This window comes from Tsuneonella troitsensis, from assembly GCF_001441535.1.
GTDB lineage: Bacteria > Pseudomonadota > Alphaproteobacteria > Sphingomonadales > Sphingomonadaceae > Tsuneonella > Tsuneonella troitsensis.
Genome location: NZ_LMAU01000002.1, coordinates 1 through 112,982, shown reverse-complemented (window position 1 = coordinate 112,982; position 112,982 = coordinate 1). Strand labels below are relative to the sequence as shown.

Sequence of the window (112,982 nt, the reverse complement as noted above, 5' to 3'; positions counted from 1 at the left end):
AGCCAACCGCCGAGCCACAAGATCCACGTAATCGGGTTCGGCAAGACGAACCACGCGGCGATGCCGCAGGCGAACGCCACGGTCAGCCAGGGCGCCCGATCGAACGAGGCACTTTCCAGAAACCGCTCGGCCAACTCCGGCCCTCTGGACAAGGCGCCCGCCTTCCGCCAAGGCCGCTGCAGTGCAGCATCGACCGCGCGGTCGCCCTCCCCGAGCTCGTCTTCCAGGGGCACTAGCGGCACTGTACGGGTCGCCATGAAACCATTGGATAAGGACGATAATTCGGATGGCAAGCGATAGCGCAGGTGTCGTCACCCGCTTTGCTCCCTCGCCCACCGGATTCCTCCACATCGGAGGTGCGCGGACTGCCCTGTTCAACTGGCTTTACGCGCGCCATCATGGCGGCAAGTACCTGCTTCGCATCGAGGACACCGACCGCGCCCGATCGACCGAGCCTGCCATCGAAGCCATTTTCGACGGTCTGGGATGGCTGGGTCTGGAGGGCGACGAGGCTCCTACCTTCCAATTCGCAAGATCGGACCGTCACGCAGCAGTGGCGCACGAACTGCTTGAAAAGGGCGCGGCCTACCGCTGCTATCTGACCGCCGAAGAACTGGCGGATCGCCGCGCACGGGCGCAGGCCGAGCGGCGCACTTTTCGCATCGACAGCGAGTGGCGCGACGCGGACCCGGCGACCTGGCCCGCCGACGCACCGTACGTCGTGCGCATCAAGGCACCGCGCGAAGGCGAAACCACGATCGACGATCAGGTACAGGGGTCCGTCACAGTCGCGAACAGCGAACTGGACGATTTCGTACTGCTTCGCTCCGACGGCACGCCGACCTACATGCTCGCGGTCGTGGTCGACGATCACGACATGGGTGTGACGCACGTGATCCGCGGCGACGACCACCTCAACAACGCCTTTCGGCAGATCGTCATCCTCAGGGCGATGGATTGGCCGGTTCCGGTCTATGCCCACGTTCCCATGATCCTGGGTGCTGACGGCGCAAAGCTTTCCAAGCGACACGGAGCGGTGGGCGTCGATGCCTACCGCGACGAAATGGGCCTGCTTCCAGAGGCGGTTTTCAACTATCTGTTGCGTCTTGGCTGGGGCCACGGTGACCGCGAGGAAATCAGCCGGGAAGAGGCGATTGAGCTCTTCGATCTGTCGGGCGTGGGGAGAAGCCCGAGCCGTTTCGATATCAAGAAGCTTCTGAACCTCAATGGACACTATATCCGTGAAGCCGACGATGCGCGACTGGCAGGTCTTGTCGCCCCGCTGATCGGTTCAAATGCGGATAAGAGCTTGCTTGCCGAAGCCATGCCGCAGCTGAAACTGCGTGCGAAGGATCTTCACGAACTCGCTGAAGGAGCGGCATTCCTGTTCAAGGTGCGTCCGCTTTCGATGGACGAAAAGGCGTCCGCCCTCCTGACCGACGAGGCCCGAGGTCTACTGGAAAAAATTTCTGCTCGCCTGCACAGTCAAAGCGACTGGACCGTGGAGGCGCTCGAGGCCAATCTCAAGTCATTCGCCGAGGAACAGGGGCTGGGCCTCGGCAAGCTGGCGCAGCCGATGCGCGCTGCGCTGACGGGGACTACGACGTCCCCCGGCATATTCGATGTCCTGGCCCTGCTCGGCCGCGATGAGGCTCTTGCGCGGCTTGACGCGCAGACGTCATCGGCCGACGCGGACCCCACAATCTAAGGAGACCCGACATGGCGGACAAAGCGGCGACGCTCACTTACGACAACAAGAGCATCGACCTGCCGGTCCTCGCAGGCAGCGTCGGTCCCGATGTGATCGATATCCGCAAGCTGTACGGTCAAACGGGCGCTTTCACCTACGATCCGGGTTACAAATCGACCGCCAGTTGCGAAAGTGCACTGACCTACATCGATGGCGATGAAGGCGTGCTTCTGCACCGAGGCTACCCCATCGGCCAATTGGCCGAACATTCCAGCTTCATGGAAGTCAGCTACCTACTGCTGAACGGCGAACTGCCGTCCAAGGACGAGCTCGACGATTTCACGTATACGATCAGCCGCCACACTATGCTGCACGAGCAGCTCGCCACGTTCTACCGCGGTTTCCGTCGTGACGCGCACCCGATGGCCATCATGTGCGGCGTCGTGGGTGCGTTGAGCGCCTTTTATCATGACAGCACCGACATTTCCGACCCCGAGCAGCGCAAGATCGCTAGCCATCGCTTAATCGCCAAGATGCCGACGATCGCAGCGATGGCCTTCAAGTATTCGGTGGGGCAGCCGTTCCTCTATCCCGACAATTCGCTGAGCTACACCGGCAACTTCCTCCGCATGACGTTCGGCGTTCCGGCCGAGCCTTACGAGGTCGTGCCGGCGGTAGAGCGGGCGATGGACCGCATTTTCATCCTCCATGCCGACCACGAGCAGAACGCCTCCACCTCGACCGTGCGTCTCGCAGGGTCCTCGGGCGCGAATCCTTTCGCTTGCATCGCTGCGGGCATCGCATGCCTTTGGGGGCCTGCCCACGGGGGAGCCAACGAGGCGGCGCTGAACATGCTCCGCGAGATCGGCACTCCCGACAAGATCCCGCACTACATCGAGCGCGCGAAGGACAAGAACGATCCCTTCCGCCTGATGGGCTTCGGCCACCGGGTCTACAAGAACTACGATCCCCGCGCGACCGTGATGCAGAAGACCGTGCGCGAGGTGTTCGATGCACTGAAGGTCAACGATCCGCTATTCGAAACCGCGCTTCGGCTCGAGGAACTGGCGCTCAAGGACGACTACTTCATCGAGAAGAAGCTGTTCCCCAACGTCGATTTCTATTCAGGCGTCATTCTCTCGGCGATCGGATTCCCGACGACGATGTTCACCGCGCTCTTCGCCCTTGCTCGCACTGTCGGCTGGGTCGCGCAATGGAACGAGATGATTTCCGATCCCGGCCAGGTGATCGGGCGCCCGCGCCAACTCTACACCGGGCCGACTGAGCGCGATTACGTGCCGGTGGACAAGCGCTAATGCGCGCGGTGCGCCTGCTCGCCCAGGTTTTCGGGGTTGCACTGGTCCTGTCGGGCGGCCTGTGGGCGCTGCAGGGTCTCGGTCTCGTGATGTGGCCGGCCGAAAGCTTCATGCTCGCCGAGCGGCAGTGGGCGCTTTACGGCCTGATCACGGTCGTCATCGGAATACTGCTGTTTCGCTGGGGTAGCCGCCGCCGTTGATCAATCGGCGGTCGGCAGTTCCAGTGTAAACCGGGCGCCGCTTCCAGTCACATTGCTGACGGTCAGGTCGCCGCCCATTGCGCGAGCGAGGCGACGCGAGATGTACAGGCCGAGGCCCGATCCGCCATCCCCGCCGCGGCCAAGGCGCTCGAACTTGTCGAAAACGCTGTCCAGTTTGTCGGCCGGAATGCCTGATCCTTCGTCGGCGACTGTCGCAATCGCGGCCGAACCCTGGTTGGCGACCGCGATGACGATGCTGGACCCGGCGGGCGCATACGCGATCGCATTGCCGATCAGGTTGAGCATGATTTGCAACACGCGGCGAAACTCTCCGATCGCCGGGACGACGTCGTCGCTCGGAGCGAGGTGCAAGCTGGTTCCGCGCTCCCGCGCCCTAACGCCCAGTATGCCGATGGCGCGCCGCGCCACGTCTGCAAGGTCTATACGGTCGGGCGCGGTGCGGAAGTTTTCCGCTTCGACGACTTCGAGATCCGACAGATCTTCGATCAACGAAAGCAAGTGTTGCCCTGCTGCGGCAATATCGGCGGCGTAGGCGCTATATTCTTCGGCCAAAGGTCCCGCGAGCCGCGAACTGATGGTTTCGGCGTTGGCGATAATCCGCGCGACCGGTTGACGCAGAATAGGCGTCAGTTCGCGTCCGAACGAAGGCGTCGACGGTGCCTCGTCGGATGATTGAGTCAGATGTTGGGGAGGCAACGGCGAGTCCGCGACAAGCAGAAGCTCGAAGCCAGTGCTTCCGGGATCGGGTCGCCCGAGAGGGATCAGGGTGACCGTCCAATTCCGCGTGGACCCTGGAATCACGCATTGCGTCCCGTCGAGCAGCCGCCAATGGAGTGGCTGGCGATGCGCCAGTTCGGGCAATTCGACGAACTGAGTCCAGGTTGAGCCCGGGTTTTCGCGCATCTTGCGGACCAGCGCCTGCAGGTCCGGTGCAGACGACTCCACAGCCAGGATCCCTTGATCCGGCGCCAACCGGGCCGTCAGTTCGGCGACCGCACGGTCGACCGCGATCCTGAGATCGGCGGCCTCGTCTTCGGAAGGGGTCGGTCGTGGACTGGATGACCAAGCACCCACCGCGATCGAACACCCCCCATCCCCTCCTTCGCGGACAGGGTCGATCTCTACCCATGCACGAACTGTGTCGTCCCCATCGAGCGCTTCGATCGTCCGTGCGAGGCGCAGGCCCATTCGCCGGGACTTGCGAACAAGTTCGAGCAGCGCGGGCACCGCGACCGTTCCGGGTAATTCTCCGCCACACCGACGGTGCAGACCCGCAAGTGGCTCGTCGGCCTCGATCAGCCGATCGTCCGCATCGGTTATGGCGCGCGCAAGGACCGGCTTCGGCAGGCCCATGTCAGACAACCGTCGTCCGGCCCGACACGGCCAGCAATGCCGACGCGCGGTCTGCGGAAAGGCTATCAAGGTTGGCGGGAAGCGAAGCTTCGGGATGCAAATGGAGGAACTGCTCTTCGATCTCTTGCGCCTTCAATCCGACAGCACGGAGCGAAAGAGCAAGGCGGGCCGACTGACGATCGGTTGAAGCGATGACTGCCAGGTTGCGATCGTAGCGGCTGGCGATGGACAAGGCGCTGAGAAACAAACCAAGACCCGCGTGCCTGATCGACAGCGCGGCACGCGCCCCCGCTCCCATTCCGGCAACGAGGCGTGAAAGCAGTGCGAGGCGCGTTGCGCTTTCATCGTACGCGCCGCGCAAGCGCTCGATGGTCGCCTGCGACAGACTTGCGGTTTCGGTGGCAGTCTCGTCGGAGCGCGCCTGCAGAATTTGATCGAACAGGTCGGCCGGCAGCTCTGAGACGGGAAGCTCCATCCGCCTTTGCGATTGCAGGAACCTTGCCTGCGAAGCGAGCGCAGCCATTGCTGTCGATGCAGTTGCGGTGTCGTCCGACGCGATAAGCGACTGGATCAGCGGCGAGAGTACAGGGTCGATCGCCGAATCTCGCTCCAGCCGATTGCAAAGCTGACCCTCGATCGCCAGCGCATGACAGTGGGACACGAGCCTTGCATCGGCCATGAGCTTATCGATCAGGGAAGCGAGGTCCACTTCCCTCGACCGCTGATCTTCTTGCCGACTTGCCCCGATATCCTCTGCAATCACGAGTTGCCGCGCCAGATCGGATACCATTCCGCGGACGCGGCTCAGGATTTCGTCGCTGAAGAGCGAATGCTGACGGCTGGCAAGTAGATGCCCGAGGACCGGTCCGATCGAACCGATCGCCCGGTCCCCATCGACGAGACCGGTACGCAGCGCTTCTTCGGCCGGCACTTCGCTGGACTGGGTCATCACCGCATCGCTCATGAACCCGCCATAATTGCGTGTGGTTAAACCTGCGTTAGCTTAGTCGATGCGGGCCAGAAAATCCGTGCTGCAAGTCCTCCCAAGGCGATACCCGCCACCGCTGGGAGAAAAAGGCCGGCCGCAGCGGCAATGGCTACCACCGAAACGGCGAGGATGCGATCACCGACGGGACGCAGGAAACGCGGAGCCGCTTCCTCTTGCGAGAGACGCATGGCTGCAACGAGCACCAGCGCCGCGAACGGCGCGTGCCACCCGGCAAATTGTTGCGGGCTGGCGGCAACCGCCACCAACGAAAGATCGACCACTGCGTCTCGAACCATCGGCAAAAGGGTTCCGGCTTTTTCCCCCGCTCCGGCCCGGGCCAGACTTCTCAGCCGATGACCGAATGAACTGACCAGGGCGCCGATCGCGATCATGGCGAGGCCCGCAACCGTCATGCCGCTATAGCCGGCGACACCCCCTCCAGCCGCAAGGGCGACGCCAGCTACCGCGAAGCCCGGCGCAATGGCGGGATTTTCCGCCAGTCGGGGAAGTCCCAGCATCGCCAGCTTGTGCGAGAGATACTCGCCCGGCCAGCCAAGCGAAGGCGCCGGCATGTACCTGGATTGCCAGCCCGTTTCGACACGGCGCGCTGCCGCGGGGTCTCCGAGGAGCGCCCACCGGCCATCGTCGAGCCACAGCGCCGGGATTTCGACACAGCGCGCACCGCGCTGCAGCGCGACCCGCAACAATCCGGCAATGGGGTCGGCATCCGCGGGCAGCAACGACAATGCCTCGACAGCGTCCCCGCGCGTCGAGAGAACGCCGCCCCACGCGCGATCACGATCGATGCGTTCGAAACCGCGCTCCACCGCTCCTGCGGCGGGCAAGCACGCAATTCCTGCCCTCGCGCCCAGTGCCTGCGCCAACCATTCGCTGTCAGGCAGAATACCCGGAGCGAAGACAAATAGCGTATCGGCGGTGTTGATCAGCCCGGAAAGCGCACGGCTATTGGCAACCGCGCTGAACTTCACACCCCGGCCTTCCACTTCTCGCTGGATCGCGGCGAGCGTGGAACCGGGCGATTCCGACAGACAAACGACGCGCTCGCAACCGAGAGCCAAAGCAGCCTGCACCTGGTGCCAAGCCACCGGTCTGCCCCCAAGCTTTACTTGCTGTCCTTGATCGTCCGTCAGTGCCATCAGCGCGACCCGCACGCGCAATCTCCCTGCCGATCTTCGAAGCGACCGTGCGTAGTGGGGCGGGATCGGATTGACTAGTGCTGCGGCGTCACCTGCCGACGAAGCGGTCGCGCAATCGCTCGATACGCCGCACCACCGAAGGATCGCCTGGTGCGCCTTCGATCGCTTCGGTTGCCAGAGCGATCAGTTCATCGGCGTGGAAGCCCGCAGCGAGGCCCTTCAATCGCTGCGCTGCGACGGTCCAGTTGCCATCGCAACGCGCGCGTTTCAGCAAATCGAGGTGATGATCGAGGCTTTCCTGGAAAGCGGCGCGAAGTTCGGCATGCAGCGCCGGATCCTCGCCCGCAGCCGCCGCAAGCGTCGCATCGAATGTCCCGAACTCGCATGCCATCGCCGACGCAGTAACCCTCGGATGATTAAGACTCTGTTGATCATGAAGAGAATCGTGTAGTTTCCGCTTCATGAGTGGGGGAACAAACATCCGGGCGATCGGCCCCGGAAGCGGCGCCGATGCGCCCGGCGAAGTCGCAGGCAATGGTGGCGAACCGCTGACCCTCGACGAGAATTGGGTAGAAAGCGCGCATATCGAAGGACCCGTTGAGGAAGCTTGGGAGGACACCCCTTCCCCGCAGCCGTCAGGTCGCCTCGTGCCGCTTATGGCCATCGCAGCGGTCGCCGGCTGGACCGGCTTTTTCGCCTGGGCCCACAGCTCGGTCCTGGGTCCGGGCATTTCTCCGCAGGCTGGAACCCAGATGGTAGTTCAGTGGGCGGTCCCGGTCCTGCTCGTGATCGCACTTGTCCTTCTGGCGCTTCGTTTGAGTACGCGGGAAGCAGGGCGGTTCAGCGACGCCGCCATCGTCCTGCGCAACGAGTCGGCAGCGCTCGAGTCCCGCCTGTCGGTGGTGAACCGGGAGCTCAGCCTCGCGCGTGAATTTCTGGCGGCGCAGAGCCGCGAACTCGAAACGCTCGGCCGAGTGGCTACGCAGCGCATTTCCGAACATGCCGACAGGCTCCAGGCGCTCGTTCAGACCAATGGCGCGCAGGTGGATGCGATCGCAGGAGTCAGCCGCACCGCGTTGGACAACATGGAAAAGCTGCGCGACGACTTGCCCGTGATCGCGAACGCCGCGCGCGACGTGTCGAACCAGATCGGTGCGGCAGGGAACACGGCTCACGGCCAGCTTGACGGCCTCGTGCTCGGTTTCACGCGCCTCAACGAATTCGGCCAGGCCAGCGAACGTCAGGTTGCTTCGCTTCGTGCGCGCGTCGATGCCGCCATCGCGGGATTCGAAGCGCAGGCCGTGCAGCTCGACGAGATCGCCGTGACCCGCTTTGCCGCACTGCGCGACAAGAGTGAGGAATTCCGGGCCGAACTGGACGGCCGGGAAGTTGAGGCTCTGGCCGCGATGCGTCACCGAGCTGATCGCCTGCGCGACGAGATCGCAGCAGCCGCCGATGCCCTGGAGCGGGGCGAGGAAGAACTCCTGCGATCGCTTCAGGCCCGCATCTCGTCCGTGCGCGAGGGTGCGGACACGGTATCGAGCAGCCTCGGAAACGCCGAGCGCGAGGCTGTCGAGGCCTGGCAGGAGCGTATCGAGACCCTCAAGCGCGACCTGGAGGCTGCGATCCGGCACGTGGAAGGAGTGGACACCCTTGCCAAGACCGGCGCTCAGCAACGCCTGGCGACCATCGGCGAGGAAGCAGCCCTCGTCGACATGAAGCTTACCGATTCGCACGCGAAGTTCGTGTCCGAGATCGAAAAGCGTCGGGCTGAAGCCGCTGCGCTCGCCCAGGAACATCTCGAACAGATCAACGCCCTGCTCTCCGATTTCGACACAGAATTGGCCGTTCGCAAGGTGGATGACGAAATCCACGCGCAGTCGATCATCGAGCGTAGCCAGACGATTGCCGGCCGCCTTGGCGAACTGACGCGCGAGATGACCATTGCCGCAGAGCAGGGCCGCCATGCCGAGATGGTGCTGGCCGCGGCGATCGATTCACTGAGCGAGCGCCTCGGCAAGAGCCGGGAAGCATTGGGCGATACCGACCGGTCGGTAGCCCAGTTGACCGACGCCAGCGTCCGCCTGCTCGAGCTGATCCGCGCGAGCGCCCAGCACAGCGCCAACGATCTGCCCGTAGCGCTTGGAGAGGCCGAATCACGCCTCGCAGCTCTAGGGGAGCGCGGAGAAGCGCTCGGCCTGATGCTAAACGGCGCAGGCGAGAAGAGCCGCGAAGTGTCGGAATATGTTATCGCTGCGCAACGGAACAGCACCGCGGCGCTGGAGGGCTTGGCGGAACTTCAGGGCAAGGTGGCTCGGGGTTCGGATGCCGAAGCCGTTCGACTTGCCGCCTTGCGAGAGCAGTTGGCCATGCTGGCACGCGACAGTGAACAGGCAGCGGCTTTGACCCAAGGCTCGCTCAGCTCCGCCATCGCAACTCTCGAGCAGGCTGCGCGCTCGGCCGTTTCCGCGATCGACGACGAGGCGAGCGGGCGGATCGTCGCATTGGCGGGCCGGATCGCGAGCGAAACCGACGAAGCGGTCGATCGCGTTCTGCGCGAACGGGTGGGCACTGCTCTGGCCGAGATCGAGACGACCGCAGCCCAGGCTGCAGGTGCTGGCCGCGAAGCAGCCGTCCAACTGCGCGACCAGCTCGGCAAGGTGAGCGAGTTGACGTCCAATCTCGAAATGCGTGTGGCCGCTGCGCGCGAGCGGGCCGAAGAACAGGTCGACGGCGATTTCTCCCGCCGGGTCGCGCTGATAACCGAAAGTCTCAACTCGAACGCAATCGATATCGCCCGCGCCTTGTCTATCGAGGTCACCGATACCGCTTGGGCAAGCTATTTGCGCGGGGACCGGGGCATCTTCACCCGCCGAGCGGTGCGGCTGCTGGAGCCGGCGGAAGCGCGCGATGTCGCGGAGCTATACGACGCGAATGGTGATTTCCGCGAACACGTGAACCGCTACATTCACGATTTCGAGGGGATGTTGCGCACGATGCTATCCACGCGAGACGGGCACGCGATCGGCGTGACCTTGTTGAGCAGCGACATGGGCAAGCTCTATGTCGCTCTCGCGCAGGCGATCGAGCGCCTGCGCGACTGAGCTTTCAATCTGCCTCGGTCTGGATGCCCAAAGTGGCGGGCGTCACCCAGCCATTGACGTAGTTGGCTACCCAAATCGCGGTCAGCACCGCGGCAAGCACCGTCGCGCGGAGCATGACCTTGCGCGGCTGAAAATTCGCCGGCGCACTGTCCGCCTGTCCCGGCACGCGCTCGATGCCCAGTTCCTCGTGGGTCTTCACGCCGAACGGCAGCAGCACGAATGCGCAGCCGACCCAGAACAGCACGTAAATCGCGACGATCGAGGTCCAGTTCACGCTGCCTCTCCCGGTACGATTACACGCACCTGCGGCCGCTTGCCGCACCAGCGCCCCGCTGCCCGACGAGCCGCGAGCCGTGCCGCCTCGACCAGAGTATCCTTGTCGCGCGCGGCGGGTCCGCGCAGCTTGCCGAGCGCCTGCGCTACGTCAGCCTCCGCCTCCGCGACGAATGCCGCGTAATCCTCGTCCAGCGGAAGCCCGACACCTTCCACGAAAATGCCGCCCTTGGGCCCGACGACCACGATCACAACACCCTCGCGCGCGATCCGGCGGCGCATGACCATCGCATCGCCGTCGGCCGGCGCTATGATGTCGCCATCCAGGATCAGCCGACCGTTGCGAACCTCTGCCAGCTTGCCCGGCTTGCCCGGTGCCAGACGCACGATGTCGCCGTTCTTCTGGACGACCGCGCGCGGGATACCGGTCTCTAGGCCCAGTCGCGCCTGTTCGGCCATGTGGCGCATTTCCCCGTGCACCGGCACCAGGATCTGCGGCCTCAGCCACCCGTAAAGCGCTTCGAGCTCCGGCCGACCCGGATGGCCCGAGACGTGGATCATGCTTTGCCGGTCCGTCACCACCATGATGCCGCGCTGGGCCAGAAGGTTCTGGATGCGACCGACAGCAATCTCGTTGCCCGGAATCTGGCGGCTGGAGAACAGCACGACGTCGCCTGCCGTCAATTCGATGGGATGCTGTTCTTCGGCGATCCGCGCCAATGCGGCGCGAGGCTCGCCCTGCCCGCCGGTCGCGATGATCAGCACTTCGCCACGCGGCAGTCCCATTGCGGTGTCGAAATCGACGGTCTCGGGGAACTCCGTGAGGTACCCGCTGTCCCGCGCCACCTCGATGATCCGGTCCAGCGAGCGACCTGCAACGCATAACTTGCGTCCGCTCGCTTCGGCCACGGCGCCCAGCGTGTGCAGGCGCGCGACATTGCTGGCAAAGGTGGTCACCAGAACGCGGCGACCGCTCCACTTGGCGACTTCTTCATGGAGCGCCCGGTACACCGCGCCTTCCGAACCGCTTTCGGCCAGATTGAAGACGTTGGTCGAATCGCAGACGAGCGCCAGCACGCCCTCGTCGCCGATCTCGCACAGTTCTTCTTCGGTCGTCGGGACGCCGATGATCGGCTCTTCGTCCAGCTTCCAGTCGCCGGTGTGGAAGACGCGTCCGTGCGGCGTATCGATCAACAGCGCGTGACCCTCGGCGATCGAATGCGCCAGGGGCACGTAGGTAATACCGAACGGGCCCAGCTGGAACTGCTCGAGGTCGTCGACGATCACCAGTTCCACCTGGTCCGCGATCCCCGCTTCCTCGAGTTTGCGCGTCACAAGGTCGGCCGTGAACGGCGTCGCGTAGAGCGGCACGCCAAGGTCGGCAGCGAAGTACGGCACGGCGCCGATGTGATCCTCGTGCGCGTGCGTGAGCACGATCCCGTCCAGCGCGCTGGCGCGCTCCTCGATGAATTCGAGGTCCGCGAAGACGAGGTCGACTCCGGGATATTCGTTGCCGCTGAAGGTCATGCCCAGGTCGACCATCAGCCAGCGGCCCTGACAGCCATAGAGATTGACGTTCATCCCGATCTCGCCCGAGCCGCCAAGCGCCAGGAACAGAAGTTCGTCTTCGGGGGTGAAATCCGGCGTCATATTGTTGTCGCCTTCGCTGCAGCGCGCTCGGCCAGAATCGCGAGGCCATCCAGCGTCAGGTCGGCATCGACGGCATCGAAGATATCGGTATGCGCGTCGAACAGGATGGCGAGACCTCCGGTGGCGACGACCCGCGCCGGGCGGCCGATCTCTGCGCGCATCCGCGCGATCAATCCTTCCATCATCGCGACATAGCCCCAAAATACCCCGATCAGCATCTGGTCCTCGGTATTGGTGCCGATGACGCTATCGGTGCGGGGCGCCTCGATCGCGATGCGCGGGAGCTTTGCCGTGTTACCGACCAGCGCGTCGAGCGAGAGGTTGAGGCCCGGGCAGATGATGCCGCCCTTATAGGCTCCGGTGAAATCGACCGCGTCGAACGTGGTCGCCGTCCCGAAATCGACCACGATCAGATCGCCCTCGTACTTTTCGTGCGCCGCAATCGTGTTGAGCGCGCGGTCCGCGCCGAGTGAACGCGGCTGGTCGACATCGACCGAAATGCCCCAGTCGGCCGCCCCTTCGCCCGCGATCAGCGGGGTCATGCCGAAATACTTCTCGGCCAGCACCGTCAGGTTGTGGATCGCGCGGGGCACCACCGATCCGACGATGAGCTGGGTCACGTCTTCACGGCGCACGCCCTCGATCTCGAGCAACTGGAGCAGCCAGACTGCGTATTCGTCTCCGGTCCGGCGTGGATCGGTTGCGATGCGCCAGCGCGCCTTGATCTCGCGGCCCTCGAACAGGGCGAAGACCACGTTGGTATTGCCGACATCGGCAGCGAGCAGCATCGCGATTTCCTTCAACCCAGCATGACGTCGCCGGCGTGGATAGGCCGGGTTGTCCCGTCTTCCAAGCGCAGCAGGAGCGAACCGTCCTCCGCAAGTCCCGCGAAGGTGCCGGAAACCATGTTTCCGCCCGGTTCGTGGATAGACAGCGGCGATCCGGGAGGATGCGATGCTGCCTGCCAGCGTCGCAGAAGTGGTTCGATCCCGACCGTTCGCCAACGATCCAGTTCCCGGTCGAACGACGCGGACAGAGCTTGAGCAAACGAGTCGCGATCGGGAGCCGGTCCGAACGCCGACAGCGCGATCGTGTCGCGCCCTTCGACATCGGGCGCTCGCGCCAGATTGACACCGATCCCCACGATCACCGCATCGCCCTCTCGCTCGAGGAGAATTCCCGCGAGCTTGGCCCGGCCGACTAGGAGGTCGTTCGGCCATTTCAGCGAAAGGGAACTCGGGTCCGCCAGCAGCGGGGCAACGGCTTCGTAAAGCGCAAGTCCGGCGAGCAGTGCCAACGTCGGCGCGGGCGGGTCGTGCGGACCCGGTCTTACGACCGTCGAACCCATGAAGTTACCGAACCCGTCGAACCAGGTGCGGCCCTGCCGCCCCCGCCCTGCCGACTGGCGATCGGCGACCAACCAGATGCCTTCGCCGACGCGCTCGCCTGCGCGCACTGCATCGAGCAGGTCGGCGTTCGTCGAACCGGTTTCGGCGACTGTGCGGATCAATTCCGGGATATCAGGCCGCGAGGAACAGCGCTGCCGACGCGGTGTCGGCCAGCGTTCCGAGCCAGCCCGTCAGAAGGTAGCCGAGCGGCGAAATGACGAGCGTGCTGACGATCAGCAGCGCCCAGTGCGCCCAGTCGTTGGCGCCTTTCACCTTGTCGGCAGGATCGTCGAAGAACATCACCTTCACGACCTTGAGGTAGTAGAACGCGCCGATCACGCTGCCCGCGATGGCGATCACGGCCAACGCGATCATCCCCGCATCCACCGCTGCCTGGAAGACCACCAGCTTGGCGAAGAAACCGAGGAGCGGCGGGATACCCGCGACGCTGAACATCAGCAGCGCGAGGCACCAGGCGATACCCGGACTGGTGCGGCTGAGACCGGCCATGTCGTCGATCAATTCGACCTGGTTGCCTTCCGCATCACGGAGCATCAGAACCGCCACGAAGCTACCGATCGTCATCGCGACGTAGATAGCGAGGTAGACGAGCATCGCGCTCGCCCCGCCTGGCGTGGCTGCAGCCAGGCCCACGAGAATGAAGCCGACGTTGTTGATCGAAGAGTATGCCAGCAGCCGCTTGATGTTCGTCTGGCCGATCGCGCCGAGCGCGCCGACCACGATGGAGGCCAGCGCGGCGAAGATCACGATCTGGCGCCAGGCGTCCGACTGCGCGCCGAACGCATCGAGCGCCACGCGCATGAGCAGTGCCACCGCCGCAACCTTGGGCGCGGTCGCGAAGAACGTCGTCACCGGGGTCGGCGCGCCTTCGTAAACGTCCGGCGTCCACATGTGGAACGGCACTGCGGCGATCTTGAACGCAAGGCCGGCGAAGACGAAAATCACCCCGAACAGCGCGCCCGTCGACAGGCCGCTTGCGAGGGCGGCGCGGATGCCGGCAAAGCTCGTGGTCCCGGTGAAGCCGTAGGTCAGGCTCATGCCGTAGAGCAGGATACCGCTCGCCAGCGCGCCGAGCACGAAGTACTTCAGGCCCGCTTCTTCGGAGCGCGAGTCCACGCGCAGGAAGGCCGCGAGGACGTAGGCCGCCAAGCTGTTCATCTCGAGCCCGATATAGAGCGTCATCAGGTCGCCGGCGGAGACCATGATGCTCATGCCCAGCACCGCGAACAGGATCAGCACGGGATATTCGGCGCGCATCGCCTTCCAACGGTCGAAGAAACGCGGCGCGATCATCAGGCAGGCAGCGGCGGCCGCGAAGATCAGCAGCTTGGCGAAAGCGGCGAAGGCATCCGCGCGCATCTGCCCGAAGAACGCCTGGGTATCGGCGCCCATCGCTCCGCTGCCGAGTACAGAAGCGGTGAAAGCGGCGGCTGCCGCCAGAACCGCGACGCTGGCGATCGAGATGGCGCGGCTCGCCTTGTCGCCCATCCACGCCGCGGCGAGCAACAGCACGAGGCCGCCCACGCTGAGGATGAATTCAGGGGCGATCAGCCGAAGGGATTGGGCGAAATCCATTAGTGGCCCTCCCCGTCGGCCGCATCGTGGTGCGGCATCGCGTTGGCGGCATTGCGGCGCACCTGCTCGGGCCGCGCTTCGGCCGGCTTGCTGTCCCCTTCGGGCGCTGCACGCGAGAGGCGAGCGTCAAGTGCGGCTATGTCTTTACGCATCGGGGCGAGGAAGCTTTCCGGATAGACGCCCATCCACAGCACCGCGGCGGCGATCGGCGCAAGCATCACCCATTCACGGGCGTTGAGATCGGGCATGGCGGCAGCATCGGCGTTCTTCTGCACGCCGAACGCCACGCGCCAGTAGAGATACAGCATGTAGGCCGCGCCAAGGATGATGCCCGTGGTGCAGACCAGCGTCACCCAGGTCGAGATCTGGTACACGCCGGCCAGGCTGAGGAACTCGCCCACGAAGCCGCTCGTGCCGGGAAGCCCGATGCTCGCCATCGTGAACAACATGAAGAAGAGTGCGTAGTTCGGCATGTTGATCGACAGGCCGCCGTACCGGTCGATCTCGCGCGTGTGCAGCCGGTCGTAGATCACGCCGACGCACAGGAACAACGCGCCGGAAACGAGCCCGTGGCTGAGCATCACGATCATAGCGCCTTCGAGGCCCTGCACGTTGAAGGCGAACAGGCCGATCGTCACGATCGCCATGTGCGCGACCGAGGAATAGGCGATCAGCTTTTTCATGTCGTGCTGTACCAGCGCGATCAGGCTGGTGACGATGACCGCGATCATGCTCAGCGCGAACACCAACCAGGCGAGCTGCGCGCTCGCTTCGGGGAACATCGGCAGGCTGAAGCGGATGAAACCGTATCCGCCCATCTTGAGCAGCACGCCGGCCAGGATCACCGAACCGGCGGTGGGCGCCTGCACGTGCGCGTCCGGCAGCCAGGTATGCACCGGCCACATCGGCATCTTGACCGCGAAACTCGCGAAGAACGCCAGGAACAGCCACGTCTGCGCCGCCGGCGGGAAATCGTACTGCATCAGCGTGGGAATGTCGGTCGTCCCCGCCTCGCCTATCATCCACAGCATCGCGACGAGCATCACGACCGAGCCGAGCAGCGTATAGAGGAAGAACTTGTAGCTGGCGTAGATGCGGTCCTTGCCGCCCCAGATGCCGATGATCAGGTACATCGGGATCAGACCGGCTTCGAAGAAGATGTAGAACAGCAGCAGGTCCTGCGCGGCGAACACGCCGATCATCAGCAGTTCCATGAACAGGAACGCCGCCATGTATTCGCCCACGCGGGTTTCGATCGATTCCCAGCTCGCCAGGATGCAGATCGGCATGAGGAACACGCTGAGCATGATCAGCAGCAGTGCGATCCCGTCGATCCCCAGCGCATAGCTGAAGCCGGAGAACAGCTCCGCACGCTCGACGAACTGCCACTGCGCACCGCCGATGTCGTAGTTCGCCCACAGCACCACGCCGAGGCCGAGATCGATCAGCGTCGCGACCAGCGCCACCATGCGCGCGGCCTTCGCCTGCAGGAAAAAGCACGCGAGGCCCGCGACCAGCGGGACGAGGAGCATCGTCGAAAGGATCGGAAAAGCTCCCATCACAGCATGACCCAGGTAATTGCGGCGACAAGGCCGACCAGCATCCACAGCGCGTAGGTGTTGAGGAAGCCGGACTGGAAGCGCTTCGCGCCCACCGAACCCAGCGCTACCATCCGTGCGGCGCCATCAGGACCGAAGCGGTCGATGATGCCCTCGTCGCCGATCTTCCAGAACTTGCGCCCCAGCCAGAGCGAAGGGCGGATGAAAACGACGTTGTACAGCTCGTCGAAGTACCACTTGTTGAAGAAGAACCGGTACACCGGGCCGAGCTGCTTGGCGGCCATGCCCGGGAAGCTCGTGTTGCGGATGTAGCCGTACCACGCGATCACGAAGCCCAGCACCATCACGATGAACGCGGCGTACTTCACCAGCCCAGGCACCGCGTGCATCGCGTGGATCAGGTTCTCGTTGTAGAATATCGATCCGTTCCAGAATGCCGCGCTGTCGAGGAAGGCGGGAGCGAACACCTGGCCGGCGGCAATCGCGCCGATCGATAACAGCCCGAGCGGGATCAGCATGGACAGCGGGCTTTCGTGCGGGTGGTAACCCGCGGTCCCATCGCCGTGCTTGGGATCGGGGACGGCGTGCGCGACATCGTGCCCGGCGTCCTCGTCCGAAGGGTGGTCGTGATGACCGTCGTGAATGGCGTGCTGAATATGTTCGCTCGCCGCCCAGCGCGGCTTGCCGAAGAACGTCAGGAAAACGAGGCGCCAGCTGTAGAAGCTGGTCAGGAGCGCCGCGAAGACGCCCATCCAGAAGGCGAAGCTCGCCGCTTCGGTGCCGCGCGCGAAGGCGACCTCGATGATCGCGTCCTTCGACCAGAACCCCGCAAAGCCGAGGTGGAGATCGTACACGCCGACCCCGGTAATCGCGAGCGTGCCTGCCATCATCGCCCAGAACGTCAGCGGGATATGCTTACGCAGCCCGCCGTAATAGCGCATATCCTGCTCGTGGTGCATTGCATGGATAACGCTGCCCGCGCCAAGGAACAGCAGCGCCTTGAAGAACGCGTGCGTGAACAGGTGGAACATCGCCGCGCCATAAGCGCCGACGCCCGCCGCGAAGAACATGTAGCCGAGCTGCGAGCACGTCGAATAGGCGATGACCCGCTTGATGTCCCATTGGGTGGTGCCGACGGTTGCGGCGAAGATGCACGTCGCCGCACCGATGACGGTAACGAAGGTCAGTGCGATCGGCGCAGCCTCGAACATCGGCGACAGGCGGCAGACCATGAACACGCCCGCAGTCACCATCGTGGCGGCGTGGATCAGCGCCGAGACCGGCGTCGGCCCCTCCATCGCGTCGGGCAACCAGGTGTGCAGGCCTAGCTGCGCCGACTTGCCCATCGCACCGATGAACAGGAGGATGCACAGCACGTCCATCGTATCGACACGGTAGCCGAGGAAACCGATCGTCGCCCCCGCCATTCCAGGAGCCGCGGCCAAGATTTCGCTGATCGAGACGGTACCGAACACCAGGTACGTGCCGAATATGCCCAGCATGAAGCCAAGATCGCCCACGCGGTTGACCACGAAGGCCTTCATCGCGGCGGCATTGGCGCTCGGCTTGCGGAACCAGAAACCGATCAGGAGGTAGCTGGCGAGGCCTACCCCTTCCCACCCGAAGAACATCTGGACCAGGTTGTCCGCCGTCACCAGCATCAGCATCGCGAAGGTGAACAGGCTGAGATAGGCGAAGAACCGCGGCTGATCCGGGTCCTCTGCCATGTAGCCCCAGCTGTAGAGGTGGACGAGGGCCGAGACGGTCGTGATAACGACCAGCATCACCGCGGTCAGCGTATCGACACGCAGCGCCCAGTCGAACGACAGCGTGCCTGACTGCACCCATTGCAGGACAGGTACGACGCTCGCTTCGGCACTGCCGTTCACGAACGACAGGAAGATCGGCCAGCTCAGCGCGCAGGCGAGGAACAACGCGCCGGTGGTGATCGACTTGACCACCGTGTTGCCGAGCATGCGGTTGCCGAGGCCCCCGACGATCGCGGCCAGCAGCGGCGCGAAAACGATGATGAGAATCGGATGCACGGGCTCGCTTACCCCTTGAGCCGGTCGACGCTATCGACCGCGATGGTGCCGCGGCCGCGGAAATAGATGACGAGGATCGCAAGGCCGATCGCGGCCTCGCCGGCGGCGACGGTCAACACGAACATCGCGAAGATCTGCCCCGTCAGATCGCCCAGGAACGCACTGAATGCGACCAGCTGGATGTTCACCGACAACAAGATCAACTCGATCGCCATGAGGATGACGATAACGTTCTTCCGGTTGAGGAAGATGCCGAGCACGCCGAGCACGAACAGGATCGTGCTGACGACGATGTAGTGTTCGACGCCGATCACAACTGAACCCCTTGCCCGATCTCCGGCTTCACGTTCCGTGTCGCATCCTGCGGACGGCGGCGCACCTGCTTGCCGATGTTCTGCGGACGGGAGTCCTTGCGGTCGCGCAACGTAAGCACGATCGCCCCGACCATCGCGACGAGGAGGATGATGCCCGCGCTTTCGAACAGGAACAGGTACTGGCCGTAAAGGAGCTGTCCGATCGCCGCGATGTTGCTTTCAGCCATCACGGGCACTTGGTCGGCGGTTCCCGTGCCAAGCTCGATCCGGCCGGCCTGGTATGCGCCGATCCCGAAGATCAGTTCGGCCAGCAGCACCAGCGCGATCAGCAGGCCGAGCGGGAAGTTCTTCACGAAACCGGCCCGCAGCGACGCGAAGTCGATATCGAGCATCATCACCACGAACAGGAACAGCACCGCGACCGCACCGACATAGACAATCACCAGCAGCATCGCGATGAACTCCGCGCCGACGAGCACCATCAGGCCTGCGGCGTTGAAGAACGCCACGATCAGCCACAGCACCGAATGCACCGGGTTGCGCGACGTGATCACCAGCACCGCGGACGCGATGGTGAGGGCTGCGAATAGGTAGAAGGCGAGGACCTGGATCATGTGTCGGCGCGGCCCCTATCGGTAGGGCGCATCGGCTTCAAGGTTTGCGGCCAGAGCCCGCTCCCACTTGTCCCCGTTGGCCAGCAGTTTCGCCTTGTCGTAGAGAAGTTCCTCGCGCGTTTCGGTCGCGTATTCGAAGTTCGGCCCTTCGACGATCGCATCGACCGGACAGGCTTCTTGGCAGAAACCGCAATAGATGCACTTGGTCATGTCGATGTCGTAGCGCGTGGTGCGGCGGCTGCCGTCCTCGCGCGGTTCGCTCTCGATCGTGATCGCCTGCGCCGGGCACACCGCCTCGCACAGCTTGCACGCGATGCAGCGCTCCTCTCCGTTGGGATAACGGCGGAGCGCGTGCTCGCCCCGGAAGCGCGGGGACAGCGGGTTCTTCTCGAATGGATAGTTGATCGTCGCCTTGGGCTTGAAGAAATACTTCAGCGTGAGGGCGTGCGCTTTCACGAACTCCCACAGGGTGAACGACTTGATGAAATGAGCGACGGTCATCCGTACCTCGTGAACATGAGCCAGCCCGACACGAGTACGACGAACATCAGCGACAGCGGGAGGAACACCTTCCAGCCGAGGCGCATGAGCTGATCGTAGCGGTACCGCGGCACGGTCGCCTTCACCCAACTGAAGATGAAGAAGAAAAAGAAGATCTTGGCGAACAGCCACAGCCAGCCCGGGACCCAGTACAGGATCTCGAGCTCGAGCGGAGGCAGCCAGCCGCCGAAGAACAGCACCGCGTTGAGCGCGCACATCAGCAGCACGTTGGCGTATTCGCCCAGCCAGTAGAGCGCGAAGGCCATCGAGCTGTATTCGGTCTGATACCCGGCGACGAGCTCGCTCTCCGCCTCGGTCAAATCGAACGGCGCGCGCGCGGTTTCGGCGAGGCTGCTGATGAGGAACATGACCCACAGCGGAAACAGCAAAAGGTTGAACCAGTAGCCGTTGACCAGGCCGAGCCCGTGTCCGCGCTGCGCCTCTACGATGGCGTTCATGTTGAACGAATTGGCGTAGAGCACCACGCAGATCAGGATGAACCCGATCGAGACTTCGTAGCTGATCATCTGCGCCGCGGCGCGCATCGCCGAGAAGAAGGGGTATTTGGAGTTGCTCGCCCACCCGGCGATCACCACTCCGTACACGCCGAGGCTGCTGATCGCGAGCACGTAGAGCAGGCCGACGTTGATGTCCGCCAGCACCGCGCCCGAGTTGAACGGGATCACCGCCCACGCCAAGAGCGCGACGGTAAAGGTGATGATCGGCGCGATCAGGAACAGGCCCTTGTTCGCCGCCGACGGCACGATGGTTTCCTGCAGGAACACTTTGAGCCCGTCGGCGAAGCTCTGCAGCAAGCCGAACGGGCCCACCACGTTGGGCCCCTTGCGCAGCGCCATCGCCGCCCAGATCTTGCGGTCGGCGTAGATGATCATGGCCACGGCCAACATCAGCGGGAGCGCGATGAGCAGGATGCCCGCTACGGTCGCGAGGAACCACGCCCATTCGTAGGTCAGGCCCCAGGTCTGGAAGGTCTCGCTCATTCCGCAGCCTCCCGCACTTCGTCGCCGTGAAGCAATTCGGCCGAGCATTGCTGCATCGTCACGCTCGCACGGGCGATCGGGTTGGTGAGGTAGAAGTCCTTGATCGGATAGGCGATCGCGCCACTGGCCTTGCCCTTGCCGGCCTTGGGCAGCTTGCCGTAATCGGCCAGCCCCTCAACGCCCAGCACAGGCACTTCGGCGATCATCGCGGACTGGAGTTCGGCAAAGCTGTCGAATCCGACGTTCACGCCCAGCGCATCGGCCAGCGCGCGCAGGATCGTCCAGTCCTCGCGCGCGTCACCGGGTGCAAACACGGCCTTCTCGGCGAACTGCACCCGGCCCTCAGTGTTGACGTAAGTGCCGTCCTTCTCGCTGAACGCGGCAGCGGGCAGGATCACGTCGGCGGCGTGTGCGCCCTTGTCGCCGTGGTGGCCGATATAGACCTTGAAGCTGTCGCCGAAGGCCGACCAGTCGACTTCGTCCGCGCCCAGCGCCAGCACTACTTTCGGCGCGGCCTTGGCGATGTCGGCGATGCCGCCCTTCTGCGCATAGCCGAGCATCAGCCCACCCATCCGCGATGCCGCCATGTGCAGCACGTTGAAGCCGTTCCACCCGTCACGCTGGACCGGCAGCGCCAGCGCCGCGTCGAGAACGCCCTTCGCCAGTCCCGCACCGCCAACGATCACGGCAGGTCGTTCGGCCCTCGCCAAGGCCTCAGTCACATGGCCCGGCAGGTCGTGGAGCACGGCAGCGTCGTCGCCTAGGAACTCGGCGGGGAACGTCGTCTCCCAATGCGGTCCGACGACGAACACCTTCGCGCCGCGCTTGGCCGCCTTGCGAAGCCGCACATTGACGAGCGGCGCCTCCCAGCGGACGTTGCTGCCCACGATCAGGATGGCATCGGCGGTCTCGATCCCGGCGAACGTCGAGTTGAAGTTCACCGCCGCGAGGTTGCCGGTCGGATAGCTCATCCCCGTCTGGCGGCCTTCGAGCATGTCCGAACCGAGCGCGTTCACCAGCTTCTTGGCGGCAAACATCGTCTCGCAATCGACCAGGTCGCCCGCGATCGCGGCGATGCTCGCGCCAGGTTTTGCCTTGGCGATGGCCTTGAACGCCTCGTCCCAGCTCGCCTCGGCCAGCTTGCCGTTACGTCGAATCCACACCTTGTCGAGCCGGCGGCGGGTCAGGCCGTCGACCATGTAGCGGCCCTTGTCGCTGAGCCATTCCTCGTTGACGTCGTCGTTGGTGCGCGGGAGCGCGCGCATGACTTCACGCCCGCGGCTGTCGAGGCGGATGTTCGCCCCCACCGCATCGCTCACGTCGATCGAGAGCGTCTTCTTCAATTCCCACGGGCGGGCCTCGAACGCATAGGGGCGGCTCGTCAGCGCGCCGACCGGGCACAGGTCGATCACGTTCGCCGAAAGCTCGTGCTTCGCCGCCTGCTCGAGGTAGGTGGTGATCTGCATGTTCTCGCCGCGATAGAGCGCGCCGATCTCGTCCACGCCCGCAATCTCTTCCGAGAAACGCACGCAGCGGGTGCAGTGGATGCAGCGGGTCATCACCGTCTTGATGAGCGGACCCATGTGCTTCTCGGTCACCGCGCGCTTGTTCTCGTGGTAGCGCGATCCGCCGCGGCCATAGGCGACCGACTGGTCCTGCAGGTCGCATTCGCCGCCCTGGTCGCAGATCGGGCAATCGAGCGGGTGGTTGATGAGGAGAAACTCCATCACCCCCTCGCGTGCCGTTTTGACCATCGGGCTGTCGGTCCGGATTTCCTGACCCTCGGTCGCGGGCAACGCACAGCTTGCCTGCGGCTTGGGCGGTCCGGGCTTCACCTCGACCAGGCACATCCGGCAGTTACCGGCGATGCTCAGCCGCTCGTGATAACAGAAGCGCGGGATTTCCTTGCCCGCAAGCTCGCACGCCTGCAGCACGGTCGCCCCATCGGGAACCTCGATCAATTCGCCATCGACAGTAACTTTTGGCATCAGGTGTTCGTCACGCTCGCTGTGGAACGAAAGGCAGCGGTTGCGAGCATAGCGCGCAGTCCGGAGGTGCTGATCGACAGCGGCTTGCGCGCTTCGGCTGCGCGAGCACACATCTGGGCGGGAACGCCCAGCGCGGCGATTGCGGCGGTTTCCTCGTTCGAGCCGACTTCCGAGGCGAACAGGCTGGCCACCTGATCGGGAACCGAACGCACAAGGCACATCGCGATTCCGTCAGTGAACGAATATGTCGGCGCAGCGGGCGCGGCTGCCGCACGTGCAAGCATCGCGTTGACCGGCATGTTGCGGCGCTCGATCAGCGCTTCGGCGAGGGCCCCGGCAAACGCAAGGTTTGCCATCCGCATGCGGCCGTGCAGGCCCACCTTGCGAGCGCAGCCTTCGTTGTTGCGCGACAGGTTCTGCAAACCGTTTCGGTACGCGGCACTTCGGAAGTCGCGCTGCAGAAGCTCGGCCGCCTTGTCGGGACTGCCGTCCGCAACGCAATCGGCGAAACGCGTCATCGTCAGGCGAGCCTCGGCGCTGCTCTCGGTCGAGAATGAATCCACCAGTCCCGCTTCGCGCTCGTCGTCTGGCCAAGGCACGGGAGTTGTATCGACCTGCGGCTGTGCCTGTCCGCCGACCGGTTGCATCGCGAGCATGAGTGCCAGGGTGATCATTCCGCTGCCTCCGCCATGTTGCCCGCCTCGGCGATGCGCCGTTCCAGTTCGGGCCGGAAATGTTTGATCAAGCCCTGGATCGGCCACGCCGCCGCATCGCCGAGCGCGCAGATGGTGTGGCCCTCGACCTGCTTTGTGACCTGCTGCAGCATGTCGATTTCGTCGACGTGCGCGTCCCCGGTCCGAAGCCGCTCCATCACGCGCCACATCCAGCCCACGCCTTCGCGACACGGGGTGCACTGGCCGCAGCTCTCGTGCTTGTAGAAATAGCTGATCCGGCTGATCGCGCGGACCACGTCGGTCGACTTGTCCATGACGATCGCCGCCGCGGTGCCGAGGCCGCTGCCGACTTCTTTCAGCCCGTCGAAATCCATTGGCGCGTCCCAGATCTGGTCCGCCGGCACCAGCGGGACCGACGATCCGCCCGGGATAACCGCCAGCAGGTTGTCGCGCCCGCCGCGAATGCCCCCGCAATGCTTTTCGATCAGTTCGCCGAACGGGATGCTCATCGCTTCCTCGACGACGCACGGCCTGTTCACGTGGCCGCTGATCTGGAACAGCTTGGTGCCCTTGTTGTTCTCGCGCCCAAAGGAACTGAACCACGAAGCGCCACGCCGCAGTATCGTGGGGACGACCGCGATGCTTTCGACGTTGTTGACCGTGGTCGGACAGCCATAAAGACCCGCGCCGGCCGGGAACGGCGGCTTGAGGCGCGGCTGGCCCTTCTTGCCTTCCAGACTCTCGATCATCGCGGTCTCTTCGCCGCAGATGTAGGCACCCGCGCCGCGGTGGACGAAGACGTCGAAGTCGTAGCCCGATCCCGCCGCATTCTTGCCCAGCAGGCCCGCCGCATAAGCTTCGTCGCGCGCCTTGAAGAGGGTCTCGGCCTCGCGGATGAATTCGCCGCGGATGTAGATGTAGGCTGCCCGCGCGCGCATCGCGAAACCGGCGATCAGCGCACCTTCGATCAGCTTGTGCGGATCGTGGCGGATGATTTCGCGGTCCTTGCACGAGCCGGGTTCGGACTCGTCGGCGTTGATCACAAGGAAGCTGGGACGGCCGTCCTTCGATCCCTTGGGCATGAAGGACCACTTCATGCCGGTCGGGAAACCCGCCCCGCCGCGCCCGCGCAGGCCGCTGGCCTTGATCTCGTCGATGATCGCGTCCTGCCCGCGCGCCATCAGCGACCGGGTATCGTCCCAGTCCCCGCGATGCTGCGCGGCTTTCAGGCCCCAATCCTGGAACCCGTACAGGTTGGTAAAGATACGGTCCTTATCAGCGAGGCTCATCGTCACCTCCCTTTTGCTTGGCCACCTGGGCGGAGCCGAGGGCGATGAATACCGCGCCCAGTGCGATCCAGACGGCAACGCCACCCCCGCGCGCGCCCTGAAATACGGCGACGAGCATGAAGGCGACTGCCAGCCCCATGTATGCAAGACCGAGCTTGCGCGGCATCAGCCCATTCCCCCGCTCGTCAGGAACCACGCGGCGGCGGCCAGGATCAGCACGATCGCACCGAATTTCACGATGCCCATTAGCACCTTCCAGGCGATGAAGGCCAGCACGAGCGCGATCACGATGGTGGCGATTTCCATTACCACTCACCCCGGTAATCGTGGTTCTCGCCCACCATCGCGGTCAGGCTGCTGAGCGCGCCGACAGGCTCGACCGTGTGCCGCTCGGGGTCCTGCGTGCCTTCCTTCGGCGTCTCACCGCGCTCCAACGCGTCGAGGACCGCGTCGAGGCGTTCAGGCGTCAGGTCCTCGTAATTCGCGTCGTTGATCTGGACCATCGGCGCGCTGGCGCAATTGCCCATGCATTCGACTTCGGTGAGCGTCCACAACCCGTCGGGCGTGGTGTGGCCCTTGGCCATCCCACGCTTCTTGCACGCGGTGATGATGTCGTCGGACCCGCGCAGCATGCACGGCGTGGTGCCGCAGACCTGCACGTGGAAGCGGCCGACCGGCGCGATGTTGTACATCGTGTAGAAGGTAGCGACCTCGAGCACGCGGATCACCGGCATCGAAAGCTCGGCGGCGACGAATTCCATCACCGGCAGCGGCAGCCAGCCTTGCGTGTTCGTCTCGGCGCCGACCTGCCGCTGGGCGAGATCGAGCAACGGCATCACCGCCGAACGTTGCCGTCCGTCGGGATAGCGCGCGACGATCTCCTTCGCCTTGTCCGCGTTTTCGGCGGTCCAGGCGAAGCCGCCCCACCGCTCGCGCAGCTCGGACGTATCGGGTGCGGGGGCGCGGTCAGCCATTGACTACCTCCGGCGACCCAGAACTTCTTGCGCGCCAAAGACTTCCGATCGTGACGCCGATGGTTACGCCAATGCCGGTGTAGATGGCGCTCTCGATATCAGCAGATTGGCGGGCATTTAGGAGCCAGCTTCCGATCGCATAGAATGTGAAAGCGGCGCAAAACGCTTCTAGCGCTGAAGAAATTTGCCTCATCACCGGTCACACTCCCCGAACACCACGTCGATCGCGCCGAGGATCGCCGTCGCGTCGGGCAGCATGTGGCCCTTGGCCATGAAGTCCATCGCCTGTAGGTGGCTGAACGCGGTCGGGCGGATCTTGCAGCGGTAGGGTTTGTTCGACCCGTCCGAGACCAAGTAGACCCCGAACTCGCCCTTGGGGCTTTCGGTGGCGACGTAGACTTCGCCTGCGGGCACGTGGAACCCTTCGGTGTAAAGCTTGAAGTGGTGGATCAGCGCTTCCATCGACTGCTTCATCTCGCCGCGCTTGGGCGGCACCACCTTGCGGTCGTCGCTCGCAATCGGCCCTTCGGGTATTTCGGCGAGGCACTGCTTCATGATGCGTGCCGACTGACGCACTTCCTCGACCCGGACCATGAACCGGTCGTAGCAATCGGAATTGGTGCCGACCGGAATTTCGAAATCCATCCGGTCGTATACGTCATAGGGCTGGCTCTTGCGCAGGTCCCACGGAATGCCCGCGGCGCGGATCATCGGGCCGGAGAAGCCCCAGGCGATCGCGTCGTCGCGGCTTACCACCGCGATATCGACGTTGCGCTGTTTGAAGATGCGGTTGTCCACCACCAGGCTCATCGCGTCCTCGAACAGGCGCGGCAGGCGGGTGTCGAGCCAGTCGCCGATGTCGGTCAGCAGCTTCAGCGGCACGTCCTGGTGCACGCCGCCGGGGCGGAACCACGCCATGTGCATCCGAGCGCCGCTCGCCCGCTCGAAGAAGTTGAGGCAATCCTCGCGGATCTCGAACATCCACAGGTTCGGCGTCATCGCCCCGACGTCCATCACGTGGCTGCCGAGGTTGAGCATGTGATTGCAGATGCGCGTCAGCTCGGCGAATAGCACCCGCAGGTATTGCGCGCGGACCGGCACTTCGATGTTGAGCAGCTTTTCGATCGCGAGGACGTAGCTGTGCTCCATCGCCAGCGGGCTGCAGTAGTCGAGCCGGTCGAAGTACGGCAGCGCCTGGAGGTAGGTTTTGTGCTCGATCAGCTTTTCGGTGCCGCGGTGGAGCAGGCCCACGTGCGGATCGATCCGCTCGATGATCTCGCCGTCCAGTTCCATCACCATGCGCAGCACGCCGTGCGCCGCGGGGTGCTGGGGCCCGAAGTTGATCGTGTAGTTGGTGATGACCTCGTCGCCAGTGGTCGGCGACTGTTCGAGTTGCATCGTCATGGCGTGCAGTTCCACGTGCCGGGCGAGAACGTCGTCTCGCCTTGGGGACCGGCGACCTTGAGCCCGGCGGTCCATTCGTTGCGTCCGGCGTTGACCTGCGGCGGCCCGTCGGCGCGCAGGACGGAGACGGTGTAGCCCGCGCCGGCTAGCGTCGGCCCGCTTTCGACTACTTGCGGGCCACCGGCGGCATTGCCCGGAAGCACGACCTGCTGCCCGTCGATCACCAGCACGCCCTGCCCCTTCGCATCGGTCCCTTCCGGGGCCCCCACGACGAGCAGCGAGCGGCCCTGATAGATGAACGAACAGCCGCCCTGGATCTTGCCCAACGCCTTGGGTGCATCGGAAGCGAGCGGCGTAAGCTGGGCCGCCCCGGTGGGAGCCACGACGGGCTGCGCATTGACTTCGGCGACGGAAGGCACCTGCCCGGCAGGCGCGTTTACGCCTGCGCGCTGCGCGAAGTCTTCCGCGCTCTCGCCCTGCGGCTCATCGGACTGCGAACAGGCCGCGAGCGCCGCGATCGCACCAAATACGAACAGACGCTTCATTCGCCCTCGCCCTTCTTGGCGGGAGCCTTGCGCGGAGCACGCTTGGCCTTCGGCTTGTCCTGCGGCTCGGTTGCGCCCTTGGTATCGGCGCTCTTGCCCTTGCGCGGCGCGCGCTTGGCGCGGCTTTCGGTCGGCGCAGGCGCACCGGGCTCTGCCTTGGCGGACTTTTCCGGAACCGGCTCGCCGTCGCCGCCCTCGCCCGCACCCTTGGCAACGTGCTCGGTCGCCTTGGCATCGGTCTTCGCGCCTGCACCCGTGTCGGAGGGCTTCTCGGTCGTCTTGGGATCGGCCACCGGAGGAGTGGCGGGATGCTCGGCCGCCTTCTCGTCGCCCGGCAGCACGTAGTCCGCGCCTTCCCACGGGCTCATGAAATCGAACTGACGCAGATCCTGCGGAAGGTCGACCGGCTCGTACACGACGCGCTTCTCGTCCTCGGAATAACGCAGCTCGGTATAGCCGGTGAGCGGGAAGTCTTTGCGGAAAGGATGCCCCTCGAACCCGTAGTCCGTCAGGATGCGGCGCAGGTCGGTGTTGCCGGCGAACAGCACGCCGTACATGTCGAACACCTCGCGCTCGAGCCAGCCCGCGTTGGGCCACAGCGTCGTCACGGTGGGCACCGGCGTGCTTTCGCTCGCCGTGCACTTGACCATGATGCGATGGTTTTTCGTCAGGCTGAGTAGCATGTAGACGACTTCGAACCGCTCGGGCCGGCTCGGATAGTCGGCACCGGCGATTTCCATCAACTGCTGATAGGCGTGCTCGTCACGCAGAAGACGGAGCGCATCGTCGATACTGTCGCGCGCGACGGTCAGCAGGATTTCGCCATGCTCTTCCCTAGCGGAGACGAGCATCGCGCCCAGCGCAGCCGACAGCGCGTCGAGCACGCCGTCGTTCGATGCCGTCCGGGGCGCGGAGTGAAGCACGGTTGCCATCTCAGCGCTCGATCGTGCCCGAGCGGCGGATCTTCCGCTGAAGCTGCATCACGCCGTAGAGCAGCGCCTCGGCGGTCGGAGGGCAACCGGGCACGTAGATGTCCACCGGAACGATCCGGTCGCAGCCGCGCACCACACTGTAGGAATAGTGATAATAGCCGCCACCGTTGGCGCAGCTACCCATCGAGATGACGTACTTGGGGTCCGACATCTGGTCGTAGACCTTGCGCAGCGCCGGAGCCATCTTGTTGCACAGCGTCCCGGCGACGATCATCACGTCCGACTGACGCGGAGACGCGCGCGGGGCAACGCCGAAGCGCTCCATGTCGTAACGCGGCATGTTGACGTGGATCATCTCGACCGCGCAGCACGCAAGGCCGAAAGTCATCCACCACAGGCTGCCGGTGCGCGCCCACTGGAACAGGTCCTCGGTCGACGTGACGAGGAAGCCCTTGTCGTCGATCTCGCCCTGCAGCGAGTTGAAGTACGCCGGGTCGGGCGCGGTGACCGCGCCACCGGGGACCGGCGAACTCGGCGGCTGGATCACTCCCATTCGAGGGCTCCCTTCTTCCATGCGTAAGCGAGGCCGATGCCCAGTTCGCCGAGGAACACCATCATGGTGATCCAGCCCGGCCATCCGGTCATGTCCAGGCTGACGGCCCAGGGGAACAGGAACGCGGCCTCGAGGTCGAAGATGATGAACAGGATCGCCACGAGGTAGAACCGCACGTCGAACTGGCTGCGCGAATCCTCGAACGCGGGAAAGCCGCACTCGTATTCGGACAGCTTTTCGGCCGTGGGATTATGCGCCCCCGTCAGGCGCGAGACGCCCATCGGCAGGAACACGAACAGGACCGAAATCCCCAGCGCGATGCCGAGGAAGATGAGAATGGGCAGATACTGCGAAAGGTCGACCAAGCGACTGACTCGATTGCTGGCGGTTCGTGCGCGCCTCTAGGCCGCGAGGCTGCGCGGCGCAAGGCTGGGGGCGGGCAAAAATCCCCCGATCGCGGCCTATTTCATCATCGTGCGGATCGCCTTGTCGGTCCCCTTGCCATAGGGCGGCTTGAATCCGCCGAGCTTCGCGACGTCGATCTTCGGCTGGGTGTAGACACTCCGCGCGTGGCTGAATTCGCGGAAACCCTCGATCCCGTGGTAGCTGCCCATGCCCGACGGCCCGACCCCGCCGAACGGCAGGTCCTCCATCGAGACATGGAACACCACGTCGTTTACCGTGACACCGCCCGAGATCGTGCGAGTCAGCACCTTCTCGCGCTCGCCGCTGTCTTCGCCGAAGTAATAGAGGCCGAGTGGCCGGTCGTTCGCGTTCACATATTCTATGGCTTCGTCGATCGCCTTGTAAGTCTTCACGGGCAGGACGGGGCCGAAGATTTCCTCCTGCATGGCCTTCATGTCGTCGGTCACGTTGCGCAGGATAGTCAGCGGCATCTTGCGGCTGTTGGCGTTGGAGAAATCCTCATCCGCCGGGTTGACCTCGATCACCTCGGCGCCCTTTTCCCGCGCATCCTCGACCAGTCCCTTCAGGCGGTCGAAATGTCGGTCGGACACGATGCTGGCGTAATCGTCGTTATCGCGCAGCGTCGGGTACATCTCGTGGACGCCGAGCTGAACCGCGGCGACGGCGCCCTCCTCCATTTCCTCCGGAACATAAAGGTAGTCGGGGGCAAGGCAGATCTGCCCGGCGTTCATCATCTTGCCCATCGCGATGCGTTCGCCGGCCTTCTTCAGGTCTGCATCCTTGCCGAGGAATACCGGCGACTTGCCGCCGAGCTCCAGCGTGACAGGGACGAGGTTCTTGGCCGCCGCTTCCATGACCTTGCGACCCGTCGCGGTCGATCCGGTGAAGACGAGGTGATCGAACGGAAGCTCGGAAAAAGCATGGGCGACTTCGGGACCGCCGGTCACGACGGCGCATTCCTCTTGCGTGAAGCGCTTGGCAACCAGTTCGGCCATCAGCTCGCTCGTCCGCTCGGTGAACTCGCTCGGCTTGATCATCGCGCGATTACCTGCGGCGAAGACCTGCATCAGCGGGCCGAAGCTGAGATTGACCGGAAAATTCCACGGACTGAGAATGCCGATCACGCCTTTGGGCTCGTATCGCAGCTCCGCCTTCGCGCCGAGCAGGCCGAGCGGGAACTGCACCTTGCGCCGCTCGGGCTTCGACCAACTCGCCAGATTCTTCAGGCAGTAGTGTCCGAAGCCGACCGTGCTCGCGATGTCGGTGATCATCGATTGCTGGATGCTGCGGCTGCCGAAGTCGGCGCTCATCGCTCGGCACAGCGCCTCGCCGTTATCCCGCAGCAACGCCATCGCCCGCTCCACGCGATCCCGCCGCGCCTCGACCGGTTCCGGCCGGGCGGCGGTAAAGGCGCTGCGCTGCTTGGCGAGAAGGCTGTCGAGTTCTGCTTTGCGATCCAGGGCCATTGCACGTCTCCGGGAGGTTTCGATTTGCCACCGGTTGTCGCCGACTGCGCAAGCAATGGCAAGTTCGGCCTGTCCTACACGAGGCGGCGGTGCAAGAGTTCGGCAATGCGATCCCGACGGTTCTGGCTAAGTCCCTCCGCAGCGACTGCGCAAGGTGCCGGCTTTGCCCTGCAAGCTGACGCATCCGGGCCGCAAAGCGACACTTTGTCCGCCCAAAGCGACACATATCCGCGCGAAGTGGCGGAATATGCTCTGGACTGTGTGACAGTGTGACACGCCCTCGGGAATGCAACGTGGATTTGGCGCACCCAAGGCCTCGCTTGTTTGCCTTCGCCGCGCTGCAGCATTAGATCGCGGCCAAATCGAACTCAGAAAGGTCCGCAATGTCCACGTTCTCAGCAGCCGATCCCGTCGTCATCCTCAGCTATGCGCGCACCCCGATGGGCGGTATGCAGGGCGTTCTGGCGGATGTTTCGGCGACCGACCTCGGCGCGACCGCAGTGAAAGCGGCGGTCGAGCGCGCCGGCGTCGCAGGCGAGGATATCGAACGCATCTACATGGGTTGTGTCCTTCCCGCAGGTCTCGGTCAGGCTCCCGCCCGTCAGGCCGCGCTGAAGGCCGGCCTGCCCAAGTCGGTCCAGGCGACCACCGTGAACAAAGTCTGCGGCAGCGGGATGCAGACGATCATCATGGCGGCAGAGGCCCTGGCCAGCGGCGGCATGGATCTGGCCATCGCAGGCGGCATGGAAAGCATGACCAACGCGCCCTACCTGCTTAAGAAGCACCGGTCGGGCGCCCGGATCGGCCACGACACCGCGTACGATCACATGTTCCTCGACGGGCTCGAGGATGCCTATGACGCCGGACGGGCGATGGGCACTTTCGCGCAGGACACTGCGAACGAATACCAGCTTACCCGCGAAAACATGGACGATTACTCGGTCGAATCGCTCCGCCGCGCGAACGAGGCGATCCAGACCGGCGCATTCGCCGACGAGATTGCGCCGGTCACGGTGAGCACGCGCAAGGGCGACGTGACTGTCGATACCGACGAGCAACCGCCCAAGGGCAACCCGGAAAAGCTGCGCACCCTGCGCGCCGCTTTCGCCAAGGACGGAACGATCACCGCCGCCAGTTCCAGCTCGATCAGCGACGGCGCGGCCGCCGTGGTGCTGACGCGCGAGAGCGTGGCGAATGACAAGGGCGCCACCCCGGTCGCGCGCATCGTCGCGATGGCGGCGCACGCGCAGGAGCCGAAGGATTTCACCATCGCCCCGGTGGGTGCGATCGAGAAGGTGCTGAAAAAGGCCGGCTGGACCGTCGCCGACGTCGACCTGTTCGAGGTGAACGAGGCTTTCGCCTGCGTCGCGATGTTTGCGATGAAGGACCTCGGGCTGCCGCACGACAAGGTCAACGTGAACGGCGGCGCGACCGCACTCGGGCATCCGATCGGTGCCAGCGGAACGCGCATCGTCGTCACCCTGCTAAACGCCCTGAAGAACAAGGGCCTCAAGCGCGGCGTAGCCAGCCTTTGCATAGGCGGTGGCGAGGCGACTGCAGTCGCGATCGAACTCGTCTGAAGTTATCCACCGCGCTGATTGCGGCAGGATCGACACAGGCGTAATCGAGCCTGCGGTCGCGTGAGGGAGAGGTCTTCATGAAGAAACTCATTGCAATCGCATCGATCGCCGCGCTCGCCGCCTGTGCTCAACCTGCCGAACAGGCGCCGGCACCGGCTGAAACGACCGCCGCCGCAGCGGCTCCTGCCGAAATGACCGCGGCGGACATGGCCGGCACATACGACGCGAAGTATCCCGACGGCACGACCCACGTGGTAATGATCAACACCGACGGCACCTTCAGCGACACCGACCCGGCGGGTGTGGCGACTACCGGGACGTTCGCACTCAAGGACGGCAAGACCTGCTTCGATCCTGAGGGCGATGCTCCGGAAGCCTGCTGGACCGATGGCGAGCCGGATGCGGCCGGCGTCTTCACGGCCACCGCGCCCGATGGCACCGTGGTCACTGTCACCCCCCGCGCAGCACCGGAAGCCGCTGCCACGCCGGCTCCCGCCGCCACCTGAGCGGGGTCGTCCATTGGACGTGGAAGGGCGGCCTGGGCAGTCGCCCTTCTCGTTCTCTCCCAGCTTTCGATATGCTCGACGCGACGGGTCGGATCGTGGTAAATGGCGGCGCGGTCGCTCTTGGGAGACTACCATGAGAACGACCCTGATCGTGCTGGCCGGCGCATTCGCCCTGGCCGGATGTTCGCAAGAAGCCGCCGAACCCGCTCCCGCGGAACCCGCAGCAGAACCGGTTGCCGCAGCCCCCGCGGCTGCCGGACCCGTCGCCGGAACGCTATACGATGTCACCTATGGCGACGGCACCACCGCCCAGTTCACCGTCAACGCCGACGGAACGTATTCCGCGACCGGCCCCGATGGCGATGTCACAGGAACGCACGTGGTCGAAGACGGCAAACATTGCTTCGACCCTGAGGGCGATGGCGAAAATCAGGGGAAGATGTGCTGGACCCCTCAGCCGAGCGACGCCGGCGGCACGTTCACCGCGACCAGCGACGCGGGCATGACGGCAACGAGCACACCTGCAACCGGTTGATGCTCAAGATCCGGGTCGGTTGTCGCGACCGGCCCGGTCTCGTCCGTCAGGGCTTTCCCGCACCCCAAAGTCGAGAAGCCCGGATAAACCCCCTGCGTCCGCTGGCATCCACCTCGCACCAGTTGGCCTCGCAATCGCGCAGTCCGACGACAACGCCCACCTCGGCGTTCCACTTGAGCTTTGCCCCGTCGGACGGTTCCGCCCGAATTGCCGCAAGCCCATCGCCGACGACCAGCGCCCCGCGGTCCCTGCTCAACAGGTTCGCGGTCACCCAGCCCTCGTCTCCCGCGGGATCGCGTACCAAGCGCCACCCCTCGTGGACGCGGATCACCTTGAGCGGAAGGCCAGCGCGCCGATAGACCCAGCGAATCGGGAAGTCCCTGCCGGGGCCGGCACGCATGTTGAGCGTTTCCGCTTTGATCGTCGCCCAGTACGGCACCTCCCGATCCTGAGCGATGGCTGGCGTCGCAAGGAAAAGAGCGGCGATGATGATCGTAAATCTCATGTTGCCCTTGCGTTAGCGCCTTAGCCAAGTCGGGCGCAAGCGAGCAGCGCTTGACCGCCCCGCCCCCGACCCACTAGCCCACGGTAAATGAGCGAACGCCCCACACCGCGCCGGACCGCCAAGCCGAAAGTCGTGGTGACGCGCCACCTGCTGCCATCAGTCGAAACGCGCATGAGCGAGCTGTTCGACACGGCGCTCAACCGCGAAGATGTGCCGATGAGTCGCGAGGCGCTCGTCGCCGCGGTGCAGCAGGCCGATGTGCTGGTACCGACGGTTACCGATCGGATCGACGCCGACCTGATCGCTGCGGCCGGTCCGCAGCTCGGTCTGATCGCCAGCTTCGGCGCAGGAGTGGATCACATAGACCTTGGCGCGGCGCGGGCGAAGAAAATCATCGTCACCAACACCCCGAGCGTGTTCACGGACGACACTGCCGACCTGACGATGGCGCTGATAATCGGCGTGCCGCGCCGGCTGCGCGAAGGCACATCGCTCATCCGCCGGGGCGAATGGACCGGTTGGGCGCCGAGCGCGCTTTTGGGCCGCAAGCTTGCCGGCAAGGTCCTGGGTATCGTCGGGATGGGCCGCATCGGGCAAGCCGTGGCATTTCGCGCGCGCGCATTCGGGCTCGACATCCGGTATCATAATCGCCGCCGCCTGCCCGAAGCAGTCGAGGCCATGTTCGGGGCGACCTGGGTCGAAGATCTCGATAGCCTATTAGCGGAATCCGATATCGTCACCCTGCACTGCCCCTCGTCCGCCGAGACTAAGGGCATAATCGATGCGAAACGGATTGCGGCGATGAAACCAGGGGCTATCCTCATCAACACCGCGCGAGCCGATCTCGTCGATTACGACGCTATGATCGCAGCGCTGGAAAGCGGTCATCTTGGCGGCGCGGGCCTCGACGTCTTTCCCGAGGAGCCGCGGGTGGACGAACGTCTCGTGGCCCTACCCAACGTCATCGCCCAGCCACACATCGGTAGCGCGACCATCGAAGGCCGCGAACAGGCCGGCGAAAAGGTCATCGCCAATATCCGGTTCTGGGCAGACGGCCATCGACCGCCCGATCAGGTTCTGGAGGGTCTGGTCTAGCGACCACGCTTGCCTGCCGACCGATCTGCGGTATTCGGCGGGTTATGAATGACTTCGCATCGACGATGGAAGCGCTGGAGCACCGCTGGATGCGTGCCTGGATCGCTCGGGACCGCAAGGATATGAAAACGCTCGCGTCTCGCGATATGATCGTCCTTTTCGGCGGCGACCCACCCACCATTCTGGATCGCGCCAGTTGGCTCGAGGCGGTTGGCTCGCGCATTCGCTGCACCGGTTACCGATACGGCACCATATACACGCGCAAGCACGGGAAATCGGCGGTATTCGCGGCTCCGGTCGCGCTCGAGGCGACAATTGATGGCAAACCGGTTCTGGCCAAGGCCTTCGCCATCTCGGTTTGGCAGAAGACCATCGTCCGCCGTCACTGGCAGTTGATGGAGCGCGTGCTCAGCGGCCAGTGCGACGACGAAACCCTGCCGGTCGCCGTCCGCTCCATGCAACTTTGGCGGTGAAAGCCCCCAGCTAGTCCCCGGTCAGGATCCGTTCGACCAACTGCGCGACGGTTGGCGTATAGTTGTTCGAATAGAACGGGTCCTGCTTGAAGCGATAGGCAGCATGCCCGGCGAAAGCGAGGTTGTCGTCCGGATCGCCGCCATGCGCGATGTCCTGCAGGGTCTTCTGGATGCAGAAACTGCGCGGATCCGCCAGGCGACCCGTCGTGTAGTCGTCGTGGTCCTTCCAGCTCGAAAACTGGCAGTGCGACAGGCACCCCATGCAACCTTGCTGATCCGCCCGGATTTGCTCGGCGCTTTCCGGCGTGACGAACACGACCGTGTCGTCGGGCGTCTTCAACGGTTCGGTGAAACCCTCGTGCATCCAGGCGAGCGCCTTTCGCTGGTCGCCGGGGTGCACCCAGAAATACTTCGCCTTTCCGTGATCGGATAGCGGAATGGTTCCTTCTTCCTGATCGCGCTTGAAGATGGGGATCTGGCGTTCCGACCGATGGATGAGATCGTACAGGAACGGGGTTTTCACGGCGCTCGAATAGAAGCCGGTCGGCGAGAACGGGTGAAGCAGCACGTCGCCAGGTTCGACCGTGCGGAGCATATCTTTCCAGACCTGCGGGATCGGACTTTCTTCCGTCAAAAGCGGGCGCGTTCCGAACTGGAACATGATTTTCCCGAGTTCGGGATTGTCGATCCAGTCGTTCCATTCGCGAAGGAACCACACGCCACCGGCCATCACGATGGCCGTGTCTTCAGAGACGCCTTCGGCCCGCATCGTGTCGCGCAACGCCTTGACCCGGGGGTAAGGGTCCTCGGGCTTCAAGGGATCTTCGGCGTTCGAGAGGCCATTGTGACCGCCGGCAAGCCACGGATCCTCGTAAACCACCGCCGCCATCAGGTCGGGGACCTTGGAATAGCTCCGCTTCCACAAGGCGCGAAATGCACGGGCACTGCTGACGATCGGCAAGTAGTGCACATTGAATCGAGCCGCGATCTCGGCCAGCTTGTAGGGCATCCCGGCGCCGCAGGTCACACCCGTGATCATACCGGGACAATTCTCGAGCACGCCTTCGAGGACCTGCTGCGCGCCGCCCATTTCCCACAGGACATTGATGTTGATGGCACCGCGTCCGTTTGAAATCTCGTGCGCCCGGCGGACCTGTTCGGTCGCGCCGTCGATGGCATAGCGGACCAGTTGCTCGAACCGCTCCTTGCGAGTGGCCTGAGGGTAGACCTGCGGAATCGGGACCCCGTCTTCGTCGTAACTGTCGGCGTTTACGGCGCTGACGGTTCCAATTCCGCCCGCCGCCGCCCAAGCGCCGGAACTCATATGGTTAGTCGCCGACACGCCTTTGCCGCCTTCGACCAGCGGCCAGACTTCGCGACCACCATAAAGAACAGGCTGCAACCCTTTGAATGTCATTACTTTGTATTGCTCCCCCGGGAGAGTTATTGCGTCGCGGCGGTTCCCGCAGCGGTGTCGCGCCGGCAGGACTTGATTTCCGACGGTTCCGGCCTCGTAGCCGCTCGCTTGAACTGTGCATAGTACCCGGCCAGTTCGGGCGCGTCCTTGAACGCGTCGAGCTTGAAGCCCACGCGCTCGAATTCGCAGCTGAGGAGAAGCGGATCGATGCCGTGGTTGGAGGTCGGTCGATCGACATCGACCACGATCACTCGGCCATCCTCGCGCAGGCTCGGCCAGAGCCGCCACAGGAACGCATAAGGCTCCTGCACTTCGTGATACATGTGCACCAGGAACACGCGGTCGAAGCTGTTCTCGGGCAGCTTCGGATCGTCGGGAGTGCCAAGCTTCAGCGACACGTTGTCGAGCCGTTCGCGCTCGATGCGCTGTCCCAGGCGGTCGATTACGGAGCGGTCGATGTCGCTCGCCAGCACACGCCCCCTGCGACCGACCTTTTCGGCCAGGCGAACGGTGTAATATCCCTCGCCGGCCCCGATGTCGGCGACTGTCATCCCGGGCTTGATCTCGGCAAGGTCCATTACCTTGGCCGCTTCGCCCACACTGTCGCGCTGGGTTTCGTTGGAGAACCGGTTGCCGGCAATGTCCGATACGGGCCGGTGCGCTTGGGGAAATTCAAGGGCGGTTTCGGGGCGCGAGGAATCATCGGGCTCGGCCCACTTGCAACCGGCAAGTGCCAGCACCGTCATCACAATCGCTGCGCGACGCATCAGTCGGCGTCCTCCACCTCGACCGCTTCACCCGTAACGCGCTGTGCAAGCGCTGCGGAGATGAACGGATCGAGCGCACCGTCGAGCACGTCGTCGGGTGTCGGCGAGGTATATCCCGTGCGGAGGTCCTTCACCATCTGGTACGGCTGGAGAACGTAGCTGCGGATCTGATGGCCCCATCCGATGTCGGTCTTGCTCGCATGCTCGGCAGACGCGGCTTCCTCGCGGCGGCGCATTTCGGCCTCGAACAGGCGCGCTTTCAGCATATTGAGGGCAATCTCGCGGTTTTTGTGCTGGCTCCGGTCGATCTGGCTGGCGACGATGATGCCGCTCGGCACGTGCGTGATGCGTACCGCCGAATCGGTCGTATTCACGTGTTGCCCACCTGCCCCCGAGGCACGGTAGGTATCGATCTTCAGGTCGGCCGGATTGACGTCGATATCGATGTTGTCGTCGATAACCGGATAGACCCAGACCGAGCTGAAGCTGGTGTGCCGCCTTGCGCTGCTGTCGTACGGACTGATCCGGACGAGCCGGTGCACCCCGCTCTCGGTCTTGGCATAGCCGTAAGCGTTCTCGCCCTTGATCAGCAGGGTCGCGCTCTTGATTCCGGCCTGGTCACCCGAATGGTAGTCGACCAGGTCGACCTTGAACCCGCGGCGCTCGGCCCAGCGGGTGTACATCCGCTGGAGCATCTCGGCCCAGTCCTGGCTCTCGGTGCCGCCAGCGCCTGCATGGATTTCAAGATAGGTGTCGTTGCCGTCGGCCTCGCCCGAAAGGAGAGCCTGAACTTTGTCGGCATCGGCCCGCTCGGCGAGGCGGGCCAGCGTCGCCAGGCCTTCGGCCTCGACTTCGGCATCGTTCTCGGCCTCACCCAGTTCGACGAACTCGATCGCATCCGCCATTTCCGAACCGATCTCGTTCACCGTGCCGATCGCGCTTTCCAGCCTTCGACGCTCGCGCATGACCGCTTCGGCGTCCTTGGGATCGTCCCACAGCTTGGGATCCTCGACACGAGCGTTAAGCTCGTCGAGGCGGCGCAGGGCGCGCTCCCAGTCCAGCGACTGACGCACCAGCGCCAGCGCAGCTTCGATACGGGCGATATGGGCCTGCCCTTCGGCACGCATGAACAGTTTACTCCAGCAGGATTTGGCCGCCGCTTAGCGGACGATGGCGCGGTGCGAAAGGGCGCGAAGTCAGCGCTTGGCGTTCGCCTGCAACTTCTTGACCGCGGCGAGCGTCAGTCGAACGTGATCCTTGTAGTCGAGATCGGAGTGAACGAACGCGACCCGTCCCTTTTGATCGATCACATAGCTGGTCCGCTGCGTCAGTCCCGTGTCTTTACCATCACGTACCAGTGCGGCATCGTAGGCTTGCACGATTTTCGGATTGGCGACCGCCACGGCGAACTTGTCGCGGCATTCTTCGCGCGAGAAGCGCTTGAGGGTCTCGATATCGTCGTTCGACATGCCCACTACGGTCGCGCCGTATTTGGCGAACTCGGGGGTTGCCTCGGCAAAGGCGTTAGCCTCCAGCGTGCAACCCTTTGTGTAGGCCTTGGGGTAAAAGTAGAGCACCACCGGGCCCTTCGCCAGCGCACTGCGCAGGTTGAAAGCGAAGGGCTTTCCGGCCTTCGCCGCCTGGGTTGCAAATGCAGGCGCCATTGCGCCGATCGGCAGGCTGGCGGAGGCAGGGACCGCAATAAGCGCGATTGCCGCGGCGATGGTCTTGAACATCTTCATGTGCGTGTCCCCTTGATAGGCGGCATTAGTAGATGCCGCCCTGTTCCTCGACAAAATCGCCGGGTCGTTCGACGTTCTGACGCGCGGCCGAAGCTCGGTTCTCCGCCTGGCGGCCCCGCCTGATCAATTCCAGTATCTCGTTGCGCTTGGCCGCAATCTCGTCCTGCCGGGTTGCCCGCGGCGGTTCGGTGTCGGGCTTGAACGCCTCCCAGATGACCGAAGCCATCGGGTCGTTCGTGGGCCAGGCATCGAATACGCGCTTGCCGCTCCGCCGATCGACACGGACCATTCGCACACCGGCGGGCGCGACGAAAGGATCGGCGGACCAGCGGTCGCGGGTGGCCTTGACGAAATCTATCATCATGGGGCCGGCGGTGTTGCCTCCCTGCACCCAGCCGCCCATGTTCCGCGGCTTGTCGAAGCCCAGGTACATGCCGGCGATCAGGTCCGGGCTGCCGCCGACAAACCAGGCGTTGGTCGGTCCACTGGTGGTGCCGGTTTTCCCGAACAGCGGCAATTCGAGCGCGCGCAGGCGCACCGCCGTACCGCGCTGGATCACGCCTTCGAGCATATGGACGGTCTGATAGGCAGTGCGCGGATCGATCGCCTGACGACCGGTGGCAGGCAGGCGCGGCATCGCCTTGCCATCCCATTCGGGCATATCGCAACCGGTGCAGTCTCGCCGGTCGGCCCGCCAGATCACCTTGCCGCGGCGGTCCTGCACGTAATCGATGATCGTCGGCGTGTGCAGGCGCCCGTGGTTGGCGAGCGCCGAATAGGCGTTCACCATCTTGAGTACGGTCGTGTCGCCCGCACCGAGTGCGAACGATGGAAAGTTCTCGTACTTGCCGATCCCCACCCGCTCGAACGTGCGGGTGACATTGGGCATTCCCGCTTCCATCGCAATGTGAACGGTCATGAGGTTTCGGCTCTGCTCCAGGCCCCAGCGCATCGTGTGCACCCCGCCCCCGCCTCCGCCGAAGTTGCGAAAGCATTTCTCGCCCAGCGCAGCGCCCTGATAGAAGCAATAGGCTTGGTCGGGCACTTGGCTAGCGGGGGTCATGCCCTGGTCGAGACCGGTTGCATAAACGAAAGGCTTTATCGTGGACCCAGGTTGGCGCAGCGCCTGCGTCGCCCGATTGAAATCGGATAAGCGGCTGTCGAAACCGCCCTGCATCGCCAGAACGCGCCCGCTCGCGGGCTCCTGAACAAGGAACCCGCCCGACACTTCGGGGATGGAGCGGACGGCGTATGAATTTCCGGTCGGCTGCGCGGCAATGACGTGGCCGGTGCGCAGCCCGTCGGGCAGGCCCGTCAGCGGCGCCGTATCGCCGTCGGAAAAGCCGATGGTGGCGGAGTTGCCTTCACGCGACGTTACCACGCCGACGCGCCAGTCCCTGTAGTTGATGCCGAGGGGTGACGCCGCGAGCTGCGACTGCCAAGTGTCGTCCGACACGTCGATGGTCGCGAGCGGGCCGGGCCACGACTTGCCCGCACTGTAGCGCAGAATTCCGCCACGCAGCGCGTCCCGCGCCGCTTCCTGCAAGTCGGGGTCGAGCGAGGTCCGCACCCAGAGTCCGCCCGCATAGACGCTGTTCTTGCCGTCCTCGGCATTCTCGCCGAAGCGCGCCATCAACTCGCGGCGCGCTTCCTCGAGGAAGTAACCCGCGTCGACCGCGGGAACCGCGGAACGCGACGGTTTCAAACCAAGCGGCATCGCTTTCGCGCTCGAGCCTTCAGCCAGCGTTATGAAGTCGTTCGCGACCATCTGATCGAGCACGAAGTTGCGTCGCGAAATGGCAAGCGCTTCATTCTTGCTCCGTCCGTACCGCTCGGGCGCCTTGGGCAGAATCGCCAGAAAGGCCATTTCATGCAGTTCGAGCTGGCCGACATCCTTGTCGAAATAGGCGCGACTGGCGGCCTGCACGCCAAAGCTGCGACGGCCGAGGGGTATTTCGTTGAGGTATAGTTCGAGGATTTGCGGCTTGCTCAACACGCCCTCGATCCGGCGGGCCAGGATCATCTCTTTCAGCTTGCGCGTGATCGAGTATTCATCCCCCAGCAGGATGTTCTTGGCGACCTGCTGAGTGATCGTCGACCCACCGACCGCCCGTTCGCCCGAACCCATCTTGGTCGCGTAGTCCACGACCGCGCCGAGCGTACCGGTGATGTCCACCCCGCCGTGGGTAAAGAACGTCTTGTCTTCGGCCGCGAGGAACGATTCGATCATCCCTTGCGGGAAGTCCGCGTATTGCAGTTGGACACGCCGCTCTCGAGCATAAGAGTGGACGATCTCGCCATCCAGCCCGCGAACCATCGTGGGGAGCGGCGGCTCGTAGTCTACCAACGTTTCGGCATCGGGGAGCCCGCTGGCGAGAAATGCCCAGAACGCGACGAGAAATAACAGTCCCGCCGCTCCGACGCTCGCAACCCAACGGAACCAGCGCTTTTGCTGCCAGTTGCCGCGGAACCACGCCACCAGTCCTTGGGTGTCGCGACGAATTCGGTAACGGAAATGCTCGAGTGCGGTCGTTTCGGCCATGGTCGAAAGGGCCTTAGCACGGCGATTCCGCGGCGCGCCAGTGGCTTGGTCAGTCGGTTACCGAGGTGCGCGCAAAATGGATGCGGACAGCGCGGGAAAGGACCTCGGCAAATTCGGCGCGTCCTTCGGGAGAGGACATGCGCCGTGCCTCCTCTTCGTCCGTGATGAACCCGGCTTCGTAAAGTACGCTCGGTACGTCGGGCGCGCGGAGTACCGCGAGCGAGGCCGAACGCAGCGGATCGGACAGGAATCGAAGGGTGCCCTGCCCTTCGCGAGTGATCAATCGAGCGAAAGCCGCACTGTCGCGTTGCGACCGGCGCTGCGATAGGTCGAAGAGAATGGACGAAACCGCGTCGCTCTGCTCGCCGATAGTCACTCCATTGATCGTATCGGCACTGTTTTCACGATCGGCGAAGCGGGCAGCGGCCGCGCTGGATGCCTCGTCCGAGAGAGTGTAAATGCTGGCACCAGCTACGCCTTCGATATTGCCCGACGAATCGGCGTGAATCGAAAGGAACAGGTCGGCGTCCAACGCCCGGGCAATCGCGAAGCGCTCTCCCAGCACAAGGAAACGATCTTCCTCGCGGGTCAGCGCAACGCGCACGCCGCCGTCCCTGACAAGCCGGTCGCGGAGCGCCGTCGCCAGTCCCAGCACGATGTCCTTTTCCAGCAAGCCGCCAGCGCTTGCGCCGGGATCATGTCCACCGTGCCCTGGATCGATCACGACCAAGGGTCGCGATTTGTCCTGAGGCCCAAGGACCCGCGGCAGTTCGGCGGACTCGCCTGCCACCGGCAACGACAGCCGGATGACATAATCGCGCCCAAGCGTAGGGACTTCGACGGTTCGTCCGAACGCATACAGGCCCGCCAGCGCGATCACCGGCACCAGCGCTACGAATATGAGTCGGTTGCGCAGCGTCATCGTTAGCGATGGTTAGGGTCCTGTCGCGCAAGCGCAATATGGTTGCCGATAGAAACCCACGGTGCTAGCACCGGCGGCGACCGGGCCACTCGCCCCTCAAGCCTGCAAATGCGCCTCTCGCGCTTTTTACCGGGCGGGGCCGGATCGGCGTTCATTTTCGCGGGATGCACATCCCGTTCGACGACCAGGTTGACGCAAACGATGAGCCTTTCCCCCCCGCAGATTCCGTTGCCGCCGAAGGGCGGCCTGCGGAACTTGGTGGGCCGGACCGCGCACCCGTTGCGCAGGCACAAGCTTGCAGACACATCCACCCGGCCCGGCGCTTTCCAGCGCCCGGGCCGGTTCGCTTTCGCCTTCGGACGACACTCTTCCGACGGCGCTTCACTAACAGATTGCGTGAGGCCGCCCCGTACCGGTTCAGACCGGCAAGCCGCGGCACGCGCACGGAGAAATTACAATGGCAACGCGCATGCTTATCGATGCGCGCCACCCGGAAGAAACCCGGGTGGCGGTACTGCAGGGTAACCGGATCGAGGAATTCGATTTCGAGTCTGCCGAACACAAGCAGATCAAGGGCAATATCTACCTCGCCAAGGTAACCAGGGTCGAACCGTCGCTACAGGCGGCATTCGTCGACTTCGGCGGCAATCGTCACGGATTCCTGGCCTTCAGCGAGATCCATCCCGATTATTACCAGATCCCGCGCGAGGATCGCGAGCGGCTGCTGGCCGAGGAGGCCGAGGCCGCCGAGGAAGAAGCCAAGCTTCGCGCCGAAGAGGAAGAAGACGGCCACGCCCCGGGCGACGAATACGACGCCGAGGACGAGACCGGCGAGTCCTTCGTCGAAGAGATCGCCGAGGACGGAGTCGAGGAGATCGACACCAGCGACAAGGATCACGTCTCGACGATCGAGGGTGGCCATGTCGAGAACGGCGAAGACGACCTGGACAACGATTCTGACGAAGATGGCAACGACGAAGCGGGCGAGGACGATCGCCGCCGCGGTCGCGGCCGTGGACGCCGTCAGGGCAAGGGCGGCGGTGGCAACCGCAGCCGGGCCAAGCAGGTCGACGAAGTGCGCGCCAAGCGCATGGCGCTGCGCCGCCGCTACAAGATCCAGGACGTCATCCAGCGCCGTCAGGTCCTGCTGGTCCAGGTCGTGAAGGAAGAGCGCGGCAACAAGGGCGCGGCGCTGACGACCTATCTCAGCCTTGCGGGCCGCTATTGCGTGCTCATGCCCAATTCGAGCCACGGCGGCGGCATCAGCCGCAAGATCAGCTCGGCCGCCGATCGCAAGCGCCTGAAGACGATCGTGAGCGACCTGTCGCTTCCCAAGTCGATGGGCCTGATCGTCCGCACCGCGGGCCTCCAGCGGACCAAGCCCGAGATCAAGCGGGACTTCGACTACCTTGCCCGCCTGTGGGACGAAATCCGCGAAAACACCCTGAAATCGGTCGCCCCGGCGCTGATCCATTCCGACAGCAGCCTCATCAAGCGGGCTATCCGCGACATCTACAACAAGGAAATCGAGGAAGTCGTCGTCGAGGGTGAGGCCGGCTACAAGTCAGCCAAGGAGTTCATGAAGCTCCTGATGCCGAGCCATGCGCGCCGGGTGAAAGCCTATTCCGACCCAGTCCCGCTGTTCCAGCGCTACGGCGCCGAGGACCAGCTGCGCGCGATGTACGACCCAGTCGTCCAGCTCAAGAGTGGCGGCTACCTCGTCATCAACCCGACCGAGGCGCTGGTGTCGATCGACATCAACTCCGGCCGCTCCACCAAGGAGCACGGGATCGAGCAGACGGCTCTTGCCACGAACCTCGAGGCGGCGCGCGAGATCGCCCGCCAGCTCCGCTTGCGCGACATGGCGGGTCTCGTCGTCATCGACTTCATCGACATGGAGTACAGCAACAACATCCGGAAGGTCGAAAGGGCCATGAAGGATGCGTTGAAGAACGATCGCGCACGCATCCAGGTCGGGCGGATTTCGGGCTTCGGACTGATGGAGATGAGCCGCCAGCGCCTGCGCACCGGCGTGCTCGAGGCAACCACGCGCGAATGTCCGCACTGTGACGGCACCGGTCTCGTCCGCACCGCCAGTTCTGCCGGCCTCAGCGCGCTGCGCCTGATCGAGGATGAGGCGGCCAAGGGCAAGGGTTCGCAGATATCGCTCTACGCTTCCACCGAAGCCGCGATCTACCTGCTCAACACAAAGCGCGGCGACCTGGCCGAAATCGAGGATCGCTACGGCGTTTCGGTCGAAGTCCTGCCCGAGGGCGAGGACGAGGGTGCCAAGATGCGCGTTGCCAGCAGCGGCCCGCGCCCGACCATGACGCCGAAGTTCGCGCCGATCGTCGAGGAGATCGAAGACGATCCGATCGAAGAGGACGAAGACTTCGAGGAAGAGGACGACGCGGAAGAACGCGCCCCGCGCGAGCGCCGTGACGGCGACGAGGATCGCGGTGGCCGCAAGCGCCGCCGCCGTCGCGGCGGACGCAACCGCCGGGATGAGGGCGAAACAGACGCACCCGTGCGTTCCGAAGAGGCCTCGACCGACGACGACGACGGCGAAGAGGAAGAGCGCGAGCGCGACGCCGGTCGGGATGACCAAAGCGAAGAGGATCGCCCGAAGAAGCGCCGCCGCCGGGGTGGACGTCGCAGGCGCGGTCGCGGCCGCGCCGATGGCGAAAACGGCGGCGAAGCGGGCGAGGAAGGCGATTCTGCCTCGGTCGAGGCTATTGCCGAGACGCTCGACGAGAGTATCTCGGTCGTCGCCGGGCCCGAAGACGTGCCCCAGACGGTCGAGGCCGCTGCAGCCGCACCGAAGAAGCGCACACGGCGCAAGAAGGTGGAGGCCGAGCCCGTCCAGGATGCCGAAGCCGTCGCCGAAACTGCCGCACCGGAACCGGTGGCCGATGAAGCACCCGCAAAGCCGAAGCGCACCCGCAAGAAGAAGGCCGAAACCGAACCCGCCCCTGCTGAAACGGCCGAACCGGCCACCGAAGCCGATGCTCCGGTAGCCGATGCGGTTCCTGCCAAGCCCAAGCGGACGCGCGCAAAGAAGGCGGCCGTCGATGCGCCCGCGAATGCGGATGCCGAAGCTCCAGCGGCGGCAACGTCCGTTGAACCTGCGGCGGCAAACGACGCCAATGGCGACAGCGCCGGCGATACCCGCTCCGGCAAGCGCGGCTGGTGGCAGCGTACCTTCGGGGAATAGGAACGGATGCGCCGCCGACCTCGATGCAAGGCACGGGGTCGGCGGCGATATCCTTCTATCAGTGATACACGCGGGCTGCCTTACGGACCGCTCTTGCGGGCAATCCCCCACTCCATCCAGCCCATGAACCGCGGCGCCTTGGGCAGGTAGCCCTGTCCCAACGGTTCGACCGATAGTCCTGCCGCCCTGAGCGATCCGCCGATGGGACGCGTCAGGTGACACCCGCCGGCAAGCGGCTTCCAGACAGGTTCGATCCGGCGCTGCCAGCGGGCGACACTATCTTCGGGCGCCCTGCCATGTTCGAGAAACAGTAGTTTCCCATCCGGCTTCAGAACGCGGCGCATCTCGGCGATCGCGCGGGTCGGATCATCCACCGAGCACAGGGTGTAGGTGCACACGACCGTGTCGAAGCTCGACGTGGGAAACGGAATGTCCTCGGCAACGCCTTCGCGCAGATCGGCCTGCAAGCCGCGTTCCCCGGCGATCCGCCGCGCTCCTTCCAGCAGTTCCGGGCTCGGATCGATGCCGGAGAAGCTCTTGATACGACCGCGTTCGTAGAAACGCTGGTTCAACCCTCCCCCACAGCCGATCTCCAGCACGCTGCCCTCGGCGAGAGGGATAACGCCGGCACGAAGACGGGAGATCGCTTTCTGGCCGCACGCGCTCGTGACCAGGCGTGGCATGATATTCCGGTCGTACCAGTGCTTCAGCCCCACCCGCCAGTTCCTCCCCGTCGATCCGCGCCCGGCGGCATCGTAGCGCTGGCGAAGGTGGGCGCAATCGGGCAATGCGCGGGCGACCATGCCGGACCCGATCGCCACCCTTGTCCTTGCCGGCTCGCGTCCGGGCTCCGACCCCCTCCTCACCGGAACCGGGTTGCCGAGCAAGGCGCTCCTCCCGATCGCCGGACGGCCCATGCTGGCGCACGTCCTCGCCGCGCTGGAAGCGTCGCCTGAAATCGGCCCGATCACGGTGGTGGCGCAGGATACCGCCCCATTGGCGGGCGATCCCGCCATCGCTGCTGTCGCGCGATCCGTTGAGTGGCGCGACGCGGACGGTTCGATTGCCGACGCGGTTCGATCTGCGCTTTCGGACGGCGACGGACCGCTGTTCGTCACCACGGCCGACAACGTGCTGCTCACCCCCGCGATGATTGCGCAATTCCTTGCCGGTGCCACCGAAAGCGACGTGGCAGTCGGCCTCGTGGAACGCAGACGCGTAGCGGCCGCGGGTCACTCGACGCAGCGCACGTGGCTGCGGTTTCGCGGCGGCGCGTGGTCCGGTGCGAACCTGTTTCGCCTAGGCGGGCCGCAGGTACTGCCGCTCGTCGAATTCTGGCGCGGGCTCGAGCAAAATCGCAAGAAGGGTCGAAAGCTCATCGGCGCGTTCGGTCCCGCGCTGCTTCTGGGCGCGGCGCTTCGCCTGATCGATATCCATGCGTTCGCCGACCGTGTCGCACGTCGTTTCGGACTGCGGGGCACGGTCGTGGCCATGAGCGCTGCGGAGGCGTGCATCGATGCCGACAAGCCTGCGGACTTGCCGGTGATCGAGGGAATCCTGGCGTCCCGTCAGGCGTCGACGAGCGCCTGATCGATGAGTCGGCGCGCAAGCGCGCGCTCTTCCGCATAGTCCATCGTCGCGTCGATCTCGGCGATCGGCGCCCCGCCAAAGGTCAATCGAGGGGTCACTTCGATCTTCCGCTCCACGAGGGCCCGCCCATGCTCGGGTTTGCGGGCCAGCGCGGTGTCGGCATCGATGTTTAGGCGCAGGACGAGCGTCGGCTGGTGTTGAACCATCCGGTGATATAGGCGCGCTTCCCGGGCCGCCAGCCAGCGCACTAAGTGCCCCTCGGCGCGCGCGGCAGAGAGGCCGGGGCCGTCGTAGAAGCCGGCCACTTCCACCTGCGGATAGCGGTCGGTGATGACCACGGTCCCGCTTCGCCGCAGGTCCATCATGGCCTCGAAGCGCGCCGCGCGTTTGCGCGAGAACAAGTAGACGACCAGCGCCGTCAATGTGCCGGGAATCTTGTCTTTCGGATCGCGGGTTCGCCCCGCCCGTTTCTCGATCCGCGCCGCGAACATCGGCCCGACCAGCGGCAAGGTCGCGATCTTGTGCCCGATCGGGCCCGAGCCGAGGCCGAGGTAGACATATTCCGCAGGCCTCTCGTGGGCGATCTCCGCGGCGAGGTCTTTTGCGAGGGTCGTCTTGCCGGACCCGTCGGCTCCGATGATCGCGATCAGCGGCGCAAGCCGCCGGTCGTCGATCATCGCATATCCTTGTAGTACCCGGTCCACGAGCCGATCTCGGTCAGCAGGAACAATCCGGCGACCACTGCCCATGTCTGCAGCACCCACATCCGATCCGTCGACACCGCGCCCAGATCGAAGCCGTAGTACGCAAAGAGGGTACCGGCGATCGAGGTCGCGAGCAGGAACACCTTCTGCCGTTCGCGCCAGATCATGCGCTTCCACCAGAATTTGTACCTTGGCGACACCCAGCCGTGAAAACGGGGGAACAGCGCGGGCACGTCCTTCGCCCAGTCGGCGTGTGCCTGGCCGAACTTGCCGCGCAGGAACTCTTCCTCGTAGATCGACACGCGCTCGTAGATCAGGATCGAAAGCAGCAGTACGATCACGGCGAAGGCCCAGCTACCGCTGAGCATCGCCATGCCCGTGTAGTTGACGATCCGGCCGACGTAGAGTGGATTACGCACCAGCGAATAGGGCCCGGTGGTGTTGAGCTCCGCCGCCTCGGCCGCAGCCTTGACCCGGCCCGACGTTCCCAGCGCCGCCCAACCGCTGGTGAATATGCGGATGACGGCACCCAGAGTTGCCACCGCGATCCCGGCGATGAACCAGGCCCGGTCCGCAGCCTCCGTCGCGAAGGGGCCGAAGTCCCGGAAGACCCACATGATCGCGATGGCGCCCGCGATCGTCGCGTAGATATAGGCGCCGCGAATAACGAAAAGGAATTTGCCGCTACGCGCCAGTTCGTGCTGATACATCGTGCTGTCCGTCTGTCGGGCGGTCGATGCCACCCCTGTTGCGCACGCCCTCTAGCCGTTTTCGCCCACGATGAAAGGGCGCATGCGTGTGACTAGACGAGGCGGAGGGCGCGGCCGAGCTTGCCGAGGGCCTGGCGGTCTTCATAGGGTAAGGCGAAACGGCAAGCGACCCAAGTCGATCCGAGCATCAGCGCGATCGTTAACGGAACCGAAATCAGGTCGGGCAGAAAGTTCGAAAGCCATGCCAGCGCCGCTCCCACCACGGCCACGCCGATCGTTATGGCCAGCGTGCGCCCCGAATGGTCGGAGAATGGCGTCAGCCCTTCGTCGTACCACATCTGAATCACCGGAAGCACCGCGCCGGTGCACAGGCCGGCAGTCACCGCGATTGCCATTCCGGTAAGGCCCCAGTCGGGCAGCAGGAACCACCCGACGATCACCGCTACGATCATCCCGGTATTCGCCGCGACAAGCTGGGCGCGATAGCTCGAAATGACCTGCTGGATCGGCTGCGCGGCCCCCGCCATTGCTTCGACGATCCGCGATCCGACCAGGATCATGACCGCCGGGACCGCAGGATCGGCCTGCTTGCCAAACAGCGACAGGATTGCCGGCGCCGCCGCAGCAAGCACCATTCCAGCTGGCAGCGCTATGGCGACGAGCACCCCGGTCGCGAAACCGTAAATCTTCTGCACCTCTTCCCGCGCACCCCGCGAAAGCGCCGATGCCAGCGGCGAGAGGACGTAGGCGAAGGCAAGCCGAATCGCCTGGATAAGGCTCGAAATCTTGCGGGCGATGGTGAACAGGCCCGCCGCGACCGCCCCCGAGGTGCCCGGCAATATCCAGTTGAGCGCTATCACGCCGCCGTCGCTGTAGAACCGCTGTGACAGGTTGGCCGGCATGATCGCCAGCCCCGCCCGCGCCGTTTCCCAGAAAATCGGCCCGTGCGCCTTGCCGCGGACGAGATCGCCGACGCTGAAATACTTCAGCGACAGGCGGGCTGCGAGGACCGCTGTCAAGGCGAGCGACAGGAGGTGCGCCACGAGCAGGCCCAGAAAGCCCCACCCCAGCAGCCAGAACAGCGTCGCGAAGACCAGCCGGATGATCTGCTCCCAGAACACCCGCAGCCGAATTTCCGGCCCGAACACCCGCTGGGCGCGAAGCGATGAAGTCGCGATCTCGACGAATGCCCAGAGCGGTAGCGCCCATGCGAAGATGCGTATCGCCGACTCCAGCCGGTCCTCGTCCTCCGGGGATGCATTGAACATGTGGGCGACTTCAGGGGCGAAGATCACCGCACCGATCGCGATCGCCAGGCAGGGGGTCACACCGAGTATCAGCGCGGCGCGAAAGGCGTGGGCCTCTTCCCGCCGGGTCGCCGCCTGGGGCACAGTGCGCTGCATCGCGCTCGTCATGCCCAGATCGGCGAAATTCTCGACCAGGTTCACGATACTCCACAGCACCGCATAAAGCCCGAACGAGGCCAGGCCGTACATCAGCACGTAGAGTGGCTGCGCGACCACTTCGATGACGCCGGCAAGCCGGGCGAGCGACGATGTGCCCAGGTCTCGCGCTACCCGGCTGTTGTCTATGTCTTCAGGGGGTTGCGGGGTAGCGGTCATCGGCTGCGGCCCCCTAGTGGCAATTGCCCGCGATGGAAAGCGTGGCGAACGCACGCGACACCTTCATGACATCGCCCTCGCCCCTTGCCCTTGCCCGTCGAGGCGCTAGATGGGGGTCACATTCCCGCTTCAGGACCGCAAGCGACCATGGCAACGTTCACCCTGCCCGCCAATTCGAAGATAACCGGCAAGGGCCGCGCGCATACTGCCGCCGGCGGCACCCGGGTGAAGAAATTCCGCATCTATCGCTTCGATCCCGACAGCGGAGAGAACCCGCGCTACGATACGTTCGAGATCGATCTCGACGATTGCGGACCGATGGTTCTCGACGCGCTGATCAAGATAAAGAACGAGGTCGATCCCACCCTCACCTTCCGCCGCTCGTGCCGCGAGGGCATCTGCGGTTCGTGCTCGATGAACATCGACGGCAAGAACGGCCTGGCCTGCACCACCGCGATCGAGGACCTGAAGGGCGAAGTGCGGATCACGCCGCTTCCCGCGATGCAGGTCATCAAGGACCTCGTTCCCGATTTCACCCATTTCTACGCCCAGTATGCCAGCATCCGTCCGTGGCTGCAGACCGTCAGCCCGACGCCGAGCGGCAAGGAGCGCCTGCAGAGCCCCGAACAGCGCGAAAAGCTCGACGGTCTGTACGAGTGCATACTGTGCGCCTGCTGCTCGACCGCGTGCCCCAGCTACTGGTGGAACAGCGACAAGTTCCTGGGTCCGGCCATCCTGCTCCAGGCCTATCGCTGGCTGGCAGATAGCCGCGACGAGATGACCGGCGAACGGCTCGATGCGCTGGAGGATCCCTTCCGGCTGTATCGTTGCCATACGATCATGAACTGCTCGAACGTCTGCCCCAAGGGCCTCAGCCCGGCGCGGGCGATCGCCGAGATCAAGAAGATGGAAGCCGAGCGGCACATCTGATCCCGTGGCGATCAAGGAAGACGTCTTCGACCACGCGCCCGACCCGGACAATCCAGGCTGGCGACACTGGAACCTCAAGGACCAGTCGCTGTTCAACGGCGCCGTCATGGGCAAGCTCATCACGCGCGTGGATGACGACGGCCGCAGCCGGTTGCGAATGTTTCCCGAGCGCCGTCACGAGAATCTGCAGGGCATCGTCCACGGCGCAGTCACGCTTTCGCTGATCGACATTTCGCTGTTCACGACGATGCACACGATCGGCACCGGCAATGCCGGTCCTTCGGTCACGATCGAACTGTCCACCCAGTTCGTGGGAGGCGGCGATCCGCGCCGTCCGCTGGATGCCGTGTGCGAGATCGTGCGTGAAACCGGCAGCCTGGTCTTCGTGCGCGGAGAAGTCGTGCAGGATGCCGATGCCGTTGCGTCGTTTTCCGGCATCGTCCGCAAGATGAAGCCGCGCCCCGCCCCATGAGCGATCTTCTGGCGCGGTATGAAGCGCTCGTCGCCGCGGGCGAACTACGGGCCGATCCTGACCAGCGAAGCGCCGCCGAGGCGCTGGGGCAACTCGAACAGCAACTGGAAGCGAGCGACGGCTCCGGTTTTCTAGGTAAGCTGTTCGCCCGCAAACCCGCGAGCCCCCGCGGAATATACCTGTGGGGCGGCGTAGGCCGCGGTAAGTCGATGCTGATGGACCTGTTCGTCGATACCCTCGCGATCGCAGAAAAGCGCCGCGTCCATTTCCATGCATTCATGCTGGAAGTCGACCGGATGATCCGAGACGAGCGGGCAAAGGAGGCAGGCGATCCGATCGCTCCTGTGGCCGCGCGCATCGCGCAGGACGTCCGCTGCCTCGCCTTCGACGAGATGGTCGTGACCAACACTGCCGACGCGGCGATCATGGCGCGACTGTTTACCGCACTGATCGTCGATGAAGGCGTGACGGTGGTGACCACCAGCAACCGCCCGCCGCGCGAGCTGTACAAGGACGGCCTCAACCGTTCGCTATTCCTGCCGTTCATCGACCTCATCGAGGACAAGCTCGACGTGATCGCCTTGGACGGGCCCGTCGATTACCGGCTCGACCGACTGGCCGGTATCGCCTCCTGGCACAGTCCCCTGGGAGACGATTCGACCGCGCAGGTGCGCGAGGCATTCTTTCGCTTGACCGATTACAAGCCGGAAGATGCGGCGCACGTCCCCAGCGGCTCGCTGGACCTTGGCGGGGGGCGCACGCTGCACGTCCCGAAAAGCCTCAAGGGCGTGGCGGTTTTCAGCTTCAAGCGCCTGTGCGGAGAGAACCGCGGCGCGGCGGACTACCTCGCGATCGCCCAATCCTATCACACCGTCATCGTCGTCGGCGTGCCCGTGATGGGTCCGGACAACCGCAACGAGGCGATCCGCTTCACCAAGCTCGTCGACGCGCTCTACGAGCACAGGGTCAAGTTGTTCGTCACTGCGGCTGCCGAGCCCGACCGGCTGTATGTCGCCGGCGATGGCGCGTTCGAGTTCGCGCGAACCGTCAGCCGGCTCGAGGAAATGCAGAGCGCGGACTACATGGCAAAGGGGCATGGCGCAGAGGGTTGAACCCTGCTTTCAAGTCCCCACATGATCGACATTCCGGCGGCGATATTCATTCGTTTTCAAGCCCCGCCGATGTGGACCTGTCTCATGATCGACATCCGTCCGCGCGACAGCCTCGCGCATCGTAACCATGGATGGCTCGACACCCGCTTCCACTTCAGCTTCGCCGATTACCACGACCCGGACCGCATGGGCTGGGGCGCGCTGCGCGTGTGGAACGACGATCACATCGCCGGCAAGAGCGGCTTTCCGCCCCACCCCCATCGCGACATGGAAATCGTGACGTTCGTCCATTCGGGCGCGATCAGCCATCAGGATTCTCTGGGCAACCAGGGGCGTACCGTGGCGGGCGACGTCCAGGTGATGAGCGCCGGGACGGGCATCACCCACGCCGAATACAACCTGGAGGACGAGGCGACCACGCTGTTCCAGCTGTGGATCATCCCCGATCGCGCCGGCGAAAAGCCGAGCTGGGGCACGCGGGAGTTTCCGCGGGACGCTCGGTCAGGCGACTGGGTCGTGCTCGCCAGCGGGACGCCCGAGGCCGACGATGCCTTGCCGATCCGCGCCGATGCCAAGGTTCTGGCCGCGACGCTCAAGGCGGGCGAAAAGGCGACGTTCAGCGCCGATCCGTCTCGCCACCAATATCTGGTCGCAGTCGATGGACGCTACCGCGTCAATGGCCGGGAAGCCGCCGCGCGCGACGGGGTCGCCATCACCGGCGAGGCTGCCATCGAGGTAGAAGCGATCGAGGATGCGGAACTCGTCCTCGTCGACAGCCGCTAACGGGTTGCCGCTAACCGATCTTGAGCGCCGTCAGCGATCGGTCGAGCATCAGCAACTGCCATAACAACCGCGAATGGTCGGAGCGCCCCGCAATGTGCGCTTCGGCCATCGCGGCCACCTTGTCGCCATCGAACCACCCGGTTCGCGAGAGCGTCGCGCCGTGCGCGATGCCGCGCGCCTCGCTGGCGAGCGGACCGCGCAGCCAGGCCGCGATCGGAGTGACGAAGCCCTGCTTGGGCCGGTAGAGCACCTCGCGCGGCAGATACCGTTCCATCGCGTGTTTCAGCAGCCACTTGCCCTGCCCGTCGCGGATCCGCAGGCGCTCGGGCAGCGCGGAGGCGAATTCGATCAGCCGGTGATCGAGGAGCGGTTCGCGCGCCTCCAGGCTCACGGCCATGCTGGTGCGGTCGACCTTCGTCAGGATGTCGCCGGGCAGCCAGAACTTGAGGTCCGCGTACTGCGCCCGGTCGAGACCGGAGCGCGCCGGCGCATTGCGCATCATGTCGATCAGCGGCCGTTCGGCCCGATAGTCGCCCAGCTGCCGCCGGAAGTCCGGCGAATAGAGCGCCGCACGCAATTCGGGTGCGGTGACCGCGAGGGCGCGTGCATATCCCTCTTCCCCGCTCGCCGCGAGCGACTGGAACGTCGTCTTCGCGCGTAACACCTGCGGCGCCCAGTCCGCCTTGGGCCAGATCCTGCCCAATGCGCCGAACACCGGTTGGCGTATCGACGAAGGCAGGAGCGACCGTGCGCGTTCTTCCGCGGCATGGAACCGGTGACGGCGATACCCGGCGAACGCCTCGTCCGCCCCGTCGCCCGACAGTGCGACCGTCACGGTCTCGCGTACGAGTTGGCAGACTCGCCATGTCGGCAGTGCGGACGCATCGGCGAAGGGCTCGTCGAACATTGCCGCCAGGTTGCTGATCTGGGAGAAATCGTCGTTGCCGACCTTCCGCTCGCGATGATCGGTGCCGAAACGGGTCGCCACATCGCGCGCGTATCTCGTTTCGTCGAGAGCAGCTTCGTCGAAGCCGATCGAACAGGTCCCCACGCGCTCACGGCTCGATTCCGCCATCAGGGCGACCACGCTCGAGCTGTCGACTCCGCCGGAAAGGAATGCACCCAGCGGCACGTCGGCTACCATCCGACTCGTGACCGCCTCGCGCAGGTGGAACAGCAGTTCGGCCTCGAGATCGGCCGCGCTTTCGCGGCGGCGCTCGGTGAACGAGACGTCCCACCAGCGCACCGGAGCCGACGCGGGCTGATCGTGCCGCAGCAGCCGGTAATGGCCCGCAGGCAGCTTCTCCACGCCCTTCAGCATCGACCGGTGATCGGGAACGTAGCCCCAAGCGAGGTAATCCTCGATCGCCAGCGGATCGATCTCGCGCCGCAGCAGCGGGTGCGCCAACAGGCCCTTCAATTCGGAGGCGAACGCGAGGCTGCCGTCGCTCAGCATCGCGGTGAACAGCGGCTTCACGCCCAGCCTGTCGCGCGCGAGGAACAGCGTGCGCTGGGTCAGGTCGTAGAGCGCGAAAGCGAACATGCCATGCAGGCGCGAAAGGCAGTCCGGCCCCCACTTCTGCCATGCGGCGAGGATCGTCTCGCTATCGCCGTCGGTGCGGAACCTGGCGCCTGCGTTTTCCAGCTCACGCCGTAGCTCTCGGAAGTTGTAGATCTCGCCATTGAAGACGAGCATCGCGCGGCCGTCGAACGAAGCCATCGGCTGCGGCGATCCGGCAAGGTCGATGATCGACAGGCGTCGATGGCCGAGCGCCACCCCGGGCGCGGTCCATATCCCTCCGCCGTCCGGCCCGCGATGGACGAGCGCGTCGGTCATCGCATTCACCCGCGCCGGATCGACCGGCTTGGGCGTGCCGCAATGGAATATTCCCGCAATCCCGCACATCGGCGGTCCGCCTAGACCAGCAGGCCGGGGACGGCAAAGGCGATCGCGCCGAGGGCGACGACCAGCAGACCGGTGGCAGGCGCTAAGTCGAGCTTTTCAAACCGCACGAGTGGATGCGCGGCAACCTGGGCTACGGACAGGCCAGCCTCGGCCGGTTCGCGGTCGAAATGTCGCCAGGCGAGGCCCAGAACAACCACGATCACGACCGCGAAGAACACCCAGCCGTAGACGATATGATCGAAGCCCCCCGCCCGCTCGGCTCCGACCCACTGCGCGACGTAGATCGTGCCCCATGCGCGGACGCCATTGGCAAGGATGGAAACGAGAGCCCCGCCGATCACCAACAGTATGCGCGGCCACCAGCGGCTGAATCCCGTCCATGCCGCGAGCGTCGCCAGCGCGACCATCGCGATCAGGAACTTCACCCCCGAGCATTCCTCCGCGACGACGAAGCGGCCGCCGGGGGTGTCGATATAGAGCCCGTCGATCACCGCCGGCACGCCGGAAAAGTGGGTCAGTGCGATCGCCATCTGCGCCGTGAGGTGCTGGAGCGCGGGGACGATTTCGTCTCCGAAGGGGACGAGGAAAGCCGCATAGGCGAGCGGGAACGCGAGGATCAGCGCGGCCCTCAAGCCGAGGAACGCCGCGACCGCTCCCTGCAGCGCCACGACCGCGCCGGCTTGCGCCATCAGGTTCACGTCCGCCGCACGCCCTGCCAGGCAGAGGAGCATCCCCGCCCCGATCCACGCCAGTCCGGGCCCCCACACCGAGGGCACGACTTTTGTCAGCTCGTCGCGGCGCAGCCAGACGAGCCAGCCGAGAATGAAGGGCACCAGCAGGACGTGATTGTAGGCGTCGATGTTCCACCACTGGTGCGCCATCGCCCGCCACTCCGGCGCGGTGAGCACGACCAGGAGCAGCACGACCGCGCACAGGCGCACCAAGGCGGCACTCCAGGGGGTCGAGGCGCCCGACCGGGGAGCAAATGCAGCGTTACGCGGCATCGCGCTCGGCCCTTGCGAGTGAGACGAGTCCGGACAGCGGCGCGAGCGCGGCAGCCCAGCTCTTTTCCGCAACGGTAAAGCGGCGGGCCACTGCGGCCATCGCCAGGGCCCTGGAGCCGTCTGCGATCAGATTTGTGATTGTCTCGGCCAGAGCGCGGTCGCCGTCAGCGATCGCAAAGTGCAACCCGTCGACGCCTCCGAAACCGGTCGCGGCTTCCGGCGTCAGGACGACGGGCCGCGCCATGGCCATGGCTTCGAGGACCTTGTTCTGAACCCCACGCGCAATGGCCAGCGGCGCAAGGACGATGTCCGCTCCAGCCAGGAACGGGCGAACGTCGGGCACCTCACCCCAGACGCGGGTACCCTGCACGCCATCGAGCGCGCAAACTTCGGCGGCCGGAGCGCGGCCGACGATGTGGAAGCTGGCTTGCGGGTGCCGGGCACGAACGAGCGGCATGATCGCGCGCGCTCCCCGAAGCGCAGCTGTGATGTTGGGCGGATAGTCCATCTGCCCCGTGAACACGATGTGCGGTCCGGCTTCTCCAGCGAGCGCGGGGTGCGGCTCGCTCGCATTCGGATCGAAGAACGCGGTGTCGATCCCGTTGCCGACTGCAAGGATGGTGGCACCGAAATCGCCGATCCGGTCGCGCAGCAAGGCGGCCTCGTTCTCGCTGACGAGCAGCGTCGCGTCGGCACGCGTGGCAAGCCGGGCCTCCTCGATCGCGAGCAGTCGCCCTTCGCGGGCATCGATCCAGCCACGCGGACCGGTTCGTTCCTTCGCGTATGCCTCGAACTTGGCGGAATCGACGTCGCACAGGTCGATGACCACACGGCCCGGGAAGTCAGCCGGAACATATTGCCCCATCTGGCCGGAGAACACGAAGATGGTGTCGATCGGCCGTTCGGCGAGCGTCCTGGCGATCCACGCGTGCAATTCGTGGCTGTCGAAGGCGGCGAGGCTGACCGGCCTGCCGGACCTGAGCGCCTGCAATCCCGCCCGTACGAGGTTGCTGGGGCGCCGTGCAAGGCAATGGCTGGCAGCGACCTCGGCCAGCAAGGGCTCGGCGGCGAAATCGGCTCCGGTCTCGCCCAGCGTCGCGACATGCACCGGCCCCAATGCCGCAATCGCCTTCAGCAGGTGATGCGAGCGGATCTTGTCGCCCCGATTTGGGGGAAACGGAATCCGGTGCGCGATGAAAAGGGTCTCGCCCATCACGCCAGCCCGCGCGCGATGACCGGCCCAAGCCGGTTGGCGAGCCCCAACGGCATCCGCTTCCACAGCGCGATCTTCGCAGCGTGGGCCGCGCTGTTCGGATCGACGTCACGAGCCGAAGCGCCGCAAGCCGTCCAGGTTGCGTAGGCCAGCGGCTGCGGTTCGAAACCCCAGTTCTTCTTGTAGGCGAAGGCGCCGCTGCCCGTCTTCGAGCGGCCGAAATCGAACGTGTGGCAACCACGCGCACGGGCATGGCGCATCAGCTCGAAATACATCCGCTCGTTCGCACGGGTCGCGCGCGCCGCGAAGGTGCCACCGCCCCAATAGGGCATGACCGCGTCCTCATGGTACAGGCTGAGGACGCTGGCTACCGGTTCGCCCGCGAGGCGCAGGGTCAGGATATCCGCGTCGAGCGTATCGAGCACGGCATCGAACAGGCTGCGCGGAAAGACCGGGGTGCCCAGATTGCGGACGCTCTCGGCATAAACGGCGTGATGCGCCGCCCTGTCCCGTTCGCCGCTGCCGACTTCGATCGTGAAATCGCGCTCCAGCCCCTTGCGGACCTCGGCGCGCTGCTTGCGCGGAATGGCGAGAAGCTGGCTTTCGTCGTCCGCGGCAAGCGGCGCCAGGAAACCGGCATGGCTGTCCGTGCGCACCGCCCAGTCGGCAGGCGCATCGCCGCCGCGAAGTTCGACCGAGGCGCACGATCGCCGGGCCGCGAGTTCGGTCGCCGCGCGGCACAGATCGACGGCGGTCGAACCGTCGACGCAAAGCGGCCCGCCGCCGACCGCGAATCCGCTCGACACCAGTGCCCGCGGGAATAGCGGCGAGTGCACTTCGGTCAGCGGCAACCACCCGGTCACCGAACCGTGCCTGATGACAGCCAGGCCGACAGCACGCTGGCCGGTTCCGCGCTCGACCGCGTGCAGCCACGCTGGTCGATGAAACGGCGTGCCGCCCATTTCCGCGACGAATCCCTCGATCCGGCTCACCTCGTTGGGATCGCGCAGATCGGCCAGCGCGATCGCTAGTCCCGGCAAGGCGAACGGCGCGTTCATGCCGCAAGGCTCGACGCGCGCGCAGCCTCACGATGGGCGATCACGTCCATCCGGCCCCACGCGAATTCGCCGACCAGCGCGCGCAGCTTGTCCGCCATCTGATCGAGTCCGGTGTAGTGCCGAAGCCTCGACCGCATCGGCGCACCTGCCACGCGGGGCTGCTGCGGATCGATTTCCCAAGGGTGGAAATAGAACACCGCCGGGCGCTGCTCCACGCGGTTCACTTGGCGGATCGCCCATCGGCTGAAGGCGTATGGCAACACGCGGAAGAAGCCGCCGCCGCCCGCCGCTACCCGCCGCCCGCCGAGCATCGCCGTGGTGACGGGGATTTCGACCAGCGGGCTATGCGGCAGCGGGTGGAAGGCGAAGCGCGGCGCCTCCCGCCAGCCGTAGTGATCGTGCGCAACCGGAGCGACCGAAGAGCTGTAGGCATAGCCCTGCTCCGCTAGTTCGAGATAGGCCCACGGCGTGCGCTGGTCGATCGAGAAGCTCGGCGCGCGGTAGCCGGTGACCGCCGCGCCCGACACATCCTGCAACACCTCGCGCGCCTTCGCGATGTCCGCGGCGAAGCTCGCCCGGTCGAGCGTGTGGACGCGCGCGTGGTCCCAACCGTGGCTGGCAATCTCGTGGCCCGCATCGGCGATGCGGCGCATGAGCAAGGGGTTGCGCTGCGCCACCCAGCCCAGCGTGAAGAAGGTCGCCTTCGCATCGGCTTCAGCGAACAGGTCGAGGATACGCAGGACATTGTCCGACACGCGCAACGGAAGCCGGTCCCATGTGTCCCGCGCGATCGTGTTCTCGAACGCGCCGACCTGGAACCAGTCTTCGACGTCGACGGACAGGCCGTTGACGATCGGGCGGTGCGGGACGGTCAGGACCGCCATGGCGGCAGTCTCCTCATGCCGCGACGCGCGGCGCTTCTTCCTCGAACCATTCGATCAGCAGCGTCAGCACGTGGCGAACCGCCTGGTCCTGCTCGTCGATGCGCGCTTCGAGCGATGCGATGCGATCGGTCCAGATGCCAGCCTCGGCAGGAACCGCCGGGCGCGCGTCGCGCAGTTCGGCAACCGCCTGGCGCAACGCGGCGATCTGCGCGTCCCGTTCGACCAGCAGCGCCTCGACTGCGCCAGGTGCGGCAGCGCTGGAAGAGACGGTCGGTGCAGATGCGAAAGCGTGCTTGATCGGCCCTGGCGCAGGCACGGCATCGACCGGCGCGACCTTGCGCGCGGGCGCCACGGCGGACGTGCTTTCGCTTTCCATTTCGCGGCGGACCGAGGCCAGCATCAGAGCGTCGATCCGCGTGCGCTGTTCCACCGCGCCCAGAAGCAGAAGCCGGCTCATCATCTGGTTGATCCGGCGCGGAATGCCCCCGGTGGCCTCATGAAGCTGGGCGAACACCCGCTGGTCGAACGCCGGGTTGCCCTGCCAGCCCACGCATTGCAGGCGGTGGGTGACGTAAGGCGCGATCTCCGACGCTTCCATCGCTTCGAGGTGGTGCGCGGCGATCACGCGTTGACGGAGCTGTTCGAGTTGTTCGTGTTCGGCCAGCACCTGCTTGAACTCGGGCTGGCCCAGCAGCAGCGTCTGCAGCAACGGGTGCGCGCCGAGCTGGAAGTTCGACAGCATCCGCAGTTCCTCGAGCGCCTCGACGCTGAGGTTTTGCGATTCGTCGACCACCAGCAGGCAGCGGCGGCCCGCCCGCGCTTCGTCCTGCAGGAACGCCTCGATCGCGCCCAGCGTGGCAGCCTTGTCGCGACCTTCGACCTCGATCCCGAAAGCCTGCGCGGCGACGTGTATCATCTCCTCACCGTCGAGGTTGCTGGTCACGATCTGGCCGACGGTCAGTTCGCGCGGATCGACCTTGCGCATCAGGTGCGCGACCAGCGTGGACTTGCCCGCGCCGACCTCGCCGGTGATGACGATGAAGCCTTCGCCCTGGGCAAGGCCGTAACCGAGATAGCTCAGCGCCTTGCGATGCGTCCCGCTCTCGAAATAGAAATTCGGATCGGGCGTCAGCTGGAAAGGCCGAGCGGTGAGACCGTAGAAATCGTCGAACATCGTCTGTCTCTCAGTTTTCCGTTCCGGACGTCAAAAATCGTACCGGAGGCCCAGCAGGGCTGCGGCGGTCGAAAGGTCGCGCCCGGCATCGCTGTCGAGGCGGTCGAGGCTGACTGCGGCGTTGGCCGAGAGGCCTTCGAGGAGGTAGCGGCGATAGGCGGCGGCAGCGCCCATCACGGTCGCGTCTCCGGCGCCGGCGAACCCGCTCTTGAGCCACTGGACACGGGAATTGACGCTGAAGGAATCGCGTGGGCCGAGTTGGCCGCTGAGGTAACTCGCCAGCCAATAACTTTCGTCGACGATTCCGTTCGCCGCGGCCAGCACGGTGCCGGGCGCGCCGATGAATGTGCGCCGGTCGTAGCCTGCGCCGAACCCGCCGCTCATCCGGCCGATCTGCCGCGAATAGCTGAGCGAGACGCCGCGCCCGCGAAACACCGACGAGCGTACCGAACCGAGCACGCCGGTCAGGCAGTTGCCGCCCTCCACGCTGCTGACGCACTCGTCGAGATCGCCGGTCACCGGATTGCGGATCGCGGCGAAATCGGTCGGCAGCGAAGCCAGCGCGTTGGTCAACTGCCCGCCGAACCCCGTGATCCCGTCATAGACCGACAGGTTCACCGAACTGCGGCTGTCGGGTGCCCATGCGAAGCTGCCGTAATAGGTCGTCGAATCGTACCGGCGGCCGATGTGCGCCTCTGCAGCCGTGCGGCGCGACGGACGCCAGACCACGCCGACGTCCCAGATCAGGCCCGATACGTCGTAAGCGATGCGTCGCGGACCGCTTTCGTCGGTGACGAACCGGCCATCCGCACGGATCACGGGATTGCCGGCCGCATCGCGCAGGGCATCGCGGTTCGAAATCTCGACGTCTTCGTATCCGACGCCTCCGACCAGCGCGAGGCTCGGGCCGAGCGGCACGGTCACGTCGCCGCGCACGTGCATGTCGCGCACGCGGCTATCGAGGTTCGAGGTGTCTTCCTGGTAGATTCCGCCGCCGATCCCGACGCCGACCGGCAAAGGTGCGCCCGGCCTGAGACCGACGTGTGCGCCTGCCCGCTGGACCACGCTTTCGTCGAACAGGTCGACGCGGGCGGCACCCGGCGCGTTGCTGATCGCATCCGGCGCTTCGGCCCGGGTGTACCCGATGCGGTAATTCGCGTTCACTTCCGCATCGCCCACACTCGTGTGGACATTGGGCCCGGCATAGACGGAATAGATCCGACTTTCGGACTGGTCCTGGCGGGGAGCCGTCAGGGTGGCACCGCCGTTGCCGTCGACACGGGTGCGGGTGGCGAGTGCGCCGGCCTCGACCGTCAATGCGCGCGGGACGATGCTGGCATAGCCGCGGGCAATGCCGCTGAGACTGGAACTGTCGGATACCGCATCGTCGTAGCCGATTGTGCGTTCGTAGCGGATCGATGCCGAACCGCCGTTGTTGCGCCCCTGCACGCTGACGTCCACGCCCGTAGCCACCTGCGTATAGGTCACCACGTCGTCGCCGGGAGAGATCTCCGCGGCGAGAACCTGGTTCGCTTCGATGTAGGGCGCCACGACCACGGCCTTGCGGCGGTCGCCGCGGCCGGAATCCTGGGCGTGCGCGGGAACCGCAAGCGATGCCGAGGCGCCGGCCAGAAGGATGGCAAGTCGGATCACGCCGCTATGCCTTTTGACCGTAATAGGTGCCGAAGGTCCGGCCGCTGGGACTGAAGTGGGCAGCGTTGAGAAGGAGCTTGATGTCGGGACACGCACCCAGAAGCTGCACCGCATCCTCCAGCGCGCTCCGACCGGTCCGATCGGCGCGGGCAACCAGCAGAGTCTGGCCGACATGCTTGGCGAGTTCGGCGGCAGGCGATGCCGCAAGTGCAGGGGGACTGTCCAACACGACCATGCGCCCCGGCGCGCCGCGCGTGAGCCGGTCCAGCACTTCGGCCGTGCGGGCGCTGGCCAGGTATTCGCTGTCCTTGGTCGTCTGCCGGCCTGCAGGGAGCACGAACAAGCCCGGAATATCGGTGGCCATCACCAGATCCTCGACCCGGATCGAAGGGTCCGACAGTGCGTCGAGGAACCCCGGTCCAGGCGGCAGCCCCAAAGAAGTCAGGACCGAAGGCTTTGCGATGTCTGCATCGACGAGAAGCACCTCGCCGTCGCGCTCACCCGCCATCGCGATCGCCAGGTTCACCGCGCAGAAGGTCTTTCCTTCGCCGGAATGCGGTGAGGATACGAGAACCCTGCGCGAGGCGGCATCTCCGGCGGCCTGTGCCGCGGCGATGAGCTGGCGTTTGACGATGCGGAATTCCTCGAGCAGCGCGGTCGCGCCTGCCTCGGGCACGATGAGGCCGCGTTCGGCCAGGTGATCGCGGCTGATCGAGTGGCCCTTGCTGCGGTCCAGACGCACGCCGGGTTCGATGACGTCGGGGGCCACTACGACCCGCGGGCGGGTCGCCACCGGAAGCGATGTGTCGGTTGGCGCGGAGGTTTCCGCCACTGCGGCAGCGTCTGCCCGGTTCAGGGGCTTTGCCCGCTTCATCGGCGGCTGATCGAGCCGCACAGGCACCTGCGCGGGCCGGAACGGATCCAGCCCGAAGGCCCCGCTGGCTCGCTCGAGCAGCGAACTTTCGCGCGGAACCTCTGCGCTGGCTTCGCCGCCGGGCTGGCCGGGAAGCGGAATCTTGCTCTGATCGGTCATCCTGCCCGCCCCCTCACGCGATCATGCCGCGCTGGACGAATTCGATCCCCAGCAGGAGCACACACATCCCGGCGAGCGCCCCGCTGCCGGCGTAGAACAGCTTCATCCGCTTCGCCCGCAATGCCCTGCCGCTTTCGGTCAGGGTTTCGGAAATCGTACCGAGCACCGGCAGGTCGAGCGCGCGCTCAAGCCCGGCCGCGGTCGCGAAGGTCGAGCGCAACTGCGTCAGCGCGAACACCGTTCCGATGCCTGCCGCTACGCCCGCCATCAAAACGCCGATCAGGAGCAGCGGACGGTTGGGCGATGCCGGAAGGCGCGGCGTGGTCGGGGGATCGACGACGTTGAACTTGAAGCTCGACCGCTCGCTTTCGACCTGCCCGCGCAGACGCATTTCCTCCCGGTTCTGCAGAAGTTCGTCGTATTTCCGCTTGAGCACTTCGTAGTCGCGGCTGATCCGGTTGGCCTCTGCCGAGACAGCCGGCTCGCTCGCCTGATCGGCCATCGCGCCGGAGATTTCGGACTGCAGTGCAGCCTTGCGGGCGAGGAGTGCCTGTACGTTCGCCTCGCGCTCCGCCTTGATCGATACCAGTGAGCTGTAAGCCGGGTTCGGGGTGCCTGCGATCGCGCCGCCGCCACTGCGTTGCAGCAGCGCGATCTGGCGCTTCAGCGCCACGATATCGGGGTGGCTGTCGGTGAGGCCGCGTGCCTGCAGTCCGGCAAGCTGGCCCTGGGCCTGGCCCAGTGCGCTACCGTCGCCGTTACCGCCGGCGAGCGTGCGCGGCGTGCCGGCGAGCTGACCGCTGATCGCCGCAAGCGCGCTCTGCGCCGCGGCAAGATCGGCCTCGACCCCGCGCAGTTCCTGGCGTGTGCCCGACAGGCGGCCCGCGATGGCAATCGAGCCGCCCACGAGTTCGGGGTTCTCGGCCTCGAAGATCGACAGCTTGGCTTCGGCCGCTTCCAGTTCCGCCTTTCGCTGGTCGAGCTGCTGGTCGAGGAAGACCACCGTGTCGGCTACCTCTCCGCGATTTCCGGCGATGTTCTCCTCGCGGAAAATGTCGATCAGCTTCTGGACGACGGTTTGCGCCATCCGGGCGTTCTCCGCATCGGACAGGTGGCGCTCGCCGACATGGGCGGTGATCGTGAACAGATTGTCCTCGATGCTTTCGACCTTCACGTCTTCGGCGAGCTTGGCGACGGCGCGTTCCATTTCGCGCTGGCTGGCGATCTGCCGACCCAGGTCCGTCCCGCGAATGACCTTTTCGAGGTTCACCGCGCCCGCCAGCGTCTTCTTGACCCGCTGGATTTCATCCTCGCCGCCGTTGGCGATCTTGAGCTGGTCGGACAACACATCGTCGAGCTGGACGTAAATGCGCGCCTTGGATTCATACGAGTTCGGGATGAGCGCCACGGCGATCCAGCCCAGCAGGCAGACGCCCCACGCCACGCCCAGGACCAGCCGGCGCCGGGCCCAGGCGGTGTGCGCGGCGGCGCGCAGTTCCTCGAAAACCTCGTTCATGCCGGGGCGACCTTCAGAACATGCTTTCGGGAATGATGATCACGTCGCCGGGCTGGAGCATCACGTTCGCCTTGCTCTCGCCCTTCTTGAGCAGATCGCCGAGGCGCAGGTCGAATTCGCTCTGGCGGCCGGCCTGCTTGTCGAACCGGATCAGCTTCGCCCGGTTGCCGGCGGCGAATTCGCTGAGCCCGCCCACGGCGATCATCGCGTCGAGCACGGTCATGTTGGCGCGGAACGGGATGGACGCGGGCTTTTCCGTCGCACCGATGATCCGGACCTGCTGGCTGAACGTGCCGGCGAAATTGGTCACGATCACGCTGACGAGGGGTTCCTCGATGTACTGTGAAAGACGCTGGCGGATATCCTCCGACAGCATGGCCGGCGTCTTTCCGACGGCTGGCAGGTCGTTGACCAATGGCGTCGTGATCCGGCCGTCGGGACGGACCTGAATCTTTTCGGCGCTGAGTTCCGGATTGCGCCATACGCTGATCGTCAGCTCGTCGAGCGGGCCGATCACGTAATCCTCACCCGGCCCTTCCTGCATCGAGACGAAGGAGGCGGGCGGCAGCTGAGTGTCCGCTCCGCCGGTCGTAGCGCAACCCGTCAGGGCGAGTGCGGCAAGCGCGGTGGTGGCGAAAAGCGTGTTGCGGCCATGGGCAGGCATCGAAGCATCCTTGGAATCGAAGAAGCGCCGTTGCGATGCGTGAGCCGCGAGCGACCCGGCACACCGCGCAGTTGCGGGTAACTGTCGGGTTTCTCGTTTAAATTGGTGAACATACCGTTAGGTTTGAAGCGCATTAACCCGAGCAGTCCCATCGCGGGACGGCGCGCGCGAAAATGTTAAACCAGCAACTCGCGCGCGGGCCCCTGCCCCAAAAAGTTAGCCGGAGACGCGCTTGCGCCGTAAGCTCCGGCGCAGAACACGGCGACCAGATCGCCGACTTCTGCGTGGGGAAGCATGGCCTTGTCGGCCAGCCGGTCGAGCGGGGTGCACAGGCAGCCTACCACGCTGGCCTCTTCGGTCGGCTCGTCCGCGAACCGCGTGGCGATGGCGAGCGGATAGTTCCGCCGGACGACCGTGCCGAAATTGCCCGAGGCGGCAAGCTGGTGATGGAGCCCGCCATCGGTAACGAGGTAAGTCTCCCCGTGGCTGACCTTGCGGTCGACGATCTCGCACAGATAGACCCCGGCCTCACCGACGAGGAATCGGCCCAGTTCGATGCACAGCCTGGTGTGCGCGAGCGTTTCGGGAAGGTGAGCGAACCGTTCGGCCAGCCGCGCGCCGATGAGCGCGAGGTCGACCGGCGTGTCACCCGAAAAATACGGAATGCCGATCCCGCCGCCCATGTTCAGCTTGGGCAGCGGACCGTGCCCGATCTCCCGCGTCAGCTGGTCGGCAAGGTCGAGGACGTTGCCCTGCGTTTCGGCAATGGCCTCTGCGTCGAGTGCCTGGCTGCCGGTAAAGATGTGCAAGCCCTGCCAGTCGGCACCGGAAGCCACGATCCGGCGGACGAGGTCCGGCACGCGATCGGCGTCGACCCCGAACGGCTTTGCGCCGCCGCCCATCTTCATGCCGCTGCCGCGCAACTCGAAATCGGGATTGACCCGCACCGCCAGCCGCGGACGGATCTCCAAGCGTTCGCCGATGGCAATGGCGCGTTCCGCCTCGGCAGCGGATTCCAGGTTGATCGTGACCCCTGCGGCAATCGCGGCATCCAGCTCCGCATCGCGCTTGCCCGGCCCGGCGAAGCTGACGAGCGATGGATCGATACCGGCATCGAGCACCTTGGTCAGTTCTCCGCCGGATGCGATGTCGAAGCCGTCGGCCAGGCCCTTCATATGCTCGATCACGGGATGCCAGGGGTTCGCCTTGACCGCGTAGTGGATCGCCAGCCGCTCGGGCATTGCCGCCCGCAGTTCGGCCATGCGGCTGTCGAGCATCTGGCGCGAATAGACGAACAGCGGCGTCCCGCCTGCTTGTGCGACAAGCTCGCGCGCGGTGAACCCGCCGATCGCGAGCTGCCCGTCCCTGGCCGCATAGCCGGCAGGTATCGGACCCAGCGGCTTCATTCGCTCATCTCCTGTGCGAGGGCATTGCGGTCGAGCTTGCCGTTCGGATTGCGCGGCATCGCGTCGTAGGTGCGGATGGTACGGGGTTGCATGAAATTGGGGAGCGCGGCGGCCAATGCCTTGCGGAAAGCCGCCTCGTCGAAAGTCGCTTGCGGCCGAACGGCGAGGCACACGACCTGACCCAGACGCGGGTCCGGTACGCCGACCGCCACGGCTTCGGCCACCGCTCCGGTCGCAATCGCCGCGTCCTCGACCTCCTGCGGGCTGATCCGGTTGCCGGCGCTCTTGATCATCGCATCGCGCCGCCCGACGAAATAGAGCAGGCCGTCGCCGTCGCGCCGAACCCGGTCGCCCGACCACACCGCCATCCCGCCATAGGCCGAGGCGGCTGGCGCAGCCTTGAACCGCTCGGCGGTGCGCTCCGGGTCGTTCCAGTAACCGTGAGCGACGAGAGGCCCGGCGTGGACCAGTTCGCCTTCCTGGCCATCGCCGGCCAGCGACCCGTCGTCCGCCACCACCAGTATCTCGGCGAACGGGATCGCCTTGCCCATCGAGGTCGGATGACTGTCCACCAGCGCGGGGTCGAGATAGGTCGAACGGAACGCCTCGGTCAGGCCGTACATCGGGAACACCCGCGCCTGCGGGAATATGCGGCGTAGCGACCGGACGAGCGGCTCGGTCAGCGCTCCGCCGCTGTTGGTCAGGCGCCGCATGGAGGCAGTCGCCTCTTCGGGCCAGTCGAGTTCGGTCAACTGCACCCACAACGGGGGGACGGCGGCCAGCGTCGTGATGCGGTGGCGGGCACAGGCCTTCACCACGTCGCGCGGCATCAGGTAATCGAGCGGGACGACCGAGCCGCCGGCGTACCATGCGCTCAGCAACTGGTTCTGGCCGTAATCGAAGCTGAGCGGCAGCACCGAGAGCGTCACATCGTCTGCGCCCAAACCCAGATAATGCGCGACGCTAACCGCGCCGAGCCACATGTTCGCGTGGCTGAGGACGACCCCCTTGGGCTTCCCGGTCGAACCGCTGGTGTAGAGGATCGCCGCGATATCGTCCGGGTCGTGGTCCGACGGTCCCATGATCGCAAGCGCATCGAGCCCGCTGACGAGGTCTGCTTCCGTCACGGTATCGCACCCGGCGGGCAGGTCGCCATCCTCGAGGCTGGCGAGCCGAGCCTCGTTGCCGATCAGCATGACGGCGCCGCTGTCTGCGACGATGTGCGCAACCTGCATCCGTTTGAGCAGCGGATTGATGGGCACGTGGACCACCCCGGCGCGGGCGCAGGCGAGCGGCAGCAGGCAGGTCGCCTCTCCCTTCGCCGCCCAGCTCGCGATCCGATCGCCCGTCGCAGCGCGCCCGGCGAGCCAGGTGGCAAGCCGCCCGACACGGGTTCTTAAGTCCTGATGGTTAAGCGACCCCATGCGCAAGACCAGCGCCGGCGCATCGCCCCTGCCCCTTTCGGCAAGGTGATCGAGCGGCCGGGGCCGGGGATCGAGCGCAAGGGTCATGGTTACTCCGAAGGGGCGAAACGGCTTTGGTCGCGGTCAGCTATCACGACACGGTTAACGTCTTGCAAGCCGTCGATGCGGCTGCATCGGGACCGTTCGACCGCGCCGAATGGTTCGCCCTGCTGGCCAAAAGCGGCGCAAAGCCGCTGGTGGCGCTTGCGTCCGATTGTGCCGGGACGACCGCGATGGTCTTGAGCGAAACCCATGGCGACATCCAGTCTTTGCGTAACTGGTACACGTTCGGCTGGAGACCTTTGGGACCGACGAGTGCCCTTGGCGGAATCGCAGCCGGTCTTCGCAGCCGTGCGCACCGTGTGACGCTCTGGCCCGTGCCGGACGAAGACGGCAGCGCCGCCGCGCTTGCCGCTGCGTTTCGCACCGCTGGATGGCGGGTGACGGTCGAGCAATGCGACCACAACCACGTTCTGCCCGTCCGGGGCCGCAGCTTCGCGGAGTACTGGGAGGGCCGGCCCGGCCAGATGCGCACCACGCTGAAACGCAAGGCGAAGAAAGTCGAGGTCGCGATCCTCGATCGCTTCGACGATTCCGTTTGGTCCGAATACGAAGCGATTTACGCCGAAAGCTGGAAGCCCGAAGAAGGCGATCCAGCGCTCTTGCGCGCGTTCGCCGAGGCAGAAGGCGAAGCAGGCCGCATCCGGCTAGGCGTTGCGCGGGCAGAGGGACAGGCGGTCGCCGCGCAGTTCTGGACCGTGGAGAGCGGGATCGCCTACATCCACAAGCTCGCCCATCGCGAAAGCGCGAAGCCGCTGTCCGCCGGTACGACACTCAGCGCCGCGCTGTTCGAACGCGTAATCGATGTCGACCGCGTGAACCTGGTCGATTTCGGAACCGGCAACGACCCCTACAAGCGCGAGTGGATGGAGATCGACCGGCCGCGCTATCGCATCGACTGCCTCGACCCGCGCCAGCCTGCCGCCTGGCCCCAGCTTGCCCGGCGCGGCGTGCGCGCGCTTGCACGCGGCCTGCGCGCCAGCTAGGGCGCCCACCGTTTCGTTAGGGGAAAGAAGCCCGGATGACTGACGGCCACAAGCTTGCACCGAGCCGCGGGGCGATCGACGCGAAATTGCGTGCGATCCTCTCCGACGTTCTCGGGCTGGACGCCGACCGCGTTGCCGATTTCGATAGCGAAACCGGGCTGTTCGGACACCTTCCCGAACTCGATTCGATGGCCGTCGCGGGTCTGCTGACCGAGATGGAGGACCGTCTCGATATCGTGATCGACGACGACGACGTCGACGGCGAAATGCTCGAAACCTACGGCGGCCTGCTGGCCTTTGCCGAGGGTAAAGCCGCCTCGGCGTGACCCCGTTCGAACTCACCGAATGGCCGTGCCCCGCATCCGGCGGCGGCACGCGAGACGAGTTGGCGCTAACCTTCGACCGAAGGAGGGACCGGCGCCTGGTCGTGTTGCCGGCGTGGTTCGACGAGGCGAACAAGCTGCGTCGCCAGACCGTCGAGGTCATGCGGCAGCTGGATGGATCCGGGATCGACAGCGTGCTGCCGGATTTTCCGGGCACCAACGAAAGCCGCGCAAAGCTGGAAGACCAGACGCTCGACGGCTGGCGCGCCGCTGCGGCTGCTGCAGCCGGGCATTTTCGGGCAACCCACGTGCTGACGATCCGCGCCGGCTCACTCCTTGCACCACAGGGACTTCCCGGCTGGCGCTACGCCCCGATCGGCGGCCGGCAGGTGATGCGGGCCATGCTGCGGGCGCGGACGATTGCTGCGAAGGAAGCAGGCGCGGCCGAACGGACCGAAGACCTGCAGGCGGCCGCGCGGCGCGAAGGGATCGACTTGGCGGGCTGGCGCCTTGGCGCCGAGATGTTCGCCGCTCTCGAAAGCGCCGAGCCCGACACCGCGCTCAGCGAGATCGAGCAAGCGTCACTGGGCGGACCGGGCCTTTGGCTGCGGGCGGAACCGGGCGACGATGCGGCGCAGGCCGGTGCGTTGGCGGCAGCGGTCGCGGGCGGGATCGGCGCCGCATGAACCGCTACCACCTGACCTTCGGGTGCGACGGCAGCACGCTTGCCGGAACGCTCGACACCGCGCCTGGAACCAGCGGTCTGCTGATCGTCACCGGCGGCAACGAGGTCCGCGCGGGCGCGTTTTCCGGCCAGGCTGCGCTTGCCCGGTCGATTGCCCAGGCCGGTTTCCCCGTCTTTCGTTTCGACCGCCGCGGCGTGGGCGACAGCGAAGGCGAGGATCGTGGTTTCCGCGCGAGCCGGAAAGACATCCTCGCCGCGATTGAGGCATTCCGCGCGATGCTGCCGGCGATGAACCGGATGATCGCCTTCGGCAACTGCGACGCGGCCAGCGCGCTGATGCTGATGAGGGGCGACCTGTGCGACGGGTTGGTCCTGTCCAACCCCTGGACCATCGAGCAAGACGACGGCGCCCTGCCGGCCGACGTCATCCGTTCGCGCTATGCCAGCAAGCTCAAGGATCCGCGCGAGCTGGTCCGTCTCGTCACGGGCAAGATCGACCTGGGAAAGCTGGCGCGCGGAATCGTCCGCTCGGTCGGCCCGGCGCCCAAGGTCACCACGCTTGCGCAGGACATGGCGGCGGGCCTCGACGCCTCGACCAAGCCTTACCGGTTCCTGCTCGCCCAGAACGACCGCACCGCGCAGGTCTTTCGCGAATCGTTTCCGCTCGATCCCGACGCCGATGTCCGGGTCTGCGAGAATGCGAGTCACGCTTACGTCGAACCGCATGCGCGCGACTGGCTGAAGGTGGAATTGCTGGCTGCTTTGCGCGGCAAGTAGTGCCGCGGCCGTCAGCGGACGAACAGGCTCGCGAGTTCGACGTGGGTCGACCAGCGGAATTGTCCCACCGGGCGTAGGTCCGCGAGGCGAAAGCCCGCATCGGCCAGGACGCGGGCATCCTTGGCCCAGCTTGCCGGGTTGCAACTGATATAGACCACGCGTTCGACCGTGCTGGCCGCAATGCGCGCGACCTGCTCCCGAGCACCGGCACGAGGCGGGTCGAGCACCACGGCGTCGAACGCGGAAAGCTCGTCGGGCATCACGGGGTTGCGGAACAGGTCGCGATGATGCGCCTCGACCGGGACGCGGTGCCGCGCAGCTGCTGCCCGGCAGGCGAGATGCGCATCGCGCGCAGCCTCGTAGGCGCTGACCGGCTTTCCCAGGGCGAAGGCGAAAGTCCCCAGACCCGCGAACAGGTCCGCCGCCGAGGCGCTTGCGGCCAGCCATTCCTTCGCAGCTGACACCAGCGCGGCTTCACCGTCCGCCGTCGCCTGAAGGAATGCGCCGGGCGGCAGGCCGACGGGCACCGATCCCAGCGTTACGGTGACGGGCTCGGGCTCCCACACCGGTTCGGCCCCGTAACCGAGATCGACCGACAGCCGCGCCAGTCCGTTCTCGCGCGCGAAATCGAGCGCGGCCTCGGTCGCCTCGAGCCCCTCCATCGCGAGGCCCTTCAACCCCACGTCCACGCCCTGATCGGCAAGCGTCAGGTCGATATCGACCGCCCAGCGTCCGCGCTGGCTCGCCAGCATCCTGCGCAAGGGCGCGACGAGGGCGAACAGTTCGGGCCGCAGCACATGGCATTCGGCCAGATCGACGATCCGATGAGAACCCGCCTCGCGAAACCCGAGTGCGACCTTGCCGCCAGCGGGCTGCGCGTGCAGCGATGCGCGACGGCGGCTGCGCGGCGGGGACAGGTGTGTCGGCGCCAGCACCTCAGGCTCGAGCCCCTGCGAGCGCGCGGCGTGCAACACACGGTCACGCACGAAGGCGGCCAGCGCTCGTTCGTCGAGATGCTGCAACTGGCAGCCGCCGCAGCGCCCGAAATGACGGCACGGCGGAACGGCGCGGTGCGGCCCCGGCTCCACCGTTCCGTCGGCCAGCACCACATCGCCCGGCGCGGCCAGCGCGACATGGCGTCCGCTCGCCGTGACGCCGTCGCCCTTGGCGGCGACCCGCACGATTTTCTCAGGTTCGATCACAGGAAGCGCGCGTAAGCTGCTGGAATGGAATGGACAAGACCGTCGGCCGTAAACGCCGGGCTGGCGATCCGCGCAGCTTCCGAATGCAACCAAACCGCCTCGCCCGCCGCGACGAACGGATCGCGACCGGTGGCGAGGTGGCTCGCCGCCAGTCCTGCCAGCACATCGCCGGTGCCCGCGGTCGAGAGCCATGTCGATGCAGGTCGGAAGAACGCGATCCTCCCCTCGCCCGACGCGAGCACGGTATCGGGTCCCTTGGCGAGCACGGTCATACCCGTGCGGGTGGCCAATCCCTGCGCGCGGTCCACCTTGCCCGTCGCCGAGATGCCGAATGCCTCGCACAACCGCGCCAATTCGCCTTCGTGGGGCGTGAGCAGCAGCCGCGACGCATCGACACCCTCGATCGCCTCGTCGTCGAGCAGGTGGAGCGCGTCCGCATCGATCACGGTCGGCACGCCCACCTCCAGCACGGCGGCCAGCCTTGCCCGTGCAGTGTCGTCCCGGCCCAGGCCCGGACCGACCAGCAGCGCCGACCAGCGGCGGTCGTCCAGCGCGGTGCCGAGGTCGCGCTCGTCGACCACCAGCGATGCCGGGGCCGCGGGGTGCGACTTGTCGGAGAGCAGCTTCACGTACCCCGCCCCACCGCGCATTGCCGCGCCTGCGGCCAGCAGCGCCGCCCCGGTCATCGAACCGGAGATCACGCCGACCAGCCCGCGCGAATACTTGTGCGCCCCGCGCTCGGGCGCGGACGGGCGCGGACGCGCGAAGACGCTCGCGGCTCCCGGGTGTGGCTCGATCCCGATATCGACCAGCCGCACTTCGCCCATCCGCTCGAGCGCGGGCATCAGGAAATGCGCCGGCTTCCACGCGCCCAGCGCAAGCGTCAGGTCGAACCGGGGAACGGTGCCAAGCAGCGCTCCGTCGTCGGTCGCGACCCCGCTCGGCAGGTCGATCGCGACGGAGAAAGCATGGCGCGCCGCGAGCCTGGCGAGCAATTCCTCGTGTTCGGCGGACAGCGACCGTTCCAGGCCCGATCCGAACAGGCAATCGACGAACACCCCGCCGTGCCGATCGTCGGCACCGCTGGCGGCCGCACCCTGCCAGGCCGACCGCGCGCTCGCGGCAGCATCGGTCCTAGGTTCGACGGGAGCGACCACGGACACCGCCAACCCGCGCCGGTGCAGGGTTTCCGCGATCACGTAACCGTCGCCGCCGTTGTTGCCCGGTCCGCACAGCACCGTGACCGAGCGGCCCGCAGCCATGCGCCATACCCACTCCGCTGCGCCGCGACCGGCCCGCAGCATCAGTTCGTCGACCGACACGCCCTGTGCGATCGCCGCATCCTCGGCAGCGCGCATCTGGGCTGTGGTCAGGACCTGATCAGGGCTGCGCATCGATATCGGCCGGAAAACGATAGCGGTCCGCGCCGACGGCAACCTCGAGCACCTGCGGCTGCCCGACGAACGCGTTGATCGCGTCGTCGGCCCCGTCGACCGCGATCATCCCGCTGCGATCGTCGGCGATCCGCAGACGCCGGAACTTCCCGTCCGGATGCCGGACCACGAACTCTGGACCCTGCTCGCCCTGAACACGTTCCACCAGGCAATCTTCGCCGAAGTCCGAGCCTTCACCCAAGGCGCACTCGATCGATTTTGCACCGGCGACGGCCTGCGGCTGGGTTTCACCTCCGCCACACGCACCAAGCGCCACACAACCCAGCAGCACAGCAATCCGCATCAGCGACGCAACCGGCTTACGTCGCGGACCGCTCCGCGGGCTGCGCTGGTCGTCATCGCCGCATAGGCCTGCAGCGCGGGCGACACGGCACGCGGGCGCGGCTTGGCCGGATACCATCCCTTCTCGTCCTGCGCGGCGCGGCGACGGGCGAGCTCATCGTCGGGCACGACGAGCTGGATGGTGCGATTGGGAATGTCGATCTCGATCCAGTCGCCATCCTGCACCAGTCCGATCGTTCCGCCCTCCGCCGCTTCGGGACTGCAATGCCCGATCGAAAGTCCGCTCGTGCCGCCCGAGAAACGTCCGTCGGTCACCAGCGCGCACTCGGCGCCCAGCCCCTTCGACTTGAGGTAGCTCGTCGGGTAGAGCATCTCCTGCATCCCCGGCCCGCCGCGCGGCCCTTCGTAGCGGATCACCACCACGTCGCCCGACACGACTTGGTCGGTAAGGATCGCCGCCACCGCCGCGTCCTGGCTTTCGTAGACCTTGGCCGGGCCGCCGAAGCTGAGGATGCTCTCGTCCACCCCCGCGGTCTTTACGATGCAGCCGTCCTTGGCGAGGTTGCCGAACAGTACCGCGAGGCCCCCATCCTGGCTGAAGGCGTGCTCCTTCGACCGGATCACGCCGGACTGCCGATCGGTGTCGAGCGCTTCCCACCGCTTGTCCTGGCTGAAGGCGGTCTGCGTGGGGACCCCGCCCGGCGCGGCGCGGTAGAAATCCTGCACCTTCGGATTGTTCGTCAGCCGCACGTCCCAGTCGGCCAGCGCATCGCCCATTGTCGGCGAGTGGACTGTGGGCAGCGCCGTGTGCAACAGTCCGGCACGGTCGAGTTCGCCGAGGATGCCCATGATCCCGCCCGCGCGGTGGACGTCCTCCATGTGAACGTCGCTCTTGGCGGGCGCGACCTTGCACAGGCACGGCACTTCGCGGCTGAGCCGGTCGATGTCCTGCATGGTGAAATCGACCCCCGCCTCGTGCGCGGCGGCAAGCAGGTGGAGCACGGTGTTGGTCGACCCGCCCATCGCGATGTCGAGGCTCATGGCGTTCTCGAACGCCTCGAACGTGGCGACGTTGCGCGGCAGAACGCTTTCGTCGCCCTCGCCGTAATAGCGGTTGCACAATGCGACCACGAGGCGCCCGGCCCGCTCGAACAGGCCCTGCCGGTCGGCATGGGTGGCGAGCACCGATCCGTTGCCGGGCAGCGAGAGGCCGAGTGCCTCGGTCAGGCAGTTCATCGAATTGGCGGTGAACATACCACTGCACGAACCGCAGGTCGGGCAGGCGGCCTTCTCGATTTCGGCCACTTCCTCGTCGGTGTAGGACTCGTCCGCCGCGGCGACCATCGCGTCGACGAGATCGAGCGCGACGGTCTTGCCGTTCACCACCACCTTGCCCGCTTCCATAGGACCGCCGCTGACGAACACAGCCGGAATGTTGATTCGCATTGCGGCCATCAGCATGCCGGGGGTGATCTTGTCGCAGTTGGAGATGCACACCATCGCGTCGGCGCAGTGTGCGTTGACCATGTATTCGACGCTGTCGGCGATCAGTTCGCGGCTGGGAAGCGAATAGAGCATCCCGTCGTGCCCCATCGCGATGCCATCATCGACCGCTATCGTGTTGAATTCCTTGGCCACTCCACCAGCCACCTCGATCTGGCGGGCAACCAGTTGGCCAAGGTCCTTGAGGTGGACGTGGCCCGGCACGAACTGGGTGAAACTGTTCACCACGGCGACGATCGGCTTGCCGAAATCGCCGTCCTTCATGCCCGTCGCGCGCCACAGGCCGCGCGCGCCGGCCATGTTGCGGCCGTGGGTGGAAGTGCGGGAGCGAAGTTCGGGCATCGGGCAGGTCCTTGAAAGTCGGGATAGGCCTAGGCCAACCGCCGCGCCGACCCCAACGGCTTTTCCTTAGGCCGCCTCAAGCATGAGTGCCACCCGGGCCGCGACCTCGGCGATCAGATCGCCCCATCGCTCCTGGGCTTCCGGGGTATCGATCCGGTCCTGTCGCACCTCGATGCCGAGGTAGGGGAGCCCGCGCGCCTCGGCATGGCGGTTCATCGTCGCGTTGAGGTCCTTGCCCGAAAAGGGTTCGTTGTCGCCGACGGTCAGACCCGCTTCCGCGAACAGGCGGATGCCGTGCCGCGCGGCGCGATCGTCGGTGTTGTAGAGCACGCCGACTTCCCACGGGCGGCTGGCGGGCGCGCTTTTCAGCGCGGGGGTGAAACTGTGCAGCGAGATGCACAAGCCCGGACGAACAGCGTCCAGCCATGCCGAAAGCGCGTCATGGTAGGGGCGATGGAAGCAGTTTAACCGCTCTTCCCGGTTCGCACCGACATTGCCCGGGATCGTGTGCCCATCGCTGCTGTCGGGGACCACCCGCGGATCGTCCTCGTCGCGGTTGAAATCGCACACCAATCGGCTGACGGTGGCAAGGTGAGCCGGGACGCCATGACGTCGCGCCAAGTTGGTCGCGACACCCTCCACTCCGATGTCGATCGCAATGTGCTCATGCATCAGCGCCGGGTCGATACCGAGTTCGATGTCGGACGGCACGAAGTTGCTGGCATGGTCGGCGATCAAAACGATGCCGCCTTTGCTCGGTTCAGGGCCGATGCGGCGCCAGGGCTGCCACTCGCCGATCAAGGACGGAGCTTCCCGGCCATTTGCCACCACTCGCGCGGCAGCGACGCCGCCGCGGCATCGCGATCCGCCTCGCTGGCATAGAGCGCGAAACAGGTCGCACCCGAACCGGACATACGGGCAAGCTTCGCCCCGTCGCGCAGGGCATCCAGCACCTCGGCAATCTGCGGCACCAACGCCATGGCAGGCGCTTCGAGGTCGTTGCGGCCTTCGGCGGCAATGCGCGAAGCGGGACCATCGGGCAGCGGACCGCAATCCTCGCCGTCCCAACCGGCAAAGACCGGCCCGGTCGCAAGCGGTACGCGCGGGTTCACGAGGAGGACAGGAGCGCCCTCCATGTCGTTGACCACGCGCGACAATTCGGTGCCTGTCCCGTGACCGAGGCACATCTTGCTCGTCACGCACGCGGGCACGTCTGCGCCCAGCTTGGCTGCCCTTGCCGGCCAGTCGTCAGGCAGCCCATGCAGCGCCTCGACGATCCGGAACACTGCCCCCGCATCCGCCGACCCGCCCCCGAGCCCCGCAGCGACCGGAAGCGTCTTCTCCAGCGTCAGCGCCAGCCCTTGCGAGCGGGGTAGTTTCGCGAGCGCCTGCGCGCCAATATTACCAAACGGATCAGCGATTTGCGGGGCGAACTCGCCAAAGATCGTCAACTCGTCGCGTTCGGCGGGACGCGCAGTGAGCCCGTCCCCCGCATCGACGAACGCGAACAGCGTCTCGAGCTCGTGATACCCATCCTCTCGCCGCCGCCGGACATGCAGCGCGAGGTTGATCTTGGCGTAGGCGGTTTCGTGCAAGGCTGGCTAGAATTTGCGTTGAAAGCGAACGCGCTTGGATCCCAATACGAGAAAAGTCTCGTATGGGGTGTCCTTCATTGCCGCCCGCACGGGGCCGCTACCGTCAACAACATTCGCCCAATATTGAGGCCGGAGTGCACTATCTAGGAGCTTGCTTCCAATGAGCCCCTCTATCTTGTGAAATGGTAGCTCGAACTCGCGAAGCTTTTGCTCGCGACAATAATCCGCCAGGGCATCAAACTTGGCCACCAATCGGCCTCCTCACATATTCGGATAATTCGGACCGCCGCCGCCCTCGGGCGTGACCCAAGTGATGTTTTGGTTGGGGTCCTTGATGTCGCAGGTCTTGCAGTGGACGCAGTTCTGCGAGTTGATCTGGAACTTCGGCGCGCCGGTCGCCTCGTCCACCAGCCACTCGTAGACCCCAGCCGGACAATACCGTGCCGAGGGTCCGCCATAGACGCCCAGCTCGCTGCGCTTCTGCAGGTCCATGTCCTTGACGATCAGGTGGCACGGCTGGTTCTCGGCGTGGTTGGTGTAGCTGAACGCCACGCTGGTCAGCCGGTCGAAGCTGATCACGCCGTCGGGCTTGGGATAGGCGATCTTCGGATAGAGATCGGCGCGGCCCGTCAGCTCGTAATCGGGCTCGTGCTTGAGCGCGGGGATGATCGGCATCTTGAGATAGCGCAGCCACATGTCGAGGCCGGCGATCACGGTGCCGATGTCGCCGCCGAACTTGGCGACGGCGGGCTGCGCGTTCTGGACCAGCTTCAGTTCGTCCGCGATCCAGCTCGAACGAACCGCCGCGTCGTAGTCCATCAGCGCGGTATGCTCCTCGCCCCGCCCGATGGCGGCGGCGATGCTTTCGGCGGCGAGCATCCCGCTCTTCATCGCGGTGTGGCTACCCTTGATGCGCGGCACGTTCACGAAACCGGCCGCGCAGCCGATCAGTGCGCCGCCGGGGAACGCGAGTTTGGGCACCGACTGCCAGCCGCCCTCGTTGATCGCCCGCGCACCATAGGCCACGCGCTTGCCGCCCTCGAGGTATTCGCGGATCGCCGGGTGTTGCTTCCAGCGCTGGAACTCCTGGAACGGGCTGACCCAAGGATTGCGATAGTCGAGCGCCGTGACGAATCCGATCGCGACCTGGCCGTTCGCCTGATGGTAGAGGAACCCGCCACCCCAGCTCTCGCTTTCGGTCAGCGGCCAGCCCTGGGTGTGGATCACGCGCCCCGGAACGTGCTTGTCGGGCGCGATGTCCCAGATCTCCTTGATACCGAGCCCGTAGACCTGCGGCTGGCAATCCGCCTCGAGATCGAAGCGCTTCTTGAGTTGCTTGGTCAGATTGCCGCGCGCCCCTTCGGCGAACAGCGTGTACTTGGCGTGGATCTCCATGCCGGGCTGGTAATCGCCCTTGTGACTGCCGTCGGCCGCAACGCCCATGTCCTGCGTGATGACTCCGGTGACGGTTTCACTGTCGTTGATGATGAATTCGGCAGCAGGAAACCCGGGAAAAATCATCACGCCGAGCGCTTCGGCCTGCTCGGCGAGCCAGCGGCACAAGTTGCCGAGGCTGCCCGTGTAGCACCCGTCGTTCGACATGAAGGGCGGCATGATCAGGTGCGGGAGCGACGTCTTGCCGTTCTTCGAGAGAACCCAGTGCCAGTTGTCGGTCACCGGCACCTCGGCCATCGGGCAACTGTCGCGCCATTCGGGCAGCAGTTCGTCTAGCGCCTTGGGATCGACCACCGCGCCCGACAGAATGTGGGCGCCGATTTCCGAACCCTTTTCGAGCACCACGACTTCGAGCGCGTCGTTCAATTGCTTCAGCCGGATCGCAGCGGCCAGCCCGGCCGGGCCTCCACCGACGATCACAACGTCGCACGGCATCGATTCGCGTTCGCTCATGCCCTCAGGCTCCCAGTTCGAATATCGGCGAAACGCTTGATTGCAGCGCGGGGGCAGGTCAAGACCCATGTCCCGTGCAACGCCCACCAACCTCTCCTCTGGAAGCGGACGTCGCCGCCGCGCTTTCGTGGTGGCGCGGGGCGGGCGTGGATGCGGTGTTCGCCGACGAGCCGAGCGCCTGGCTGGCCGATCCCGAGGCGGAAATTCCGGCGCAGGAAGTTTTCCGCACAAAGGCCTCGGCGGCCAAGCCGGTAGTTGCCGAACCCTCAATCGGGGGCGAGCAGGCAAGCTGGCCGCAGGATCTCGACGCATTCCGTTCATGGTGGCTCTCGGAGCCATCGCTCGACGAGGGCGGGCTATCACCGCGCGTCGCTCCGACCGGCGAAGCAGGCGCGGACCTCATGATCCTTGTCCCGATGCCGGAGGAAGCGGACCGCGATAGCTTGCTGTCAGGTCCGGAGGGTCAGTTACTCGAAGGGTTCCTGGCTGCCGCGGGAATCGCCACGGACAAAGTCTATCGCGCCTCGGTCCTTCCGCGGCACACACCGCTTGCCGACTGGGCCCAGATCGAGCGGCAGGGAATGGGTGCCCTGCTCGCTCATCACGTGTGGATCGCTCGGCCCAAACGGCTCTTGGTGCTGGGACGCAACATCCTGCCGCTCTGTGGGCACGATCCAGCGCAAGGCACTCAAAAGTTACGCTCCTTCAACCATGAAGGCGGCAGGGTACCTGCCCTGTTCACGTTCGGGCTCGGACGGTTGCACGAGAATTGGCAAGCGAGAGCCCGCTTGTGGAAGGAATGGCTGGAGTGGACGGAAACCGACGCATGGCGCGAAGCAGCCGATTGATCGCTATTATTGCGGGAGCGCTCGCCTGCAGCACCGCCGCGCCTGCCCTCGCCAATTCCAGCGCCGCCGAATACTTCCGGAACCGCGCCAATTCAACGACTGTCCCCGAACTGCTGAACCAATCGGATCGCGACTGGTACAGGTCGCTGTTCGCCGCGATGGACGCGAAAGACTGGACGCGGGTGGACATGATGTTCGCCGAGCGGCCGGACGGCCCCCTCCACCAGGTCGCGAAAGCCGAGTACTTCCTCGACGCAGCGAGCCCGAAAATCGAGTTGCCCGCGATCGAAAGCTGGCTGGCGCAGGGCACGCACCTTCCGCAGGCTTCGAAAGTGGCCAGCCTCGGGCTCAAGCGCGGTCTGACCGCGATGCCCGGCCTGCCTGCCGAGCAGCGACTTGTCCCGCAAGGATATGCGCCGCGCCGGGTACTGCCCTCTGCGGTCAACGACGGGACGATGCCCGAGACCGTCAAGTCGGCGATCATCGACCGGATCAAGAACGACGACCCGGAGGGTGCCCGCGTGCTGCTCGACGGGGTCGATGCCTCGCTTTCCGGCGAAGCGCGGGCCGAATGGCGCCAGCGCGTTGCGTGGAGCTATTACATCGAGAACCAGGACGCCGCCGCGCTGGCGATGGCGCGCACCGTCCGCGAGGGCGGAAGCGGTGCCTGGATCGGTGAAGGCGACTGGGCGGCTGGTCTTGCTGCGTGGCGCCTGGGCGATTGCGACCAGGCTGCCGACGGCTTCCAGCGCGCGGCGGGATCGGCGCAGAACCTCGAACTGACCGCTGCGGCGCATTACTGGGCCAGCCGTGCCTTCGTCCGCTGTCGCCAACCGGAGCGCGCGGCCGAGCAGTTGCGCGGCGCCGCTCGGCTCGACGAGACGCTCTACGGCATGCTGGCACGAGAGGCGCTGGGGCAGGAAGTTCCGGGCGGCAAGCGCACCGCAGACTTCACCTTGGCCGACTGGCAGCGCCTGCGCGGATCGCCCAACGTGCGCACCGCGGTGGCGCTTGCCGAAATCGGGCGGGATTCGCTGGCTGACGACGTCCTGCGGCACGAGGCGAGGATCGGTTCGGCGAGCGAGTACGAGGCCCTTTCACGGCTCGCTCGCGAACTCGGCCTGCCTGCCACCCAGCTGTGGATGTCCGCCAACGCTCCGCGCGGTGCGCGCGCCGAAACCGCGCTGCGCTACCCCGCACCGCGCTGGCAGCCCGCGACCGGTTGGAAGGTCGACCCGGCCCTGGCCTTCGCCCACACCCTGCAGGAATCGCGTTTTCAGGCGGGCGCAGTCAGCCCCGCTGGTGCACGCGGCCTGATGCAGATCATGCCCGCGGCAGCGCGCGATCACGCCCCCAGCCTGGGCGTCAGCGGATCGCCCAGCGACCTCAACCGCCCGGAGATCAACCTCGCCTTCGGCCAGCGCCATCTTGCGATGCTGCGCGACAGTTCTGCGACCGGCGGACTGCTGCCCAAGATCATGGCCGCCTACAACGCTGGCCTGACCCCGATCACGCGCTGGAATTCCGAGATCCGCGACCAAGGCGACCCGCTGCTCTATATGGAGAGCATCCCGTACTGGGAGACGCGCGGCTACGTCGGCATCGTGATGCGCAACTACTGGATGTACGAACGGCAAGCGGGTGCGGGTTCGGACAGCCGGCTCGCTCTGGCGCAAGGTATGTGGCCGACCTTCCCCGAGCTGTCGGGCAGCAAGGGTGTCCGCCTGAGCGCAAACCGGTAATGCCGATCGATCCGGCACGGGACTTCCGGTCGATCAATATCGCCCTGCTGACCGTTTCGGATACCCGGACGCCCGCCGACGACACCAGCGGCGACATCCTGGCAGAGCGCATCTCGGACGCTGGGCATTCCCTGGCCGAGCGCGGAATCGAGAAGGACGATGCGGACCTGCTTGTCGCCCGGCTCACCGGCTGGATCGACGATCCGGCGATCGACGCGATCGTCACCACCGGAGGTACCGGACTGACGGGCCGCGACGTGACGCCCGAAGCGCTCGACCGGATCAAGGTCAAGGATATCCCCGGTTTCGGAGAGCTGTTCAGGATGCTGAGCTACCGATCTATCGGGACCAGCACCGTCCAAAGCCGGGCCGTGGCGGTGGTTGCGCGCGGGACCTACATCTTCGCGCTTCCCGGATCGAATGGCGCGGTGAAGGACGGGTGGGACGGGATCCTGGCCGAACAGCTCGATAGCCGGAACCGCCCCTGCAACTTCGTCGACCTGATGCCCCGCCTGCGCGAGAAATAGGACTTTCGAAGAACGCTTGTTCCGCTTATGTTCCAAATCATGGAGCGGCGAGTCGAACCACCAGTGAGCGGTCGCGGCGCGCAAGGAGCGCTCGTGCCGACGCGCTTTGGCCTGGCGACGCGCGAAGTCGACGGCGATTGGCGGGACCATGTCGAAAAGCTCGACGGTCCGCCGGTGAAGCTGCGGACGACCGTTACCGAGGAACAACCCAAGACGATCCTGACCTTCAACACCTCGCCGGACGTGCCGTTCGACCGTTCGGTGAACGCCTATCGCGGGTGCGAGCATGGGTGCGTGTACTGTTTTGCGCGTCCGACTCATGCCTATCACGACCTGTCGCCGGGTCTCGACTTCGAAACCAAGCTGTTCGCCAAGCCCGATGCGGCGCGCCTGCTGCGCGAGACCCTCGCCAAGCCGCGTTACCGGCCACGCCCTATCGCAATGGGGACCAATACCGACCCCTATCAACCAATCGAGCGGCAGTATCGCATCACGCGCCAGGTGTTAGAGGTGTGCCTCGACGCAGCCCACCCAGTCACGATCACGACGAAGTCCGATCGGGTGCTGGACGATCTCGATCTGCTTTCGAAACTCGCCGAGCGCCGCCTTGTAGCGGTGTCGGTATCGGTGACCTCTCTCGATCCGAAGTTGTCGGGTATGCTCGAACCTCGCGCCGCGGCACCGGCCAAACGGCTTGCGGCCCTCGGTCGCCTGGTCGAGGCGGGCGTTCCGGTGCATTGCTCGGTTTCGCCAATCATCCCGGCGATCACCGACCAGTTCATGGAGGAGATCGTCGCCCGTGCGGCGGCGGTGGGGGTGCGGTCCGCGGGCTGGATACCGCTCCGTCTGCCGCACGAGGTCGCGCCGCTGTTTCGGGAGTGGCTGAGCGTCCATTTCCCCGAACGCGGCGACAAGGTGATGGCGATCGTACGAGCGATCAGAGGCGGCCGCGACAACGACCCCGATTTCTTCACCCGGATGAAGCCGTCGGGCGTCTGGGCCGATCTGTTCCGCGCGCGCTTCGTCCTAGCCTGCAAGCGCGCCGGGATCGGCAAGGAGCGGTTCGAACTCGACTGCACCCGTTTTCATCGACCATCGATAGGCGGGCAGATGCGATTGCTTTAATCGTTGATCAGGAACCGAATTGCGCTTGAAGCGATGTAGTCTCTTGAACCAGCGAGAGGCGACCTGTCGCCGCAACCGGGCGAACATTCGACTACGATGGCCGATACAGAAGATCGCAAGGGGTATTGGAGCGGCGCGAATGCGCCCCAAATCACCAGCGATCACCCCACCCATCCCGACTACAAGCACTTCCCCGGTGCGACGGGTCTGCTGTTCGAACAGGCCATGGCGCAAACGCGCATGGCGGTCATTCTGACCGATCCGTGGCAAGACGACGAGCCGATCATCTTCTGCAACGAGGCGTTTTGCCGCCTTACTGGCTACTCACCGGAAGAAGTGGTCGGTCGCAATTGTCGATTTCTGCAAGGACCACGGACCGCAGCAGAACCGGTCGCCCGGATGCGCGAGGCGATAGCAAATGAAGACGTGGCCATCGTCGAGGTGCTGAACTACCGGAAGGACGGCTCCACGTTCTGGAACGCGCTGCACCTGGGGCCTATCTACGACGAAACTGGCAAGCTGCTCTATTTCTTCGGCAGCCAATGGGACGTCAGTGACGTTCACCAGGCGCGCGCGGAAGAACGGCACGCGCGCGCGATGGCACGTGAGGTATCCCACCGCCTGAAGAACGTGTTCGCGGTTATCGGCGGTATCGTAAACATCACCGGTCGGTCGATGCAGTCGATGGATGTCGCGAAAAAGATCAACGAGCGGGTACAGGCGCTCGGCCGCTCATATGAACCGACGCTGGACGAGGCGATATTGGGTTCGATCGAACTCGGGCAGGCAATCCGCTCGGTTCTTGCACCGTACGACCCCGAAGGCGACCGAATCCGTTTCCACGGCAATGGGGCGCGAACCGAACCAAATGCCGTTTCGACGATCGGACTAACGCTGCACGAGCTTGCCGCGAACGCGAGCAAGTACGGGGCGCTGTCCAACGATCTTGGCTCGATCGACATCAACTGGTATGTCGACGACAATAATCCAAAAACGCTGGTCATTACTTGGACGGAGCGCGGTGGCCCGCTTGTCTCCGCCCCTCCCGAAAGCAGCGGAACCGGTTTCAACATCGCTCGCACGCTACTCAGCCACAATCGCGGCGAACTCGCCACCGAATGGAGGCCGGAAGGTCTCCATGCGACGCTCACTATGCCGATCTCCGGCTGAAAGCTCTCGATGCAACAACGCTATCTCATACTCGAAGACGAACCGCTGATCGCGATGGACCTCAAATTCGCGTTCGAGGATGCGGGGGTCGAAGCCGTCACCGCATCCTCTTGCGCCGAGGCCGTCCGCGAGATCGAGACCGGCGGTCTCGCCGGCGCGGTGCTGGACGTGAACCTCGGCCGGGGCGAGACCTGCGAGGAGGCTGCCAAACGGCTCCGGGCCGGTGAAATCCCGTTCGTTCTCCACACCGGCGATCTCAACCGGGTGGGCGAATTCCTCCGCAGCCTCGGCGCGCCGATCCTCGCAAAGCCGCGCGCAGCAGAGGACGTTATCGCCCATGTCATGAAGATGGTAGGCCACGGCCTGGATCCGCGCGCCAGCGCCTGAGGATCAGCGGGTCAGGTCGCGCTGCATGTAGAGCGTATCCAGAACCTTGCCGAACTTGCGACCGACCCGTCGCATGCGTCCGGCTTCCACGAAACCGGCCTTTGCGTGGAGGGCTACGCTGGCCGGTTCGGCGCCGCCGGCCACCGCGATCATTTGTTCGAAGCCGCAGATTTTCGCCGCTTCGACGAGTGCGCTGATCAGCTTCGAGCCCACCCCCTGCCCGAGGTATTCGGCCGAGACATAGATGCTGTCCTCGCATGTGTGGGCATATGCCGGCCGATCCCTGAACTGGGCGGCATAGGCGTAACCCACCACCACGCCCGACAACTCGGCGACAAGGAACGGCCAACTCTTTGCAAGGATCGCGGAGATCTTCGCCTCCCACTCAACCAAAGCCGGCGGAACGGTATCGAAGCTCGCAGTCCCATGCCGGAAGTGATGGGCGTAGATCGCCGCCACCGCCGGCGCGTCGGCCACCTTGGCCGAGCGTACCTCGACCCCCGTCATCGCATCATGCGGCGGTGAGGAACATGTCCTCGTCGAGAGCCATCATCGCCTCCGCACCGGCTTCGATCTTGCGTCGCAGCGCGCCGCAATCGGGGCCGTAGCGTTCGAAGAAATAGCGCGCGGTGGTGATCTTCGCTTCATAGAACGCCTTGTCGCCAGCGCCTTCCGCCAGCCTGGCGGAAGCGACCTTGGCCATCTTGAGCCACATCCAGCCCAGCGACACGATACCCATGATCGTCATGTAATGGTGCGCGCCTGCGCCCAGGTTGTTGGGATTCGCCATCGCGTTCTGCATGAACCACATCGTGGCGGCTTTCTGTTCGCCCGCGGTCTTGGCCAGTGCATCGGCCAGTGGCTTGAGATCGCCTTCGGTTCCAGCGATTTCCTCGTCCACCTTGGCGAAGAATGCCTGGATCGCAGCGCCTCCCTTGTGCGCCAGCTTGCGCCCGCACAGGTCCATCGCCTGGATACCGTTGGTCCCTTCGTAGATCATAGCGATGCGGGCATCCCGCACGAACTGTTCCATCCCCCATTCCTGGATGTATCCGTGGCCGCCAAAGACCTGCTGCATGTCGGTGGCGACGGCATAGCCCTTGTCGGTACCGTACCCCTTGATCACCGGGGTCAGCAGGCCGAGCAGGTCGTCTGCCAGGGTGCGCTCTTCCTCGGCTTGCGCCTTGTGGGTCAGGTCCACCTGAAGCGATGCATAAAGATACAGTGCACGCATACCCTCGGTGAACGCCTTGGCGTCCATCAGCATACGCCGCACGTCAGGGTGGACGATGATGCTGTCGGCCTTCTGATCGGGTTCCGCCGGACCGGTCAGCGCGCGGCCCTGACGGCGATCGCGAGCATAGGCGACCGCGTTCTGATAGGCGACCTCGGCTTGCGCAAGTCCCTGAATGCCAACGCCGAGACGCGCCGCATTCATCATGACGAACATGGCGGCGAGACCGCGCATCTCTTCGCCCACGAGCCAGCCCTTGGCACCGTCGTAATTCATCACGCACGTGGAGTTGCCGTGAATGCCCATCTTGTGCTCGAGCGATCCGCACTGGACGGCGTTCCGCTCGCCCAGGCTGCCGTCGTCGTTGACCAGCACCTTGGGCACCACGAACAGGCTGATACCCTTGCTGCTTTCAGGCGCACCGGGGGTCTTGGCGAGGACGAGATGGATGATGTTCTCCGTCAGGTCGTGCTCGCCCGCGGAAATGAAGATCTTGGTGCCGGTGATGGCATAGCTGCCGTCAGCCTGCGGTTCGGCCTTGGTCCGGATCAGGCCGAGGTCGGTACCGCACTGCGGCTCGGTCAGGTTCATGGTGCCCAGCCACTTGTTGGCGATCATGTTGGGCACGTACCGCTGCTTGAGCTCGTCGCTACCGAAGGCCAGCAGCGCACTGACCGCGCCGTTGGTCAGGCCGGGATACATCCCGAACGAGTGGTTCGCAGTCGACGCGAATTCCTCGAGCACGAAGCCGAGGACGTGGGGCATGTCCTGCCCGCCGAAATCGGACGGGGCGGACAACGTGGACCAGCCGGCCTCGACATACTGGTCGAAGGCATCCTTGAAGCCGGTCGGCGTGGTGACTGAACCATCGGGATGACGGGTGCAGCCTTCCTTGTCGCCAATCTGGTTGAGCGGGGCCAGCACCTCGGCACAGAACTTGCCGCACTCGTCGATCACGGTGTCGATCAGGTCGGGCGTCGCGCTCTCGAATCCGGGCAGGTTGCCATAGCTGGCAAGCTCAAGCACTTCGTTGACGACGAACTTCGTGTCGCGGGTCGGGGCGGTATAGATCGGCATGGAAAGTCCTTCTTATCCTTCGTCGGCCACGCGCTCGACATGCGCGATGAACTCCGAGAGCTCATTGATCGCGGAATCGATATCGTCGCGCTGGCGTTTCATCTTTGCGACATGCGCGCGGCATTTCTCGATCGTGACGCGCCGCTGTTCGACCCGGTTGTCTCCCAGGTCGTAAAGGTCGATCATCTCGCGGATTTCGCCGAGGCTGAACCCGACGTTCTTGGCCCGCATGATCCAGGCCAGGCGGGCGCGGTCGCGCTTGGAATAGATTCTCGCCAGACCCACCCGGCGCGGGGCGATCAGCCCTTCGTCCTCGTAGAACCGCAAGGCACGCGCCGTGCAGCCGAATTCCTCGGTCAGGTCCGAGATCGAGAACTGCTCGCGCTCGAGCAGGTCGGGGCGATCGATGTGTGCACCCTGATGGGCGGAATCGGACGTGTGCGCGGTTTCGGCCATGGTGGCCGAATAGCCGCTCCTTTACGTTTGCGTCAAGTATTGACGGGCCGGAGAGCGTCGCCTTCGAGCTCGCGGTAGAAGCAGCTCGGCGCACCCGTATGACAGGCCGGCCCTACCGGCCGGCATACGAGTATCAAGGCGTCCTGGTCGCAATCCACCAGAATGCGGTCGACGCGCAGGACGTTCCCGGACGTTTCGCCCTTCATCCAAAGCCGCCCCCGCGACCGCGAATGGAAATGCGCCAAGCCCGTCTCTCGAGTCTTGGCGAGTGCTTCTGTGTCCATGTGGGCGAGCATGAGAACTGAGCCTCCATCCGCGTCTACGACAATGGCCGTTATTAATCCGGCTCCATCGAACTTGGGCGTGAACGGAGCGCCTGGCGCTTCGGACGGTACATCTGGTGTTTGTTGCATGATAACAACAGCCCTCTTTCAAAATCTTCGACCGCGCAACATGCCCCTTTGATGATGGGCGGTTCAATGAGACACAGCGCTCGCAGCCTGAGAGGGCAGCGAACCGGAACGACGGTGCCAACAGAGCGCCAGGTTCAGGGACCGCCGAAGGAAGTATCGCGCGCATTTGGAAAAGGGTGCAGCGCGGCTCCGGAAGCAGACGATGAGGGATCGGATCCACGTGGCCAAGGGGGTGGCCGCCGAAGATCCAGTAAATTTCGTCACGGTGCGCCCGGGGTTTCGGCCTCGGGCGTTTCGCTTTGGGGGCGAATGCCTTCCGCTTCGTCGAGTACCCGCGCGAAGCATCCGACAATCACCCGCTCCGCTCCCGCTCGCTTGAGGGCGCGAACGCACGCTTCGCTCGTCGCGCCGCTCGTCAGCACGTCGTCGACCAGGATGACCTTGGCGCCCTTCAACGCCGCTGCTTTCGTTGGCGAAACCGCGATCGCGCCTGCCAGAGTTCGAGCGCGCGCCTTGCGCCCCAAGCCGCCGAGCGCGGGGGTGCGTTTCGTCCTGACGAGGCCGTCCACCACCAGCCTTGCGCCCGTGCTGCGGGCAATCTCGCGTGCCAGCAGCGCCGCTTGATTGAAGCCGCGCGACCACAGCCGCCAGCGATGAAGCGGCACCGGGACGACGATCCAGTCCCCTTCAAGCTTCGGCAGCCGCGCGACGATCAGCCGCGCGAGCATCGGCGCAAGCGCGATGCGCCTGCCGTGCTTGAAGGCAAGAACGAGTTTGCGCGAACCATCGCCATAGAGCGTGCCCGCCGCGATCCCGTCGTGACGCGGGGGATCGGCAAGACACGGCGCGCAGGTCGCCCCCTCCCCTACGTGCGCGTCGCCGAACGGTCGCTGGCATAGCGTGCAGGCCGGTTTTCCGGGAATGCGCAGTTCGCTCCAGCAGCCGGCGCACAATCCCGTCTGCGCGCCGATGGACGTGCCGCACAGCGGACAGCGCGGCGGATAGACGAGGTCGACGAGCGGGGCGATGCCTTCGCGCAAGGTGGCGGTAACGCTCACCCTTGCAACCCCGCCGCTGGAGGGGCAGTTGCGCGCCGATGACGACCCGCGATGTGCCACCGCAGATATTCAGCACCCGCCGCAAGACCGCGCGGGCCGAGCGCGCGCGCGCATTGCAGGTTCGCGGCGGCGCGGCGGGCTGGCTCGCCGAAGCGTTCTTCGAGGATGCGCTCGAGCGGATCGAGTTCATGCAGCTCGAGCCAGACCGCGCGCTCGTTCTCGGCGCTGGCGGCAGCGAGCTCGGGCGGACGCTGGAGCGCAAGCACGTGCGGGTCACGGTCGCAGATCCGGACTCGCTCGATCTCGAGGCGCCCTACCCCGTCGGCGGGTTCGGACTTATCGTGAGCGTGGGCGCACTCGACACGGTCAACGACTTGCCGGGCGCGCTGATTCACCAGCGAGCCGCGCTTGGTCCCGGCGGCGTGATGATCGCCAGCATGGTCGGCGCGGGCAGCCTGCCCCGGCTGCGCGGAGCTTTGCTGGCCGCCGATGGCGAGCGACCCGCGGCGCGACTGCACCCGGCGGTCGATGCACGGTCGGGCGCCGCCCTGCTCCAGCGGACCGGCTTCGCTCGGCAGGTCGCCGATTCCTGGCCGCTGCGCCTGCGCTATGGTTCTCTCGATACCCTCGTCGCCGACCTGCGCGCGCAAGGGCTGACGAGCGTGCTGGCCGATACGCCGCCGCCCGTCACCAAAGCCGGTCTGGACAGGGCGCGGGCCGCTTTCCTGGCGGATGCGGACCGGCACGGCCGGGTCGTCGAAACGCTCGAACTTCTGACCCTTACCGGCTGGAAGGACTAGGTCGGCCGGCAAGGCTACTCCGCCCGGAGCGCCGCCTGCGCGGCGGCCAGGCGAGCGATCGGTACCCGGTACGGGCTGGCCGATACGTAATCGAGGCCCACATCCTCGCAGAACGCGATGCTTGCCGGGTCGCCGCCATGTTCGCCGCAAATGCCGAGCTTGATGTCGGGCCGGGTTGCCCTGCCCCGCTCGGCGGCGAGGCGGACGAGCTGCCCAACCCCGTCGATGTCGAGGCTGACGAACGGATCGCGCGCGAATATCCCGCGCTCCACATAAGTCGACAGGAACCGCCCGGCATCGTCGCGCGAGACGCCCAGCGTCGTCTGCGTCAGGTCGTTGGTGCCGAACGAGAAGAAGCGGGCTTCCTCGGCGATCTCACCCGCCATCAGCGCGGCGCGCGGCAGTTCGATCATCGTGCCGACCAGGTAGTCGACGCTGCGGCCCTTCTCGGCAAAGACGGCCTCCGCCGTGCGATCGACCAGGTTCCGCAGCAGTTCGAGTTCGCGCTTCGTCGCGACAAGCGGGATCATGACTTCGGGTATGGGCGCGGGCGACGATTCCGGGCCGCCTTCCGCCGCAACGTCGCACGCCGCTTCGAAGATCGCGCGGGCCTGCATTTCGTAGATCTCGGGATAGGTGATGCCGAGGCGGCAACCCCGGTGGCCGAGCATCGGGTTGAATTCGTGGAGCTCCGCCGCGCGGCGCTTCAGGTGGTCGGCGCCATAGCCGGTCGCTTCGGCCAGCTCCTCGAATTCGGCGTCGGCGTGCGGCAGGAATTCGTGCAGCGGCGGGTCGAGCAGGCGGATCGTGCACGGCAAGCCGGTCATGACCCGGAAGATCTCGGCAAAGTCGGCCCGCTGTTCCGGCAGCAACAGCGCGAGCGCCTTGCGCCGACCGCGCTCGTCCTCGGCCAGGATCATCTGGCGCACCGCGCTGATGCGGCGTGCATCGAAGAACATGTGCTCGGTGCGGCACAGGCCGATGCCCTCCGCGCCGAACTGGATCGCCATGCGGCAATCGTCGGGCGTTTCGGCGTTGGTCCGCACCCGCATCCGACGATGGCGGTCGGCCCATTCCATGAGCACGCCGAAATCGCCGACCAGCTCGGGCTCGATCGTCGCGACCTCGCCCGCCATCACCTGCCCGGTCGATCCGTCGAGCGTCAGCACGTCGCCCTCGGCCATCGCGCGATTACCGATCCGCAGCGTCCGCGTCTTGAGGTCGATCGAGACCGCCGAGGCGCCGGAGACGCAGCACCGGCCCATGCCGCGCGCCACCACGGCGGCGTGGCTGGTCATCCCGCCGCGCGCGGTGAGGATACCCTGCGCCGCGTGCATCCCGTGGATGTCCTCGGGAGAGGTTTCGACGCGGACCAGGATCACCTTCTCGCCGCGCGCCACCCATTGTTCTGCCGTGTCGGCGTCGAGCACGATCTTGCCCGACGCCGCGCCCGGCGAGGCAGGAAGACCGGTGGTGAGCACATCGCGGACCGCCTGCGGATCGAGCGTGGGGTGCAGCAACTGGTCCAATGCCATCGGATCGACCCGCAGGATCGCGGTCTTTTCGTCGATCAGGCCCTCGCCCGTCATGTCGACCGCCATCTTGAGCGCGGCCTTCGCGGTCCGCTTCCCGCTGCGGGTCTGGAGCATCCATAGCTTGCCGCGTTCCACGGTGAATTCGATGTCCTGCATGTCACGGTAGTGCGCTTCGAGCAGGTCGAACACGCGCGCCAGCTCGGCGTAGGAATCGGGCATTGCCTCTTCCATGCTGAGCGGCTTGGCCCCAGCCGCCTCCCGCGCCCGCTTCGTGAGATACTGTGGCGTGCGGATGCCCGCGACGACGTCCTCGCCCTGCGCGTTGACCAGCCATTCGCCATAGTACGCGCGCTCGCCCGTCGCGGGGTCGCGGGTGAAAGCGACCCCGGTGGCCGAGGTGTCGCCCATGTTGCCGAACACCATCGCCTGCACGTTGACCGCGGTGCCCCAACCGGCGGGAATGTCGTTCAATCGGCGATAGACCTTGGCCCGGTCGCTGTCCCACGAATCGAACACGGCGCGGATCGCTCCCCAGAGCTGTTCGTGAACGTCCTGCGGAAACGGGCGGCCCAGTTCGTTCTCGGCGATCTGGCGGTACTGGGCGACGAGCGCCTGCCAGTCCTCGGCCTCCATCTCGGTATCGGCGTAGAGGCCCTTGTCCTCCTTGGCGATTTCGAGCGCCTCCTCGAACAGCCCGTGGTCGATGCCGAGCACGACGTCCGAATACATCTGGATGAAGCGGCGGTAGCTGTCCCATGCGAAGCGCGCATCGCCGCTGACGCTGGCGAGCCCCTCGACCGTCTCGTCGTTGAGGCCCAAGTTGAGGACGGTGTCCATCATCCCCGGCATCGAGACCCGAGCGCCCGAGCGGACCGAGACCAGCAGCGGATCGGCGGGATCGCCGAACGTCTTGCCCACGCTGCGCTCGATGTGCGCCAGCGCCTCGGCGACCGCGGACTTCAGGCTATCGGGAAACTCGCCGCCTTCGTCGAGATAGCGGACGCATTCCTCGGTCGTGATCGTGAAACCGGGGGGGACCGGCAGGCCTATGCTCGCCATTTCGGCCAGGTTGGCGCCCTTCCCGCCGACGATCGTCTTGTCCTTCGCCCGCTTATCGTCGAGCGGGGCTCCCGCGCCGAATGGATAGACCGTCTGCACTACGCCGTCCCCTTCGTGTCACGCCAATCGGGGGTGTTTTGTGAAAACACGCATGGCGCTTTAGGTATCTGAAAATCAACCATTAATCGGCGAAAGCCGGTGTCCCGATTGTCACCTTTCGTGTCACCCTTCGATACGGCTGAAATCGGCTACCCGGTGCACCGCATCGCGGAACCGGGCAAGGAGGTCGAGCCGGGCCGTGCGCTTGGGCGGGTCGGGGTCGTTCACCGTCACGCTGTCAAAGAACCGGTCGATCGGGGCGCGCAACGTAGCGAGCGCTGCCATCGCCGCTGCAAAGTCCTCCGCCTCCACCGCTGCGGCGGCGCGCGGCCCGGCTGCGTCGAGCGCCTCGATCAGCGCCTTTTCGTCCGTTTCGGGCGTGTAGGAAAGCGCGCTCTTCTCCTGCGACCGCGCGGCATAGACGGCCCGCATCTGTGGATCGTCGACATCGGCCATCGGGTCCTCGTCGCCGGTGCGAGGGATAGTCCCGTTCTCGCCATTCCCGCGAAGGCGGGAATCCATTTCTCGGTCAGCGCCAGAGGCCTGATGGACTCCGGCCTCCGCGGGGGTGACGAGTGTGTGATTTTCCTTCTTCAGAATGTTCGCCGCGCGCTTGTAGCCCGCAAGCAAGTTCGCGCCATCTTCGGTACCCATGAACTCCTGCAGCGCATGTACCCGCGCGAGCAAGCGGACGAGATCGTCCTCGCCCCCGAGCGCGAACACCGCATCGATCAGGTCGTGGCGGACACCGGCTTCGCGTTGCTGGACCTTGAGGCGGTCGGCAATGAAGTCCAAAACCTGCCCTGCGGAGCGCGATGACGGTTCAAAGACGGCTGCCCGAATCCAATCTTCGTTTGTGACTTCGGTTAAATAGTCATCTGACAATTCACCCTCGGAAGCGTCGATCCCGAGAGTCTCAAATGCACCTTTTAAGGAAACGATCGTCCCTTCGTAGTGTCGACCAATCACTTGTATCGAAAGGTGTAAGATTGGACTTAGAATCGCCAACGGCAGGTTCAGGCGAACCCCATTGGAAACGATCAACCGAATAAGGGAGATAGCAGCCCTTCGAAGCGCGAAAGGATCTTTAGAACCAGTTGGAAATTCGCCCACGAAAAAGAACGTGCTGATAGTATCCAGCTTATCCGCCAAACTCACCACCACCGTCACCGGCGCGGTGGGGACTTTGTCACCCTGCCCAACCGGCTTGTAGTGGTCGCGGATGGCGTCGGCGACGGCGGCGGGCAGGCCCTCGGCGCGGGCGTAGTAGCCGCCCATCAGGCCCTGCAGTTCGGGGAACTCGCCGACCATCTCGGTGACGAGGTCGGCCTTGGCGAGGCGGGCGGCCTGTTCGGCCTGGTCCGCGTCCGCGCCCTTGACGATGCCTTCCTCGACCAGCCAGCGGGCGAGCTTCGACACCCGGTCGACCTTGTCGGCGACGGTGCCGAGCTTTTCGTGGAAGGTGATCCGTTCGAGCTTCTTCGCGTGGTCCGCGAGCGAGGTCTTGCGGTCCTGCTCCCAGAAGAAGCGCGCGTCCGACAGGCGGGCGGCGAGGACCTTGCGGTTACCGTCGACGATTGCCGCACCGCCGTCGGCAGCCTCGATGTTGGCGGTACAAACGAAGGCATTCGCCAGTTTGCCGTCCGCCGAGTTGCAGACGAAATACTTCTGGTTGGTCCGCGCGGTAAGCTGGATCACCTCGGGCGGGACGTCGAGATATGCCTCGTCGAAGCGGCCGAGCAGCGGCACGGGCCATTCGGTGAGGCCGGCGTTCTCGATCACCAGTCCTTCGTCCTCGACCAGCGAGAGTCCCGCCTCGGAAGCCGCCTTGGCCGCGCGCTCGCGGATCAGGTCCTGCCGCTCGGCGTGATCGACGATCACGTGGCACGCGCGCAGCTTCTCGGCGTAGTCGGACGCGCCTCCGATGGTCACTTCGCCCGGACAGTGGAAGCGGTGGCCGCGCGTGGCATAGCCCGATGCCACGCCGCCGATCTCGCACTCCACGAGGCTATCGCCCAGGATCGCGACGATGCCGGACAATGGGCGCACCCACCGGATGCTCTGGGTCGAGAGCGAAGCCGCACCCCAGCGCATCGACTTGGGCCACGGAAAGGCGCGCACGATCGCCGGGATCGCCTCTGTCAGCAGGTCGCGGGTCGCGCGACCCGGCTTGTCGATCACCGCGAACCACGTGTTGCGGCCCTTCACGTCGCGCAATTCGAGCTGGTCGCGGGTAACGCCGTTCTTCTTGCAGAACCCGTCGATCGCGGCATCGGGCGCGCCTTCAGGCGGGCCCTTGGCGTCCTCGCTCACCGCCTCGGTCGCTTCGGGCAGACCGCGGGCGATCAGCGCGAGGCGCCGCGGGGTGGACCAGACGGTCACCTCGCCCACGGCAACGCCTGCCGCACCCATCTCGGCGCGAAACAGCCGCTCGAGATCGGCGCGGGCACCGGCCTGCATCCGCGCGGGAATTTCCTCGCAGCGCAGTTCGAGCAGGAAGTCGGCTGCGCTCATGCGCTCCACTCCGGATACTTTTCGGCCCAGCCCGCCTGCTCCTTGGCCATGTAGGCCTCGCACGAACCGCGCGCGAGATCGCGCACCTGCGCCATGTAGCTGGCGCGTTCCTGCACGCTGATCACGCCGCGCGCCTGGAGGAGGTTGAACAGATGGCTCGCCTCGATCGCCTGCTCGTAGGCGGCGATCGGCACGTCTGCGGCCAGCGCGTTCTTGCACTCGGCAGCGGCCTTGCGGAACAGGTCGAAAAGCGCGTCGGTATCGGCGACCTCGAAGTTCCACTTCGACATCTGGCGCTCGTTCTCGAGGAATACCTGGCCGTAGCTGGTCCCGCGCCCGTCGAAGTTCAGATCGTACACGTTGTCGACGCCCTGGATGTACATCGCGAGGCGTTCGAGGCCGTAGGTCAGTTCGCCCGCAACCGGTTTGCAGTCGAAACCGCCCATCTGCTGGAAATAGGTGAACTGCGTCACTTCCATCCCGTCGCACCAGACTTCCCAGCCCAGCCCCCAGGCGCCCAGCGTGGGGCTCTCCCAGTCGTCCTCGACGAAGCGGATGTCGTGCTTCAGCGGATCGATGCCGATCTCGACCAGGCTCTGCAGGTAAAGCTCCTGCAGGTCGGGCGGGCTCGGCTTCAGGATCACCTGGTACTGGTAATAGTGCTGCAGCCGGTTCGGGTTCTCGCCATAGCGGCCGTCGGTCGGGCGGCGGCACGGCTGGACGAACGCGGCATTCCACGGCTCCGGGCCCAGCGCGCGCAGCGTGGTCGCGGTGTGGAACGTGCCGGCCCCCATGCGCATGTCATAGGGCTGAAGGATCAGGCAGCCGTTGGCGCTCCAGAAATCGTGGAGCGTCAGGATCATGTCCTGAAAGCTTTTGGACGGGTCGCGGCTCATGGTGCAGCGCGCAATGGCGGAGGCGCGCGGGGGCGTCAACCGCGCCCCATTCGGCAAGGTCGATGGAAGGTACTCCAAACTTTTTGTCAGGTAGTGTTGACATAGTCAGCGAATCGCGACATATAGTCAGCACAACCTGACACAACGGAAGGTTGACCTTACCACTGGACCCTACATCCAAGCTGGAGAGACACGATGATCAAGATCCTTGCCACCGCCGCCCTGTTCGCCGCTCCCGTTGCCGCGAACTCCGCCGAACCTGTGCCTAGCTACACCGTCGAACACGCCGACCTCGACCTGACCACCGAAGCGGGCATTGCCCGGCTCGACGCGCGGATCGAATATGCAGCCAAGGCCATGTGCGCGAGCGGCGGCCGCGACCTGCAGTCGCGTCGTTACGAGATCGAATGCCGCGCCGACGTGATCGAAAGCAGTCGCCAGGTCGTCGGGCTGGCAGTCGCCAAGGCGAAGGCCGACAAGGTTCGCTTCGCCGCCACCACGTCCTCGCAGCCGGGCGCTTGATCCGGTTGTCGCAGGGACCGGTGCCACAGCCCGGCCCGGTCCCTGCTTTTCTCTTTGACTACCCGCTGAGGAGCAATTCGTGACCGCCGAGAAGAGAACGACCCTGTACCTGGTGATGGCCTACGCCGGCACCGCCGCGATTGTCCTCTACCTCGCGGCAACGACGCTCGACTGGCCGGACTTCGTCCGCGGCTTTTCGATCGGGCTGCTGCTCGTCAGCCTGGGAATGCTCATGCGCCGCAAGCTGCGCGACGAATACATCCAGAGTCTGTGGACCGCCGGCACTTCGGTGGCGTTCGTGACGCTCGTGATCGTCTTCCTGTTCGCCCCCTGGCTCGAAGGCTTCTTCGACGGACTGACGGGCCTCGACCGCAAGATGGATACCCCCGCCTCGCTCGCCCCGGCTCTCGCCATTCTCGGCTTCTTCGCCGGGTTCCACCTCAAGCGCCTGCGCGGCTACTGAGGAGCGCTCGACATGCCCTACGAGCCCCACGCCGTGACGAACCGCGACTATTCGCAGATCGCGCTCAACATGAGCATCGTCGGCACCATCATGGCGCTGATCCTGTTCGCCAGCCGCCTGCAGTGGATCCCCGATCTGACCGTCCCGGCCGTCACGATCAACATGCTTGCCATGTTCATCATGCGCATTCCCCGACGCGTCGACGATTTCGTGGCCGAATTATGGACGGCCAGTGCCAGCGTTGCGCTCTTCGTCATCGCAGGCGTTGCCCAGATCGCCATCGCTGCGGGCGAACGGCTGTCGGATGCCATCCCGCAGGTCGGACTGTTGGAGTGGCCCTTCCTGATCGGCCTGCTCGTCTTCTATGCCACCTATCACCTCAAGCGATGGAGGGGTGCATGAACAACAAGCTCAAGGTCCTGCGCGCCATGCGCGACTGGAGCCAGGCCGACCTGGCGATGCACCTCGACGTGTCGCGCCAGGCGGTGAACGCCATCGAGACCGGCAAGCACGACCCGTCGCTGCCGCTCGCCTTCCGCATTTCCCGGCTGTTCGAAATGCCGATCGAGGAGATTTTCGATGATCAAGGATGAGCCTGCAATACCGCTGTGGCGGCATCCGGTCCTCGTCGCGGCCGTTGCCGGAACGCTGCTGCTGTTCAGCCTCGGCCTGATCGCCGGTGTCGTGGCGTCGTCGATCGAACGCGAAGCGATGAAACCGCTGGGCGCCGCATTCCTGGTGGGTGCACTCGTGGTGGTCGTCGCAAGCACATGGCTTCTCAAGCGTTCGATCCCTGCCATCTTCACACAGGTTTCGCCAAGAGTGGGACGGGCACGCAAGATGCTCGTCTGGTCGATGGTGATCGGCGCCCTTCTGGGAATGTTCCTGGTTCTGGGCAGCCTGGCTGTCGGGACCGAGCCGCCCGAAGTGTTCTCGAACGCACCGATCCCGCAATGGCTTGCCATCGTTGCTATCGCGATCATCCTCGTCGTGGTGCCACCGATCACCTGGGCCTGGCATCGCTCGATCGACGAGCACGAGTCCGAAGCGTACCGCGACGGTACCCTTGCCGGGATCTATGTATTTTCCGCCGTGGCACCGGGCTGGTGGCTGGCCTGGCGCGGCGGAATGCTGCCCGAACCCGACGTCATGATCGTTTTCCTGATCGTCTACGTCGTCTGGGGCTTGGTTTGGATCATCCGCCGATATGGATGACGCCGCCGATCCCCTTCCCTTTCATCCACTTCGTCTTCGTATAGGAGCCCACCTGCCATGACCGTTTCGCTTCGCACACTTGCCCGCACGCTCATCCCCGCCGCCGCGCTGCTTGCCGCACCGGCTTGCGCCACCACGCCTGCACCCGTCGAAACGGCAGTCGCCACGCCCGCCGCCGCGCCCGCCGGCCCTGCCCTGTGGAAGGTGTCCGACGAGGACACGACGATCTACCTGTTCGGCACGGTCCACGTGTTGCCCGAAAACGTGACCTGGTTCGACGATCGGATATCCGGAGCGCTCGCCGCTTCGGAGTCGATCGTAACCGAACTGCCGCCGAGCGCCATGACCGATCCGTCAGCGCAGCAGACGATCATGGCCTTTGCCATGCTGCCGCCCGAAAAGTCGCTCCGCGCCATGCTGACCGACGAACAACGCACCACTTATGAGACCGCGCTCGGCAAGTTGCAGGTTCCCCCGCAGGCATTCGACCGGTTTGAGCCGTGGTTCGCCGCCATGACCCTGTCGATGCTTCCGCTGATGCAGAACGGCTACAAGGTCGATAGCGGCGTCGAGAAGGTGCTCGAGAGCAAGGCGGGCGCCAGCATCAAGCGCGACGCGGTGGAAACCGTCGAAGGCCAGATGAAGCTGTTCGACGACCTTCCGCTGGACGCGCAGGCCAAGTTCCTCACCACGACGGCCGAGAACGTCGACAAGATGGTCCCTACGCTCGATCAGATGGTCAAGGCGTGGAGCGAGGGCGATGCCGACCGGCTGGCCGCGCTGATGAACGAATCGATGAAGGACGATCCGGCGCTGGCCGAACGACTGCTCTACGCCCGCAATCGCAACTGGGCGCAGTGGATCGACGACCGTCTCGACCAGCCCGGTACCGTGTTTATGGCGGTCGGCGCGGGCCATCTCGCGGGCAAGGAAAGCGTGCAGGACGCCCTCGCCACGCGCGGCATCAAGAGTGTGCGGGTCCAGTGATCCGCGCACTCCTTGGCCTACTGGCGGCACTGGCGCTCGCCGGCTGCGGCGACACCGCCGACAAACCGGAACTTCCCCCACCCGACCCGGCGCTGTGGGAGATCACCCTGGCGGACGGAACCCCGGCAGGCTGGCTTTTCGGCACGATCCACGCGCTTCCGGAAGGCGCGGAATGGCGAACCCCGGCGATCGAAAAGGCGATCGTCGGGGCCGACCTTTTGGTGGTCGAAGCCAAGGACCTCGACGATTCCGCCAAGCTCGCAGCTACCTTTACCCGGCTGTCGCATTCGCCCGCAGGCTTGCCGCCGCTCAGCGAGCGGGTGGCGCCATCGCTCAGGGAAAAGCTGCGCGCCCTGCTGGCCAAGGGCAATTATCGGGAAGCCGATTTCCGGGCGATGGAGACCTGGGCCGCAGCACTTACCCTCGCGCAGCTTGCCGACGACTCGCAGGGCGAGAACGGTGTCGACCGGGCGCTCGTGCGCGACTTCCGAGCCCGCGAGATCGAGGAACTCGAAGGCATCGAAGGGCAGCTGTCTATCTTCGACACCCTGCCCGAAGCCGATCAGCGGGACCTGCTGGGCGCGGTGGTCGAGGAAGACACGATGACCTCCGGCGAGACCACCCGGCTCGCGAAGCTATGGCTGGCCGGGGATATGGAAGCGATCACCAAAGAGGGAGACGAGGGCCTGCTCGCCGATCCCGAGCTGCGCGAGGCCCTGCTGACCCGCCGCAACCGCGCCTGGGCCGATACGATCGGCGCCATGCTTGCCGAGGGGCGCAAGCCGCTCGTGGCGGTCGGTGCGGCCCATATGGCGCCTCCGCAAGGGCTCCCCGAATTGCTCACCGCGAAGGGCTACACGGTACGCCGCGTCCGCTGAGCTTGCTTTTCGCCGGCCATGCGGGTAACGGCCCGCGCTTCCGGCGTCATGGTCATCCCTGGAGGCGTGGCGGACCGGATATCAACCGCATTCGAAAGGCAATACCATGAGCGATGCTCTGACCCTGCCGGCCGAGGCGCGCGAACGGGCTGGCAAGGGAGCCTCCCGTGTATTGCGCCGCGAAGGCCGTGTTCCCGCCGTTATCTACGGCGGCAAGGAAGAACCCACTCCGATCCACGTCGAAGCCAAGGAGCTGGTGCGCCAGCTCGGCACCGGCCACTTCATGAACTCGATCGTCATGATCGAAGTCGGCGGCAAGAAGGTCCGTACGCTCCCCAAGGACGTTGCCTTCCACCCGGTTACCGACCGTCCGATCCACGTCGACTTCCTGCGCCTGTCGAAGGACGCGAAGATCCAGGTCGCCGTGCCGGTCGTTTTCCTCAACGAGGAAGCGAGCCCGGGCCTCAAGAAGGGCGGCGTGCTCAACATCGTTCGTCACGACCTCGAACTGATCTGCGAATCGGACAAGATCCCCGACCAGATCGAGATCGACGTGACCGGCAAGGACGTCGGCGATTCGATCCACATCAGCGAAGTGACGCTGCCGGCCGGTTCGGAAAGCGCGATCACCGACCGCGATTTCACCATCGCGACGTTGGTTGCTCCGTCGGCGCTCAAGAAGGCCGAAGGCGCCGAGGCTTCGGCCGGTGACGTGCCCGCGACCGAGCAGGCCGCCGAAGACGAAGCTGAAGCCACCGACGGCGAAGAAGCGGCGACCGAGGAGTAATCCTCCGCTCGCGGCCTTTGCCGAGACAAACAGGCGCCGGTCCTCGCAAGGGGGCCGGCGTTTTGTTTTTTGGGGATGCGTATTTCGACTGGGAGCAAGTGATATGGAACGGGTGCTTGTCATAGGCTCGCCCGGGGCGGGCAAGTCCACCTTCGCGCGCGCTCTCGCCCAGCTAACCAGCTTGCCGCTCATTCACCTCGATGCCGAGTATCACCTGCCAGGTTGGATCGAGCGCGACGAAGCCGAGTGGAGCGAAAAGCTGGATTGCCTGCTCGCTGCGGATCGCTGGATCATCGACGGTAACTACGGAGGCAGCATGGATCGGCGGCTGGCCCGTGCCGACACTGCGATCCTCCTCGATTATCCCACCGCGCTATGCCTGTGGCGCTTGTTCAAGCGGGTGATCACCCTGAACGGGCAGGTCCGCCCCGATGCCGCGCCGGGCTGTCCCGAACGGTTCGACTGGGAGTTTGTGCGGTATGTCGCCAATTTCCGCCGAGATAAAAATCCGATGCTCCAGCAGCGACTGACCCGCTTTCCGGGCAGGGTGATACGCTTTGCCCGTCCGGCCGAGGCGCAGGCCTTTCTCGACCGGCTGGCATAGGCTAGGCGCGCGCCATGCAAGTCTGGGCAGGTCTCGGAAATCCCGGTCCGCAATACGCGATGCACCGCCACAACGTCGGCTTCATGGCGCTCGACGCCATTGCCGAGGTGCATGGATTCGCACCCGTCCAGAAGAAGTTCTCCGGCTGGGTCCAGGAAGGCCGCATCGGGTCGCACAAGGTGCTGCTGCTGAAGCCCGCGACCTTCATGAACGAGAGCGGCCGCGCGGTGGGTGAGGCGCTGCGGTTCTACAAGCTCGGCGTCGAAGCGCTGACCGTGTTCCACGATGAACTCGACCTCGCGCCTTTCAAGGTAAAGGTCCGCATCGGCGGGGGCCTTGCCGGACACAACGGCCTGCGGTCGATCGACCAGCATCTGGGGCCCGATTTTCGCCGGGTGCGGATCGGCATCGGACACCCGGGGCACAAGGACCGGGTGACGGGGCACGTGCTGGGCAACTATGCCAAGGCGGAGATCGATGATCTTGCCGGGATGCTGGGCGCGATGGCTGCGGAGGCCGAGTGGCTGGCCGATGGAAACGATGCGCGCTTCATGAGCGACGTGGCCCTGCGCCAGCGTGACTGACCAGTCCCTGCCTCTCCCGAGCGGGAAGATCGCTGCCGCGCTCACCGCGCAGGCACTCGTGTTCGTCGTCGCCGGGGCGGCCATGTGGGTATTTGCGGGCAACGATCTGGCCGAGTTCGTCGACTTGGGGTGGCTTCCCGTCGGCCAGGGCGTGCTTCTCGGCCTCGCCCTGATCGCGGTCGTCGGCGCGACGTTCAAGGCATTCCCGCGCTTCCTCGAACATACCGTCCATCTCCAGTCGAAGATGGCCGTCCTTTTCAGCGAGCGGACGGGCTGGCGCGAATACGTGATCATCGCCCTGTGCGCCGGCATCGGAGAAGAGGCGATTTTCCGCGGCGGACTGATGACCCTGCTCGATGGCTACACGGGACCAGCGGCCGCGATATTCCTCAGTTCGCTGGTCTTCGCCCTGTTTCACCTGGCCAAGCCGTTGATCGGCGCGATCATCCTGGTGGTCGGCGTGATCATGGGGCTAGTCTATTGGTGGACGGGCAGCCTGCTCACCGTCATGATCGGCCACGCGCTCTACGACGTCTGGGCCCTGCGGCGGCTGCACCTGGAGTTCATCCGCCTGGGTTATGCCCCAGTGACCGACGACGCCGTCTAGAAATCGAGCATGGCTCCCGGCCTCGGCGTCCAGCCGTATGCATTCATACAGCCGAGGAAAAAGTCGCTTCGGCCATCCTCTTCCCGGATCGAATCCATCAGGTCGAGGCAGGTGCGCTCGGCTTGCTTGAACGGCGTCCCGCCGCCGCCGGACCATTGATCGACATTGCTGGTGCGGCAACCTGCCAGCATGACCAGGGCGAGAACGAAAGCGGCGCGCTGCATGGGCGGGTAAGTGAACCGCAAACGCTTGGCGCGCAAGCCGAATGCCGATAGCATTTCTCTTCGAAGGAGACCTGCCGCCATGCCCACGATCGACCGCCGCCGCCTGCTTGCCGGAGCCGCCGCCACCGGTGCTTTCGCTGCCACCGTCACGGCCGCCCAACCGGCCCAGCCGCGCTCGCTCACGGGCAAGTCGTTCTTCATCACCGGGGCTTCCTCCGGGTTCGGGCGCGCAGGCGCAGAACACTTCGCGCGCCTTGGGGCCAAGGTCTTCGCGACGATGCGCAACCTGCCCCGCCCCGAAGCCGACGAGCTGCGCAAGCTGGCGACCGACGAGAAGCTCGACATCACCGTGCTCGAAGTCGACGTGCTGGACGAAGGGATGGTCAACCGCGCAGTGGCCGAGGCAGAGCGGCTTTCCGGTGGCGGCATCGACGTGCTGATGAACAATGCCGGTATCGGGATCACCGGCCCGGTCGAGGTGCAGGACATGGAGGCGACCCGCCTCGCCTTCGATACCAACGTGTTCGGCTACCATCGCCTGACCCGCGCCGTACTGCCGGGAATGCGGGCGAAGAAGAGCGGGCTGATCGTGCCCATTTCCAGCCAGCTCGGCCGGGTCATCGCACCCTTCGCGGGCCACTATTCGGCCACCAAGTTCGCGGTCGAGGCGATGTTCGAGCAGCTCGCCTACGAAGTCGCGCCGCACGGGATCGAGGTCACGATCATCGAGCCCGGCGGCTATCCGACGAAAGTCTGGGTCAACCGCAACCGTTACTCCGCCGAACTGAAGGCGCGGGCCGATGCGAAACATACCGATGGCTATCCCGGCGTCGTCGCGAGGATGGGCAGCGAGGACGGTTCGGGTCGCACCGCCGACGTGATGGACATTCCCCGCGCCATTGCCGAGGTCGCGGCGATGCCCGCCGGCACCCGCCCGCTGCGCCGCCCGGTCAGCGGCGGGGGCATTCCGCAGACGGGAATCAACGAAGCATCTAAGGCCGCACAACTCGCGATGCTGGGCGGTTCCCAGATGGGCCAGTGGGTGCGCGGGGTACTCGACTAAGGCGGCGATCCATGTCGCGGGGGTGGCGCCGCGTCCCTCGCGCGGCTAAGGCGCGCGCCGAACCCTGCACAAGGACGTAATCACGATGGGATTCCGCTGTGGAATCGTCGGGCTGCCCAATGTCGGCAAGTCGACTCTCTTCAATGCCCTTACCGAAACGCAGGCCGCACAGGCCGCGAACTATCCGTTCTGCACGATCGAGCCGAACGTCGGTCAGGTCGCCGTGCCGGACGAGCGGCTCGATCAGATCGCCCGCATCGCCGGCAGCGCGAAGATCGTGCCGACGCAGCTGGCCTTCGTCGACATCGCGGGGCTCGTGAAGGGCGCGAGCAAGGGCGAAGGGCTCGGCAACCAGTTCCTCGGCAACATCCGCGAGGTGGACGCGATCGTCCACGTGTTGCGCTGTTTCGAGGACGACGACATCCAGCACGTCGCCAACAAGGTCGATCCCATCGCCGATGCAGAAGTGGTCGAGACCGAGCTGATGCTGTCCGACCTCGAAAGCCTCGAGAAACGGGTCCCTGCCGCCGCCAAGCGCGCGACGAGCGGAGACAAGGAAGCCAAAGTCATGGCCAGCGTGCTCGGCCAGGCACTCGAACTGCTGCGCGAGGGCAAGCCCGCCCGGCTGACCGAACCAAACGGCGACGACGAGGCCCGTGTCTTCGCGCAGGCGCAGTTGCTGACCGCCAAGCCGGTTCTCTACGTCTGCAACGTGGCCGAGGAGGACGCTGCCGAGGGCAACGCGCTGACCGCGCAGGTGTTCGCCAAGGCGCAGGCCGAGGGTGCGGAGGCCGTCGTCGTGTCGGCCGCGATCGAGAGCGAGCTGGTCTCCATGCCCGTCGAAGAACGCGGCGAATATCTCGAGGCGCTCGGCCTGACCGAAAGCGGCCTCAGCCGGGTGATCCGCGCCGGGTACAAGCTGCTCGGGCTGAAGACGTTCTTCACCGCCGGGCCCAAGGAAGCGCGCGCCTGGACATTCCCGACGGGTGCAAAGGCACCGCAGGCGGCGGGCGAGATCCATACCGATTTCGAACGCGGCTTCATTCGCGCAGAAACCATCGCGTTCGACGATTTCGTCGCGCTCGGCGGGGAGTCCGGCGCCAAGGAAGCGGGCAAGCTGCGCCAGGAAGGCAAGGAATACGTCGTCCAGGACGGCGATGTCCTGATGTTCAAGTTCAACGTCTAGGGCACCAATCGCAGTCCCGCCCGTTGCAGCGCCAAAGGGAGTAATGCCGCGATGGTCGACAAGTCCGAAAAGTTCAGCTGGTTCGTGCGCCTGGGGTACGCTGCACGCGGCCTCGTCTATATTCTGCTGGGTTATCTGGCGCTGTCGACCGCTGGCAAGGCGCAGGATGGACAGGCCGCGGTCTTCGATCTGATCCAGGACGTGCCGCTGGGCACGCCGATGCTCTATCTCGTCGCGATCGGCCTGCTCGCCTATGCCGCCTTCAAGTTCATCGACGCGGCGACCGATATCGAAAACCACGGCGACGATGCGAAGGGCAAGGCCAAGCGCATCGGGTCGGCGGCAAGCGGCATCGCCCACCTGCTGCTGGCTTACACAGCTTACCAGTTCGCCACCGGCGACAAGCAGCAATCGTCTCAGGCGACCGGGGGCGGCCAGGAAACCGCCGGCAGCTTGCTGACTTGGGACATGGGCCCCGTCCTGCTCGGAATTGTCGGGATCGGCTTCCTGATCGGCGCAGCGATGCAGGCGAAATCAGCCTACACGCTCAGCTTCATGAAGCACATCGGCGGCGGCGCGCCGGCCCACGTTTGCCAGATTGGTCGCGCAGGCCACGCCGCGCGGGCGGTGGTGTTCCTGCTCATCGGATGGTCGCTGGTGAAGGCGGCATGGTTCTCGCAATCGAGCGAGGTCAAGGGACTGGGCGAAGCGCTCGTCGCGCTAAGCGACAACGGCGTGGTCTATCCGCTGGTCGCCGTCGGCCTGATCCTGTTCGGCGTATTCAGTCTGATCACCGCGCGCTACCGCATCATCCCCGACATCCAGAAGGGCGACCTCAAGCCGCACCTCTAGTCGAGAGCGGCAAGGATCGGGCATGAACCCGCCTTGCCGTGGGCGCAATCGCGGGCCAGCTTCGCGAGCGATCGACGGGCATCCTCCAACCGGGCGATCTCCGCGTCCAGCGCGGCGACCCGATCGCGCGCCATTTCGCGGGCCCGCGCGCGATCGTCGGACCGATCGAGATCGATCAGTTCTGCGATCTGGGTCAGGGTGAATCCAGCAGCTTGCGCCTTGCGGACGAAGCGGAGCCTGCGCGCGTCGTCGTCGCCATAATGCCGGCCCGCGGGTGCGTCGCCCGAGGGCGCGGCCAGTAGTCCTTTACGCTGGTAGAAGCGTACCGTTTCCACCCCCACCCCGCCCGCCTTGGCCAGATCGGATATACGCATCGCCGGCATTCGCTTGACTCCGTACCATGGTACGGAGGGTATACGCCCGAATCATGAGTGATTCAAACCCCGCGAAGACCGCGATCCTGGCACGTATGGTCATGCCCGATCACGTCTGCCCATACGGCATCAAGTCGAAATGGCTGCTGGAGAGGCAGGGCTATTCGGTTGACGACCGCTGGCTCAAAACGCGCGAGGAAACCGACGCATTCAAGCGCGAGCATGGTGTCGACACCACTCCCCAGACCTTCATCGATGGCAAGCGGATCGGCGGTTACACCGACTTGCGGGCGTTCTTCGGCAAACCCCTCCCCGCACCCGGCTCGACCAGCTACGTCCCGGTCATCGCGGTCTTCGCCGCCGCCGCAGCGCTCGCCCTGGCGGTGAGCTTCGCCGTTTACGGCACGCCCTTCACGGTGCGCGCGGGCGAATGGTTCGTCAGCTTCGCGATGGTGATCCTCGCGATGCTCAAACTGCAGGACATCGAGAAGTTTTCGTCGATGTTCCTGGGATACGACCTGCTGGCGCGACGCTGGGTGCCCTACAGCTACCTCTACCCGTTCCTCGAGTTCGGAGCGGGTGCGCTGATGGCCGCTCGCGCGCTCGACTGGCTCTCGATCCCGGTGGCCCTTACGATCGGCACCATCGGCGCGGCGAGCGTGTTTTACGCCGTCTATATCCAGAAGCGCGACATCAAGTGCGCTTGCGTGGGAGGATCGAGCAACGTGCCGCTCGGCTTCGTCTCGCTCACGGAAAACCTCGCGATGATCGCCATGGCGATCTGGATGATCTTCAACCACTGACCTCGAACGGGTGAAACTCCTCATGACTTTCCGATTCCTCGCCGGCACCGCACTGATCGCGGTCGCGACGCCCGCCGCTGCACAGCACGCCGGCCACGGCGCCGACCATGCCGCAACGCCCGCCCCGACCCCGGCTCCCGCGCAGGCACCGGTCGATCATTCGAAAATGGACCACTCGCAAATGGACCATTCGACGATGGATCACGCCGGCATGAACCACGCCTCGATGGGTCACGAGGGGATGGATCATGCGGCGATGGGTCATGAAGGCGCTCACGCGGGCGAAGGCTCGGGCACCGCGCGGCTCCCTGCCAACGAAACGATGAACCACGGCGCAATCGTCGATCTGGGCGGCGACACCAGCCTGATGCTCCACGGTTTCGTGTGGCCGATCTATACCGACCAGGGCGGCCCGCGGGGGGACGACAAGTTCTATGTCCAGTCGATGGGCATGGCGACCGTGGCAGGCAGCTTCGAAGGCGGGCGCTGGATGGCACGCACGATGATGAGCCTCGAACCCGCCATGCGCCACGACGGCTACCCCAACCTCTTCGCCACGGGCGAGGTCGCCTATGGCGAGCCGCTGGTCGATCGGCAGCATCCGCACGACCTGTTCATGGAACTGGCGGGCCGGATCGATCTCGACATCGCGGAAGGCACCACCGCGTTTCTGTACGGCGGGCCGGTGGGCGAACCGTCGATCGGGCCGAGCGGCTTCATGCACCGCGCAAGCGCGCGGTATAATCCCGAGGCGCCGATCACGCACCACTGGTTCGATTCGACGCACATCACGTATGGCGTCGTGACGGCCGGGGTGAGCGCCCCGAAGTGGCAGCTAGAGGCGAGCGCGTTCCGTGGCCGAGAGCCGGACGAATTCCGCTGGAACATCGAGACGCCGAAGCTCGATTCGTGGGCGGTCCGCGCCAGCTTCGCACCCTCGCCGGCATGGCTGCTCCAGGCCAGCTATGCCGAGATCGAGGAGCCCGAGGCGATCCACCCGGGGGATGACGAACACCGTACGACCGCTTCGGTGCACTACAACGACGGCAAGGGCCTCAGTGCGATGGCCGCATTCAGCGCCAAGAATATCGTGCCCGGAGATACCTACACCGCCTGGCTGGGCGAGGTGAACTGGGACCTGACCGACCGGCACACTCTGTTCGGGCGGGTCGAGAACGTGAAGAATGCGGAGTTCTTCCCCGATCACAGCGATCCGCTGCACGACATGCCGTTCCGGGTGACGAAGTTTCAGGCCGGCTATGCCTTCCGTGTGCCGCTCGGCCCGTTGAACCTGGCGCTTGGCAGCACGGTCGCGACTTATGCCAAGCCTTCCGTGCTCGATTCCTATTACGGAAAGTCGCCTTTCAGCTACACGCTGTTCGCCCGATTCAGCCTGGGAGATTAACTGCGTGCAGTATTTCGAGGACATTGAGATCGGCCGGACGTCGAAGTTCGGCCACTACGAGGTGACCCGCGAGGAGGTGCTCGACTTCGCCCGCAAGTTCGATCCCCAGTCGTTTCATCTCGACGAGGAGGCTGCGGCCAAGACCCACTTCGGGCGCCTGTCGGCAAGCGGCTGGCACACCTGTGCGATGACGATGGCGATGATGGTCGAGAACATGCAGAACAACCGGCAGGCCGGCCTCGGTTCACCGGGGATCGACAACCTGCGCTGGAAGAAGCCGGTATTTCCCGGCGACACCTTGCGGGTGGAAACGACCGTGCTGGAAAAGCGCCGCAGCCAGTCGCGGCCCGACATGGGCATTTTCAAGTCTCAGGCCACCGTCTTCAACCAGAACGACGAGCCCGTCTTGGAAATGGTCTCGAACGGCCTGATCAAGGTCCGCGACCCCAGCGCGCCGATTGAGGACTAGGCGCGCGTCAACTGCCGCGCATCAACTGCCGCATTGGGCGACGCCGCTCGCCTGATAGACGATCTGGTCGCGCTGGTTGCGCAGGATGAACCGCGCGGGAAAATTGACCGTCTCGGAACCGGACTGGCTTCCCTCTACCTCGGCCAGGTCCAGCATGAACGACCATTCGCCGGCGGTGTATTTCCCCTTGGCTCCCAGTGGCAGGTCGCCGCTGCCGATATCGGGCGCGAACGATTCGAGTTCGCCGTCGATCTTCATGTAGCCCCGCGCCGGCTGGGCGAGCGCGATCGCGGCCATGCTGCCTTCGGGTGCGAAGTTGCAACCGGCGCCGGACAACTCGTAGCGCTCGATGTCGGGGTAGAGGATTTTCTCCGGCGTCACCGGCGCGGGCGGCGGCTCCTGCGCGGCCTTGACCGCCGCGATATCGGCCTCCTCCATGCGCTGCCGCTCGGCCGCACTCGGCTCATCCTGTCCGCATCCCGCGGCCAGCAAGGCAAGCGGCCAGACCCAAATCGCGCGCATCAATGTCTCCCGAAAAGCTTTTCGACGTCTTCCATCCTAAGCTTAGCCAATGTTGCGACACAGAAAGCAAGCCACAGAAATCAAAGGGTGTGGTCGCAGTTTCGGTCGTTCGCAAAATTCCGCATTCGGGCTACGGGAAAACGCCGATGTATGTCTGCAATGAGGGTGGAAAGCGGACCTAGGCCTTCGGGGGCAGCGCCGCCGCTTGCGGCTGCCATAGTGCTTGGCTGGGCTTCACACCTTTGCCCATCACTTCGAGCCGGTTGGGCCTAAAACGAATAAGCGCAAGGTCGTTCGGATAGTCCGGCCACTGCGCCCTATATTCTTTTGCTGGACCATGGGCCGAGATAGTCTCCTGATCCGTATGGACGGACGCCACGCCCATGAAGCTGGCATAGTAGCTGTTCTTGTGACCATTCGGGATGTCGTCGAAGCCGAAGTGGAGCGCGGCCTTTGGATTTGCAGCGATTTGCTTCGTCTTCCGGCTCCCGCGACGCGTTGCAATCCAAAGGCTCCAGTCGTCAGTTGGCTCGCCCACCCCGACGGGTCGGGCGCGCGGCATGCCGCTCTCGTCGATGGTGATTAGAACCCCAACCCAGTCTTCCTTCATGATCTCGCGAGCGGCGGCTATGATCGTCGCCGGATCATCGACTCGATAGAGGTCGTCGGAGGCTACTTGTGTGACTAGCCCCCTTGCAGATCCTGCCGCGAGAAGGCTCCCTAATGCCGCTGCCGAGGCACCAAAAACAACGTCACGTCGTCTCAAGCTCATCGCGACCTCCACAAGAACGCCGACCTGTGTAACCCGAACAGCAGCCGATTGTTAGTAGGCCTGCGAATGTCCGTGATGGGGTCGTTACCCGCTGGTCCGCTCTGGGGCTGACCTTGGCGATAGCTGTCGATCGGCTTTCAGCCAGCAAACGAGCTAGCTTAGCGTGCGATCTTGGGGTGGAAAGCTGACATTGAGCGGCACAGAAAGAGCGCGTAGCATCTGATCGGGCGCTTCCTGCTCTAGGAAAGAGCTGCGGTTGCACCACGGGGAATTACCGGTGCAACAAGCTCCGGAGTCAGTTGGGGAGATCGCGGCATGAGAATCCAGTCACTTAGCTTGGCGATTGCCACAGCCATGCTATACCTTCCGGTCACGAGTGCTGCATCCTCCGCACACCATGGTTCCGTGGGCGGACTCGACCATGTTCTCATCTGGTCTCGCAACATCGACCAGATCACGTCGGTCATGGCAGTGAAGCTGGGCTTTCAGGTGCGGCCGGGCGGTGATTTCGGCGACGGTGTCGCCAACCGGATTATCCCGTTTGCCGATAGGTCCTACTTAGAGTTGCTGTATTTCACGCGTCCCGAAGTCCAACTGACCGACGAGGTGCGGAAGCATTATGCAGCGACCGAGCGCGGCGCGATGTCAAACATGTTTGCGTTGGAAGCGAACGATGTCGACGGAGTGGAGCGCCAACTTGAGAGAGAGGGCTGGGACCTCGCCCCAAGCTCGCCGATGACTTACGATCCTGATGGCGATGGACCGCAGCCGCCACGCGAGAGCATGTGGAGGACGGTAGGGTTCAAATCACCGCCGTTGGCCGGAGCTGATCTGTTTTTCATAAAATATGCGCCGGGAGCATCGGCACCAGTCGATCAAGCTGACCAGATTGTTTTCAGACGACACCCGAACACGGCGCAACGAATCTCGGCAGTTTGGCTTCTCGACGCCAATGCCAAGGTCACAAGCGACCGGCTTTCTCGCATGGGCTTCAAGCGGACCGGAGAGGTCAGCCTGCCAGAGCAGGGCCTGCGCGGCTTACGTTTCGATTCAGGCGGCGAGACAATTCTCGCTCTCGAACCATTAGGCCCAGGTCCTGCCGCTGACGCCCTCAAGGAAAGAGGGCCTCACATTTACGGAATCAGCATTGCCGTAACCGACGTCGGCCAAGCTCGCCGAATTTCCGAATGGGGCTATGGCCGAGAGATGAAACGTTATCAGGGACTGCTAGGCGATTCCTTTGCGGCTCCGACGACCGCGGACTTCGGCTTTTTAGTGGAGTTTCACCAGCTGGCACCGCCTCGATAAGAACAGCATCCCGCCCGTCGCTGGCGGAGTCTGGCTAATGTCCGC

The 112,982-nt window shown here is 65.3% G+C and carries 115 protein-coding genes (1 of these 115 running past the window's edge); 44 read left to right on the top strand and 71 right to left on the bottom strand.

Going from position 1 to position 112,982, the window contains the following annotated elements:
- Positions 1–257, bottom strand: partial view of a ComEC/Rec2 family competence protein gene (locus tag AR323_RS04105; RefSeq protein ID WP_083495237.1) — the start only. 1,936 nt of this gene lie to the left of the window's left edge; the window shows 257 of its 2,193 coding nt (coding positions 1–257); it begins with the start codon at positions 255–257; the stop codon falls past the left edge of the window.
- A gap of 29 nt (positions 258–286) precedes the next feature.
- Between AR323_RS04105 and gltX the strand changes: the two genes are divergently transcribed.
- The 3 genes from gltX to AR323_RS04090 are packed head-to-tail and all read left to right on the top strand — an operon-like array spanning position 287 to position 3,206.
- The gene (gltX, locus tag AR323_RS04100) at positions 287–1,708 is read left to right on the top strand and encodes a glutamate--tRNA ligase (protein WP_057882705.1); all 1,422 of its coding nucleotides are present in this window, start codon (positions 287–289) and stop codon (positions 1,706–1,708) included.
- Positions 1,709–1,719: 11 nt separating this feature from the next.
- On the top strand, positions 1,720–3,006 hold the full coding sequence (locus AR323_RS04095) for a citrate synthase (RefSeq protein WP_057882704.1): 1,287 nt from the start codon (positions 1,720–1,722) through the stop codon (positions 3,004–3,006).
- Positions 3,006–3,206 (top strand): hypothetical protein, encoded by a 201-nt coding sequence (locus tag AR323_RS04090; protein WP_057882703.1) that lies wholly within the window; start codon positions 3,006–3,008, stop codon positions 3,204–3,206. Before AR323_RS04095 ends, AR323_RS04090 begins: the two co-directional genes overlap by 1 nt.
- Here AR323_RS04090 and AR323_RS04085 read toward each other — a convergent pair whose 3' ends face one another.
- From AR323_RS04085 to AR323_RS04070, 4 genes are all read right to left on the bottom strand, one after another.
- The gene (locus AR323_RS04085) at positions 3,207–4,580 is read right to left on the bottom strand and encodes a sensor histidine kinase (protein ID WP_057882702.1); all 1,374 of its coding nucleotides are present in this window, start codon (positions 4,578–4,580) and stop codon (positions 3,207–3,209) included.
- A gap of 1 nt (position 4,581) precedes the next feature.
- Positions 4,582–5,544 (bottom strand): hypothetical protein, encoded by a 963-nt coding sequence (locus AR323_RS04080; RefSeq protein ID WP_057882701.1) that lies wholly within the window; start codon positions 5,542–5,544, stop codon positions 4,582–4,584.
- Positions 5,545–5,567: 23 nt separating this feature from the next.
- On the bottom strand, positions 5,568–6,725 hold the full coding sequence (locus AR323_RS04075) for a hypothetical protein (protein ID WP_152980296.1): 1,158 nt from the start codon (positions 6,723–6,725) through the stop codon (positions 5,568–5,570).
- Positions 6,726–6,813: 88 nt separating this feature from the next.
- Positions 6,814–7,116, bottom strand: coding sequence for a hypothetical protein (locus AR323_RS04070; RefSeq protein WP_057882699.1), 303 nt, complete (start codon positions 7,114–7,116; stop codon positions 6,814–6,816).
- Between the two features lie 70 nt (positions 7,117–7,186).
- Here AR323_RS04070 and AR323_RS04065 point away from each other — a divergent pair, with 70 nt between their 5' ends.
- Positions 7,187–9,829: a coiled-coil domain-containing protein gene (locus AR323_RS04065; protein WP_057882698.1), complete on the top strand. Its 2,643-nt coding sequence runs from the start codon at positions 7,187–7,189 to the stop codon at positions 9,827–9,829.
- 4 nt (positions 9,830–9,833) lie between these two features.
- On the opposite strand, the gene AR323_RS04060 is transcribed toward AR323_RS04065, so the two are convergent.
- The 23 genes from AR323_RS04060 to AR323_RS03955 all read right to left on the bottom strand — a co-directional run bounded on the left by AR323_RS04060 (position 9,834) and on the right by AR323_RS03955 (position 31,060).
- On the bottom strand, positions 9,834–10,103 hold the full coding sequence (locus AR323_RS04060; protein WP_057882697.1) for a DUF1467 family protein: 270 nt from the start codon (positions 10,101–10,103) through the stop codon (positions 9,834–9,836).
- Positions 10,100–11,752, bottom strand: coding sequence for a ribonuclease J (locus AR323_RS04055; RefSeq protein WP_057882696.1), 1,653 nt, complete (start codon positions 11,750–11,752; stop codon positions 10,100–10,102). Before AR323_RS04055 ends, AR323_RS04060 begins: the two co-directional genes overlap by 4 nt.
- Entirely contained in the window at positions 11,749–12,540 is a 792-nt protein-coding gene (locus AR323_RS04050) for a type III pantothenate kinase (protein WP_057883156.1), read from the bottom strand. The genes AR323_RS04055 and AR323_RS04050 overlap by 4 nt, the downstream gene beginning before the upstream one ends.
- Before the next feature lie 11 nt (positions 12,541–12,551).
- On the bottom strand, positions 12,552–13,262 hold the full coding sequence (locus AR323_RS04045; protein ID WP_057882695.1) for a biotin--[acetyl-CoA-carboxylase] ligase: 711 nt from the start codon (positions 13,260–13,262) through the stop codon (positions 12,552–12,554).
- Between the two features lie 10 nt (positions 13,263–13,272).
- Positions 13,273–14,736 (bottom strand): NADH-quinone oxidoreductase subunit NuoN, encoded by a 1,464-nt coding sequence (nuoN, locus tag AR323_RS04040; protein WP_057882694.1) that lies wholly within the window; start codon positions 14,734–14,736, stop codon positions 13,273–13,275.
- On the bottom strand, positions 14,736–16,295 hold the full coding sequence (locus AR323_RS04035; RefSeq protein WP_057882693.1) for an NADH-quinone oxidoreductase subunit M: 1,560 nt from the start codon (positions 16,293–16,295) through the stop codon (positions 14,736–14,738). Before AR323_RS04035 ends, nuoN begins: the two co-directional genes overlap by 1 nt.
- Positions 16,295–18,340 (bottom strand): NADH-quinone oxidoreductase subunit L, encoded by a 2,046-nt coding sequence (gene nuoL, locus AR323_RS04030; RefSeq protein ID WP_057882692.1) that lies wholly within the window; start codon positions 18,338–18,340, stop codon positions 16,295–16,297. Before nuoL ends, AR323_RS04035 begins: the two co-directional genes overlap by 1 nt.
- Before the next feature lie 8 nt (positions 18,341–18,348).
- The gene (nuoK, locus tag AR323_RS04025; protein ID WP_057882691.1) at positions 18,349–18,654 is read right to left on the bottom strand and encodes an NADH-quinone oxidoreductase subunit NuoK; all 306 of its coding nucleotides are present in this window, start codon (positions 18,652–18,654) and stop codon (positions 18,349–18,351) included.
- Positions 18,651–19,268, bottom strand: coding sequence for an NADH-quinone oxidoreductase subunit J (locus AR323_RS04020; RefSeq protein ID WP_057882690.1), 618 nt, complete (start codon positions 19,266–19,268; stop codon positions 18,651–18,653). Before AR323_RS04020 ends, nuoK begins: the two co-directional genes overlap by 4 nt.
- A gap of 15 nt (positions 19,269–19,283) precedes the next feature.
- Positions 19,284–19,769 carry an NADH-quinone oxidoreductase subunit NuoI gene (gene nuoI / locus AR323_RS04015; protein WP_057882689.1) on the bottom strand — a complete coding sequence of 162 codons (486 nt, stop codon included), beginning with the start codon at positions 19,767–19,769 and terminating at the stop codon, positions 19,284–19,286.
- On the bottom strand, positions 19,766–20,809 hold the full coding sequence (gene nuoH, locus AR323_RS04010) for an NADH-quinone oxidoreductase subunit NuoH (RefSeq protein WP_057882688.1): 1,044 nt from the start codon (positions 20,807–20,809) through the stop codon (positions 19,766–19,768). Before nuoH ends, nuoI begins: the two co-directional genes overlap by 4 nt.
- Positions 20,806–22,797 carry an NADH-quinone oxidoreductase subunit NuoG gene (gene nuoG / locus AR323_RS04005; RefSeq protein WP_057882687.1) on the bottom strand — a complete coding sequence of 664 codons (1,992 nt, stop codon included), beginning with the start codon at positions 22,795–22,797 and terminating at the stop codon, positions 20,806–20,808. The genes nuoH and nuoG overlap by 4 nt, the downstream gene beginning before the upstream one ends.
- Positions 22,797–23,471: a hypothetical protein gene (locus AR323_RS04000; RefSeq protein WP_057882686.1), complete on the bottom strand. Its 675-nt coding sequence runs from the start codon at positions 23,469–23,471 to the stop codon at positions 22,797–22,799. Before AR323_RS04000 ends, nuoG begins: the two co-directional genes overlap by 1 nt.
- On the bottom strand, positions 23,468–24,760 hold the full coding sequence (gene nuoF / locus AR323_RS03995; RefSeq protein WP_057882685.1) for an NADH-quinone oxidoreductase subunit NuoF: 1,293 nt from the start codon (positions 24,758–24,760) through the stop codon (positions 23,468–23,470). The genes AR323_RS04000 and nuoF overlap by 4 nt, the downstream gene beginning before the upstream one ends.
- The gene (locus tag AR323_RS03990) at positions 24,747–24,926 is read right to left on the bottom strand and encodes a hypothetical protein (protein WP_057882684.1); all 180 of its coding nucleotides are present in this window, start codon (positions 24,924–24,926) and stop codon (positions 24,747–24,749) included. Before AR323_RS03990 ends, nuoF begins: the two co-directional genes overlap by 14 nt.
- Entirely contained in the window at positions 24,926–25,066 is a 141-nt protein-coding gene (locus AR323_RS14905) for a hypothetical protein (protein WP_164461522.1), read from the bottom strand. The genes AR323_RS03990 and AR323_RS14905 overlap by 1 nt, the downstream gene beginning before the upstream one ends.
- A complete protein-coding gene (locus AR323_RS03985) occupies positions 25,066–25,734 on the bottom strand; it encodes a complex I 24 kDa subunit family protein (RefSeq protein WP_057882683.1) in 669 nt (222 codons plus the stop codon). Before AR323_RS03985 ends, AR323_RS14905 begins: the two co-directional genes overlap by 1 nt.
- 192 nt (positions 25,735–25,926) lie before the next feature.
- The gene (locus tag AR323_RS03980; RefSeq protein ID WP_057882682.1) at positions 25,927–27,138 is read right to left on the bottom strand and encodes an NADH-quinone oxidoreductase subunit D; all 1,212 of its coding nucleotides are present in this window, start codon (positions 27,136–27,138) and stop codon (positions 25,927–25,929) included.
- Positions 27,135–27,683, bottom strand: coding sequence for a hypothetical protein (locus AR323_RS03975; protein ID WP_057882681.1), 549 nt, complete (start codon positions 27,681–27,683; stop codon positions 27,135–27,137). The genes AR323_RS03980 and AR323_RS03975 overlap by 4 nt, the downstream gene beginning before the upstream one ends.
- Positions 27,680–28,615 carry an NADH-quinone oxidoreductase subunit C gene (locus AR323_RS03970; RefSeq protein ID WP_057882680.1) on the bottom strand — a complete coding sequence of 312 codons (936 nt, stop codon included), beginning with the start codon at positions 28,613–28,615 and terminating at the stop codon, positions 27,680–27,682. The genes AR323_RS03975 and AR323_RS03970 overlap by 4 nt, the downstream gene beginning before the upstream one ends.
- 1 nt (position 28,616) lies before the next feature.
- Positions 28,617–29,168: a NuoB/complex I 20 kDa subunit family protein gene (locus AR323_RS03965; protein WP_057882679.1), complete on the bottom strand. Its 552-nt coding sequence runs from the start codon at positions 29,166–29,168 to the stop codon at positions 28,617–28,619.
- The gene (locus AR323_RS03960; protein WP_057882678.1) at positions 29,159–29,533 is read right to left on the bottom strand and encodes an NADH-quinone oxidoreductase subunit A; all 375 of its coding nucleotides are present in this window, start codon (positions 29,531–29,533) and stop codon (positions 29,159–29,161) included. The genes AR323_RS03965 and AR323_RS03960 overlap by 10 nt, the downstream gene beginning before the upstream one ends.
- A gap of 96 nt (positions 29,534–29,629) precedes the next feature.
- Positions 29,630–31,060, bottom strand: a complete 1,431-nt coding sequence (locus AR323_RS03955; protein ID WP_200956675.1) for a coniferyl aldehyde dehydrogenase — start codon at positions 31,058–31,060, stop codon at positions 29,630–29,632.
- 383 nt (positions 31,061–31,443) lie between these two features.
- Between AR323_RS03955 and AR323_RS03950 the strand changes: the two genes are divergently transcribed.
- The 3 genes from AR323_RS03950 (at position 31,444) to AR323_RS03940 (ending at position 33,681) form a co-directional block, all read left to right on the top strand.
- The gene (locus tag AR323_RS03950; protein WP_057882676.1) at positions 31,444–32,640 is read left to right on the top strand and encodes an acetyl-CoA C-acyltransferase; all 1,197 of its coding nucleotides are present in this window, start codon (positions 31,444–31,446) and stop codon (positions 32,638–32,640) included.
- Positions 32,641–32,717: 77 nt separating this feature from the next.
- Positions 32,718–33,146: a hypothetical protein gene (locus tag AR323_RS03945; protein WP_057882675.1), complete on the top strand. Its 429-nt coding sequence runs from the start codon at positions 32,718–32,720 to the stop codon at positions 33,144–33,146.
- A 133-nt stretch (positions 33,147–33,279) separates the two neighbouring features.
- Positions 33,280–33,681 (top strand): hypothetical protein, encoded by a 402-nt coding sequence (locus AR323_RS03940; RefSeq protein WP_057882674.1) that lies wholly within the window; start codon positions 33,280–33,282, stop codon positions 33,679–33,681.
- Between the two features lie 46 nt (positions 33,682–33,727).
- Here AR323_RS03940 and AR323_RS03935 read toward each other — a convergent pair whose 3' ends face one another.
- A complete protein-coding gene (locus AR323_RS03935; protein WP_057882673.1) occupies positions 33,728–34,186 on the bottom strand; it encodes an SH3 domain-containing protein in 459 nt (152 codons plus the stop codon).
- Between the two features lie 87 nt (positions 34,187–34,273).
- On the opposite strand from AR323_RS03935, the gene AR323_RS03930 reads away from it, so the two are divergent.
- Positions 34,274–35,281, top strand: coding sequence for a 2-hydroxyacid dehydrogenase (locus tag AR323_RS03930; protein ID WP_057882672.1), 1,008 nt, complete (start codon positions 34,274–34,276; stop codon positions 35,279–35,281).
- A gap of 65 nt (positions 35,282–35,346) precedes the next feature.
- Entirely contained in the window at positions 35,347–35,754 is a 408-nt protein-coding gene (locus tag AR323_RS03925) for a DUF4440 domain-containing protein (protein ID WP_161808714.1), read from the top strand.
- Positions 35,755–35,764: 10 nt separating this feature from the next.
- On the opposite strand, the gene AR323_RS03920 is transcribed toward AR323_RS03925, so the two are convergent.
- The 6 genes from AR323_RS03920 to AR323_RS03895 form a co-directional block, all read right to left on the bottom strand.
- Positions 35,765–37,171: an NAD(P)H-dependent flavin oxidoreductase gene (locus AR323_RS03920; protein ID WP_057882670.1), complete on the bottom strand. Its 1,407-nt coding sequence runs from the start codon at positions 37,169–37,171 to the stop codon at positions 35,765–35,767.
- A gap of 26 nt (positions 37,172–37,197) precedes the next feature.
- Entirely contained in the window at positions 37,198–37,938 is a 741-nt protein-coding gene (locus AR323_RS03915) for a class I SAM-dependent methyltransferase (RefSeq protein ID WP_057882669.1), read from the bottom strand.
- Positions 37,938–39,065: a peptide chain release factor 2 gene (gene prfB, locus AR323_RS03910; protein ID WP_057882668.1), complete on the bottom strand. Its 1,128-nt coding sequence runs from the start codon at positions 39,063–39,065 to the stop codon at positions 37,938–37,940. The genes AR323_RS03915 and prfB overlap by 1 nt, the downstream gene beginning before the upstream one ends.
- Positions 39,066–39,134: 69 nt before the next feature.
- Entirely contained in the window at positions 39,135–39,680 is a 546-nt protein-coding gene (locus AR323_RS03905; protein WP_057882667.1) for a peroxiredoxin, read from the bottom strand.
- A 25-nt stretch (positions 39,681–39,705) separates the two neighbouring features.
- Positions 39,706–42,222, bottom strand: coding sequence for a penicillin-binding protein 1A (locus tag AR323_RS03900; RefSeq protein ID WP_057882666.1), 2,517 nt, complete (start codon positions 42,220–42,222; stop codon positions 39,706–39,708).
- Between the two features lie 49 nt (positions 42,223–42,271).
- The gene (locus AR323_RS03895) at positions 42,272–43,144 is read right to left on the bottom strand and encodes an N-acetylmuramoyl-L-alanine amidase family protein (protein ID WP_057882665.1); all 873 of its coding nucleotides are present in this window, start codon (positions 43,142–43,144) and stop codon (positions 42,272–42,274) included.
- A 457-nt stretch (positions 43,145–43,601) separates the two neighbouring features.
- Between AR323_RS03895 and AR323_RS03890 the strand changes: the two genes are divergently transcribed.
- Complete coding sequence (locus AR323_RS03890; protein WP_057882664.1) at positions 43,602–46,358, top strand: Rne/Rng family ribonuclease; 2,757 nt, start codon at positions 43,602–43,604, stop codon at positions 46,356–46,358.
- A gap of 80 nt (positions 46,359–46,438) precedes the next feature.
- Here the strand turns inward: AR323_RS03890 and AR323_RS03885 are convergent, their stop codons facing one another.
- Complete coding sequence (locus tag AR323_RS03885) at positions 46,439–47,179, bottom strand: class I SAM-dependent methyltransferase (protein ID WP_321164528.1); 741 nt, start codon at positions 47,177–47,179, stop codon at positions 46,439–46,441.
- On the opposite strand from AR323_RS03885, the gene AR323_RS03880 reads away from it, so the two are divergent.
- Positions 47,160–47,948, top strand: a complete 789-nt coding sequence (locus tag AR323_RS03880; protein WP_057882663.1) for a nucleotidyltransferase family protein — start codon at positions 47,160–47,162, stop codon at positions 47,946–47,948. The genes AR323_RS03885 and AR323_RS03880 overlap by 20 nt on opposite strands.
- Here AR323_RS03880 and AR323_RS03875 read toward each other — a convergent pair.
- The 3 genes from AR323_RS03875 to AR323_RS03865 are packed head-to-tail and all read right to left on the bottom strand — an operon-like array spanning position 47,927 to position 50,984.
- Positions 47,927–48,625, bottom strand: coding sequence for a nucleoside/nucleotide kinase family protein (locus AR323_RS03875; RefSeq protein WP_057882662.1), 699 nt, complete (start codon positions 48,623–48,625; stop codon positions 47,927–47,929). The two genes, AR323_RS03880 and AR323_RS03875, sit on opposite strands and share 22 nt — an antisense overlap.
- Positions 48,622–49,395, bottom strand: coding sequence for a methyltransferase family protein (locus AR323_RS03870; RefSeq protein WP_057882661.1), 774 nt, complete (start codon positions 49,393–49,395; stop codon positions 48,622–48,624). The genes AR323_RS03875 and AR323_RS03870 overlap by 4 nt, the downstream gene beginning before the upstream one ends.
- A gap of 59 nt (positions 49,396–49,454) precedes the next feature.
- Positions 49,455–50,984 (bottom strand): lipopolysaccharide biosynthesis protein, encoded by a 1,530-nt coding sequence (locus AR323_RS03865; RefSeq protein WP_057882660.1) that lies wholly within the window; start codon positions 50,982–50,984, stop codon positions 49,455–49,457.
- A gap of 147 nt (positions 50,985–51,131) precedes the next feature.
- Between AR323_RS03865 and AR323_RS03860 the strand changes: the two genes are divergently transcribed.
- From AR323_RS03860 to AR323_RS03845, 4 genes are all read left to right on the top strand, one after another.
- On the top strand, positions 51,132–51,914 hold the full coding sequence (locus tag AR323_RS03860) for a succinate dehydrogenase iron-sulfur subunit (protein ID WP_057882659.1): 783 nt from the start codon (positions 51,132–51,134) through the stop codon (positions 51,912–51,914).
- A 4-nt stretch (positions 51,915–51,918) separates the two neighbouring features.
- Positions 51,919–52,386: a PaaI family thioesterase gene (locus AR323_RS03855; protein WP_057882658.1), complete on the top strand. Its 468-nt coding sequence runs from the start codon at positions 51,919–51,921 to the stop codon at positions 52,384–52,386.
- Complete coding sequence (gene zapE, locus AR323_RS03850; RefSeq protein WP_057882657.1) at positions 52,383–53,498, top strand: cell division protein ZapE; 1,116 nt, start codon at positions 52,383–52,385, stop codon at positions 53,496–53,498. The genes AR323_RS03855 and zapE overlap by 4 nt, the downstream gene beginning before the upstream one ends.
- Positions 53,499–53,582: 84 nt before the next feature.
- A complete protein-coding gene (locus tag AR323_RS03845; RefSeq protein WP_057883154.1) occupies positions 53,583–54,281 on the top strand; it encodes a pirin family protein in 699 nt (232 codons plus the stop codon).
- Between the two features lie 10 nt (positions 54,282–54,291).
- Here AR323_RS03845 and AR323_RS03840 read toward each other — a convergent pair whose 3' ends face one another.
- From AR323_RS03840 to AR323_RS03785, 12 genes are all read right to left on the bottom strand, one after another.
- The gene (locus AR323_RS03840; protein WP_057882656.1) at positions 54,292–56,187 is read right to left on the bottom strand and encodes an XrtA/PEP-CTERM system amidotransferase; all 1,896 of its coding nucleotides are present in this window, start codon (positions 56,185–56,187) and stop codon (positions 54,292–54,294) included.
- Positions 56,188–56,198: 11 nt separating this feature from the next.
- Positions 56,199–57,191 carry an exosortase A gene (gene xrtA / locus AR323_RS03835; protein WP_057882655.1) on the bottom strand — a complete coding sequence of 331 codons (993 nt, stop codon included), beginning with the start codon at positions 57,189–57,191 and terminating at the stop codon, positions 56,199–56,201.
- A complete protein-coding gene (locus AR323_RS03830) occupies positions 57,181–58,404 on the bottom strand; it encodes a TIGR03087 family PEP-CTERM/XrtA system glycosyltransferase (RefSeq protein WP_057882654.1) in 1,224 nt (407 codons plus the stop codon). The genes xrtA and AR323_RS03830 overlap by 11 nt, the downstream gene beginning before the upstream one ends.
- Positions 58,404–59,462: a FemAB family XrtA/PEP-CTERM system-associated protein gene (locus AR323_RS03825; RefSeq protein ID WP_057882653.1), complete on the bottom strand. Its 1,059-nt coding sequence runs from the start codon at positions 59,460–59,462 to the stop codon at positions 58,404–58,406. Before AR323_RS03825 ends, AR323_RS03830 begins: the two co-directional genes overlap by 1 nt.
- Entirely contained in the window at positions 59,459–60,346 is an 888-nt protein-coding gene (locus AR323_RS03820) for an XrtA system polysaccharide deacetylase (protein WP_057882652.1), read from the bottom strand. The genes AR323_RS03825 and AR323_RS03820 overlap by 4 nt, the downstream gene beginning before the upstream one ends.
- Positions 60,347–60,359: 13 nt before the next feature.
- Positions 60,360–61,520 (bottom strand): XrtA/PEP-CTERM system-associated ATPase, encoded by a 1,161-nt coding sequence (locus tag AR323_RS03815; RefSeq protein WP_057882651.1) that lies wholly within the window; start codon positions 61,518–61,520, stop codon positions 60,360–60,362.
- Positions 61,521–61,550: 30 nt separating this feature from the next.
- Positions 61,551–63,173, bottom strand: a complete 1,623-nt coding sequence (locus AR323_RS03810; protein WP_057882650.1) for a hypothetical protein — start codon at positions 63,171–63,173, stop codon at positions 61,551–61,553.
- Positions 63,174–63,177: 4 nt separating this feature from the next.
- Positions 63,178–64,206, bottom strand: coding sequence for a P-loop NTPase family protein (locus AR323_RS03805; RefSeq protein WP_057882649.1), 1,029 nt, complete (start codon positions 64,204–64,206; stop codon positions 63,178–63,180).
- Positions 64,207–64,219: 13 nt separating this feature from the next.
- Entirely contained in the window at positions 64,220–65,722 is a 1,503-nt protein-coding gene (locus tag AR323_RS03800) for an XrtA system polysaccharide chain length determinant (protein ID WP_057882648.1), read from the bottom strand.
- 13 nt (positions 65,723–65,735) lie between these two features.
- Positions 65,736–66,386 carry an XrtA/PEP-CTERM system exopolysaccharide export protein gene (locus tag AR323_RS03795; protein WP_057882647.1) on the bottom strand — a complete coding sequence of 217 codons (651 nt, stop codon included), beginning with the start codon at positions 66,384–66,386 and terminating at the stop codon, positions 65,736–65,738.
- A gap of 176 nt (positions 66,387–66,562) precedes the next feature.
- On the bottom strand, positions 66,563–67,792 hold the full coding sequence (locus AR323_RS03790) for a pyridoxal-dependent decarboxylase, exosortase A system-associated (RefSeq protein WP_057882646.1): 1,230 nt from the start codon (positions 67,790–67,792) through the stop codon (positions 66,563–66,565).
- The gene (locus tag AR323_RS03785; protein ID WP_057882645.1) at positions 67,789–69,303 is read right to left on the bottom strand and encodes an acyl-CoA ligase (AMP-forming), exosortase A system-associated; all 1,515 of its coding nucleotides are present in this window, start codon (positions 69,301–69,303) and stop codon (positions 67,789–67,791) included. Before AR323_RS03785 ends, AR323_RS03790 begins: the two co-directional genes overlap by 4 nt.
- 26 nt (positions 69,304–69,329) lie before the next feature.
- On the opposite strand from AR323_RS03785, the gene AR323_RS03780 reads away from it, so the two are divergent.
- From AR323_RS03780 to AR323_RS03765, 4 genes are read left to right on the top strand one after another with little or no spacing between them, the layout of a single operon-like run.
- Positions 69,330–70,301: a GNAT family N-acetyltransferase gene (locus AR323_RS03780; protein ID WP_164461521.1), complete on the top strand. Its 972-nt coding sequence runs from the start codon at positions 69,330–69,332 to the stop codon at positions 70,299–70,301.
- Between the two features lie 35 nt (positions 70,302–70,336).
- On the top strand, positions 70,337–70,627 hold the full coding sequence (locus AR323_RS03775) for a phosphopantetheine-binding protein (protein ID WP_057882643.1): 291 nt from the start codon (positions 70,337–70,339) through the stop codon (positions 70,625–70,627).
- The gene (locus AR323_RS03770) at positions 70,624–71,310 is read left to right on the top strand and encodes a hypothetical protein (RefSeq protein WP_057882642.1); all 687 of its coding nucleotides are present in this window, start codon (positions 70,624–70,626) and stop codon (positions 71,308–71,310) included. Before AR323_RS03775 ends, AR323_RS03770 begins: the two co-directional genes overlap by 4 nt.
- Positions 71,307–72,086 carry a hydrolase 1, exosortase A system-associated gene (locus AR323_RS03765; RefSeq protein WP_057882641.1) on the top strand — a complete coding sequence of 260 codons (780 nt, stop codon included), beginning with the start codon at positions 71,307–71,309 and terminating at the stop codon, positions 72,084–72,086. Before AR323_RS03770 ends, AR323_RS03765 begins: the two co-directional genes overlap by 4 nt.
- Positions 72,087–72,097: 11 nt before the next feature.
- On the opposite strand, the gene AR323_RS03760 is transcribed toward AR323_RS03765, so the two are convergent.
- From AR323_RS03760 to AR323_RS03730, 8 genes are all read right to left on the bottom strand, one after another.
- Positions 72,098–73,288: a class I SAM-dependent RNA methyltransferase gene (locus AR323_RS03760; RefSeq protein ID WP_057882640.1), complete on the bottom strand. Its 1,191-nt coding sequence runs from the start codon at positions 73,286–73,288 to the stop codon at positions 72,098–72,100.
- Positions 73,285–74,682 (bottom strand): bifunctional ADP-dependent NAD(P)H-hydrate dehydratase/NAD(P)H-hydrate epimerase, encoded by a 1,398-nt coding sequence (locus tag AR323_RS03755; protein ID WP_057882639.1) that lies wholly within the window; start codon positions 74,680–74,682, stop codon positions 73,285–73,287. Before AR323_RS03755 ends, AR323_RS03760 begins: the two co-directional genes overlap by 4 nt.
- Entirely contained in the window at positions 74,669–75,025 is a 357-nt protein-coding gene (locus AR323_RS03750; protein ID WP_057882638.1) for a hypothetical protein, read from the bottom strand. Before AR323_RS03750 ends, AR323_RS03755 begins: the two co-directional genes overlap by 14 nt.
- Positions 75,025–76,869 (bottom strand): dihydroxy-acid dehydratase, encoded by a 1,845-nt coding sequence (ilvD, locus tag AR323_RS03745; RefSeq protein ID WP_057882637.1) that lies wholly within the window; start codon positions 76,867–76,869, stop codon positions 75,025–75,027. The genes AR323_RS03750 and ilvD overlap by 1 nt, the downstream gene beginning before the upstream one ends.
- Before the next feature lie 66 nt (positions 76,870–76,935).
- Positions 76,936–77,607, bottom strand: coding sequence for an N-formylglutamate amidohydrolase (locus AR323_RS03740; protein WP_321164527.1), 672 nt, complete (start codon positions 77,605–77,607; stop codon positions 76,936–76,938).
- 59 nt (positions 77,608–77,666) lie between these two features.
- Positions 77,667–78,464, bottom strand: coding sequence for a 4-(cytidine 5'-diphospho)-2-C-methyl-D-erythritol kinase (locus AR323_RS03735; RefSeq protein ID WP_057882636.1), 798 nt, complete (start codon positions 78,462–78,464; stop codon positions 77,667–77,669).
- Positions 78,465–78,470: 6 nt separating this feature from the next.
- The gene (locus tag AR323_RS14635) at positions 78,471–78,713 is read right to left on the bottom strand and encodes a hypothetical protein (protein ID WP_152980295.1); all 243 of its coding nucleotides are present in this window, start codon (positions 78,711–78,713) and stop codon (positions 78,471–78,473) included.
- A 12-nt stretch (positions 78,714–78,725) separates the two neighbouring features.
- Complete coding sequence (locus AR323_RS03730) at positions 78,726–80,372, bottom strand: electron transfer flavoprotein-ubiquinone oxidoreductase (RefSeq protein ID WP_057882635.1); 1,647 nt, start codon at positions 80,370–80,372, stop codon at positions 78,726–78,728.
- Between the two features lie 74 nt (positions 80,373–80,446).
- Between AR323_RS03730 and AR323_RS03725 the strand changes: the two genes are divergently transcribed.
- The 6 genes from AR323_RS03725 to AR323_RS03700 all read left to right on the top strand — a co-directional run bounded on the left by AR323_RS03725 (position 80,447) and on the right by AR323_RS03700 (position 86,171).
- Positions 80,447–81,220: a uracil-DNA glycosylase family protein gene (locus tag AR323_RS03725; RefSeq protein WP_152980294.1), complete on the top strand. Its 774-nt coding sequence runs from the start codon at positions 80,447–80,449 to the stop codon at positions 81,218–81,220.
- On the top strand, positions 81,199–82,962 hold the full coding sequence (locus tag AR323_RS03720) for a lytic transglycosylase domain-containing protein (protein WP_123321815.1): 1,764 nt from the start codon (positions 81,199–81,201) through the stop codon (positions 82,960–82,962). Before AR323_RS03725 ends, AR323_RS03720 begins: the two co-directional genes overlap by 22 nt.
- A complete protein-coding gene (moaB, locus tag AR323_RS03715) occupies positions 82,962–83,489 on the top strand; it encodes a molybdenum cofactor biosynthesis protein B (protein ID WP_057882632.1) in 528 nt (175 codons plus the stop codon). The genes AR323_RS03720 and moaB overlap by 1 nt, the downstream gene beginning before the upstream one ends.
- 39 nt (positions 83,490–83,528) lie before the next feature.
- Positions 83,529–84,614, top strand: coding sequence for a PA0069 family radical SAM protein (locus AR323_RS03710; RefSeq protein ID WP_057883152.1), 1,086 nt, complete (start codon positions 83,529–83,531; stop codon positions 84,612–84,614).
- A gap of 96 nt (positions 84,615–84,710) precedes the next feature.
- The gene (locus AR323_RS03705; RefSeq protein ID WP_083495236.1) at positions 84,711–85,784 is read left to right on the top strand and encodes a PAS domain-containing protein; all 1,074 of its coding nucleotides are present in this window, start codon (positions 84,711–84,713) and stop codon (positions 85,782–85,784) included.
- 9 nt (positions 85,785–85,793) lie between these two features.
- The gene (locus tag AR323_RS03700; RefSeq protein WP_057882631.1) at positions 85,794–86,171 is read left to right on the top strand and encodes a response regulator; all 378 of its coding nucleotides are present in this window, start codon (positions 85,794–85,796) and stop codon (positions 86,169–86,171) included.
- A gap of 3 nt (positions 86,172–86,174) precedes the next feature.
- On the opposite strand, the gene AR323_RS03695 is transcribed toward AR323_RS03700, so the two are convergent.
- The 5 genes from AR323_RS03695 to AR323_RS03675 form a co-directional block, all read right to left on the bottom strand.
- The gene (locus tag AR323_RS03695) at positions 86,175–86,678 is read right to left on the bottom strand and encodes a GNAT family N-acetyltransferase (RefSeq protein WP_057882630.1); all 504 of its coding nucleotides are present in this window, start codon (positions 86,676–86,678) and stop codon (positions 86,175–86,177) included.
- Between the two features lie 4 nt (positions 86,679–86,682).
- Entirely contained in the window at positions 86,683–88,482 is a 1,800-nt protein-coding gene (locus tag AR323_RS03690; protein WP_057882629.1) for an acyl-CoA dehydrogenase C-terminal domain-containing protein, read from the bottom strand.
- A gap of 12 nt (positions 88,483–88,494) precedes the next feature.
- Positions 88,495–88,938: a MerR family transcriptional regulator gene (locus AR323_RS03685; RefSeq protein ID WP_057882628.1), complete on the bottom strand. Its 444-nt coding sequence runs from the start codon at positions 88,936–88,938 to the stop codon at positions 88,495–88,497.
- Positions 88,939–88,970: 32 nt separating this feature from the next.
- Positions 88,971–89,351 carry a phosphoribosyl-AMP cyclohydrolase gene (hisI, locus tag AR323_RS03680; RefSeq protein ID WP_057882627.1) on the bottom strand — a complete coding sequence of 127 codons (381 nt, stop codon included), beginning with the start codon at positions 89,349–89,351 and terminating at the stop codon, positions 88,971–88,973.
- A gap of 260 nt (positions 89,352–89,611) precedes the next feature.
- The gene (locus tag AR323_RS03675; RefSeq protein WP_057882626.1) at positions 89,612–90,409 is read right to left on the bottom strand and encodes a ComF family protein; all 798 of its coding nucleotides are present in this window, start codon (positions 90,407–90,409) and stop codon (positions 89,612–89,614) included.
- 38 nt (positions 90,410–90,447) lie between these two features.
- Between AR323_RS03675 and AR323_RS03670 the strand changes: the two genes are divergently transcribed.
- Positions 90,448–91,209 (top strand): methyltransferase domain-containing protein, encoded by a 762-nt coding sequence (locus AR323_RS03670; protein WP_057882625.1) that lies wholly within the window; start codon positions 90,448–90,450, stop codon positions 91,207–91,209.
- A 14-nt stretch (positions 91,210–91,223) separates the two neighbouring features.
- On the opposite strand, the gene ppdK is transcribed toward AR323_RS03670, so the two are convergent.
- The 3 genes from ppdK to AR323_RS03655 form a co-directional block, all read right to left on the bottom strand.
- The gene (ppdK, locus tag AR323_RS03665) at positions 91,224–93,902 is read right to left on the bottom strand and encodes a pyruvate, phosphate dikinase (protein WP_057882624.1); all 2,679 of its coding nucleotides are present in this window, start codon (positions 93,900–93,902) and stop codon (positions 91,224–91,226) included.
- A gap of 123 nt (positions 93,903–94,025) precedes the next feature.
- A complete protein-coding gene (gene glyS, locus AR323_RS03660; RefSeq protein WP_057882623.1) occupies positions 94,026–96,416 on the bottom strand; it encodes a glycine--tRNA ligase subunit beta in 2,391 nt (796 codons plus the stop codon).
- Entirely contained in the window at positions 96,413–97,312 is a 900-nt protein-coding gene (locus AR323_RS03655) for a glycine--tRNA ligase subunit alpha (protein ID WP_057882622.1), read from the bottom strand. Before AR323_RS03655 ends, glyS begins: the two co-directional genes overlap by 4 nt.
- A gap of 195 nt (positions 97,313–97,507) precedes the next feature.
- Here AR323_RS03655 and AR323_RS03650 point away from each other — a divergent pair, with 195 nt between their 5' ends.
- From AR323_RS03650 to AR323_RS03600, 11 genes are all read left to right on the top strand, one after another.
- A complete protein-coding gene (locus tag AR323_RS03650) occupies positions 97,508–97,834 on the top strand; it encodes a UrcA family protein (protein WP_057882621.1) in 327 nt (108 codons plus the stop codon).
- Between the two features lie 79 nt (positions 97,835–97,913).
- A complete protein-coding gene (locus AR323_RS03645) occupies positions 97,914–98,297 on the top strand; it encodes a hypothetical protein (RefSeq protein ID WP_057882620.1) in 384 nt (127 codons plus the stop codon).
- A 12-nt stretch (positions 98,298–98,309) separates the two neighbouring features.
- Positions 98,310–98,699, top strand: coding sequence for a hypothetical protein (locus AR323_RS03640; RefSeq protein WP_057882619.1), 390 nt, complete (start codon positions 98,310–98,312; stop codon positions 98,697–98,699).
- Positions 98,696–98,890: a helix-turn-helix transcriptional regulator gene (locus AR323_RS03635; protein ID WP_057882618.1), complete on the top strand. Its 195-nt coding sequence runs from the start codon at positions 98,696–98,698 to the stop codon at positions 98,888–98,890. The genes AR323_RS03640 and AR323_RS03635 overlap by 4 nt, the downstream gene beginning before the upstream one ends.
- On the top strand, positions 98,877–99,512 hold the full coding sequence (locus AR323_RS03630) for a hypothetical protein (protein ID WP_057882617.1): 636 nt from the start codon (positions 98,877–98,879) through the stop codon (positions 99,510–99,512). The genes AR323_RS03635 and AR323_RS03630 overlap by 14 nt, the downstream gene beginning before the upstream one ends.
- Positions 99,513–99,569: 57 nt before the next feature.
- A complete protein-coding gene (locus AR323_RS03625; protein ID WP_057882616.1) occupies positions 99,570–100,499 on the top strand; it encodes a TraB/GumN family protein in 930 nt (309 codons plus the stop codon).
- Complete coding sequence (locus AR323_RS03620) at positions 100,496–101,377, top strand: TraB/GumN family protein (protein WP_123321814.1); 882 nt, start codon at positions 100,496–100,498, stop codon at positions 101,375–101,377. The genes AR323_RS03625 and AR323_RS03620 overlap by 4 nt, the downstream gene beginning before the upstream one ends.
- Before the next feature lie 106 nt (positions 101,378–101,483).
- Positions 101,484–102,164 (top strand): 50S ribosomal protein L25/general stress protein Ctc, encoded by a 681-nt coding sequence (locus AR323_RS03615; RefSeq protein ID WP_057882615.1) that lies wholly within the window; start codon positions 101,484–101,486, stop codon positions 102,162–102,164.
- Between the two features lie 103 nt (positions 102,165–102,267).
- The gene (locus AR323_RS03610; RefSeq protein ID WP_057882614.1) at positions 102,268–102,768 is read left to right on the top strand and encodes an AAA family ATPase; all 501 of its coding nucleotides are present in this window, start codon (positions 102,268–102,270) and stop codon (positions 102,766–102,768) included.
- 14 nt (positions 102,769–102,782) lie between these two features.
- On the top strand, positions 102,783–103,352 hold the full coding sequence (gene pth / locus AR323_RS03605) for an aminoacyl-tRNA hydrolase (RefSeq protein ID WP_057882613.1): 570 nt from the start codon (positions 102,783–102,785) through the stop codon (positions 103,350–103,352).
- Positions 103,345–103,959, top strand: coding sequence for a CPBP family intramembrane glutamic endopeptidase (locus tag AR323_RS03600; protein WP_057882612.1), 615 nt, complete (start codon positions 103,345–103,347; stop codon positions 103,957–103,959). The genes pth and AR323_RS03600 overlap by 8 nt, the downstream gene beginning before the upstream one ends.
- Here AR323_RS03600 and AR323_RS03595 read toward each other — a convergent pair.
- Positions 103,956–104,183 carry a hypothetical protein gene (locus AR323_RS03595; protein ID WP_152980293.1) on the bottom strand — a complete coding sequence of 76 codons (228 nt, stop codon included), beginning with the start codon at positions 104,181–104,183 and terminating at the stop codon, positions 103,956–103,958. The two genes, AR323_RS03600 and AR323_RS03595, sit on opposite strands and share 4 nt — an antisense overlap.
- Positions 104,184–104,262: 79 nt before the next feature.
- Between AR323_RS03595 and AR323_RS03590 the strand changes: the two genes are divergently transcribed.
- From AR323_RS03590 to AR323_RS03580, 3 genes are all read left to right on the top strand, one after another.
- Complete coding sequence (locus tag AR323_RS03590; protein ID WP_057882610.1) at positions 104,263–105,246, top strand: SDR family oxidoreductase; 984 nt, start codon at positions 104,263–104,265, stop codon at positions 105,244–105,246.
- Between the two features lie 85 nt (positions 105,247–105,331).
- Positions 105,332–106,432, top strand: coding sequence for a redox-regulated ATPase YchF (gene ychF / locus AR323_RS03585; RefSeq protein ID WP_057882609.1), 1,101 nt, complete (start codon positions 105,332–105,334; stop codon positions 106,430–106,432).
- A 51-nt stretch (positions 106,433–106,483) separates the two neighbouring features.
- Positions 106,484–107,284, top strand: a complete 801-nt coding sequence (locus tag AR323_RS03580) for a DUF1206 domain-containing protein (protein ID WP_057882608.1) — start codon at positions 106,484–106,486, stop codon at positions 107,282–107,284.
- On the opposite strand, the gene AR323_RS03575 is transcribed toward AR323_RS03580, so the two are convergent.
- On the bottom strand, positions 107,281–107,667 hold the full coding sequence (locus tag AR323_RS03575) for a MerR family transcriptional regulator (protein WP_057882607.1): 387 nt from the start codon (positions 107,665–107,667) through the stop codon (positions 107,281–107,283). The two genes, AR323_RS03580 and AR323_RS03575, sit on opposite strands and share 4 nt — an antisense overlap.
- 44 nt (positions 107,668–107,711) lie before the next feature.
- On the opposite strand from AR323_RS03575, the gene AR323_RS03570 reads away from it, so the two are divergent.
- The 3 genes from AR323_RS03570 to AR323_RS03560 are packed head-to-tail and all read left to right on the top strand — an operon-like array spanning position 107,712 to position 110,335.
- Positions 107,712–108,461, top strand: coding sequence for a MauE/DoxX family redox-associated membrane protein (locus AR323_RS03570; RefSeq protein WP_057883149.1), 750 nt, complete (start codon positions 107,712–107,714; stop codon positions 108,459–108,461).
- Positions 108,462–108,483: 22 nt separating this feature from the next.
- Positions 108,484–109,866, top strand: coding sequence for a hypothetical protein (locus AR323_RS03565; RefSeq protein ID WP_152980292.1), 1,383 nt, complete (start codon positions 108,484–108,486; stop codon positions 109,864–109,866).
- Positions 109,867–109,870: 4 nt separating this feature from the next.
- Positions 109,871–110,335, top strand: a complete 465-nt coding sequence (locus AR323_RS03560; RefSeq protein WP_057882606.1) for a MaoC family dehydratase — start codon at positions 109,871–109,873, stop codon at positions 110,333–110,335.
- Between the two features lie 21 nt (positions 110,336–110,356).
- Here the strand turns inward: AR323_RS03560 and AR323_RS03555 are convergent, their stop codons facing one another.
- Together AR323_RS03555 and AR323_RS03550 are read right to left on the bottom strand one after the other, a co-directional pair.
- Positions 110,357–110,857 carry a hypothetical protein gene (locus AR323_RS03555; protein WP_057882605.1) on the bottom strand — a complete coding sequence of 167 codons (501 nt, stop codon included), beginning with the start codon at positions 110,855–110,857 and terminating at the stop codon, positions 110,357–110,359.
- A gap of 178 nt (positions 110,858–111,035) precedes the next feature.
- Positions 111,036–111,629 carry a pyridoxamine 5'-phosphate oxidase family protein gene (locus AR323_RS03550; RefSeq protein ID WP_152980291.1) on the bottom strand — a complete coding sequence of 198 codons (594 nt, stop codon included), beginning with the start codon at positions 111,627–111,629 and terminating at the stop codon, positions 111,036–111,038.
- Positions 111,630–111,983: 354 nt separating this feature from the next.
- Here AR323_RS03550 and AR323_RS03545 point away from each other — a divergent pair, with 354 nt between their 5' ends.
- Positions 111,984–112,937, top strand: coding sequence for a VOC family protein (locus AR323_RS03545; protein WP_057882603.1), 954 nt, complete (start codon positions 111,984–111,986; stop codon positions 112,935–112,937).
- Positions 112,938–112,982 lie beyond the last annotated feature (45 nt).

Coding starts and splice junctions, on each gene's coding strand:
- gltX (WP_057882705.1), top strand. CDS start 287: ATGGCAAGCGATAGCGCAGGTGTCGTCACCCGCTTTGCTCCCTCGCCC.
- AR323_RS04095 (WP_057882704.1), top strand. CDS start 1,720: ATGGCGGACAAAGCGGCGACGCTCACTTACGACAACAAGAGCATCGAC.
- AR323_RS04090 (WP_057882703.1), top strand. CDS start 3,006: ATGCGCGCGGTGCGCCTGCTCGCCCAGGTTTTCGGGGTTGCACTGGTC.
- AR323_RS04085 (WP_057882702.1), bottom strand. CDS start 4,580: ATGGGCCTGCCGAAGCCGGTCCTTGCGCGCGCCATAACCGATGCGGAC.
- AR323_RS04080 (WP_057882701.1), bottom strand. CDS start 5,544: ATGAGCGATGCGGTGATGACCCAGTCCAGCGAAGTGCCGGCCGAAGAA.
- AR323_RS04075 (WP_152980296.1), bottom strand. CDS start 6,725: ATGGCACTGACGGACGATCAAGGACAGCAAGTAAAGCTTGGGGGCAGA.
- AR323_RS04070 (WP_057882699.1), bottom strand. CDS start 7,116: ATGGCATGCGAGTTCGGGACATTCGATGCGACGCTTGCGGCGGCTGCG.
- AR323_RS04065 (WP_057882698.1), top strand. CDS start 7,187: ATGAGTGGGGGAACAAACATCCGGGCGATCGGCCCCGGAAGCGGCGCC.
- AR323_RS04055 (WP_057882696.1), bottom strand. CDS start 11,752: ATGACGCCGGATTTCACCCCCGAAGACGAACTTCTGTTCCTGGCGCTT.
- AR323_RS04050 (WP_057883156.1), bottom strand. CDS start 12,540: ATGCTGCTCGCTGCCGATGTCGGCAATACCAACGTGGTCTTCGCCCTG.
- nuoN (WP_057882694.1), bottom strand. CDS start 14,736: ATGGATTTCGCCCAATCCCTTCGGCTGATCGCCCCTGAATTCATCCTC.
- AR323_RS04035 (WP_057882693.1), bottom strand. CDS start 16,295: ATGGGAGCTTTTCCGATCCTTTCGACGATGCTCCTCGTCCCGCTGGTC.
- AR323_RS04020 (WP_057882690.1), bottom strand. CDS start 19,268: ATGATCCAGGTCCTCGCCTTCTACCTATTCGCAGCCCTCACCATCGCG.
- nuoI (WP_057882689.1), bottom strand. CDS start 19,769: ATGACCGTCGCTCATTTCATCAAGTCGTTCACCCTGTGGGAGTTCGTG.
- nuoH (WP_057882688.1), bottom strand. CDS start 20,809: ATGAGCGAGACCTTCCAGACCTGGGGCCTGACCTACGAATGGGCGTGG.
- nuoG (WP_057882687.1), bottom strand. CDS start 22,797: ATGCCAAAAGTTACTGTCGATGGCGAATTGATCGAGGTTCCCGATGGG.
- AR323_RS04000 (WP_057882686.1), bottom strand. CDS start 23,471: ATGATCACCCTGGCACTCATGCTCGCGATGCAACCGGTCGGCGGACAG.
- nuoF (WP_057882685.1), bottom strand. CDS start 24,760: ATGAGCCTCGCTGATAAGGACCGTATCTTTACCAACCTGTACGGGTTC.
- AR323_RS03990 (WP_057882684.1), bottom strand. CDS start 24,926: ATGCCGCGCAAGCTCGGTCTTGCATACATGGGGCTGGCAGTCGCCTTC.
- AR323_RS14905 (WP_164461522.1), bottom strand. CDS start 25,066: ATGGAAATCGCCACCATCGTGATCGCGCTCGTGCTGGCCTTCATCGCC.
- AR323_RS03985 (WP_057882683.1), bottom strand. CDS start 25,734: ATGGCTGACCGCGCCCCCGCACCCGATACGTCCGAGCTGCGCGAGCGG.
- AR323_RS03980 (WP_057882682.1), bottom strand. CDS start 27,138: ATGACGATGCAACTCGAACAGTCGCCGACCACTGGCGACGAGGTCATC.
- AR323_RS03975 (WP_057882681.1), bottom strand. CDS start 27,683: ATGAAGCGTCTGTTCGTATTTGGTGCGATCGCGGCGCTCGCGGCCTGT.
- AR323_RS03970 (WP_057882680.1), bottom strand. CDS start 28,615: ATGGCAACCGTGCTTCACTCCGCGCCCCGGACGGCATCGAACGACGGC.
- AR323_RS03965 (WP_057882679.1), bottom strand. CDS start 29,168: ATGGGAGTGATCCAGCCGCCGAGTTCGCCGGTCCCCGGTGGCGCGGTC.
- AR323_RS03955 (WP_200956675.1), bottom strand. CDS start 31,060: ATGGCCCTGGATCGCAAAGCAGAACTCGACAGCCTTCTCGCCAAGCAG.
- AR323_RS03950 (WP_057882676.1), top strand. CDS start 31,444: ATGTCCACGTTCTCAGCAGCCGATCCCGTCGTCATCCTCAGCTATGCG.
- AR323_RS03945 (WP_057882675.1), top strand. CDS start 32,718: ATGAAGAAACTCATTGCAATCGCATCGATCGCCGCGCTCGCCGCCTGT.
- AR323_RS03940 (WP_057882674.1), top strand. CDS start 33,280: ATGAGAACGACCCTGATCGTGCTGGCCGGCGCATTCGCCCTGGCCGGA.
- AR323_RS03935 (WP_057882673.1), bottom strand. CDS start 34,186: ATGAGATTTACGATCATCATCGCCGCTCTTTTCCTTGCGACGCCAGCC.
- AR323_RS03930 (WP_057882672.1), top strand. CDS start 34,274: ATGAGCGAACGCCCCACACCGCGCCGGACCGCCAAGCCGAAAGTCGTG.
- AR323_RS03925 (WP_161808714.1), top strand. CDS start 35,347: ATGGAAGCGCTGGAGCACCGCTGGATGCGTGCCTGGATCGCTCGGGAC.
- AR323_RS03920 (WP_057882670.1), bottom strand. CDS start 37,171: ATGACATTCAAAGGGTTGCAGCCTGTTCTTTATGGTGGTCGCGAAGTC.
- AR323_RS03915 (WP_057882669.1), bottom strand. CDS start 37,938: ATGCGTCGCGCAGCGATTGTGATGACGGTGCTGGCACTTGCCGGTTGC.
- prfB (WP_057882668.1), bottom strand. CDS start 39,065: ATGCGTGCCGAAGGGCAGGCCCATATCGCCCGTATCGAAGCTGCGCTG.
- AR323_RS03905 (WP_057882667.1), bottom strand. CDS start 39,680: ATGAAGATGTTCAAGACCATCGCCGCGGCAATCGCGCTTATTGCGGTC.
- AR323_RS03900 (WP_057882666.1), bottom strand. CDS start 42,222: ATGGCCGAAACGACCGCACTCGAGCATTTCCGTTACCGAATTCGTCGC.
- AR323_RS03895 (WP_057882665.1), bottom strand. CDS start 43,144: ATGACGCTGCGCAACCGACTCATATTCGTAGCGCTGGTGCCGGTGATC.
- AR323_RS03890 (WP_057882664.1), top strand. CDS start 43,602: ATGGCAACGCGCATGCTTATCGATGCGCGCCACCCGGAAGAAACCCGG.
- AR323_RS03880 (WP_057882663.1), top strand. CDS start 47,160: ATGCCGGACCCGATCGCCACCCTTGTCCTTGCCGGCTCGCGTCCGGGC.
- AR323_RS03875 (WP_057882662.1), bottom strand. CDS start 48,625: ATGATCGACGACCGGCGGCTTGCGCCGCTGATCGCGATCATCGGAGCC.
- AR323_RS03865 (WP_057882660.1), bottom strand. CDS start 50,984: ATGACCGCTACCCCGCAACCCCCTGAAGACATAGACAACAGCCGGGTA.
- AR323_RS03860 (WP_057882659.1), top strand. CDS start 51,132: ATGGCAACGTTCACCCTGCCCGCCAATTCGAAGATAACCGGCAAGGGC.
- zapE (WP_057882657.1), top strand. CDS start 52,383: ATGAGCGATCTTCTGGCGCGGTATGAAGCGCTCGTCGCCGCGGGCGAA.
- AR323_RS03845 (WP_057883154.1), top strand. CDS start 53,583: ATGATCGACATCCGTCCGCGCGACAGCCTCGCGCATCGTAACCATGGA.
- AR323_RS03840 (WP_057882656.1), bottom strand. CDS start 56,187: ATGTGCGGGATTGCGGGAATATTCCATTGCGGCACGCCCAAGCCGGTC.
- xrtA (WP_057882655.1), bottom strand. CDS start 57,191: ATGCCGCGTAACGCTGCATTTGCTCCCCGGTCGGGCGCCTCGACCCCC.
- AR323_RS03830 (WP_057882654.1), bottom strand. CDS start 58,404: ATGGGCGAGACCCTTTTCATCGCGCACCGGATTCCGTTTCCCCCAAAT.
- AR323_RS03825 (WP_057882653.1), bottom strand. CDS start 59,462: ATGAACGCGCCGTTCGCCTTGCCGGGACTAGCGATCGCGCTGGCCGAT.
- AR323_RS03820 (WP_057882652.1), bottom strand. CDS start 60,346: ATGGCGGTCCTGACCGTCCCGCACCGCCCGATCGTCAACGGCCTGTCC.
- AR323_RS03815 (WP_057882651.1), bottom strand. CDS start 61,520: ATGTTCGACGATTTCTACGGTCTCACCGCTCGGCCTTTCCAGCTGACG.
- AR323_RS03805 (WP_057882649.1), bottom strand. CDS start 64,206: ATGACCGATCAGAGCAAGATTCCGCTTCCCGGCCAGCCCGGCGGCGAA.
- AR323_RS03800 (WP_057882648.1), bottom strand. CDS start 65,722: ATGAACGAGGTTTTCGAGGAACTGCGCGCCGCCGCGCACACCGCCTGG.
- AR323_RS03795 (WP_057882647.1), bottom strand. CDS start 66,386: ATGCCTGCCCATGGCCGCAACACGCTTTTCGCCACCACCGCGCTTGCC.
- AR323_RS03790 (WP_057882646.1), bottom strand. CDS start 67,792: ATGAAGCCGCTGGGTCCGATACCTGCCGGCTATGCGGCCAGGGACGGG.
- AR323_RS03785 (WP_057882645.1), bottom strand. CDS start 69,303: ATGACCCTTGCGCTCGATCCCCGGCCCCGGCCGCTCGATCACCTTGCC.
- AR323_RS03775 (WP_057882643.1), top strand. CDS start 70,337: ATGACTGACGGCCACAAGCTTGCACCGAGCCGCGGGGCGATCGACGCG.
- AR323_RS03765 (WP_057882641.1), top strand. CDS start 71,307: ATGAACCGCTACCACCTGACCTTCGGGTGCGACGGCAGCACGCTTGCC.
- AR323_RS03755 (WP_057882639.1), bottom strand. CDS start 74,682: ATGCGCAGCCCTGATCAGGTCCTGACCACAGCCCAGATGCGCGCTGCC.
- AR323_RS03750 (WP_057882638.1), bottom strand. CDS start 75,025: ATGCGGATTGCTGTGCTGCTGGGTTGTGTGGCGCTTGGTGCGTGTGGC.
- ilvD (WP_057882637.1), bottom strand. CDS start 76,869: ATGCCCGAACTTCGCTCCCGCACTTCCACCCACGGCCGCAACATGGCC.
- AR323_RS03730 (WP_057882635.1), bottom strand. CDS start 80,372: ATGAGCGAACGCGAATCGATGCCGTGCGACGTTGTGATCGTCGGTGGA.
- AR323_RS03720 (WP_123321815.1), top strand. CDS start 81,199: ATGGCGCGAAGCAGCCGATTGATCGCTATTATTGCGGGAGCGCTCGCC.
- moaB (WP_057882632.1), top strand. CDS start 82,962: ATGCCGATCGATCCGGCACGGGACTTCCGGTCGATCAATATCGCCCTG.
- AR323_RS03710 (WP_057883152.1), top strand. CDS start 83,529: ATGGAGCGGCGAGTCGAACCACCAGTGAGCGGTCGCGGCGCGCAAGGA.
- AR323_RS03705 (WP_083495236.1), top strand. CDS start 84,711: ATGGCCGATACAGAAGATCGCAAGGGGTATTGGAGCGGCGCGAATGCG.
- AR323_RS03700 (WP_057882631.1), top strand. CDS start 85,794: ATGCAACAACGCTATCTCATACTCGAAGACGAACCGCTGATCGCGATG.
- AR323_RS03695 (WP_057882630.1), bottom strand. CDS start 86,678: ATGACGGGGGTCGAGGTACGCTCGGCCAAGGTGGCCGACGCGCCGGCG.
- AR323_RS03690 (WP_057882629.1), bottom strand. CDS start 88,482: ATGCCGATCTATACCGCCCCGACCCGCGACACGAAGTTCGTCGTCAAC.
- AR323_RS03685 (WP_057882628.1), bottom strand. CDS start 88,938: ATGGCCGAAACCGCGCACACGTCCGATTCCGCCCATCAGGGTGCACAC.
- hisI (WP_057882627.1), bottom strand. CDS start 89,351: ATGCAACAAACACCAGATGTACCGTCCGAAGCGCCAGGCGCTCCGTTC.
- AR323_RS03670 (WP_057882625.1), top strand. CDS start 90,448: ATGACGACCCGCGATGTGCCACCGCAGATATTCAGCACCCGCCGCAAG.
- glyS (WP_057882623.1), bottom strand. CDS start 96,416: ATGAGCGCAGCCGACTTCCTGCTCGAACTGCGCTGCGAGGAAATTCCC.
- AR323_RS03655 (WP_057882622.1), bottom strand. CDS start 97,312: ATGAGCCGCGACCCGTCCAAAAGCTTTCAGGACATGATCCTGACGCTC.
- AR323_RS03650 (WP_057882621.1), top strand. CDS start 97,508: ATGATCAAGATCCTTGCCACCGCCGCCCTGTTCGCCGCTCCCGTTGCC.
- AR323_RS03640 (WP_057882619.1), top strand. CDS start 98,310: ATGCCCTACGAGCCCCACGCCGTGACGAACCGCGACTATTCGCAGATC.
- AR323_RS03635 (WP_057882618.1), top strand. CDS start 98,696: ATGAACAACAAGCTCAAGGTCCTGCGCGCCATGCGCGACTGGAGCCAG.
- AR323_RS03630 (WP_057882617.1), top strand. CDS start 98,877: ATGATCAAGGATGAGCCTGCAATACCGCTGTGGCGGCATCCGGTCCTC.
- AR323_RS03625 (WP_057882616.1), top strand. CDS start 99,570: ATGACCGTTTCGCTTCGCACACTTGCCCGCACGCTCATCCCCGCCGCC.
- AR323_RS03615 (WP_057882615.1), top strand. CDS start 101,484: ATGAGCGATGCTCTGACCCTGCCGGCCGAGGCGCGCGAACGGGCTGGC.
- AR323_RS03610 (WP_057882614.1), top strand. CDS start 102,268: ATGGAACGGGTGCTTGTCATAGGCTCGCCCGGGGCGGGCAAGTCCACC.
- pth (WP_057882613.1), top strand. CDS start 102,783: ATGCAAGTCTGGGCAGGTCTCGGAAATCCCGGTCCGCAATACGCGATG.
- AR323_RS03595 (WP_152980293.1), bottom strand. CDS start 104,183: ATGCAGCGCGCCGCTTTCGTTCTCGCCCTGGTCATGCTGGCAGGTTGC.
- AR323_RS03590 (WP_057882610.1), top strand. CDS start 104,263: ATGCCCACGATCGACCGCCGCCGCCTGCTTGCCGGAGCCGCCGCCACC.
- ychF (WP_057882609.1), top strand. CDS start 105,332: ATGGGATTCCGCTGTGGAATCGTCGGGCTGCCCAATGTCGGCAAGTCG.
- AR323_RS03580 (WP_057882608.1), top strand. CDS start 106,484: ATGGTCGACAAGTCCGAAAAGTTCAGCTGGTTCGTGCGCCTGGGGTAC.
- AR323_RS03575 (WP_057882607.1), bottom strand. CDS start 107,667: ATGCCGGCGATGCGTATATCCGATCTGGCCAAGGCGGGCGGGGTGGGG.
- AR323_RS03570 (WP_057883149.1), top strand. CDS start 107,712: ATGAGTGATTCAAACCCCGCGAAGACCGCGATCCTGGCACGTATGGTC.
- AR323_RS03565 (WP_152980292.1), top strand. CDS start 108,484: ATGACTTTCCGATTCCTCGCCGGCACCGCACTGATCGCGGTCGCGACG.
- AR323_RS03555 (WP_057882605.1), bottom strand. CDS start 110,857: ATGCGCGCGATTTGGGTCTGGCCGCTTGCCTTGCTGGCCGCGGGATGC.
- AR323_RS03550 (WP_152980291.1), bottom strand. CDS start 111,629: ATGAGCTTGAGACGACGTGACGTTGTTTTTGGTGCCTCGGCAGCGGCA.
- AR323_RS03545 (WP_057882603.1), top strand. CDS start 111,984: ATGCTATACCTTCCGGTCACGAGTGCTGCATCCTCCGCACACCATGGT.